At 61.6% G+C, this 115343-nt stretch carries 101 protein-coding genes, 3 tRNA genes and 1 pseudogene (2 of these 105 only partly in view); 22 read left to right on the top strand and 83 right to left on the bottom strand.

The genetic code is table 11. The annotated features are described in order from the left end of the window. Together ftsR and CZ322_RS07500 are read right to left on the bottom strand one after the other, a co-directional pair. Nucleotides 1-403: the start of a transcriptional regulator FtsR gene (gene ftsR, locus CZ322_RS07505; protein WP_234984503.1), read on the bottom strand. Its footprint begins 410 nt before the window's first position; only the first 403 of its 813 coding nucleotides appear in the window; its start codon is at nucleotides 401-403; its stop codon lies off the left edge, out of view. Beyond that, on the bottom strand, nucleotides 396-845 hold the full coding sequence (locus tag CZ322_RS07500; RefSeq protein ID WP_016442798.1) for an FHA domain-containing protein: 450 nt from the start codon (nucleotides 843-845) through the stop codon (nucleotides 396-398). The genes ftsR and CZ322_RS07500 overlap by 8 nt, the downstream gene beginning before the upstream one ends. Nucleotides 846-1151: 306 nt before the next feature. Between CZ322_RS07500 and CZ322_RS07495 the strand changes: the two genes are divergently transcribed. The 3 genes from CZ322_RS07495 (at nucleotide 1152) to CZ322_RS07485 (ending at nucleotide 2407) form a co-directional block, all read left to right on the top strand. Next, a tRNA-Pro gene (locus CZ322_RS07495) sits at nucleotides 1152-1225 on the top strand. A 234-nt stretch (nucleotides 1226-1459) separates the two neighbouring features. Continuing rightward, nucleotides 1460-1711, top strand: a complete 252-nt coding sequence (locus CZ322_RS07490; RefSeq protein WP_016442796.1) for a hypothetical protein — start codon at nucleotides 1460-1462, stop codon at nucleotides 1709-1711. Between the two features lie 6 nt (nucleotides 1712-1717). Beyond that, a complete protein-coding gene (locus tag CZ322_RS07485) occupies nucleotides 1718-2407 on the top strand; it encodes a DUF981 family protein (protein ID WP_026429366.1) in 690 nt (229 codons plus the stop codon). A gap of 98 nt (nucleotides 2408-2505) precedes the next feature. On the opposite strand, the gene CZ322_RS07480 is transcribed toward CZ322_RS07485, so the two are convergent. The 8 genes from CZ322_RS07480 to CZ322_RS07445 form a co-directional block, all read right to left on the bottom strand. After that, nucleotides 2506-2871, bottom strand: coding sequence for a hypothetical protein (locus tag CZ322_RS07480; protein WP_087070797.1), 366 nt, complete (start codon nucleotides 2869-2871; stop codon nucleotides 2506-2508). Between the two features lie 42 nt (nucleotides 2872-2913). Continuing rightward, on the bottom strand, nucleotides 2914-3291 hold the full coding sequence (locus tag CZ322_RS07475; protein WP_087070796.1) for a hypothetical protein: 378 nt from the start codon (nucleotides 3289-3291) through the stop codon (nucleotides 2914-2916). 59 nt (nucleotides 3292-3350) lie between these two features. After that, nucleotides 3351-3725, bottom strand: a complete 375-nt coding sequence (locus CZ322_RS07470; RefSeq protein WP_087070795.1) for a hypothetical protein — start codon at nucleotides 3723-3725, stop codon at nucleotides 3351-3353. Between the two features lie 168 nt (nucleotides 3726-3893). Next, the gene (gene rbsK, locus CZ322_RS07465) at nucleotides 3894-4802 is read right to left on the bottom strand and encodes a ribokinase (protein ID WP_087070794.1); all 909 of its coding nucleotides are present in this window, start codon (nucleotides 4800-4802) and stop codon (nucleotides 3894-3896) included. Continuing rightward, a complete protein-coding gene (locus tag CZ322_RS07460) occupies nucleotides 4802-5899 on the bottom strand; it encodes an aldose 1-epimerase family protein (protein ID WP_087070793.1) in 1098 nt (365 codons plus the stop codon). Before CZ322_RS07460 ends, rbsK begins: the two co-directional genes overlap by 1 nt. 54 nt (nucleotides 5900-5953) lie before the next feature. Next, the gene (fucP, locus tag CZ322_RS07455; RefSeq protein ID WP_320756889.1) at nucleotides 5954-7360 is read right to left on the bottom strand and encodes an L-fucose:H+ symporter permease; all 1407 of its coding nucleotides are present in this window, start codon (nucleotides 7358-7360) and stop codon (nucleotides 5954-5956) included. 147 nt (nucleotides 7361-7507) lie between these two features. Further along, nucleotides 7508-8182 carry a deoxyribose-phosphate aldolase gene (deoC, locus tag CZ322_RS07450; RefSeq protein WP_087070792.1) on the bottom strand — a complete coding sequence of 225 codons (675 nt, stop codon included), beginning with the start codon at nucleotides 8180-8182 and terminating at the stop codon, nucleotides 7508-7510. Between the two features lie 296 nt (nucleotides 8183-8478). Then, nucleotides 8479-9465, bottom strand: coding sequence for a sugar-binding transcriptional regulator (locus CZ322_RS07445; protein ID WP_159455015.1), 987 nt, complete (start codon nucleotides 9463-9465; stop codon nucleotides 8479-8481). 198 nt (nucleotides 9466-9663) lie between these two features. Here CZ322_RS07445 and ppc point away from each other — a divergent pair, with 198 nt between their 5' ends. Both ppc and CZ322_RS07435 read left to right on the top strand, forming a co-directional pair. Beyond that, on the top strand, nucleotides 9664-12492 hold the full coding sequence (gene ppc / locus CZ322_RS07440) for a phosphoenolpyruvate carboxylase (protein WP_087070790.1): 2829 nt from the start codon (nucleotides 9664-9666) through the stop codon (nucleotides 12490-12492). Between the two features lie 266 nt (nucleotides 12493-12758). Then, nucleotides 12759-13277 carry a hypothetical protein gene (locus CZ322_RS07435; RefSeq protein WP_143231882.1) on the top strand — a complete coding sequence of 173 codons (519 nt, stop codon included), beginning with the start codon at nucleotides 12759-12761 and terminating at the stop codon, nucleotides 13275-13277. 306 nt (nucleotides 13278-13583) lie between these two features. Here the strand turns inward: CZ322_RS07435 and CZ322_RS07430 are convergent, their stop codons facing one another. Continuing rightward, entirely contained in the window at nucleotides 13584-14813 is a 1230-nt protein-coding gene (locus tag CZ322_RS07430; protein WP_087070788.1) for a hypothetical protein, read from the bottom strand. A gap of 345 nt (nucleotides 14814-15158) precedes the next feature. Continuing rightward, nucleotides 15159-15800 (bottom strand): antibiotic biosynthesis monooxygenase family protein, encoded by a 642-nt coding sequence (locus CZ322_RS10385; protein ID WP_087070787.1) that lies wholly within the window; start codon nucleotides 15798-15800, stop codon nucleotides 15159-15161. Between the two features lie 117 nt (nucleotides 15801-15917). Between CZ322_RS10385 and CZ322_RS07420 the strand changes: the two genes are divergently transcribed. From CZ322_RS07420 to CZ322_RS07410, 3 genes are read left to right on the top strand one after another with little or no spacing between them, the layout of a single operon-like run. Beyond that, nucleotides 15918-16655 carry an AzlC family ABC transporter permease gene (locus tag CZ322_RS07420; protein ID WP_234984502.1) on the top strand — a complete coding sequence of 246 codons (738 nt, stop codon included), beginning with the start codon at nucleotides 15918-15920 and terminating at the stop codon, nucleotides 16653-16655. Continuing rightward, nucleotides 16655-16975, top strand: coding sequence for an AzlD domain-containing protein (locus CZ322_RS07415; RefSeq protein WP_087070785.1), 321 nt, complete (start codon nucleotides 16655-16657; stop codon nucleotides 16973-16975). The genes CZ322_RS07420 and CZ322_RS07415 overlap by 1 nt, the downstream gene beginning before the upstream one ends. A gap of 58 nt (nucleotides 16976-17033) precedes the next feature. After that, nucleotides 17034-18329: a DUF6688 domain-containing protein gene (locus CZ322_RS07410; protein WP_087070784.1), complete on the top strand. Its 1296-nt coding sequence runs from the start codon at nucleotides 17034-17036 to the stop codon at nucleotides 18327-18329. Between the two features lie 483 nt (nucleotides 18330-18812). Here CZ322_RS07410 and CZ322_RS07405 read toward each other — a convergent pair whose 3' ends face one another. From CZ322_RS07405 to CZ322_RS07390, 4 genes are read right to left on the bottom strand one after another with little or no spacing between them, the layout of a single operon-like run. After that, nucleotides 18813-19919 carry a sugar kinase gene (locus tag CZ322_RS07405; RefSeq protein ID WP_087070783.1) on the bottom strand — a complete coding sequence of 369 codons (1107 nt, stop codon included), beginning with the start codon at nucleotides 19917-19919 and terminating at the stop codon, nucleotides 18813-18815. Beyond that, on the bottom strand, nucleotides 19916-20563 hold the full coding sequence (locus tag CZ322_RS07400) for a bifunctional 4-hydroxy-2-oxoglutarate aldolase/2-dehydro-3-deoxy-phosphogluconate aldolase (protein ID WP_087070782.1): 648 nt from the start codon (nucleotides 20561-20563) through the stop codon (nucleotides 19916-19918). Before CZ322_RS07400 ends, CZ322_RS07405 begins: the two co-directional genes overlap by 4 nt. Then, nucleotides 20563-21645 carry a mannonate dehydratase gene (gene uxuA, locus CZ322_RS07395; protein ID WP_016442774.1) on the bottom strand — a complete coding sequence of 361 codons (1083 nt, stop codon included), beginning with the start codon at nucleotides 21643-21645 and terminating at the stop codon, nucleotides 20563-20565. Before uxuA ends, CZ322_RS07400 begins: the two co-directional genes overlap by 1 nt. Then, a complete protein-coding gene (locus CZ322_RS07390) occupies nucleotides 21645-23243 on the bottom strand; it encodes a mannitol dehydrogenase family protein (protein WP_087070781.1) in 1599 nt (532 codons plus the stop codon). The genes uxuA and CZ322_RS07390 overlap by 1 nt, the downstream gene beginning before the upstream one ends. Before the next feature lie 411 nt (nucleotides 23244-23654). Between CZ322_RS07390 and CZ322_RS07385 the strand changes: the two genes are divergently transcribed. Beyond that, complete coding sequence (locus CZ322_RS07385) at nucleotides 23655-24455, top strand: IclR family transcriptional regulator (RefSeq protein ID WP_087070780.1); 801 nt, start codon at nucleotides 23655-23657, stop codon at nucleotides 24453-24455. 103 nt (nucleotides 24456-24558) lie between these two features. Here the strand turns inward: CZ322_RS07385 and der are convergent, their stop codons facing one another. From der to xerD, 8 genes are all read right to left on the bottom strand, one after another. After that, nucleotides 24559-26031 carry a ribosome biogenesis GTPase Der gene (gene der / locus CZ322_RS07380; protein ID WP_087070779.1) on the bottom strand — a complete coding sequence of 491 codons (1473 nt, stop codon included), beginning with the start codon at nucleotides 26029-26031 and terminating at the stop codon, nucleotides 24559-24561. Next, nucleotides 26028-26795, bottom strand: coding sequence for a (d)CMP kinase (gene cmk / locus CZ322_RS07375; protein ID WP_087070778.1), 768 nt, complete (start codon nucleotides 26793-26795; stop codon nucleotides 26028-26030). The genes der and cmk overlap by 4 nt, the downstream gene beginning before the upstream one ends. Then, nucleotides 26788-27891 (bottom strand): prephenate dehydrogenase, encoded by a 1104-nt coding sequence (locus tag CZ322_RS07370; RefSeq protein ID WP_087070777.1) that lies wholly within the window; start codon nucleotides 27889-27891, stop codon nucleotides 26788-26790. The genes cmk and CZ322_RS07370 overlap by 8 nt, the downstream gene beginning before the upstream one ends. After that, a complete protein-coding gene (locus CZ322_RS07365; RefSeq protein ID WP_016442768.1) occupies nucleotides 27891-28613 on the bottom strand; it encodes a pseudouridine synthase in 723 nt (240 codons plus the stop codon). The genes CZ322_RS07370 and CZ322_RS07365 overlap by 1 nt, the downstream gene beginning before the upstream one ends. Beyond that, nucleotides 28610-29167: an SMC-Scp complex subunit ScpB gene (scpB, locus tag CZ322_RS07360; protein ID WP_087070776.1), complete on the bottom strand. Its 558-nt coding sequence runs from the start codon at nucleotides 29165-29167 to the stop codon at nucleotides 28610-28612. The genes CZ322_RS07365 and scpB overlap by 4 nt, the downstream gene beginning before the upstream one ends. A 65-nt stretch (nucleotides 29168-29232) precedes the next feature. Continuing rightward, entirely contained in the window at nucleotides 29233-30066 is an 834-nt protein-coding gene (locus CZ322_RS07355; protein ID WP_087070775.1) for a segregation and condensation protein A, read from the bottom strand. Nucleotides 30067-30078: 12 nt separating this feature from the next. After that, nucleotides 30079-30927, bottom strand: coding sequence for a ParA family protein (locus tag CZ322_RS07350; RefSeq protein WP_087070774.1), 849 nt, complete (start codon nucleotides 30925-30927; stop codon nucleotides 30079-30081). 86 nt (nucleotides 30928-31013) lie between these two features. Then, a complete protein-coding gene (gene xerD / locus CZ322_RS07345; protein WP_087070773.1) occupies nucleotides 31014-31937 on the bottom strand; it encodes a site-specific tyrosine recombinase XerD in 924 nt (307 codons plus the stop codon). Nucleotides 31938-32151: 214 nt separating this feature from the next. Between xerD and tkt the strand changes: the two genes are divergently transcribed. From tkt to CZ322_RS07330, 3 genes are all read left to right on the top strand, one after another. Beyond that, nucleotides 32152-34233 carry a transketolase gene (gene tkt, locus CZ322_RS07340; protein ID WP_087070772.1) on the top strand — a complete coding sequence of 694 codons (2082 nt, stop codon included), beginning with the start codon at nucleotides 32152-32154 and terminating at the stop codon, nucleotides 34231-34233. Between the two features lie 330 nt (nucleotides 34234-34563). Beyond that, nucleotides 34564-36084: a glucose-6-phosphate dehydrogenase gene (gene zwf, locus CZ322_RS07335; protein ID WP_087070771.1), complete on the top strand. Its 1521-nt coding sequence runs from the start codon at nucleotides 34564-34566 to the stop codon at nucleotides 36082-36084. Nucleotides 36085-36161: 77 nt separating this feature from the next. Further along, entirely contained in the window at nucleotides 36162-37103 is a 942-nt protein-coding gene (locus CZ322_RS07330; protein ID WP_026429338.1) for a glucose-6-phosphate dehydrogenase assembly protein OpcA, read from the top strand. Nucleotides 37104-37301: 198 nt separating this feature from the next. Here CZ322_RS07330 and secG read toward each other — a convergent pair whose 3' ends face one another. The 9 genes and pseudogenes from secG to uvrA all read right to left on the bottom strand — a co-directional run bounded on the left by secG (nucleotide 37302) and on the right by uvrA (nucleotide 49215). Then, entirely contained in the window at nucleotides 37302-37547 is a 246-nt protein-coding gene (gene secG / locus CZ322_RS07325; protein ID WP_016442760.1) for a preprotein translocase subunit SecG, read from the bottom strand. Nucleotides 37548-37785: 238 nt separating this feature from the next. Further along, a complete protein-coding gene (gene tpiA, locus CZ322_RS07320; protein ID WP_026429336.1) occupies nucleotides 37786-38562 on the bottom strand; it encodes a triose-phosphate isomerase in 777 nt (258 codons plus the stop codon). After that, nucleotides 38562-39752 (bottom strand): phosphoglycerate kinase, encoded by a 1191-nt coding sequence (locus tag CZ322_RS07315; protein WP_026429335.1) that lies wholly within the window; start codon nucleotides 39750-39752, stop codon nucleotides 38562-38564. Before CZ322_RS07315 ends, tpiA begins: the two co-directional genes overlap by 1 nt. 75 nt (nucleotides 39753-39827) lie before the next feature. Then, nucleotides 39828-40835 carry a type I glyceraldehyde-3-phosphate dehydrogenase gene (gene gap / locus CZ322_RS07310; protein WP_026429334.1) on the bottom strand — a complete coding sequence of 336 codons (1008 nt, stop codon included), beginning with the start codon at nucleotides 40833-40835 and terminating at the stop codon, nucleotides 39828-39830. A 245-nt stretch (nucleotides 40836-41080) separates the two neighbouring features. Continuing rightward, on the bottom strand, nucleotides 41081-42067 hold the full coding sequence (gene whiA / locus CZ322_RS07305) for a DNA-binding protein WhiA (RefSeq protein WP_087070770.1): 987 nt from the start codon (nucleotides 42065-42067) through the stop codon (nucleotides 41081-41083). Between the two features lie 84 nt (nucleotides 42068-42151). After that, nucleotides 42152-43108, bottom strand: coding sequence for a gluconeogenesis factor YvcK family protein (locus CZ322_RS07300; RefSeq protein WP_087070769.1), 957 nt, complete (start codon nucleotides 43106-43108; stop codon nucleotides 42152-42154). Further along, nucleotides 43108-44055 carry an RNase adapter RapZ gene (rapZ, locus tag CZ322_RS07295; RefSeq protein WP_026429331.1) on the bottom strand — a complete coding sequence of 316 codons (948 nt, stop codon included), beginning with the start codon at nucleotides 44053-44055 and terminating at the stop codon, nucleotides 43108-43110. The genes CZ322_RS07300 and rapZ overlap by 1 nt, the downstream gene beginning before the upstream one ends. A gap of 93 nt (nucleotides 44056-44148) precedes the next feature. Further along, a pseudogene (uvrC, locus tag CZ322_RS07285) lies at nucleotides 44149-46365 on the bottom strand (excinuclease ABC subunit UvrC). 6 nt (nucleotides 46366-46371) lie between these two features. Further along, nucleotides 46372-49215, bottom strand: a complete 2844-nt coding sequence (gene uvrA, locus CZ322_RS07280; protein ID WP_087070767.1) for an excinuclease ABC subunit UvrA — start codon at nucleotides 49213-49215, stop codon at nucleotides 46372-46374. A gap of 72 nt (nucleotides 49216-49287) precedes the next feature. Between uvrA and CZ322_RS07275 the strand changes: the two genes are divergently transcribed. After that, a complete protein-coding gene (locus CZ322_RS07275; protein ID WP_087070766.1) occupies nucleotides 49288-50262 on the top strand; it encodes a bile acid:sodium symporter family protein in 975 nt (324 codons plus the stop codon). A gap of 96 nt (nucleotides 50263-50358) precedes the next feature. On the opposite strand, the gene CZ322_RS07270 is transcribed toward CZ322_RS07275, so the two are convergent. The 13 genes from CZ322_RS07270 to CZ322_RS07210 all read right to left on the bottom strand — a co-directional run bounded on the left by CZ322_RS07270 (nucleotide 50359) and on the right by CZ322_RS07210 (nucleotide 66713). Further along, nucleotides 50359-51411 (bottom strand): TerC/Alx family metal homeostasis membrane protein, encoded by a 1053-nt coding sequence (locus tag CZ322_RS07270; protein WP_087070765.1) that lies wholly within the window; start codon nucleotides 51409-51411, stop codon nucleotides 50359-50361. 266 nt (nucleotides 51412-51677) lie between these two features. Then, nucleotides 51678-53756 (bottom strand): excinuclease ABC subunit UvrB, encoded by a 2079-nt coding sequence (gene uvrB / locus CZ322_RS07265; protein ID WP_087070764.1) that lies wholly within the window; start codon nucleotides 53754-53756, stop codon nucleotides 51678-51680. A 198-nt stretch (nucleotides 53757-53954) separates the two neighbouring features. Then, entirely contained in the window at nucleotides 53955-54830 is an 876-nt protein-coding gene (locus CZ322_RS07260; protein ID WP_087070763.1) for a D-hexose-6-phosphate mutarotase, read from the bottom strand. A gap of 74 nt (nucleotides 54831-54904) precedes the next feature. Then, a complete protein-coding gene (locus CZ322_RS07255; protein ID WP_087070762.1) occupies nucleotides 54905-56251 on the bottom strand; it encodes a gluconate:H+ symporter in 1347 nt (448 codons plus the stop codon). Nucleotides 56252-56424: 173 nt separating this feature from the next. Further along, nucleotides 56425-57102, bottom strand: coding sequence for a dephospho-CoA kinase (gene coaE / locus CZ322_RS07250; protein WP_087070761.1), 678 nt, complete (start codon nucleotides 57100-57102; stop codon nucleotides 56425-56427). A 175-nt stretch (nucleotides 57103-57277) separates the two neighbouring features. Then, a complete protein-coding gene (gene rpsA, locus CZ322_RS07245) occupies nucleotides 57278-58762 on the bottom strand; it encodes a 30S ribosomal protein S1 (RefSeq protein WP_087070760.1) in 1485 nt (494 codons plus the stop codon). A gap of 226 nt (nucleotides 58763-58988) precedes the next feature. Continuing rightward, nucleotides 58989-61667: a DNA polymerase I gene (gene polA / locus CZ322_RS07240; protein ID WP_087070759.1), complete on the bottom strand. Its 2679-nt coding sequence runs from the start codon at nucleotides 61665-61667 to the stop codon at nucleotides 58989-58991. A 178-nt stretch (nucleotides 61668-61845) separates the two neighbouring features. After that, nucleotides 61846-61995, bottom strand: coding sequence for an ANTAR domain-containing response regulator (locus tag CZ322_RS07235; RefSeq protein ID WP_234984501.1), 150 nt, complete (start codon nucleotides 61993-61995; stop codon nucleotides 61846-61848). A 22-nt stretch (nucleotides 61996-62017) separates the two neighbouring features. Further along, nucleotides 62018-62635, bottom strand: a complete 618-nt coding sequence (locus tag CZ322_RS07230) for an ANTAR domain-containing response regulator (RefSeq protein WP_096334970.1) — start codon at nucleotides 62633-62635, stop codon at nucleotides 62018-62020. A 228-nt stretch (nucleotides 62636-62863) separates the two neighbouring features. After that, nucleotides 62864-62945: transfer RNA gene (locus tag CZ322_RS07225), tRNA-Leu, on the bottom strand. A gap of 255 nt (nucleotides 62946-63200) precedes the next feature. Further along, complete coding sequence (gene pyk / locus CZ322_RS07220) at nucleotides 63201-64631, bottom strand: pyruvate kinase (protein WP_026429319.1); 1431 nt, start codon at nucleotides 64629-64631, stop codon at nucleotides 63201-63203. 130 nt (nucleotides 64632-64761) lie between these two features. After that, on the bottom strand, nucleotides 64762-65778 hold the full coding sequence (gene lgt, locus CZ322_RS07215; protein ID WP_087070757.1) for a prolipoprotein diacylglyceryl transferase: 1017 nt from the start codon (nucleotides 65776-65778) through the stop codon (nucleotides 64762-64764). Then, entirely contained in the window at nucleotides 65775-66713 is a 939-nt protein-coding gene (locus CZ322_RS07210; RefSeq protein ID WP_159455014.1) for a beta/alpha barrel domain-containing protein, read from the bottom strand. The genes lgt and CZ322_RS07210 overlap by 4 nt, the downstream gene beginning before the upstream one ends. Nucleotides 66714-66812: 99 nt before the next feature. Here CZ322_RS07210 and CZ322_RS09905 point away from each other — a divergent pair, with 99 nt between their 5' ends. Next, nucleotides 66813-67406 (top strand): nucleoside/nucleotide kinase family protein, encoded by a 594-nt coding sequence (locus CZ322_RS09905; protein ID WP_143231881.1) that lies wholly within the window; start codon nucleotides 66813-66815, stop codon nucleotides 67404-67406. A gap of 83 nt (nucleotides 67407-67489) precedes the next feature. Here the strand turns inward: CZ322_RS09905 and CZ322_RS07205 are convergent, their stop codons facing one another. The 7 genes from CZ322_RS07205 to CZ322_RS07180 form a co-directional block, all read right to left on the bottom strand. After that, on the bottom strand, nucleotides 67490-68374 hold the full coding sequence (locus CZ322_RS07205; protein WP_087070755.1) for an FKBP-type peptidyl-prolyl cis-trans isomerase: 885 nt from the start codon (nucleotides 68372-68374) through the stop codon (nucleotides 67490-67492). Beyond that, the gene (locus CZ322_RS10380; RefSeq protein ID WP_327078490.1) at nucleotides 68371-68544 is read right to left on the bottom strand and encodes a hypothetical protein; all 174 of its coding nucleotides are present in this window, start codon (nucleotides 68542-68544) and stop codon (nucleotides 68371-68373) included. Before CZ322_RS10380 ends, CZ322_RS07205 begins: the two co-directional genes overlap by 4 nt. Further along, nucleotides 68523-69818, bottom strand: coding sequence for a proteasome accessory factor PafA2 family protein (locus tag CZ322_RS07200; protein WP_459543379.1), 1296 nt, complete (start codon nucleotides 69816-69818; stop codon nucleotides 68523-68525). The genes CZ322_RS10380 and CZ322_RS07200 overlap by 22 nt, the downstream gene beginning before the upstream one ends. Before the next feature lie 14 nt (nucleotides 69819-69832). After that, complete coding sequence (locus CZ322_RS07195; RefSeq protein WP_026429315.1) at nucleotides 69833-70012, bottom strand: ubiquitin-like protein Pup; 180 nt, start codon at nucleotides 70010-70012, stop codon at nucleotides 69833-69835. Between the two features lie 167 nt (nucleotides 70013-70179). Further along, entirely contained in the window at nucleotides 70180-71769 is a 1590-nt protein-coding gene (dop, locus tag CZ322_RS07190; RefSeq protein ID WP_087070754.1) for a depupylase/deamidase Dop, read from the bottom strand. Continuing rightward, the gene (gene arc, locus CZ322_RS07185; RefSeq protein WP_234984500.1) at nucleotides 71766-73430 is read right to left on the bottom strand and encodes a proteasome ATPase; all 1665 of its coding nucleotides are present in this window, start codon (nucleotides 73428-73430) and stop codon (nucleotides 71766-71768) included. Before arc ends, dop begins: the two co-directional genes overlap by 4 nt. A 94-nt stretch (nucleotides 73431-73524) precedes the next feature. Further along, nucleotides 73525-74676, bottom strand: coding sequence for a tRNA (adenine-N1)-methyltransferase (locus CZ322_RS07180; RefSeq protein WP_234984499.1), 1152 nt, complete (start codon nucleotides 74674-74676; stop codon nucleotides 73525-73527). A 64-nt stretch (nucleotides 74677-74740) separates the two neighbouring features. On the opposite strand from CZ322_RS07180, the gene CZ322_RS07175 reads away from it, so the two are divergent. Beyond that, on the top strand, nucleotides 74741-75562 hold the full coding sequence (locus CZ322_RS07175; RefSeq protein WP_026429313.1) for a RecB family exonuclease: 822 nt from the start codon (nucleotides 74741-74743) through the stop codon (nucleotides 75560-75562). A gap of 92 nt (nucleotides 75563-75654) precedes the next feature. Here CZ322_RS07175 and CZ322_RS07170 read toward each other — a convergent pair whose 3' ends face one another. Both CZ322_RS07170 and CZ322_RS07165 read right to left on the bottom strand, forming a co-directional pair. Next, complete coding sequence (locus CZ322_RS07170; RefSeq protein WP_087070753.1) at nucleotides 75655-76923, bottom strand: hypothetical protein; 1269 nt, start codon at nucleotides 76921-76923, stop codon at nucleotides 75655-75657. Nucleotides 76924-77047: 124 nt separating this feature from the next. Beyond that, nucleotides 77048-77869: an undecaprenyl-diphosphate phosphatase gene (locus CZ322_RS07165; protein ID WP_087070752.1), complete on the bottom strand. Its 822-nt coding sequence runs from the start codon at nucleotides 77867-77869 to the stop codon at nucleotides 77048-77050. 184 nt (nucleotides 77870-78053) lie between these two features. Between CZ322_RS07165 and CZ322_RS07160 the strand changes: the two genes are divergently transcribed. Continuing rightward, entirely contained in the window at nucleotides 78054-79010 is a 957-nt protein-coding gene (locus CZ322_RS07160; RefSeq protein WP_087070751.1) for an aldo/keto reductase, read from the top strand. Between the two features lie 6 nt (nucleotides 79011-79016). On the opposite strand, the gene CZ322_RS07155 is transcribed toward CZ322_RS07160, so the two are convergent. Together CZ322_RS07155 and CZ322_RS07150 are read right to left on the bottom strand one after the other, a co-directional pair. Continuing rightward, a complete protein-coding gene (locus CZ322_RS07155; protein ID WP_087070750.1) occupies nucleotides 79017-79427 on the bottom strand; it encodes a hypothetical protein in 411 nt (136 codons plus the stop codon). Nucleotides 79428-79568: 141 nt separating this feature from the next. Next, a tRNA-Leu gene (locus CZ322_RS07150) sits at nucleotides 79569-79653 on the bottom strand. A gap of 249 nt (nucleotides 79654-79902) precedes the next feature. On the opposite strand from CZ322_RS07150, the gene CZ322_RS07145 reads away from it, so the two are divergent. Both CZ322_RS07145 and CZ322_RS07140 read left to right on the top strand, forming a co-directional pair. Beyond that, a complete protein-coding gene (locus tag CZ322_RS07145; RefSeq protein ID WP_234984498.1) occupies nucleotides 79903-81927 on the top strand; it encodes a M3 family metallopeptidase in 2025 nt (674 codons plus the stop codon). 170 nt (nucleotides 81928-82097) lie between these two features. Next, complete coding sequence (locus CZ322_RS07140; RefSeq protein WP_087070749.1) at nucleotides 82098-83150, top strand: GNAT family N-acetyltransferase; 1053 nt, start codon at nucleotides 82098-82100, stop codon at nucleotides 83148-83150. Here the strand turns inward: CZ322_RS07140 and CZ322_RS07135 are convergent. The 4 genes from CZ322_RS07135 to CZ322_RS07120 all read right to left on the bottom strand — a co-directional run bounded on the left by CZ322_RS07135 (nucleotide 83147) and on the right by CZ322_RS07120 (nucleotide 89387). Continuing rightward, a complete protein-coding gene (locus tag CZ322_RS07135) occupies nucleotides 83147-83611 on the bottom strand; it encodes a hypothetical protein (RefSeq protein WP_180948616.1) in 465 nt (154 codons plus the stop codon). The two genes, CZ322_RS07140 and CZ322_RS07135, sit on opposite strands and share 4 nt — an antisense overlap. A 153-nt stretch (nucleotides 83612-83764) precedes the next feature. Next, on the bottom strand, nucleotides 83765-87016 hold the full coding sequence (locus CZ322_RS07130; protein WP_087070748.1) for an error-prone DNA polymerase: 3252 nt from the start codon (nucleotides 87014-87016) through the stop codon (nucleotides 83765-83767). A 2-nt stretch (nucleotides 87017-87018) separates the two neighbouring features. Beyond that, nucleotides 87019-88713, bottom strand: coding sequence for a Y-family DNA polymerase (locus CZ322_RS07125; protein ID WP_087070747.1), 1695 nt, complete (start codon nucleotides 88711-88713; stop codon nucleotides 87019-87021). Then, entirely contained in the window at nucleotides 88713-89387 is a 675-nt protein-coding gene (locus tag CZ322_RS07120; RefSeq protein ID WP_143231880.1) for a hypothetical protein, read from the bottom strand. The genes CZ322_RS07125 and CZ322_RS07120 overlap by 1 nt, the downstream gene beginning before the upstream one ends. A gap of 281 nt (nucleotides 89388-89668) precedes the next feature. On the opposite strand from CZ322_RS07120, the gene CZ322_RS07115 reads away from it, so the two are divergent. After that, nucleotides 89669-90142 carry a tRNA (cytidine(34)-2'-O)-methyltransferase gene (locus CZ322_RS07115; protein ID WP_087070745.1) on the top strand — a complete coding sequence of 158 codons (474 nt, stop codon included), beginning with the start codon at nucleotides 89669-89671 and terminating at the stop codon, nucleotides 90140-90142. Nucleotides 90143-90273: 131 nt separating this feature from the next. Here CZ322_RS07115 and CZ322_RS07110 read toward each other — a convergent pair whose 3' ends face one another. The 6 genes from CZ322_RS07110 to glgA all read right to left on the bottom strand — a co-directional run bounded on the left by CZ322_RS07110 (nucleotide 90274) and on the right by glgA (nucleotide 95637). Next, nucleotides 90274-90570, bottom strand: coding sequence for a helix-turn-helix transcriptional regulator (locus CZ322_RS07110; protein WP_051278575.1), 297 nt, complete (start codon nucleotides 90568-90570; stop codon nucleotides 90274-90276). Between the two features lie 235 nt (nucleotides 90571-90805). Next, on the bottom strand, nucleotides 90806-91663 hold the full coding sequence (locus CZ322_RS07105) for a TrmH family RNA methyltransferase (RefSeq protein ID WP_087070744.1): 858 nt from the start codon (nucleotides 91661-91663) through the stop codon (nucleotides 90806-90808). A 137-nt stretch (nucleotides 91664-91800) separates the two neighbouring features. Next, complete coding sequence (locus tag CZ322_RS07100) at nucleotides 91801-92892, bottom strand: SPFH domain-containing protein (RefSeq protein WP_087070743.1); 1092 nt, start codon at nucleotides 92890-92892, stop codon at nucleotides 91801-91803. Between the two features lie 65 nt (nucleotides 92893-92957). After that, nucleotides 92958-93380, bottom strand: coding sequence for an NfeD family protein (locus tag CZ322_RS07095; RefSeq protein ID WP_087070742.1), 423 nt, complete (start codon nucleotides 93378-93380; stop codon nucleotides 92958-92960). A 188-nt stretch (nucleotides 93381-93568) separates the two neighbouring features. Next, nucleotides 93569-94354, bottom strand: coding sequence for an ABC transporter ATP-binding protein (locus CZ322_RS07090; RefSeq protein WP_087070741.1), 786 nt, complete (start codon nucleotides 94352-94354; stop codon nucleotides 93569-93571). A 35-nt stretch (nucleotides 94355-94389) separates the two neighbouring features. Then, a complete protein-coding gene (glgA, locus tag CZ322_RS07085) occupies nucleotides 94390-95637 on the bottom strand; it encodes a glycogen synthase (protein ID WP_087071193.1) in 1248 nt (415 codons plus the stop codon). A gap of 198 nt (nucleotides 95638-95835) precedes the next feature. Here glgA and glgC point away from each other — a divergent pair, with 198 nt between their 5' ends. Next, a complete protein-coding gene (glgC, locus tag CZ322_RS07080; RefSeq protein ID WP_035277237.1) occupies nucleotides 95836-97086 on the top strand; it encodes a glucose-1-phosphate adenylyltransferase in 1251 nt (416 codons plus the stop codon). 99 nt (nucleotides 97087-97185) lie between these two features. Here glgC and CZ322_RS07075 read toward each other — a convergent pair whose 3' ends face one another. Further along, nucleotides 97186-98799 carry an ABC-F family ATP-binding cassette domain-containing protein gene (locus tag CZ322_RS07075; protein ID WP_087070740.1) on the bottom strand — a complete coding sequence of 538 codons (1614 nt, stop codon included), beginning with the start codon at nucleotides 98797-98799 and terminating at the stop codon, nucleotides 97186-97188. A gap of 191 nt (nucleotides 98800-98990) precedes the next feature. Here CZ322_RS07075 and CZ322_RS07070 point away from each other — a divergent pair, with 191 nt between their 5' ends. Both CZ322_RS07070 and ypfJ read left to right on the top strand, forming a co-directional pair. Next, nucleotides 98991-99311, top strand: a complete 321-nt coding sequence (locus CZ322_RS07070; RefSeq protein ID WP_143231878.1) for a hypothetical protein — start codon at nucleotides 98991-98993, stop codon at nucleotides 99309-99311. A 46-nt stretch (nucleotides 99312-99357) separates the two neighbouring features. Then, nucleotides 99358-100251 carry a KPN_02809 family neutral zinc metallopeptidase gene (gene ypfJ, locus CZ322_RS07065; protein ID WP_087070738.1) on the top strand — a complete coding sequence of 298 codons (894 nt, stop codon included), beginning with the start codon at nucleotides 99358-99360 and terminating at the stop codon, nucleotides 100249-100251. A gap of 62 nt (nucleotides 100252-100313) precedes the next feature. On the opposite strand, the gene CZ322_RS07060 is transcribed toward ypfJ, so the two are convergent. The 15 genes from CZ322_RS07060 to CZ322_RS06990 form a co-directional block, all read right to left on the bottom strand. Next, nucleotides 100314-100838 (bottom strand): metal-sulfur cluster assembly factor, encoded by a 525-nt coding sequence (locus CZ322_RS07060; RefSeq protein ID WP_087070737.1) that lies wholly within the window; start codon nucleotides 100836-100838, stop codon nucleotides 100314-100316. Beyond that, nucleotides 100835-101401 carry a Fe-S cluster assembly sulfur transfer protein SufU gene (gene sufU / locus CZ322_RS07055; RefSeq protein ID WP_234984497.1) on the bottom strand — a complete coding sequence of 189 codons (567 nt, stop codon included), beginning with the start codon at nucleotides 101399-101401 and terminating at the stop codon, nucleotides 100835-100837. The genes CZ322_RS07060 and sufU overlap by 4 nt, the downstream gene beginning before the upstream one ends. Before the next feature lie 4 nt (nucleotides 101402-101405). Beyond that, entirely contained in the window at nucleotides 101406-102677 is a 1272-nt protein-coding gene (locus CZ322_RS07050; RefSeq protein ID WP_087070736.1) for a SufS family cysteine desulfurase, read from the bottom strand. After that, nucleotides 102678-103439, bottom strand: coding sequence for a Fe-S cluster assembly ATPase SufC (gene sufC, locus CZ322_RS07045; protein WP_016442707.1), 762 nt, complete (start codon nucleotides 103437-103439; stop codon nucleotides 102678-102680). After that, the gene (locus CZ322_RS07040) at nucleotides 103439-103786 is read right to left on the bottom strand and encodes a Rieske (2Fe-2S) protein (RefSeq protein ID WP_026429292.1); all 348 of its coding nucleotides are present in this window, start codon (nucleotides 103784-103786) and stop codon (nucleotides 103439-103441) included. Before CZ322_RS07040 ends, sufC begins: the two co-directional genes overlap by 1 nt. After that, a complete protein-coding gene (gene sufD, locus CZ322_RS07035) occupies nucleotides 103783-104964 on the bottom strand; it encodes a Fe-S cluster assembly protein SufD (protein ID WP_087070735.1) in 1182 nt (393 codons plus the stop codon). Before sufD ends, CZ322_RS07040 begins: the two co-directional genes overlap by 4 nt. Beyond that, nucleotides 104964-106415: a Fe-S cluster assembly protein SufB gene (gene sufB, locus CZ322_RS07030; RefSeq protein WP_200807184.1), complete on the bottom strand. Its 1452-nt coding sequence runs from the start codon at nucleotides 106413-106415 to the stop codon at nucleotides 104964-104966. Before sufB ends, sufD begins: the two co-directional genes overlap by 1 nt. A gap of 15 nt (nucleotides 106416-106430) precedes the next feature. After that, a complete protein-coding gene (locus CZ322_RS07025; RefSeq protein ID WP_234984496.1) occupies nucleotides 106431-107141 on the bottom strand; it encodes a helix-turn-helix transcriptional regulator in 711 nt (236 codons plus the stop codon). Nucleotides 107142-107378: 237 nt separating this feature from the next. Continuing rightward, entirely contained in the window at nucleotides 107379-107969 is a 591-nt protein-coding gene (locus CZ322_RS07020) for an NUDIX domain-containing protein (protein WP_087070734.1), read from the bottom strand. 87 nt (nucleotides 107970-108056) lie between these two features. Continuing rightward, nucleotides 108057-109697, bottom strand: a complete 1641-nt coding sequence (gene murJ, locus CZ322_RS07015) for a murein biosynthesis integral membrane protein MurJ (RefSeq protein WP_087070733.1) — start codon at nucleotides 109695-109697, stop codon at nucleotides 108057-108059. After that, nucleotides 109694-110551, bottom strand: a complete 858-nt coding sequence (locus CZ322_RS07010) for an MraY family glycosyltransferase (RefSeq protein WP_200807183.1) — start codon at nucleotides 110549-110551, stop codon at nucleotides 109694-109696. Before CZ322_RS07010 ends, murJ begins: the two co-directional genes overlap by 4 nt. 15 nt (nucleotides 110552-110566) lie before the next feature. After that, on the bottom strand, nucleotides 110567-111619 hold the full coding sequence (locus CZ322_RS07005; RefSeq protein ID WP_087070731.1) for a copper transporter: 1053 nt from the start codon (nucleotides 111617-111619) through the stop codon (nucleotides 110567-110569). 12 nt (nucleotides 111620-111631) lie between these two features. Continuing rightward, nucleotides 111632-112807, bottom strand: a complete 1176-nt coding sequence (steA, locus tag CZ322_RS07000) for a putative cytokinetic ring protein SteA (protein WP_016442698.1) — start codon at nucleotides 112805-112807, stop codon at nucleotides 111632-111634. A gap of 5 nt (nucleotides 112808-112812) precedes the next feature. Next, the gene (gene recN, locus CZ322_RS06995; RefSeq protein WP_087070730.1) at nucleotides 112813-114528 is read right to left on the bottom strand and encodes a DNA repair protein RecN; all 1716 of its coding nucleotides are present in this window, start codon (nucleotides 114526-114528) and stop codon (nucleotides 112813-112815) included. Continuing rightward, nucleotides 114525-115343: the 3' portion of an NAD kinase gene (locus CZ322_RS06990; protein ID WP_026429285.1), read on the bottom strand. The gene runs 27 nt beyond the window's last position; the window shows 819 of its 846 coding nt (coding positions 28-846); its start codon lies off the right edge, out of view; the stop codon is at nucleotides 114525-114527. Before CZ322_RS06990 ends, recN begins: the two co-directional genes overlap by 4 nt.

The raw sequence follows: 115343 nt of genomic DNA, 5'->3' as shown, positions 1-115343 counted from the left end.
TCCCCCCGGGGCGGCCCGGTGCCTCAATGATGCCCTCATCGAGCTGGCGCAGCTCCTCCCGGATTTGGTCGAGGGGCAGGAAACGGTCACGCTGTTCCCTCAGGATGAAACGCAAACGCTCGGTATCCGAGGTGGAAAACAGCCGCTGATTGGTCGCGGTGCGATAGGGAGAAATAAGGTCGATGGATTCGTAATGCCGGATCTTCGAAACCGAGAGCATAGGGAATTCATCGGTGAGGGCACGGCGAACTTCCCCGATGCGCAGGGTTGGTTCGTGGCTGAGGTCATGGGGCCAGGTGCTCGGGCTGCCATCCGCCCGCATGCGGCGCGCAGCGGAAGCGGGCGGGAAAGAAGAATCCGAGGTGGCCGTAGAAGCGCGAGATATCACCGGTGTATCACGCACCGGCTCGCGAAGCATAGAAGGTCAGACGGAATTTTCCGATTTGGATTTCATCGCCGGTGCGGAGCACGGCATCATCTACCCGTTCCCGATTGACGTATGTGCCATTGAGGGAGCCGGAATCACGCACGTGGAACGTATCGCCACGGCGGAAGAACTGCACGTGTTTGCGAGAGACGGTAACGTCGTCAAGGAAAATATCCGCCCGCGGGGAACGCCCCGCATTCGTCACTTCCCCATCGAGGAGGAACCGGGCCCCGGAATTCGGGCCGGATAGTGCAATGAGGAGCGCCGAGCCGGCAGGCAGGGCATCAATGGCGGTGCATTCTTGAGGGCTGAGATGGCGTTCAGCTACCGGTTGATCGGGCTGCGCGCCAATAGCGGTGAAGCGAGATGTTTCCGTGGGCGCGGGTGCGGCCGACCTCGGATCAAATTGTTCAGCCATATGCCTCTCCTTCACTGCCCTGGAGAACTCCCTCCGGCGCCTCTTTATCGGTAACAATCCTATAACGATTTGGGGCTATAACTCTAGTGAGGCATCCGGTGCTAGGGGTATTGCGGCACTGTGCCGGACGTATCGCGGTGCTGCGTCGGGCATATCGAGGCACTGCACGAAGAGCGGGCTATGTCACCTTCTGGGATTTGTCTTTTTCTATTCGTTTGAGGTAATCTCATGTGGTCCACGTGGCGATGATCTGATGTAGAAATCATGTTATCGGGGCGGGGATAGCGCTAAGTTTTCTTATCGCTTCGGGCTATGGCGCAGTTTGGTAGCGCACTTGACTGGGGGTCAAGGGGTCGTGGGTTCAAATCCCGCTAGCCCGACGTTTTACCCGGGATGCCAGCAGTGCGTCTCGGGAATTTTCTTATACCGGGTTTCTGTACCGGCGTGCTGCTGAGTCCATTCCGGGTGGTGAGACACGCAGCGTCGTCGTACTACAACTAAAATTTTGCAAAAATGGCGAGTTTTCAGCGATTTGCGTCACACGGGACTATTGTCCGAAGAAATGCTCCACGCAAGCTGATAAAAGTCTGGGCGATTTAAGTTATGCTTGACACATGGAAAATCATCAAGATTTCAGTGGTATCCCCACTGACCTAGAGGAGCACAAGGTTGCCAGGTGGGCGTCGCTCCTCGCTAAAGCCACCTGGGTTGTCCTCGCGCTTGGACTCGTTATCGGGCTGGTCTTCTGGGCCACGGCAAGCGGAAGTACCGGGCAGGATCTTGGCGTCCTGAGCTGGTGCATCACTTTTGCCGCTTCCATCGCCTTGATGTCCATCCGCCAATTCCTGCTTTCGGAAAGGAGGTAACGGGCCATGCTCATGCAAGGTATTACTTATAACACCACCATGGCGCTCGTTGCCGGTGCGATTATGGTGCTCGTGGTTCTTTTCGCCCGCGTGGCTGCGAACCCGAATCACCGCACCCTGGCCGGGTGGGGCTGGACTTTCGTCGCTACCGGTGCCTTCCTGGGAATTACCGGTATCCATATGACCCTGACCTGGCCGCTGGCCCAGATCGACGGCGCTTTCTGCTGCTCCGTTGATAACATCACTTTCGGTGAGCCGGCTGCCTTCTACGGGATTTTGACCTTCATCGCCGGTATTGCAATTCTGCGCGCTGAAAAGCTTGCGGATAAGGGTGTGCGCCCCCTCGATCTGGTGGCCACGCTGCGTCCGCTTCTCTACGTGGCTGCTATCGGTGGCTTCGGGCTGGTGCTTTTCGGTATCGCGGGTATGCACTTCGGTATGTGGCGTCCCCCGGAAATCGAGCCGGTTGCACGCCTCATGGCCGGATCGCTCATCGAGCCGCTGCTGGTCATGTTCCTGTACGTGGGCACCGGGGTTTCGGCGATCCTCTCCCCCTTCGTTCCGGATAGCAAGTGGGTGGCGCGTATTGCCGCCATCCTGACCTGGGGCGTGGGCATGCTGTGGATCTTCCTGTCCTTCACGGTGTTCTACAGCCACGTGGGCTTCTTCCCGCAACCGGACGGTTCCTATATCTAAATAATCTCATCATCGCGCGGTAGTTTTTCACCGCTACCGCCAAAATAATCCGCGGGGTTCGGTACTACTCGTCACGAGTAGCCGGGCCCCGCGGATTGTTATTGAGCGGTACTGCTCGGACAATGAGACGAAGGTGGATAGAGCACAACACCGTTCGTGATGTCGATAATCTTCTGCGGAAAATCCCGGTAGTCGAGCGAAAGGTATTGGTTGAGGCGTCTAGGACCATCGTGAACAATACTCACAATCTCAATCGCGACGATGAAGAATTCATCGTATTGGGGATCATCCATCTCAATCCCAAGCTCGCCAGCATTATCACTTTCGAATGCCGCGAAAAAAATTCCTATGTATTCCTCACCATCGGCGAAAACGATGCGATAGTACACATCCGGATGATCCCAGTAGTACGCCTCAAGAACATCTACTTGCTCTCGTTCCTCTGGATGGGTGATGCCGGTCACTTATTGTTCCCCTTTCTCGGTGTGGCGGGGGCGATGGGAGCCTCAGTTTTGAATAGTAGGTATCTTTGCCCGAGTCAGCGAATTTGGAGGATAAACCACGGTGTTGGTCGTGATGTCGATAATTTTTTCCGGAAAGTCCCGGTAATCAAGTGACAGGTATTGGTTGAGGCGTCTGGAACCATCGTGCAAGATCTCTTGGATTTCGATATCAACAACGAAGAACTCATCGTACTCGGGGTTATCCATCTCTATCCCGAGCTCTCCGGCATTGTCACTTTCGTAGGCTGTATCGAAAACACCGATATATTCTTCACCATCTGAAAAAGCGATGTGGTAGCGCGCATTTTGATGATTCCAGTGGTATTGCTCCAGATGACCTGCCTGCACGTGTTCTTCGGGATGGTCAATTTTTGGACGCATGGTATTCCTCCCTTGGCACGGCAGAAACAATATGAGCTCCCGTCTTTGAAGGGAATGGTTTACTCATGTCTATCCTCCGAATTCTGAGCTGAATTTGGAGGATAAACCACGGTGTTGGTCGTGATGTCGATAATTTTCTCGGGAAAGTCCCGGTAATCAACCGCGAGGAAATTGCTATACCGGCGCGGGCCGTCGTGGACAATTTCCAAAATCTCGAAATCCATGACAAAGAACTCGTCGTAGAGGGGATCGTCCATTTCGATGTCGAGTTCACCGGCGTTATCACTTTCGAACGAGGTGTAGTAGACCGCCCGATAACATTCCCCATTAGAAAAACTGATCTCGTAAAACGCATCAGGATGCTGGTTGTCATAATCCCATACGTGGTGAAATTGATATTTCTCTTCGGGATGAAAAAGCCAGCCTCGCTCCATTATTTCCCCTCACGGACGGCTCGGTACAGTATGCGGCATTGTTCTTATTGGCACTATAGCGCAGTTGCGGCCAGGAAACTCCCGAAAGAGCCCCTGGCCGCCACTTTCTACGCGCCTTTCAGCGCGCGGGGATATAACAGAGTGCGGATCCGCATCCCCTACCGCCGTCTAGCTGTGCAGGAGAGCGAATTCCTCCTTGCTGGCGTAGGAGGTTTGGGTGCCGCGTTTCGTTACCGAATCGGCAGCGTACCGATTGGCCATCCGCAATGAATACTCGATATCGCCGGTGGCCACCACATAATGGGAGAAGCACCCGATAAAGGCATCGCCCGCTCCGGTGGTATCCACCGCCTCCACCGGTGTTGCCGGCAGCAGCATGTCCACGCCATCGGCCACCCAGAGCACTCCCCTACCGCCGAGCGTCACAATAACGTTGCGCATCCCCGCCTCCAGCAAAGTATGCGCGGCATTGCGAACATCCGGAATAGTTTCTACCGGCATCCCGGTGAGTAGCGAGAGCTCACTTTCATTAGGTGTGAAATAGGTGCAGGCCCGCACCCGGGAAAGCAGCAGATCCGGCTGAGCCGGCGCCGGGTTGAGAAGCACATCAATACCGTGTTTTACCCCGAATTCAATAGCGTAATAGACCGTTTCCAGGGGAATCTCCAGCTGCAAAACGATCAGTTTGCACCTGGAAATCTCCGCCGCTGCGGCATCAATATCGGCCGGAGTTAGCAAGGAATTAGCACCCTGCACAATAATGATGGAATTCTGGGAATCCGGATTGACGAAAATAGGAGCCACTCCAGATGTTGCCGCGGTACGCAGCACATAGGTGGTATCAATCCCGTTGCGCTCAAAATTCGCAACTGTATTATCGGCAAAGAGGTCATTACCCACCCGGGTCACCATCCGCACCGCCGAACCCAGGCGTGCCGCGGCCACCGCCTGATTGGCTCCCTTCCCACCGCAGCCGAGTGCAAAATCGGGTGCCTCCACTGTTTCGCCGTCTCCCGGCATACGGTTGATATAGGAAATAAGATCGACCATATTCGAGCCGATTACTGCGATATCCATTAGTGTGCCTCTTCTGCTGTATCGTTCTTCGCGCTGCGGGAATGAGAAAGCTCCGTGGCCTGCCCTTCCGGTACCAGGCCAGTATGGACCCGGAAACTCCGGGTTCCGCCAGGTTCCACCCAAATAAGAGTGCCGGCCTCCTTCGCGGCCAAGAAACCTTCGGGCCGGCTGGTTCCCGGAAGAACAAAAGCAGCCACCTGCTGGTCTAAAGTCCAGAGGATCCACCGGGTCGCCACGGGGAATTGCGCCGTCGAAAATTCTGTGAAGAAAGCGTGTCCCTCAGGGGCAGTAAGCTCAAAACGCGCGCTCTGCCCGTAGCGGGGCAGATCATCGGCGAAGTACACGATCTCCGGATTGAAGCTCTCCGCACCTTCCAAGGAATCCGCATCAATGTCACCGGCGATAATCCGGTTATTCAACTCGATCCATTCCGGCGTGGGCGTGACGTGCGCGGGAATCGAGCGGCGCAATTGAAAACTGCCCGCCGGGAGCGACTGGCGCATGACGCCGCCTGGCACGAAAGCATAATTCATATGGCACATGTACTGGAGCGGCATCGGCTGGCAGGGAGAAAGATTCTCCACATCCATACTGATGATGAAATCGGTAGCCCCGGCGCCCAGTGAAACCGTGGGCGTGGCACGGTAATGATCGCCAAATCCACGTGCGTATTCATAGGTGGAGGCGAGCCGAATAGCGCCGTCGTTCCCACAACCGTCAATCTCAATCCAGGCGCGATCCATCGCGGCACAAGAAAACTCCCCGTGCAGCACGTGAGTATCGTCCGGGCTCGGGCAACCGGCCGCGAGCAGGCCGGAATGGAAAGCGAAACAGCCGTACGTATCCGAAATCTCGCGGGCGGGGCGCGGCTGGCTGAACATATTTTTCATACGCAGCGAGATACCATCGAATTGGGCGTCCCAAATGATGCCGCCCATAAACGGAAGGACCTCGATATATCCGCGCGAATTATGCACAGTCAGCGCAGCAACGCCCGAAGGATAGCGTTGCGCGATCACGCGAAACTCGGGGGATTCGGCCAGGCAACGCGGTGCCTCGGTGAACTGGTCCTCACGCAGATTAATAGTGAACGTCATAATGATCTCCTTTGTTCATAACAGTGACGTCTCAAAAAACACGATGGTGCGCGGTTATGCCGCAGCGCCCGCGCGATCTTTACGATAAATAGAGAAGAAGTAGATGAGCACCGCCACGAAGCAGCACAGCGACACGATGAAGGATGTTTGCATCGACCCAGTCTTATCCGAGACTAACCCTTGAATAACGGGGATCACCGCGCCGCCGATAATGGACATCACGATAACGGCGCCACCGGTTTCCGTATGCCGCTTATCCTCGATGGCGTCGAGGGTACGCGAATAAATGGTGGCCCAGCACGGCCCGAAGAGCCCGGAGGTCACGATGGCGGCGTAGACCGCCGTCATATTCGGCACCAGCACCACGTAGCTGAGGGCCGCCACCCCGGCCAGGGAATACAGCACGAGCACCAGGTTTTCGTTGAGCTTCGTCATGAGAATATTAGCGATGAATTTTCCGGTAAAGAACGCCGCGAAAGCCCACACCATATAGTTACTCGCGGTGCGTTCATTAATGGAGGTATCGAGGGTGAGGGCGAGGCGAATCGTGAAAGACCACACCGCCGTTTGCATACCCACGTAGAGGAATTGGGTGAGAATCCCGGTGCCGAAGCGCTTATTGTGGAGAAGATAGCGCAGCGTTTCGCCGATGGATGCCCGGGACTGGTGGTGCGCGGCGTTGAGCGGTTTACACGACGGCAATTGCGTGAGCGCCGCCAGAATAAGTACGACGGCGAGCACCAGAATAATGAACCTATAAGGCTGCAAGGTGCGCTGGAGCATTTCCTGCGCAAATTGGGTTTTCTCCAGGCCGCTCAGGTCATCGAGCTGCTTATGCAGCGCCTCCCCTTCCGTGAAAATCAGGTATTTACCGAGCAGAATTCCGAAAATGGAACCCAGCGGGTAGAAGGTTTGGGAAATATTGAGGCGTAGGGTAGCGGTGCGCCGCGGGCCAATCATGGTGGAGTAGGTATTGCAGGAGGTCTCCAGGAAGGAAAGCCCGGTCGCAATAGCGAAGAGCGCCGCCAGGAAAACGGAATAGGTTGCCATATGGGAGGCCGGGAAAAACATCGTGCAGCCGATGATATAGCAGCTCAGGCCCACCAAGATCCCGCTTTTATACGACCACTTCCGGATCACCCGCGAGGCCGGGATAGCCAGCAGGAAATACCCGCCGTAAAAAGCCGATTGCACGAAGGCGGAGGCGAAATCCGAGAGCTCGAAAATTGATTTGAATTGGGTAATGAGTACGTCATTGAGGGACGCCGCGGCTCCCCACAGGGGGAAACAAATGGAAATAAGAATGTATTGGAGCAGCGGGGTGCGGTTGAGATAACCGTCGCGCAGCTGAAGGGAGGGATCTTTAATGAGGCCGAAGCTGGTATTGGGAACCCCGTATTCTTCTTGTTGCGGCGTTATTGCGGGCCGCATATGGGCTTCATTGCCCGGTTGTTGTGACATGAGTAGTCCTTCTTTTTGTCAATATCCGCCCGCGGGTGGTGGGCCGCGGCGTCGCTGCCACCCCACCTCCCGGGAGGAAATATTCGGTTGTTGTTGTGTTTGTTGTTGTGCCGGGGCTTACGGCCGCCCTTGGGCTTCTTCCTTTGCTTAGCGCTGTAATTCGGCGAGGATCTGGACTCCCGCGGAAGCGCCGATGCGAGTGGCTCCGGCCTCCACCATGGCGCGGAAATCAGCGGCGCTGCGGATCCCTCCGGCCGCCTTCACTCCCATCTGCTCCCCCACTGTTGCGCGCATGAGGGCGACGGCGTGCTCCGTTGCCCCGCCGGAGGAAAAGCCGGTCGAAGTTTTTACGAAATCCGCGCCGGCCCGCTGGGCGGCCTGGCAGGCACGCACGATCTCATCATCGCTGAGTAGACAGATCTCAATAATGACCTTGACCAGGGCGGCCGGTTTAGCTGCCCCCACCACCGCGGCGATATCAGCTTCCACATCTTCCCAGCGGCCATCGCGCGCGGCCCCAAGATCGATAACCATATCGACTTCGGTAGCGCCGTGCGTGATAGCGTCGCGCGTCTCGAATGCTTTGGTTGCGGAGGTACTGGCTCCCAAAGGGAATCCAATAACCGTGCATACCTTGACATCGCTACCGGAAAGCAGCTTCGCGCAGGTCTCCACCCACACCGGATTGACGCATACCGAGGCGGTTCCCAGGGCGCGGGCCTGGGCGCACAGTTCTTCTATCTCGGCGCGGCGGGCATCGGCACGCAAAAGAGTGTGGTCGATGAGCTGTGCGGGACGTGAATAATGATCGAGAGCGGGCATCATGACTCCTTTGTATGTTTCCCACCGTGACTCATGCTGATAGCCGGAAACTCCACTACCGTAGTCTCCCCTACCAGCCTCACGCTACTAATACGACACCGTTTTACGGTGTTCACGAGTGAATCTAGGTGAGAGCGCCGCCGAGTGCCACGCGCTGCCCCTTCACCGCCCCACGCACCGGAAGTGCCCATAAGCCCGCCAGCGCGCGGAAAAGTCACTGCCGCGCGAATGCGCCGCGCCGATATTGCCACCGATGTTCGCGAAAGGAACATATGTTCCGCGGGCGCGAGGAGTGCCTAGCTCATCATCGTCAAAGCCCGCGCGGTTCCCACATCGGTAACCAAGCGCGACACATAACCATTGGCCAGGGCTGCATAAATAGCCTGGAGTTTATCCGGCCCGCCGGCCACCAGGATTTTTTGTTCCTTCTCGCGCAATTCGGGCAGGCTAATCCCGGTGGCTCGATTATTGAGATCCGGGAGGCATACCCGACCCTGTGCGGTAATGAAATGGGTACAGATATCACCAACCGAGGTGGTGAGCAGCCGCGTCATATCCGCATCATCCAGGCGGAAACCCGCCAAATAAGCCAGATTCGAGCGGGCATCCCCCACCGTATAGAGAACCACCCGGGTGCTGGCCCGCTGGGTGCGGGTCGCCCGCAAACGCGCCTTGATATCCGGATCTTCACGTTGCTGGGCGCTAAGAAACGCCGGGAGCTGGAAATACACGGCCTGCCCACCGCAGGAGGCGGCGATGCGCTCCATCACCATCGTTTCATCAATGGTGCGCACGCACGCCCCAATACAGCACGTCAGCTGAATAATCGCCACGCCTTTGCGCGGGATACGGGGCATATGGCGGGAGACCGCTTCGGTGGTGCGCGAGAGGCAGATGCCGATAGCGTCGCCGTCGCGAATCTGTTCACTGAGCACTTGCGCACCCACGCGCCCGAGGGCTTCGCGCATATCCTCCGGCGCGGAACTGGGCGGGCTGACCAGGCGCACATCCAATAAATTGAAACGCTCGCTCAACCGCGCGCACAGGAACGCGTCATCTTCGCGCGGGTCGTTCACGGTAAAGCGAACAAAGCCGCGTTTGCGGGCGTGGCTGAGCAACTTGGAGATCGTGGAACGGGCCAGGTGCATGCGCTGGGCTACCTCGTCCTGGCTGAGTCCGGAGTAATACAGTTTTGCGGCGTCGAGCGCATCAATATCCCGCGCAGAAAGCCCATCCCGCGTCACAACACCAGAGTCCACCAGCACCACCTCGTCGTACCTCATCATCGCAAGTGTAAGCGAGCCTCCGCGCGCACGTAACAACGCAGGTGCCGCGGCGTCGTTCCACCCGGGACCTGTGATTACACCCGGGCGCGGCCTTAGCGTTAGGATGGAAAGCGGCATCGGCACCGGCACGCGCCACAGCTGTGCATCGGCCGATACCGCGACGGTGAGATCCCCAAGGAGAGGCGAGTAGATCTAGTGAGCCACGACCAAGATATTCAGCTCCACGACTCCGTTGACCGCACCACGGCCCGCTCCCCCGAAGATTTCGATGCACCGCTGCGCGCGGTTGTGCGGCGCCTGAGCACGATGCTCGGTCAGGAAATTGCCCAGCAGCACGGGGAAGAAACCCTCGATCTCATTGAGAAAGTCCGGGCGGCGGCGCGCGATCTCGATTCGGAAACGGCCGCCTCGGAAGTGCAGCGCTCCCTCGATAATATGTCCACGGATACCGCTATTATTCTCACGCGTGCCTTCGCGGAATACTTCCTGCTCGCCAACGCGGCGGAACAAACGTTCCGTATCAAGGTTATTGGTGATAAGGATCCGGCTGAATCCTGGGTTCCGCGCGCGATTTCCCGTATTTATGACGCGGTCGGGCTGGAGGGCCTGCAAAAAACCGTCGATTCGCTGGATATTCGCCTCGTTTTTACCGCTCACCCCACCGAAGCGCAACGGCGCGCCGTGCTGACCAAGCTGCGCCGCGTCTCCGAAATTGTGGAAACGGAAACGGAAGAAGGTAGCGAGGAACGCGCCCGCCAGGATCGCGAACTCGCCTCGGTGATGGAGAGCATCTGGCTCACGGACGAATTGCGCCGCGTGCAGCCCACTCCCCTGGACGAGGCCCGCAATGTCATGTGGTACCTGCGCAGTCTCTACACGGATACCCTTCCCGATGTCATCACGGATTTCCGCGACGAACTGGAACGTTACGGCGCCCACCTGCCCGAAGACGCAGTCCCGATCCGTTTCGGTTCCTGGATCGGTGGGGATCGCGACGGAAACCCGTACGTCACCGCGGATGTCACGGCCGATGTGTTGCGGCTCCAGTCCAGCACCGCTATCGATATTGCCGTGTGGTTCGTGAACCGCGCGATGCTCAGCTTGTCGATTTCCTCGCGTCTTTCGGGCGACGACGCCGCACTGCTGGCCTCCCTGGAAGAGGACTTCCGCTTCCCGGACCTCGTGGATGAAGATTCGCGGGCGCTCTACGCGGAAGAACCCTACCGGCTCAAGCTGGGCGCCATTCGCTCGAAACTCAATAATACGAAGGCCCGCATCACCACCGGCGCGGAGCATATTCCCGGCCATGACTACGCCACCGGAACGGAAATTCAAGAAGAATTCCAGTTGCTGCGCGATGCGCTGCGCCGCCACGGCGCGGAACGGGTGGCCGACGGGCTGCTCGCCACCGCCCAGCAGATTATTCACGGGATGGGCCTGGGGCTGGTCATTTTGGATGTGCGTGAGCACTCCGAGAAACATTTTGAGCTGCTGAGCGAATTATTTAATCGTTTCGGGGGGCTGGAGGCGGATTACGCCACGCTCAGCCGCGAGGAACGCACCGCGCTACTGGGGCGGGAACTGGCCTCCGCGCGTCCGCTGGCACCCGCGTTGATCAACACTGATGATTCGCCGCTGACGGAGAGTTCGCAAAAGACTTTCGAGGTGTTCCGGGCGATTCGCCAGGCCCATAAGATTTACGGGACGGATGCCATTACCACGTATCTGGTCTCCATGACCCACGGCCCCGATGACATCCTCTCCGTGGCGCTGCTGGCCCGCGAAGCGGGGATTATTGATCTGGAGAGCGCGGAGAAGCGTGCCGATCTGGGATTTGCTCCGCTGCTGGAAGAAGTGCCGGAGCTGCGCCGGGCCGGGGAGATCCTCGATACCCTGCTCTCCGATCCTTCCTATCGGGAAATTGTGCGGCTGCGGGGTAACCGCCAGGAAGTTATGCTGGGCTACTCGGATTCCAATAAGGATGCGGGTGTGGTGACTTCCCAGTGGGAGATCCACCAGGCGCAGCGCCAGTTGCGCGATGTCGCCGCTCGGCACGGCGTGACCCTGCGACTTTTCCACGGCCGTGGCGGTTCCGTGGGGCGCGGGGGCGGGCCCACCTACGATGCGATTTTGTCGCAGCCCTACGGCGTTCTGGATGGCGAAATTAAGTTCACCGAACAGGGCGAGGTTATTTCCGATAAGTACACCCTGCCGGCCCTCGCGCGGGAGAACCTCTCCCTCACCCTGGCCGCGGTCATGGAAGCTTCCGCCCTGCACCGCGAACCGCGTAATAGCAATGTATCGCTCAGCCGCTATGACGAAGTCATGGACTTCCTCAGCGGGGCGGCTTACCAGCGCTATCGGGTGCTCGCCGATGATCCAGATCTGCCCGAATACTTCGTGACCTCCACCCCGGTGGAATTGCTAGGTGATCTCAATATCGGTTCGCGCCCCTCCAAGCGCACCACCTCGGAAAAGGGTTTGGATGGCTTGCGGGCTATTCCCTGGGTGTTCGGCTGGACTCAATCTCGCCAGATTGTGCCCGGTTGGTTCGGTGCCGGTTCCGGGCTGCGGGCCGCGCGTGAAGCCGGGTACGGTGAGGACCTCAAGAAGATGGTGCGCAGCTGGCAGTTCTTCCGCACCACGATGTCCAATATTGAAATGACTCTGGCGAAAACTGATATGGATATTGCCGGGCATTATGTGCGCACCCTGGTGCCCGAGCGACTCCACCATATCTACGCGGAGATTCGCGAAGAATACGAGCTGACGGTACGCGAGCTTGAAGCACTGCTGGCCGAGGACGATCTTCTGGATACCCAGCCGGTTCTCCAGCGCACCTTGCGTATTCGTGACCAATATCTCAAACCGATTCATTACCTTCAGGTGGCGCTGCTGGCGCGGGTGCGCGCGAATGCGGCCGCTGTTGATGGGCTTTCCGGCAAGGCGCAATCGGCCGATGAGCAGCGTGCCCTGCTCACCACGATTAACGGCATTTCTGCTGGAATGAAGAATACGGGATAAACGTTATGAGAACCGTATAAAGCGTGCGGCGATCTCACCGCGCGGAGGAGGCTCGGGACCGGCAAAGGCGCCGGTGCTGAGCCTCATTTTTACTTTCTGTGGCTTTTATTAAGAAAAAACCTGTGTTTCGGGCGACACTGGACTTATTTTTACACTAAACTGAAACCGTGGAACGAACATATAGAAGAAGAGTGGGTAGGAAGCAACGCTTCAACGCTGACGATGTTATTCGCGCAGCGAAGGAGGTTGGCGTCTTTACCTTCACTATGAGTGATATTGCAGGCAAGATCGGGGTCGCGACCCCCGCGGTGTACCGCCTTTACGATGGCCGTCAGGACATCGTTGAGGCAGTCATTCGGCGCGCTGCCGATGAAACACCTATTGTGCACGCGGGCACCGATTGGCACGATGCCATCGAGCAGGCAGATGCCAATCTGCGGCGCACCCTGGATGATTACAACGGGCTGGGCGAGGTTCTCCTGTGCAACCCGAAGCTGACGGTGCATTTCGCCCGCCAGCTCCAGGGGCTTTCCCGGGCTCTCGAAGATGGCGGTTTCTCGCATCATAAGTCGGTGGCTTTCTCTTATGCGGCAATCGGTCAGACTATTCTCCGCCATATTATGGAAAAGGCTTTCCGTTACATGAATCCGGATCGTCTGAACGTCATGGAGAAAACCGGGCCCGATCTGATCCCCTTCCTTGAGAAGGCGGCGGAGGATCCCGAGGGCGCGCTGGACGGATACGAAGCAGTGCTGCTTCGATATCTGGAAGACCGGGAGCGCTAGGCGCGGCTTTTTGCGCGGTGGCGCGATGCCGGAACGACGACGCAGCTACCGCGCACCAACCCAATCTGTACACGGGCGGGTACCGAGAAAGCGGTACCCGCCCCTTAGTTTGCTTTCTTCAGGAAACTCGGCTAATTATTCCGTAAAATAACGGGCCGGGCCACGTACCTGAATTTCGGTACCTGACCCGGCCCAATACTTAGCTCTCTCCAGCCGTTGGCCGGTCACATCGCTGCGCGACGTGTTAGCGAGGGCCTCAAGCGTGCGGCTATTTATTCCATGCCACGTGCGATATGCGCCGCACGCCTACTTCCTGCGCGTAGCATCCGCATCGCGGCGCACCGCACCGGCATCATTGCGGCCAACCACCGCGCGCGAGCCCCACACACCCGCAAAAGCGGTGAGAATCGCGGAGAGCAGTAGGCCCACAAAGGCCCAGATAGCAACGGTGGAACCGGTATCGGTGACGTCTTGAGCAACCTCGCGGCCTTCCGCAACCAGGTCCTTGGCCTGAGCCTGCACATCTTGGAGGGTCTTTTCCGCGTTATTAAGAGCTTGCTCAGCCTTGACCTGCGCCTGGTTGTACGCTTCTACCGCGTTGTCCACGGCCTTACGAGCTTCATCCTCATTCAGGTCCGTATTGGCAGCAACGGACTTAGCCACCGCATCACGGTCAATATCCTTCGTCACGGAATCAACTCGCTGCTGGAGTGAATCGCCCAGATCAGAAAGGATCGTTTCGTAATTCTCCGGATTGACCACGAGGTCCTTGGCCGCTGCACTGATATCGTCCGTGGCACCGTCCACCTGGCCGCGCAGGTAATCAGGCTGGAGTGTTTCCTCACCGGTATCGGCAAGGATCTTCTCCGTTTGGGCTTCCACGCTATCCCACTGAACATCAAGGTTATCGGAAATAGCGCTGGCCGCCTCCGAAACGGCATTCCCGGAGGCCTGCGCCACTCCGCCTACCGCGCTACCTGCGGCGTTACCCACCGAGCCGATGGCTGAACCAACAGCTCCCAGCGCGGCGGAAATACCCAGCCACACCGCAACGGTGGCCACAATAATCGTGGTGGCCCAGGTGGTCAGGCCGTGCAGCAGCCCGCCTTTGACGGCCAGCGCGCCCGTCACGTAACCGCCTAGACCGAGGGCGATCACAATGGAGCACACCGCCCACAGCCCCATACCGAAGCCGAAACCTTCGCCGGGATTGCTGGAGGCCGGATCAAAAGTGCCCAGGCCAATCGCCGCGCCGAGGAAGCTGAAGACCACCAGAGTGGCGATCGCGACGGCAACACCGGCGAAAACGGAGCCCCAGGACATATTGGTGGCTCGGCCCGGGGTATCAGCGCCCAGGAAAGTGGAACGCCATCCCGGCTTCGCATCCTCGGCCGAGTACTGCTCGGCCGAAGCCACCCGGGCATCTACCGGACGTGCGGTAACTCGTTCGCGATCCGCGCGGGTATGCGCCGTCGTTGCTTCAGGGTAATCGCGCTCGGGAGTTGCCCCTCCGGGCGTAGTTGTATGTTCTGTCATGAGTTGATCCTTAAAACTTGGCGGAAAGCGCCATGGGTGCCGGCCTGGTGGTGTCAGCCGTGGTGGCAGAGCCGTTGAAGGCGCAGCACAGCACTCTCTAGACACCACATTAGCCACACCACACTTAAGTGATCAAAGCGACAGGGCGCATAATGTCATTCACTTCTCAATCAGAATAACTTATAATCTTTGTCTTTATTTCTCCTCACATATCGGCTAATCTTCCACAACCAGGCCGCGAAATTGGCGCGATTCCACAACGGATTCGTGAGGAACGGATTCGCAAGGATGGCTTGCGTTTCCGTAGCCGCGCCTCACGCCGCACCTCAGCCCGGCATTCTGCACCTACCGCTTGATGCTCTGCTGCACCACCGCGTACCCGTGCAGGGTCACATCCAGGCCCCGGTTCTTGGGCTGATCCGCGGTGTTATGCGGAGCGCGTTCCCGAGCCTCAGCCCAGGCGTCGTAAGATTCCTGTGCATCCCAGCCGGTCACTACGTAGTAGTCTTCCACCCCGCTCACCGGGCGCCACAGCTCGAAGAAGGAGAATCCGGGCGCCGCATCCACGGCCGCCTTGCGCGCCGCGAAACGCTGCTCAATAACCTTCTCCATTCCGGGGAGGAAAGATAGCGCCACGATAGAAACAAAGCCTGCCTGCGGGGTTTCCCCGTGCTCGACTTCGGGAAGGTTGACCACCTCAAATTCGAGCAGCTGCGCCCCCAAGTGCGCGTTATCGGGTGCCTGGCGGGCAGCATCCATTTTGCGCGGATGCGCGGCCGGATCGGTGCGCCACGCGGTGAAATCCTCCTCGGATTCCCATTCGGTGACCACCAGGTAGCGCTCCCCTTCTTCCAGCGGGCGCAGCAACCGGAAGGACAGGAAACCGGGCCGCTGATCTACGGCACCTTCGCGCGCCGCAAAACGCGCTTCGAAGTGCTCGCCAGCACCCTCTGGAACAGAAATAGCATTGATTTTCACGACGGTCATGGAGGCTCCTTCACCTAGAACAATGGGACGTGCACCATAGTAACTCTCTTGGCGCCCCATGCTCCGCATGGTGGAAACTTCGCCCTCCGCTCCCCCGCCGGTGCCACAATAGGGCGCATGCCTTCCCACGTATCAGATGTCCGCTTCGGAGCACAGATGGCCGCGGGCGCCGGCCTGGGGATGATCCCCCTGGGCATGGCCTTCGGACTTCTTGTTATCCAGTACGGCCAACCGTGGTGGCTTGCTCCCGCGCTATCCTTCTTTATTTATTCCGGTTCGGCCGAGCTGCTCGCCGTCGCCCTTATTAGTGCGCACGCACCGGTCCTCACGATTCTCCTCACCATCTTTTTCGTGAACGTGCGTCACGTTTTTTACGCGTTTTCGTACCCCATCGCGCAGCTCACCCACCCGCTTGCCCGCATGTATTGTGTCTACTCCCTCACCGACGAAACCTACGCGATCACCACCTCGCATCCCGGCGTCTGGAATCAACGCCGGCTGGTCTCCCTCCAAGCAGTACTCCAAGCGTGCTGGGTTGGCGGCGGGCTCCTGGGAGTGGCGATTGGTGGGTTCCTTCCCGGCCAGATTCGCGGCGTCAATTTCGCGCTCGTCGCCCTTTTTATCGTGCTCGCCCTGGACGCGTTCCACGCGCGCCGCGATATTCCCGGCGTGCTCGGCGCGGGCCTCGCGTTTGTGCTGGCACAGCTATGTGCGCCGAGCGCCCTGCTGCCCGTCGCGATGAGTCTTTTCGCGCTGTTCTTAGTGGTGCGTTTCGTGGTGCGCACTCGTTTTAAGAAGAACGACGACGCCGCACGTTCCCCACGTGGCGCATCAGGTGAGGAAGGTGAGCTGTAATGACCGGCTATCTCCTTGCTGTGCTGCTGGGTTCTCTGGCTCTCATGCTGTGCCTGCGCGGGGTGCCGTTCCTTATTTTGCATCCACTGCGCCGCTCGCGCCTGGTGCGAGCATTATCGGCCTGGCTCCCGGTGGGGGTGCTGGTCATTTTGGCGCTGGCAATGGTCCGCAACGAAGTGCTTCCGGTGTCTGCTGAATCTGTGCTGCGCGTGGGCGTGGCCAGCGCGGTCACGATCCTGGCCCACGAGCTTTCCGGGCGCCGCATGCTCGTTTCCCTGGCCGCCGGCACCCTTACCTACATCGGCCTGCTCGCGATCTAGAATCTGGTGTGACGCTTGCGCCACCGGAGGCGAGCGACAACTGGTGAGGAGGATCCACATGCCAGAGGCGCGCAAACGAAGTTTCGTGATCCGGCACCCCTACCTCACGCAGATTTTTCTTGCCTATGTGATTGTCTACGCCTGGTTCATTTTACGTGTTATCCACGCTGTGTTCACCAGTTCACGATATTCATCTAGCCCAGAGGAATTCATTTTTTCATTGATCGTCCTCGCTATTTTCCCCTGGGTCACCACCTACCCGATTATCCTCACGTGTTACCAGGTGATCGCGCTGATCATCGCAATACGGGGGAAGCCGCTGCCGGTTATGGAGGCAGCGCATGATGTTTGGACAATCTTCTTAGCGCTTAGTTTCCATCTGGCCCTCATCTCTATGAGATACAGCGTGGTCTTTTATGCCGACTGGTCGGTGCAGCTCGTCAACGACCAGACGCATACGCCTATCCGCACGGGTTTTCAGCCATTTCTACTGGTGCTGTGCATTGTCTGCTCGGCAGCTTTCCTCTACGTGCGGCTCAAGCCGCTCAGCGAGATTCCACCGCTTCTCACGGTTCTCTGCTTTTCGTGCATCTATCTTGGCAACGCCATTGTTATCGCGTGGACTATTCAGACATTCCGGCCTGGCGGTCCGGAGAATCTCATCCTGTTGTTGCCGGTCACGGCGGTGCTGCTGATCTCCGCAAAAACGATCATCATGAAAATCCACGAATTTCATTCCCAAGCGCACCAAGCACCACAAGCGGTTCAGGCGGCCGGATCGGGAGTGCTCGCCTACCTGGAAAAGATTCTTTCCCGAGCTCGAAACTGGCCGCTCCTCGCCCTGCTTGGCCTGGTACCCGTGCTGGGAATCTTCCTCCTTATTCTGGTGCTTTTCGGCCAAGAACCAAACGCCGCCATCAAAGCCTTCACGGAAACAAGCGATTGGACCCTTTCGCAGCGAATCTCCCCTCCCAATACCTACTACGACGAGCACTATTTATGCACCGTGGCAGCCGGCGGTCACCCGGCGATAGTCAAACCGATCCGGGATGGCGTACGCGGCGGGCATCGCATCACCGTGAACCGCCAGCTCCTCATCGCGAATGCATTTGAACAGGTCCTGGAAGAAAAGGCCCCGAAAGCGCATCGGGCAATCCGCAGTGTCTATAACCGTTATGGCTTCCCACTCTCGCGACTCGTCCGCAGCCGCTTGGCGGCGGACGCTGTATGGATCGCCATGAAACCCCTGGAATGGCTATTCCTGGCAGTGATTTACCTTGTTGACGCCCGCCCGGAGGACCGCATCGCAATCCAATACACCGGCCGCCGCCGCGAGGACTTCACTGCCGGGTAATTTCGGACGCAAGTTAAGACCAAGTTAAGACTGAACTAATAGCGCAAGGGCTCACGACGTTCAATAGTCTCGCCAGCCCCTGGGGAGGGCCTATCTGTTTTCAGAGCTGTACTGTGCTTGTCGTACACGCGAAGTACATCTCGGAAAAACATACCTTCCTCGCCGGCACAGCGGGGCGGCGAGGCAAAGTGTGAGTCCGGGACATCGCCTCCCACAGGATGTGCGTAAGAGACACAAAACCGCCCCGAAACGGTACTCTCCCGCACACTTCGTTTCCGGGCGCGGTTCACGGCAGTTCTGGGGCCGGATCACTTCGTTTCCGGGCACGGTTCATGCGACTCCGCGAATGCAGTGGGGGAGCAGATCCGGATGTCCGGATCTGCTCCCCCACTAGTTGCGCTGTGCGCGGTGGGCGCCCTGCGCTAGCTCACCCGAAGGCAAGCCGCGCGGTGGGCGCGTGGCGCACGCTGCGGTTATGCGGCTTTAGCGCTTGACGCGTGCCGAGCCGCCGCGGGCCAGGTTCTCCACCTCGGCGCGGGTGGCCATGGTGGTGTCCCCCGGCGTGGTCATGGCGAGGGCGCCGTGGGCGGCCCCGAGTTCCACTGCCTTCTGGACATCACCGTATTCCATGAGCCCGAAGATGAGGCCGGAGGCGAAGGAGTCGCCGCCGCCCACGCGGTCGAAGATCTCCAAGCCATCACGCTGGGTAGCCTGCACGAAGCCCTGATCGCGCTTCCATGCCACCGCACCCCAGTCATTGATGGTTGCCGAACGCACCTGGCGCATCGTGGTACCGATGGCCTTGAAGTTCGGGAAGGTTTCCGCCGCCTTCTCAATCATCTTGTGGAAGGATTCCACCTGGAGGTTATCGAGGTTCTCATTTGCACCTTCGATTTCCAGGCCGAGGCAGGCGGTGAAGTCCTCTTCGTTACCGATCATGACGTCCACGAAGGGCGCCAGGGACTTATTCACTTCCTGCGCGCGGGCCTTGCCACCGTGCAGATTCCACAGCGAAGGACGGTAGTTGAGGTCATAGGATACGACGGTGCCGTATTCCTTGGCCTTCTTAATAACCGCCAGCGCCGTTTCCGAAGCCTGCTCGGAGAGGGCCGCGTAAATCCCGCCGGTGTGCAGCCAGCGCACCCCGAGCTCACCAAAGAGGTAATCGAGATCGATATCCTCCGGGGTGAGCTGCGAAATCGCGGTGTGGGCCCGGTCGGAACACCCGACAGCCCCGCGCATCCCGAAACCGCGTTCGGTGAAATTGAGGCCGTTACGAGCCGACTGGCCGATGCCGTCGTCGTCGACCCAATGAATGAAACGGGTATCCAGGCCGCCGGTGAGGATCAGATCCTCGAGCAGCAGCCCCACTTCATTACGCACCAGAGAGGTGAGGATCGCGCCGCGCTTCTGGAAGGCGCGTCGCAGGCCGCGGGCCACGTTGTACTCCCCGCCGCCTTCGGAGGCGGCGAACTGCCGGGTGGTGCGGATACGGCCGGCACCCGGATCCAGGCGAAGCATCACTTCACCCAGGGAGACAATATCGTAGGTGGTTTCCTCGGCGGATTTAATCGTCAGGGCGTCGCTCACTTGCGAATCTCCTTAGCTAGATCGGATGCTTCTTGGGACAGGCGGGTGATCTCCGCGAAGTTCCCGGAGGAAATCAGATCGCGCTTGATCATCCACGAACCCGAAACGGACAGGATAGCCGGATCGGAAAGCCATTCGGCCATATTCGCGAGCTTCACTCCGCCGGACGGCACGAAGTAGGTATTCGGGAAGGGACCGCGCAAGGCCTTGACCATGGGCAGCCCGCCCGCTTCCCCACCGGGGAAGAACTTCACCGCGGTAGCACCGTACTCCAAAGCCATCATGATTTCCGTGGCGGTCTGCACGCCCGGAAGGTAGGGAATCTGGCGTTCGGCGGCCACATCGGCCACGCCGGCGCTCCAGCCCGGGGAAACGAAGAACTTCGCACCTAGGTCCGCGGCGGTTTCCGCCTGGGCCCGGGTAAGAACCGTTCCAGCACCCACTGTCATGCCCTCAACATCCCGCATGGCCTTAATGGCTTCCCCGCCGGCAGCGGTACGGAAGGTTACTTCGGCGCAGTGGATACCGCCGGCCACCAGGGCGCGGGCGGCCTCGGGCGCCTGCGCGGCGTCGTCGATCACCACAACGGGAACAATGGGGTGGGTTTCCAGGAACGGACGAACGTCTGGAAGTTGCTGAGACACTACTTTGCCGCCTTCTTCATCTTGTCGATGCCGTCCCACAGCCCGAGGAGGTACTGGGTGCCCAGTGCCCGGTCATACAGCGGGTAGCCGGGGCGGCCTTCTTCGCCCCAAATCATGCGGCCGTGATCGGGACGCACGTAAATATCGGGGCAGGTATCGTAAATGGCTTCCACCGCGGCCTGCATATCGAGGTCGCCGTCCGCGGACCAGTGGGCCGCTTCCTTGAAGGTCTTCTCCCCCAGGTACTTGACATTACGCAGGTGGGAAGCGGCAATACGGCCGCGTTCGCCCACGTAGCGCAGGATCTCCGCCACGTTATTGGAGGGGTTGGAGCCAAGCGAGCCAATGCACACGCACAGGGAGTGCATCGGGGAATCATTGAGGGCCAGGATTTCCTTGATGTCATCCAGGCTCTTGTAGGCGCGCGGAATACCGAAGAGATCCCAAGCCGGATCGTCCGGATGGCAGGCCATCTTAATTCCGACCTTTTCACAGGTGGGGATAATGCCGTCCAGGAAGTACTTCCAGTTTTCGCGCAGCTTCTCCACCGTCATGTTCTGGTAGAGTGCCATGACTTCATCCAGCTTGGCCAGGCGTTCGGGTTCCCAACCGGGCAGGGTGAGGCCGCCGGATTCTTCGGCCGTCTTATTGACGATATCCTGCGGGGTCATGCCTTCGATTTCGGAGTGATCGTAGTACAGGCAGGTGGAGCCGTCCTCATTCACGTGGGCGAGTTCGGTACGCAGCCAGTCGAAAACGGGCATGAAGTTATACACAACTACCTTGACGCCGAATTCCGCGAGGTTTTCCAGCGTGGTGCAGTAGTTCTTGATGTATTCGTCACGGCTGGGAAGGCCGAGCTTGATGTCCTCGTGGACGTTCACGGATTCGATGATCTCGCATTCGAGTCCGGCTTCGTGAACCTGATCGATGAGGACCTTGATTTCGTCCTTTTCCCAGTTCTCCCCGGCCGCCTTGTAGGACAGGGTGCCCATAATTCCGGACACGCCCGGAATCTGCTTGATGTACTGCAGCGGAATGGGGTCGTGACCTTCGCCGTACCAGCGGAATGTCATTTTCATTAGTTGATCTCCTCGTGAATAGTGGCACGCACAGCGCCGGGACCGGCAATGAGCTTCGTGAACAGGGCTTCGACCTTCTCCGCCAGCGGAGTGGTATACAGGTCGAGGCCGAAAATATTGGCATTGGACAGGATGGGCTTGAGCGCGGCGTGAGCATCAACGCTCTCACCGAGCTTAATTCCCTTGAGGTGCCCCTGGAGTTCTTCCAGCAGCGGATCGGAAGACGGCGTGAATTCTTCGCCGTCGTCCGCGATACCGAGCAGGTACCGTGCCCACACCGCGAAAACGAGCGGGATCACGCGCAGCTTGTCCATATCCAGACCGCGGCGCTGGTATTCCTGCAGCGTGACTCCGAAACGGATCGGAATCTTCTGCGAGGTATCCATAGCGATACGGGCCGGATTGTCCGGCAGCGCGCTATTGGGGAAACGTTCCTCGAGAACTTCGCGCACGAAGTCCTTCGGATCGATAATCCCCGGATCGGTTACTACCGGCATCGCTTCATCATAGGCGAGGATATTGACCATCTTCGCCAAATCGGGATCGCGCATTTCCGAATCAATGGTCGGGAAGCGCATCACCGTACCGGACACTGCCAGTGCGGTGTGGAGCGGGTTGAGGCAGGTGGTGACCTTCATCCGCTCGAACTTATCGCAGGTTTCGCGATCGGTGATGTACACGCCGTAATCCTCGAAAGGCGGGCGTTCGGCCGCGAACTTATCTTCGATAATGAGGTATTCGGTGGGTTCGGCATTGACGAAGCCGGCAATCGGGGTGCGGCCCAGGTGGTCAATACCCATATCGGTGAAGCCGAGCCCGGTGAGGTACTCCGATACTTCTTCCGAGGGGCGCGGGGTGATCTTATCGATCACGGAAATCGGGAAGGCAACCTTGGTGTCATCACTGGCCCAGTCCAGGAATTCCTGGCTGAGCGCACCGCGCTCCACCCAACCGCGGGCGATCTGCAGCACCGAATCGCGCAGCTTATCGCCGTTGTGGGAGAAGTTATCGGCGGAGATGAAGTTAATGGGTGCCCCGCCCGCCTGGTAGCGATGCGCGAGCAGCCCGGCCAGCAGCGCCATGGTGTTCTCATGGTTGGCGAAGGGATCCGAGGCGATATCCGCGCGGGTAGCTTCGGAAAGCTCACCCTGGGAATCCTGAATCACATAGCCCTTTTCGGTAATGGTGAGGGTAACCGTGGTCATCTCCGGGTTGGTGAAGATGGAGACGAGCCGATCAAAATCGCCCTCGCGGCGAGTTGCCAGGCCATCGGCCAGGCCGGCAATAACGCGGGTATCGCGCTTATCACCGGAAAGAATAACGCCCAGGGTCAACAGGTCAAAAGCTTCGAGCTGCTTTTCCATTTCAGCCGGGTTCATCGGCACCACGCCGGTGATCGGCCAGTACTTGCCGTCCGCCAGCATGTCATCCGCGATGCGCGCCAGGAAGATCCGGAAAATATTACCTGGGCCGATATGCACCCAGCGCGGGTTGGTGCGAACGCGCTCCTGAGTTGCGGCCACATCAAAAGCCGGAACTTGAATACCGGCTGCTTCGTAATCACTCGCTTGGGAGAGCGAGCTGAGATTGAGTTTCATATACATCACCTTTGATAGTTGGATCGGGACGGCTCCACGTGCGATCCACCGGCGGCCGCCCCGCAGGAGCGCCGGCGTGCGCCGTGTTCCTGCCGTGAGGTCACCCGGTGAGTGAACACCGCTCCCGATGCCACCACCCAGTATTCCTTTATACGACGACGAACCGGCCGGGCACCCCCGCACCCGAATGTTTCCTTACGTGAAACGCCCGTTCGTACGTATGAAATGATTGTACCTCATTTTCGCGCCCGGCGGCACCCGGGAGCGGGGTGTGAAGTATTCGGATTCCGGGCCTTTTCTTATTCAACACTGACCGCCCCACGCCCCCGTTTTTATGTTTCACATATTGAAATCGCGCGGTATAATTTTCCCGGCCTGCAGTTATACCCTCGTAGAGTAAAGGAGCTTGAGGTGTCCGGTACTTCCCCTGAGGAGCGCGCTCCGCTCTCCTCCATCGATCGCGCGTTGCTCGTGGTGGAGTTTTTAGCACGCCGCGGACCGGAAGGTGCCCCGCTCTCCGATATTGCAGCCGCGGTGGATTCCAATAAGGCCACGGTCCACCACACGCTGCGCTCACTGCGCTACCGGGATTGGGTGGACCAGGACGCCGATACCGGCTACTACTTCCTCGGGGACGGGGTGGACCCGATCATTCGCTACACCACCCGCACCCAATTCGTAGTGGACCAACTCCACCCCGCCCTCGTGGCCATTTGCCACCGCTATAACGAACTCGTGCACCTGGGCAAACTCTCCGGCCAGGTGGTCACCTACCTCGATAAAGTGGAGCCAGATCGCCCCATCCGGGTGGTGTCCTTTATCGGGCGTAATGCCCCGGCGGTCACCACCGCGCTCGGGCGCGCTTTGCTGGGCGCCAATAACGTAACCGGTGCGGAAATTGACTGGTACCTGAGTGTTCCCACCGATAATCCCCCCACCCGCGCCACCATCGAGGAGTGCATCGAGCACGTGCACCGCCACGGCTGGGGTATGGAAGTGGAAGAAAACGAAGCGGGTATCGCCTGCGTAGCGGTCCCGGTGGATCTGAAAAACGGCGAGCGGGTGGCCGTGTCCGTCACCGCACCCGCCGAACGTCTGGGAGCGGCAACCCGCGAAGCGGTGGCCTACGGTATTGCCGAAGAAATCAACGCTATTTCCGGTACCACCGGCGTGAGTGTTCCGGAGGTGCTGCTGCCCCGTTCCGTGCGCTAAGCGAACCGCGGGTAGCGGCGCCCGGTGGCGGGCTTCCTGCATGGTTCCTACCACCGATACAAGTACGACGACGCAGGTTAGCTGCGCCGTCGTACCACTTCCGCTACTTCTTACGCCGTTCGCGTACCCGAACCGAAATCTGGAGCGGGGAACCTTCGAAACCGAAGGTGGCGCGCAAGCGATTTTCCAAGAAACGCCGGTAGCCTGCCTCGATGAAGCCGGTGGCGAAAAGCACGAAACGCGGCGGGCGCGTCGAAGCCTGGGTGCCGTAGAGGATGCGCGGCTGCTTACCCCCGCGCACCGGATGCGGGTGCGCGGCCGCCAATTCGCTGAGGAAAGCATTGAGTTTCCCGGTGGGAATACGCTGATCCCAGGAGCGCAGCGCCGTGGTCATGGCATTGGAGAGTCGATTGGTATGCCAGCCGGTTTTTGCCGAGAGATTGACGCGTGCCGCCCACTGGATCTGCACCAGTTCGCGCTCGAATTCGCGGTCAAGTTCGAAACGGCGTTCTTCATCAACTTCGTCCCATTTATTGCAGACGATCACGAGGGCGCGCCCGGCATCAATAACCTGCTGGATCACCCGAATATCCTGTTCGGTGAGCGGCTCTGAGGCGTCGATAAGGGCGAGGGCCAGTTCCGCTTCCGCCAGCGCGCGCTGGGTGCGCAGATTCGCGTAATAATCCGCCCCGCGAGTCTGGTGCACCCGCCGGCGAATCCCCGCGGTATCCACAAAAGTCCACGGGGTGCCATCCAGCTCGATAACTTCATCAACCGGGTCGCGGGTGGTTCCGGCAATATCGCTGACCACCGCGCGGGTTTCCCCGGCCAGCTGGTTGAGCAGGGAGGACTTGCCCACATTCGGGCGCCCCACAATAGCGACCCGGCGCGGCCCGCGCCGCTTGGGGCGGGCCGGCACCTCGCGTTCTTCCGGAAGCGCACGGATCACCACGTCCAGAAGATCACCCGAGCCGCGCCCGTGCAGAGCCGAAACCGGGTAGGGCTCCCCCAGCCCCAAAGACCACAGGTAGGCGGCATCCGGTTCCTGCTGCGGGGAATCCACCTTATTGGCCGCCACGATCACGGGTTTGCGCGAGCGGCGCAGCACCCGCACCAGGGCTTCATCGGTATCCGTCATCCCGACAGTGGCATCCACCACGAAAATAACGGCATCGGCCTGCTCGATAGCAATTTCGGCCTGCAGGGCCACATCACGATCCAGGCCCGCCACATCGCGTTCCCAACCGCCGGTATCCATGAGGAGGAAGCGGCGATCCGCCCATTCGGCCTCGTAGGAGACCCGGTCGCGGGTTACGCCAGGGACGTCCTGCACCACGGCTACCCGCTTGCCAACAATACGATTCACCAGGGAGGATTTGCCAACATTCGGCCGCCCGATAACCGCCACCACGGGCAGCGCGCGGGCAGCGGCTTCCGCATCCTCAGGTTCTTCCCCAGCCAGGAGTGCCAGATCGGCCTCGTCCAGATCGTAGGCTTCCAGACCGGCGCGGAGCACGCGTTCAGCGTCGTCCGGGGTGGTCCCTTCCGCGCTCATATCGCGGTATTCCTCAGTCATTCCTGTTCCTTTCCGGAGCCCTGTGCCAGCGTGCGCACCGCGGCCACCACGTCCGCAATACTCATCTGAGAAGAATCAATTGTAACGACTCCTTCGCGATCTTCCAGGAAAGAAGCGACCGTGGAGTCCTGAGCATCGCGCTCGGTTACTTCCGCGCGGGTGGCGGCCAGGGCATCGGGTGCCGCGCTGCCGCGCACTTCCCGGGCCCGCCTGGCTAAACGTGTTTCTTCCGATGCGGTGAGGAGAATTTTTGTGGGAGCTTCCGGGGCGACGACGCTGGTAATATCGCGCCCCTCCACCACGATGCGCGGGTGCGCCGCGATAATGGCCCGCTGCCGGGCAATGAGTTCAGCGCGCACCTCAAGATTGACGGCTACCTGGGAAACCACCCGGGAGAGCTCCGGGGCGCGGATAGCGGCGGTAATATCCTCCCCTTCGCAGCTAATTTTTTGATTATCCGGATCGAGGGGCATGTCAAGTTTCATGGCCCGCACCACCGCGGTTACGGCCGCTTGGTCGGTGAGTTCCACGCCGGCATGCTGGGCGGCCCAGGCCGCGGCCCGGTACATGGCTCCGGTATCGAGGTAGCTGAGTCCGAGCTCGCGGGCAACCTGGCGGGAGACGGTGGATTTGCCCGAACCGGAAGGCCCGTCAATGGCAATGGGATAGCCCGCCGTTTCGAGGCACGGGGTGTCCATGGCTTCGGCGTGCGGGGTAGCGGCTGCCTCGGGGCCTTGCGTGCCCGCCGTGTTCATCTCACTCATGCTCTCCTCCTTCAATAAAAGCCTGCCACTGGCGCGCGGCCAGCGCCGCGCTGAGATCCCGGGCCGCGGCCGGCGCTACCGAGAGCCGTGCCCGCCCCACTTTTTGGGCCACGGAATGCTCGAGCGAAAAATCTTCAATATTCACGCCGATCTCCCCCACTTCGGTGAAGAGGCGGCCCAATTCGCCCGGGCGGTCGGGAACCAGAACGGTGACCTCGGTATAGCGCTGGGGTGCTCCCCCGTGTTTGCCGGGAATGCGCGCCACCCCGCGCCCACCTTCGGCCATCACCGCGGCAACGGCCCGCGCCAGCCCGGGTGCCTGCGCCGTACCCGCGGCCGCTTCGAGGGCACTCGCCAAGCTCGCGGTACGCTCGGCAACATCGCGAAGCACGGGAGCAACCGCCGCGCAATTGCAGGCAATAATCGCGGTCCACAATTGCGGATCCGAATGCGCCAGCCGCGTCATATCGCGTAATCCCTGGCCGGCAAGGCTCAGCTCGGTAGCTGCGGCGTCGTTCAACGTACCCGCCAGCAGGGACGACACCAGCTGCGGGACATGACTAACGAGGGCGACAGCGCGGTCGTGCGCGCTGGCCTCCACGAGGATCGGCATGGCGCCGCAATCCAAGGCGAGGCTGCGCAAACGCGCAATATCTTCCTCGCGGGTTTCCGGACGCGGGCAGATGACCCACGGGCGGCCCTCAAAAAGATCGGCGTCCGCGGCAATCGCCCCGGAACGTTCCCGGCCGGCCATCGGATGGCACCCGAGGTAGCGCTCCCGCGCCGGATGCGCGGCGAGGCGCTCCGCCACCACCGCCTTGACGGATGCCACATCGGTCACGAGCGCGGTGGGGAAACGATCCAGGGCTGCGCTCACCACCTGCGCCGTGACGTCCGGAGGCACCGCAACCACCACGAGGCTCGGCTCCCAGGCGCTTTCCGGGGGTTCCTCCCCCGCACCCAGATCGCGGGCCAGGGCCGCGGCCAGCGGGGAGGAATCCTCCAGGTACACCGGAATATCGCGCAGCCGCAGGCGCAGCCCGAGGGACGCGCCCAGCAGCCCCGAGCCAATAACAAGGACCGGACCTGCGTGCATCACATCCCTACCGAATGCATGAGGGCCGAGAGCTCGCTACCCGCGATCACCCTGCTTTTACCCGGGCGTAGCCGCCCGGCGTCGATAGTGGCGAAGCGGGTGCGCACCAGTTCCATAACCGGGTGCCCCACTTCCTCCATAATCCGGCGCACAATGCGATTGCGGCCCGAATGCAAGGTGAGTTCCACAATGGAATTGCGCGGCTGGGATTCCCGCAGCACGAATTTATCCACCCGAATGGGGCCGTCCTCCAGGGTGATGCCCTTTTCCAGCACCCGCGCGAGGCCCCGGGTGACCTGGCCTTCCACCCGCGCCACGTAGGTTTTCGGCACCTCGTAGGAAGGGTGGGTGAGCCGGTGGGTGAGTTCGCCGTCGTTCGACAGCAAAATCAAGCCTTCGGTATCTTCGTCCAGGCGCCCCACGTGGTAGAGGCGCTGCTCGTATTTCTCCACGTACTGGGCGAGGCTCGGGCGGCCCATATCATCATCCATCGTGGACACAACCCCCGGCGGCTTGTAGAGCGCCACCGTGAGCAGATCAGGTTTGACGGCGATGGGCATTCCGTCCACGTGGATGGTGTCACGTTCGGCATCCGCCCGCGTTCCCATTTCGGTTACGACGGCGCCATTGACGGCCACCCGCCCCTCGGCAATGAGCGCTTCGCAGGCGCGCCGCGAGCCCACCCCCGCGTGGGCCAGGATCTTTTGCAAGCGTTCTCTCATCTTATTTCTCTTTCCACATCGTCAAGTTCGGTTGCGTCGGGCAAGTAGGGCGCCAGGGGCGGCAGCTCATCCAGGGAATTCATCCCCATGGCTTCGAGGAAATACGGGGTGGTCGCATACAGCACCGCACCGGTGGACGGCGTGGTGCCCGCTTCTGCAATAAGACCGCGGGTGGCGAGGGTACGCACAACTCCATCAACATTCACGCCGCGAATCGCCGCGATCTGGGCGCGGGTCACCGGTTGCCGGTAGGCGATCACCGCCAGCGTTTCCAAAGCCGGCGTGGATAGTTTACCCGATTGCCCGCGGGTCACGTGGGCCAGCACAATATCGGATACCAGCGGATTTGTGTAGAAACGCCAGCCTCCACCCGCTTCGCGCAATTCGAATCCGCGCGGGCGGCCGCTGCGGTACTCCCGGGCCAGGTTCTCCAGCTCGGTGCGGGTGTCCGCTTCGCTCAAGCCCACCGCTTCGGCAAGAGTGGCGAGGGGAACCGGGGTGGCCGCCACGAAAAGCACCGCCTCGAGGGCGGTGGCGGGGCAAAGATCGGCCACGAATTCTCCTTGTAATGTTGCGGACCAGGCAGGGTGCGCGGGCTGCGCACGCCTTGTGGCCCAGTCTAGTCGCTGCCCGGCGCGGTGGTTGCTGATACCTCGCCGTATTCCGCGGCGACGTCGCCCGCCCCGGCCGCCCCGCGATCATCTAACGGGGTGGGGCGCAGCACCAGCGCACCCAGCGGTTCATCCTGCTCCGCGGCAATCGCGCCCCGGCGCAGCAATTCCAGCACCGCCAAAAAGCGGGCCACCACCACCTGCACCGATCCGGCATCCGCGCACAGCTGCGTGAACGTGAAAGACTCCCCCGCCCGGAAACGTTCCTCCAGGTAGGCCACCTGGCTGGCTACCGGAACCACCGGGGAGTGCAGGTGCTCCAGCTGGACCACCGGTTCGGAGGTATCGCGGGTAAAAGCGCGGGCGGCCAGTAGCGCCAGGTCCATAACCCCGAGCGGGAGGCGCACCTCCGGAAGTGCTTTCGCGTACATTTCTTCGAGGGGGACATCGCGGCCCACCCGCCGCCCGGTTTCTTCCAGGCGCGCCCCAAAATCGCGGGCGACCTCTTTGAACGCCCGGTATTGGAGGAGCTTGGCGAAGAGCAGATCGCGCTGCTCGAGGAGCTCCCAATCTTCTTCTTCGCTTTCGTGGCGGGGCAGCAGGCGCGCCAATTTCATATCGAGGAGGGTGGCGGCCACCACCAAGAACTCCGAGGTGGTGGAGAGATCCACTTCCGGCCGGGAACGAATCCAGGCAATGAACTCATCGGTGACTTCCGCCAGCGCCACCTCGGTAATATCCAAGTTTTTCTTGGAAATCATGGTGAGCAGCACCGAGAAGGGCCCCGAATACACATCGAGGTCAACATCGAAATCGGATGAGGCGTCAAAAAGAGTGGTCACGCCCACTCCCGCTTAGGCACTTTGGCCGCGGGCAATCACTTCGCGCGCCAGCTTCCGGTAGGCCACCGCCCCCGGGTGCGAGGGCGCATACTGGGTGATGGGTTCCCCGGCCACCGAAGCATCTGGGAACTTCACGGTGCGGGCAATATAGGTGTGGTAGACCTTTTCCCCGAAGCCTTCGTGTACGGAACGCATCACATCACGCGAATGGAGGGTACGCATATCCACCATGGTGAGAAGCACCCCGTCAATAGTGAGCCGCGGATTGAGGCGATCCTGCACCCGCCCGATTTGCTCGGTGAGCAGCGCCACCCCGCGCATGGCGAAGTACTCCGCCTCCAGCGGGATAATCACCCCGTGCGCGGCCGTGAGCGCATTAACGGTGAGCAGGCCCAGGGAGGGCTGGCAGTCAATAATAATGACGTCATAATCATCGAGGACCGGCCGCAGCACCCGGCTGAGAGCCTGTTCGCGCGCCACTTCATTAATGAGCACAATTTCGGCCGCGGAGAGGTCAATATTGGCCGGGACCACATCCAGGCCCTCCACCTTCGAGTGCTGGATAATGCCCCGCACATCCGGTTTCGCGGAAATGAGTTCGTTATAAATGGTGCGATCCAGCGCGCGGGCATTAATCCCCAGACCGGCCGAGGCGGCGCCCTGCGGATCGAAATCCACAATGAGAACGCGCCGGCCGTATCCGGCCAGCGCCGCGGCGAGGTTAATCGACGTCGTTGTTTTCCCCACCCCGCCCTTCTGGTTGGACATCGCAATAATGCGCGCCGGGCCGTGTTCCTGCAAAGGCTCCGGTTCGGGAAAATCCACGTTCTCAGTTTCAAAAAGCGCGTTCTGTTCGGTCACATCTCTAGGGTACCTAAACTCGGAGGACTTGCGGTGCCATTTCTGGCGAAGAGCGTAGAACGACGACGCCGCGCCTGCCCCGCTTCCTACTCACTGCGCAGTGCCCGCGGGTGCGAGGTGGCATACACCTCCTTGAGTACCTCGCGGGAAACCTGGGTATAAATCTGGGTGGTGGTCACCGAGGAATGCCCGAGCAGCTCCTGGACCACCCGCACATCCGCGCCGCCCTGGAGCAGGTGGGTGGCAAAAGAATGCCGCAGCGAATGCGGGGACACATGGGTGGTTATACCGGCACGCTCGGCAGCCTGGCGAATAATGAGCCAGGCGCTCTGGCGGGAAAGGGCCCGCCCGCGGGTATTGAGGAAGAGTGTGGTTACGCCTTCCCCGCGCGCGGCCAGCTCCGGGCGGGCCCGGGTGGTGTAGGCATCCAGGGCTTCCAGGGCGTAGCGCCCGAGCGGCACCACCCGTTCTTTGCGACCCTTGCCGAAAAGCCGAATCGTGGCCGTCTCCGTATCAATATCATCAGCGGTGAGCCCGAGGGCTTCGGAAATGCGCGCGCCCGTCCCGTACAGGACTTCCAGGAGTGCGTGGTCGCGCAGGCCCAGGGGCGGCGGGGTGGCCCCGGCCGCCTCAATCATGGCGGTGACCTCCGCGATTGTCAGAGCTTCGGGCAGGCGCGCGGGGAGTTTCGGGGGACGCACCCGGCTGGCCGGATTGGCCGGGCTGGCGCCGTCGTCGTATAAAAACGTATGAAAAGCCCGCACCGCGGTCACGGCCCGCGCAATAGAAGCCGGGGCCATTCCGGTGAGCGTTTCGGAAAAGGACGCGACGTCCTCTTCGCGCACCTCGGCGGGGCTGGTGACGCCGCGGGAATCTAGGTGCGCAAGATATTTACGCAAATCACGCCGATAAGCGGCCACGGTATTGCGCGATAACGCGCGTTCGACGGTGATATGGGCGAGGAATTGCGTAACCGCGCGCTGTAGGGGCGGGGTGCCGGGTTCGGCCATATATTCTCCTTCGCGGATGCGCGGTAGGCGTGCCGTGCGCACACGTTACTCGGGCGGGCGTGCCCTCGCGCAGTAGTGGCCGCGGTACTCGGGCTTTCGTGCCCTCGCGCCGGGCGCGAACGGGGGTGGGCCTCGGGCGCGCGAAACCCGCTCGACCAGTAGACTAGTGCGTGGCACATCTCATGTAACCACAACCTTATGTTAGGAGAATTCAATGGCGAAGCTCGAATGGTCGCAGCTCGATCAGCGGGCCGTGGATACCACGCGGCTGCTGGCCGCGGATGCGGTGCAAAAAACCGGGAATGGGCACCCGGGAACGGCCATGTCCCTGGCGCCGGCGGCCTATCTGCTCTACCAGCGGGTCATGAACCACGATCCGGCGGATTCTGCGTGGGTGGGCCGTGACCGTTTCATTCTCTCGGCCGGGCATTCCTCCCTCACGCAATACAATCAGCTGCTGCTGGCCGGCTACGGTCTGGAACTTGATGATATTAAGGCGCTGCGCACCCTCCATTCCAAGACTCCCGGGCATCCGGAATATGGCTATACCAACGGGGTGGAAATGACCACCGGGCCGCTGGGTCAGGGCCTGGCCTCCGCGGTGGGATTCGCGATGGCCTCCCGGCGCGCCCACGGGCTTTTCGACCGGGATACCCCGCTTGGCGAGTCCGTTTTCGATCATTTTGTGTACGTGATTGCCGGCGATGGCTGCCTCCAGGAAGGCGTGACCAGTGAGGCTTGCTCGCTGGCGGGCACCCAGGAGCTCGGAAATCTTATTCTCATTTACGATGACAACCGCATCTCCATTGAGGACAATACCTCGATTGCTTTCAGTGAGGATGTGCTGGCGCGTTACGAAGCCTACGGTTGGCACACCCAGCACGTGAATTGGATTAAGGAGGATGGCTCCTACCAGGAGGATGTCCAGGCGCTCTACGATGCGATTCTGGCAGCCCAGCAGGTCACCGATAAGCCCTCCATTATCAAGCTCTCCACCATCATTGCCTGGCCGGCGCCCACCAAGCAGAACACCGGCGCTTCACACGGCTCGGCCCTGGGCGTGGAGGAAATTCGCGCCACCAAGGAAATTCTGGGCTTCGACCCGGATATTGATTTCCCGCTGGAAGATGAAGTGCTGGCCCACACCCGCACACATGCGGCAGAGCGGGCAGCCGCGGCCCGTAAGGATTGGGATGCGCGCTTCGAAGCCTGGCGGGCTTCCCATCCGGAAGAAGCCGCGCTCTATGATCGCATCCGGGCCAAGAAGTTCCCGGAGGGCTGGGAAAAGAAGCTGCCGAGCTGGGAGCCGGATCCCAAGGGTATCGCTACCCGCGCGGCTTCCGGGGCGGTGCTCAATGCCCTGGCCCCGGTACTCCCTGAGCTGTGGGGCGGTTCGGCCGATCTGGCCGGCTCGAATAACACCACGATGAAGGGCGAACCTTCCTTCCTGCCCGCGCATCGCTCCTCGGAGATGTTCTCCGGTGATATTTACGGGCGTACCCTCCACTTCGGTATCCGCGAATTCGCCATGGGCGCGATCATTAACGGAATTACCCTCGATGGGCTCACCCGCGCCTACGGCGGTACCTTCTTTGTGTTCTCCGATTACATGCGCGGCGCGGCCCGCCTGGCGGCCATCATGAATATCCCCTCGATTTTCGTGTGGACGCATGATTCGGTGGGTGTGGGTGAGGACGGCCCCACCCACCAGCCCATCGAACACCTGTGGGCTTACCGCGCCATTCCGCGCCTCAATATTGTGCGGCCGGCCGATGCGAATGAAACCGCGGCCGCGTGGCGCGGAGCGTTGGAGAAGGTCGACGGCGGGCCTACCGGGCTCATCCTCACCCGCCAGGGCGTGCCGGTTCTGGAAGGGACCTCCACCGAAGGCGTCCTCAAGGGCGGCTACGTGCTGGCGGACTCCCCCACCGGGACGGTCGATGTGCAGCTGCTGGCCACCGGTTCGGAAGTGCAGCTCGCGGTAGCGGCGCAGAAGACCCTCGCGGAGCAGGGCGTGGGTGCCCGCGTTATCTCGCTGCCCTGCCTGGAGTGGTTCGAAGCTCAGGATCGGGCCTACCGCGATGCGGTGATCCTCCCCGATGTGAAGGCGCGCGTCTCGGTGGAAGCTGGCGCCACCTTCGGCTGGGCTGGCTACGTTGGCGATGCCGGGCGCAGCGTGGGTATCAATACCTACGGAGAATCCGGCCCCGGCGGTGAGCTCATGAAGGAATACGGGATGACCGCCGAGCACGTGGTGTCGGCAGCCCTCGAATCCATCGAAGCAGCGCGCGGGTAGCTGGCACTTAGCTGCCGTAGCCGATAGCTGGCGGCTAGCAGGCAGTTAGCAAACACCTAGCTGGCGGGAACCGCACTCGTTTCACGCTAGTCGCGTAACATCATCAAGGTCGCGTGGCCGCTGTGCCGGTCACGCGACCTTGATTAGTTGTGGCAGTTTCGGCTCCGGAGGTTATTCGTTGTCCTATAAGCCGTTTACGCGAACTGGGCGACCAGCGGCTCCCGGAGCCGTCCGCACACCGTGATGGACACAGCCGTGCCCCTTTTCGGCTCAAGCGTCTACCATAAGACAGGCGCATATTCTCGCCCGCTTTTTCACGACAGGAATTTTATGGTTGCTCCTACCTCAGGTAATCCGCTCCGTGCCGTCGCTGACCGCCGCCTCCAGCGAGTGGCCGGCCCCTGCGGCATTGTTCTTTTTGGCATCACCGGTGACTTGGCGAACCGCAAAATTCTTCCTGCTCTCTACGATCTGGCGAATCGGGGGCTGTTACCGCCGTCGTTCTCCATTATCGGAGTGGCGCGCCGTCCCGTGGACGCGGCCCGCAGTGTTGAAGCGGCCATCCGCAACGGCGCCCAAACTCCGGTTATCTCCACCACTCTGGCCCAAATCCTCGACGGTTTACGGATGGTCGAAGGCCAGTACAACGATCCGGAACTTTACCGCGCCCTCGGGGCGACCATGGCGGATGTGGATGCCACCCGCGGTACCGGCGGTAATTTCGCTTTTTATCTTTCCATTCCGCCCAGCCTTTTCCCAGTGGTGACCGAAGGGCTCGCCAACGCCGGGCTCAACCGCGGGGCACCGGGCAGCTGGCGGCGCGTGGTTATCGAGAAGCCCTTCGGGCACGATATGGCTTCCGCGCGTGAACTCAATGCTTCGGTGAGCGGGGTCTTCCCCCACGATTCGGTTTTCCGCATCGACCACTACCTCGGTAAAGAAACGGTGCAGAATATCCTCGCGCTGCGTTTCGCTAACGAGCTTTACGAGCCGCTGTGGAATTCTTCGCATGTGGACCACGTGCAAATCACCATGGCGGAGGATATTGGGATTGGTTCGCGCGCCGGGTATTACGACGGTATCGGGGCCACCCGCGATGTTATCCAAAACCACCTGCTTCAGCTGCTTGCCCTCACCGCGATGGAGGAGCCGACCTCTTTCCACGCCGATGCGCTGCGGGCCGAAAAGGAGAAAGTCCTCGAGGCTACCCACCTGTTCGGGAGCCCGGCGCAGGCTTCGGTGCGGGCGCAGTATTCCAGCGGGTGGCAGGGTGGCCAGTGGGTGCGCGGCTACCGGGAAGAAGACGGTATCCCCGCTGAATCCGTGACCGATACCTACGGGGCCATTGCCCTGGGGATTGAGACGCGGCGCTGGTCCGGGGTTCCGTTCTACCTGCGCACCGGCAAGCGGCTCGGGCGGCGTGTTTCCGAAATTGCGGTGGTCTTCCGCAACCCGCCCTTCCTGCCCTTCCCGGACGTGGCCGGCCTGGGCCAAAACACCCTGGTTATCCGGGTGCAACCCAATGAAGGTATCACTTTTAAATTCGGTTCCAAGGTGCCCGGCTCGGAAATGCGCCTGCGTGATGTCACCATGGACTTCGCCTACGGCCACGCTTTTACCGAGTACACCCCGGAAGCTTACGAGCGCCTCATTCTTGACGTGCTACTGGGCGATCCGCCGCTCTTCCCGCAAACCCGCGAGGTGGAAGAATCCTGGCGGATTATTGACCAGGTGGAAAACTATTGGGATGCTCATCCGGAGTCCCTGGAAACCTACGCGCCCGGGTCCTGGGGCCCGGCCGGTGCCGATGCCATGCTCGCCGCCCACGGCCACGCCTGGCGCCGCCCCTAGCCGGCACTCTCAGCGGCCCCCTAGGCCGGCACCCTAAGCGGCCCCTATCCCGTACCTGAAAGATCCGAGGAAGCTTCATGATTAACCATATTGCCGATACCACGTCCGCCCAGGTGGGCCAGCAGCTTGATCAATTGCGCGGAACTTCCGGGGTGGGAGCCCTCGGGAGGGTCCTCACGCTCATTATTGTGGCGCATACCGAGGGCGGGGTGCGCGATGCCCTCGAGGCGGCAGCCGGGGCCTCCCGCGCCCACCCTTCGCGGATTATCGCGGTGCTTCCCGTGGCTGGGGAAACCGCGCGCCTCGATGCGGAAATCCGCACCGGATCCGAGGCCGGCGCTTCCGAGATCGTTATTTTGCGCGCCCACGCGGGTGCCGCGGAGAATGTGGATACCCTGGTGACCCCGCTGCTGCTCCCCGATACTCCCGTGGTGACGTGGTGGATTCAGAATATGCCGGAAAACCCGGCGGCGACCGCGGCCGGCCGCATCGCGCAGCGCCGCATCACCACCACCCGCACCGCCGATCACCCAGCCCTGGCGCTCCAGCATCTTTCCGCCAATTACGTTCCCGGGGATACCGACCTGGGCTGGGCGGGCACCACCCTGTGGCGCAATTACATCGCTTCCATGGTCGATGAATTCCCGGGCCGCACCATTACCGGCGCGAAGGTATGGGGGCGCCCGCACCGTTCCTCGCTTTTCTTGCTCGCCGCGTGGCTGCGGTTGCGCCTGGATGTTCCGGTGGAGATTGAACCGCAGGAGGGCGCTCCGATTACCGGCGTGGAGATTTTCTTGAACGACGGCGCAGCTCTCAGCCTGCATCGCACCCCGGGCAATGATCACGGCATGATGCTGCGCCCAGGCCGGGCTCCCCAGGAAGTATCTTTGCCGGTGCGCAGCCTTGAAGCGATGCTCATCGAGGATCTGCGCGACCTCAATCCCGATACCGCCTACGGCGAGGTCCTCACCAAGGGACTCCCTCTGCTCGACTACTCCCCCGCGGATGTGGATGTGTAGTCCCCCGGATGCGGGTATGGAGTCTCCCGCGGATGTGGATGTGAAAGCTCCCGCGAACGCAGAGACTGTAGCCACGGGTAGCACTGCGGCATACGGCGCGTAGCATCTAGGGCAGGAAACAGGGCCGGTACGTCATCATTTACGTACCGGCCCCGCTGTTTAAGACCTATATTGACGCCTCGTGAAAACTCTGAGGGCTTAGATGCCGACCTTGACGATGAGGCCGATGAGGATAATGGAAATTCCCCAAATGAGGGCAAGCACCACGGTGATGCGGTTGAGGTTGCGTTCGGCTACGCCGGAGGAACGCATGGACGTGGAAATGCCGCCACCGAACATATCGGAGATTCCGCCGCCCTTGCCTTTGTGCAGCAAGATGGAGAGCGTGAGGAAGATGCTGGTGATGAGCATAAGCACTTCGCAGGTAATGAGCAAAGCTTTCATTTCCAGTCCTTTCGAGTGCTTCGTGCACCCGGAGAGTAATAGAGTCCTTGGTTAGTGTACCTGGTGGAACCGGGCTGCGGGAAATAAAACGTGCGGGGTGGGAAGAATCCCACCCCGCACGCCGGAGCTAACCGGTATCAACAGCTAACCGGTACCAACCGGTAGGGCCAGAGCTTTCGCTCCCAGCCCGTAGCTAAGCCATGAGCCGGTATGGATTCCGGCTCTAGCCGGTGTGGCCTTAGCCGCGGAACATCACGATCTTCGCGAATTCTTCCGCCTTGAGGCTGGCGCCGCCCACGAGGGCACCGTCAACATCAGGCTGGGCCATGATTTCCTGGACGTTAGCAGCCTTGACCGATCCGCCGTACTGGATACGAACCGCGGCAGCCGCATCCGCACCGAAGGTTTCTTCGATACGGGCCCGGATAGCGCCGCAGACTTCCTGGGCGTCTTCCGGGGTGGCTACTTCGCCGGTGCCAATAGCCCAGATGGGCTCGTAGGCGATCACGAGCTTGGCGATATCCGCGGCCTGGAAACCTGCGAAGAGTTCGTCAATCTGGGAGACGACGTACTCCACGTGCCGGCCTTCCTTGCGCACCTCAAGTTCTTCACCGCAGCAGACGATAGGCGTCATGCCAGCGCCAAGAACCTTCTGTGCCTTCTGGCCGATGAGTTCATTGCTTTCGCCGTGGTAGGCGCGCCGTTCCGAATGGCCCACGATGACGTAGCTGCACCCGAGCTTGGAAAGCATCGAGGTAGAGATTTCGCCGGTGTAGGCGCCTTCGTCATGCACGGAGACATCCTGGGCACCGTAGGCGATGCGCAGCTCATCCGATTCGCACAGGGTCTGGATGGAACGCAGATCAGTGTAGGGGGCGAAAACCGCCACATCCACATCACCGTAGGTGAAACCGGCGTCGTCCAGGGTCCACGCGACTTTTTGGACAAGGTGGGTAGCCTCAAGATGATCCATATTCATCTTCCAGTTACCCGCCATCAGGGGGGTGCGTGCCATTAATCCTCCAGAACAGCGATACCGGGCAGGGTCTTACCCTCGAGGAATTCGAGGGAAGCGCCACCGCCGGTGGAAATGTGGTTGAACTTCTCTTCGTCGAAGCCGAGGATGCGCACGGCCGCCGCGGAGTCACCGCCACCAACGATGGTGAAGCCTTCGGCATCCTGCATGGCCTGGGCAACGCCCTTCGTGCCCTCGGCGAAGGCCGGGAATTCGAAGACGCCCATGGGGCCGTTCCAGACGATCGTCTTCGAGGAAGCGATCTTCTCCGCGTATTCGGCCACGGTTTCCGGCCCGATATCCAGGCCCATGCCGTTGGCGGGCATATCGGAAGCGGAAACGATTTCGGACTCAGCGTCCTTATCGAACTTATCAGCGACGACGACGTCTACCGGCAGGAGCAGCTCCACGCCCTTATTGGACGCGGTCTCCAGGTACTCGCGGGCCTTCTCGATCTGGTCATCTTCGCACAGCGAGGAACCGATCTCATAACCCTTAGCGCGCAGGAAGGTGAAGGCCATGCCGCCACCGATAAGGAGAACATCAGCCTTGTCCAAGAGGTTCTCAATCACGCCGATCTTATCGGACACCTTGGAGCCACCCAGCACCACGGTGTAGGGGCGCTCCGGATCCGCGGTGGCCTTGGACAGCGAATTAATTTCCTTGGCAACAAGCTCACCGGCGGCCGAAGGCAGCAGCTTCGCAATATCGTAAACCGAGGCCTGCTTGCGGTGCACCACACCGAAACCGTCGGAAACGAACACATCGGCCAGCGCGGCGTATTCCTTGGCGAGAGCTTCGCGGTCAGCATCGACCTTCGAGTCTTCGCGCTTGTCGTAACGCACGTTCTGGAGCAGCACGATGTCGCCGTCGTTCAGGGCCTCGATCTTGGCCTTGGCGTCCGGGCCCACGGTGTCCTCCGCGAGGGGGACCTCACGGCCGAGCAGTTCACCCAGGCGCTTGGCTACCGGAGCGAGGGAGAATTCCGGCTTCGGCTCGCCCTTGGGGCGGCCCAGGTGCGCGGAAACGATGACCTTCGCCTTGGCGTCGAGGAGACGCTTAATGGTGGGCAGCGCGGCGCGGATACGGCCGTCATCGGTGATGCGATCCCCGTCCAGCGGAACGTTGAAATCGGAACGAACAAAAACCTTCTTGCCGGTGAGGTCACCGAGCGATTCAATAGTCCTCATATTTTTCCTTTCGCGTAGGGAAGCCCGTGCGCGCTAGCGCACGCACGGGCTTCACATCAGCTCATCGCTTGATCTTTAGAGCTTGCTCGCAACGAGGTTGGCAAGCTTCACGAGGGAAGCGGCGTAGCCGTATTCGTTGTCGTACCAAGCGCCGATCTTGACCTGGCCGTCCATCACCTTGGTGAGGCCGGCATCGAAGATGGACTGGTGGTGATCACCGATGATGTCCGAAGAAACGATGGGATCCTCGGTGTAAGCGAGGGTGCCCTTGAGAGCGCCTTCGGAGGCTTCCTTCATCGCGGCGTTGATTTCTTCCACGGTGACATCGGACTTCTCAGCTTCGAAGGTGAGGTCCGTGAGGGAGCCGGTGATGGTGGGGACGCGCACGGCGTAACCATCGAGCTTGCCCTTGAGTTCGGGGAGAACCAGAGCCACGGCCTTGGCCGCACCGGTGGTGGTGGGGACCATGTTCTGCGCGGCCGCGCGGGCGCGACGCAGATCCTTGTGGGGGCCGTCCTGCAGGTTCTGATCCGCGGTGTAAGCGTGGATCGTGGTCATGAGACCCTTCTTGACGCCGAACTTGTCCACGAGGACCTTCGCCACCGGGGCGAGGCAGTTCGTGGTGCAGGAAGCGTTGGAAATAATATTGTGCTTGGCCGGATCGTACTGATCGGAGTTCACGCCGATAACGAAGGTGGCATCTTCACCCTTCGCCGGGGCGGAAATAAGAACCTTCTTAGCGCCGGCTTCGATATGAGCCTGGCAGGCTTCACCGGTGCGGAAGCGGCCGGTGCACTCGAGAACGATATCAACCTCGAGTTCCTTCCACGGGAGGTTGGCCGGATCCTTTTCAGCAAGAACCTTAATCTTCTTGCCGTCGAGCACGAATCCATCTTCGGTTGCTTCAATCTCCACGGGGAGGCGGCCGCCGGCGGTGTCATACTTCAGCAGGTGGGCGAGAGTCTTGATATCGGTCAGGTCATTGACCGCGACGATCTCGAAATCCGCACCCTCGGCGAGGGCTGCGCGGACAGCGGCACGACCAATACGGCCGAAGCCGTTAATAGCAACGCGTACAGTCACTCTTTATCCTCCTCACGCGCCAGCTAGCGCGTTTCCAACTCGACTTCTTGTCTTTGAGAAGTCCGTCCGAGAACTTCTCTCGGAACCACTCACTATTCTACCGGTCACGTTCGGCTGGGGCTAATGCCAGTTGGAAGGAGCTTGCGAGCTTTGGCACAGAGCGAAACTTGAGAACGGCATAACACGCCCTTAGTCCCATTTTTGACTGTTCTATTTTTCGACGACGGCGAACGCGCTACCGCGCGTTAGGACATGGCCGTGTGCCCTGCCGCCCGCACTGCGGCCATCGTGTCCGGAATGCCCAGCTCCTTGGCCCGTTTATCCGCCATGGAATTCAGCCGACGCAAGCGCCCGGCCACCGCATCTTTCGTGGCGCGCGGGGTGAGTTGCTCCCCGAGCAGGTTGAGGGAATCTTCCGGGTGGGCGATACGCGCTTCGCCAGCCGCCCGCAAATTCTCCGGCACATCCGTGCCGAGAATTTCAAAAGCTCGCTTGACCCGAATCACCGCGATAACAGCGGCATCGGCACTGCGGCGCATATTTGCGTCGTCGAAATTAGCAAGACGGTTAACCGTGCCGTGGACTTCCCGTTCCACACGTAATTCTTCCCAGCGCAGCACGGCGTCATTGGCGCCCATGCGGGTGAGCATATCGGAGATCGCTTCTCCCCCGCGGATATCGATCCGGTGGGCCCCGCGCGATTCGCGTACCCGGTAGGGAATATCGAGGCGGCGGGCCAGCCCGCCCAGTGCGTAGGCCGCCTCGAGGCGCGGGCAAATAATCTCCAGGGAAGCATTGCGCCCGGGTTCCATGAGCGTGCCGCGCGCCAGGAAAGCTCCGCGCCAAGCAGCTCCCGCATCGGCTTTCGAGCCTCCCACCACCGCGGGTGGAAGCCCGCGTACCGGCCGGCCGTGCGCATCCAGGAGCCCAAGTTTCACCGCGATGCGCTCGGTGTTTTCCGAGGAACGCACCAGGAAACGCTGGCCCTGGCGCATCTGCGAGGAGACCGAGAGAAGTTCGGGTTCCACGGAGAACAGCTGGCGCACCAGTTCCCACAGGCGCTGCGCGGTGGGGCGGTGGCCCACTTCGGCCACCAGTTCCAGGGTGCGCGAACGCACGGCCAATCCCCCGCCGTACCGGAACATCGCGGTGAGTTCAGCCAGAGCGGCGGAAAGCGAGGCCGGCGTAACGGTGGCTAGCTCATCTTTCACCGTACGTGTTAACGCGGACACGACTCCCCTTCCTTCGATGGTGGGACCGCTGCTGACCGGGGAATATCCCGGTTGTGGATTCTTCCCCGTGCGGGAGCTTCCGATTTAGGAATCTCCTATGACGCCTTCGAAGGCATCCCGATAGGCAGCGGCCAAACGTAGCGCATCGTGACGTGCGCGATTATCGCCCATTCTAACCTGTCGCAGCATGAGAGTGGCCCCGATGCCTTCGGCTTCCGCGGCTACTTCACCGATATCGTCCACGCTGCGCGGATCGGCCACCACCACGTCAATGCGCAGATCAGGGGCGTGGCGGGCGAAGGAACGGATATGGTCCGCGGCGCTCATCCCCCAGGTTTCGCGCTCGGTACGCAGATTGAGGGCGAGGACCCGGCGGGCCGGGGAGCGCACCAGGGCCGCGTGCAGATCGGGAACCATGAGGTGGGGAATAACAGAGGTGTACCAGGAACCCGGCCCGAATACGATCCAATCGGCTTCGTCAATAGCGGCGATTGCTTCGGGCTGGGCGGGAGGATTCTCCGGAATGAGGCTGACGTGCTCCACTTTGCCGCGGGCCGTTGCCACCGCCACCTGACCGCGGTAGAGCTGGGGGCCGTCTTCCTCATCAATGACCCGTGCTTCGATTTCCAGCGGGATGGGTGACATGGGCAGCACCCGCCCGTCAATGCGCAGCAGCTGGCCCACCCAGTCGAGGCCGGAAACCGTGCTCCCCAATTGTTCCCACATGGAAACAATAAGGAGGTTCCCCATGGCGTGCCCGTTGAGGGGGCCTTCGGAGGAGAAACGATATTGCAGGACGTCGCGCCAGGTCTGGCCCCATTCGCCGTCGTCACATAAGGCAGACAGCGCCATGCGCAAATCTCCGGGCGGAATCACGTTGAACTCATCGCGTAAGCGCCCCGAGGAGCCGCCGTCGTCCGCAACGGTGACCACGGCGGTGATGTTTTGGGTGATGAGTCGCAGGGCCGAAAGTGAGGCATACAGGCCGTGACCGCCCCCGAGGGCGACGACGCGCGGGCCGCGACTACCGCGCCCGCCCATTATTCGCGCCCCAAATCACGGTGGATGGTGCGCACTGAGTGCCCGGCCGCCCGCAGTGCTTCGGATACCGCTTCCGCGATGGCCACCGAGCGGTGTTTCCCGCCGGTGCAGCCAATGGCAATGGTGGTGAAGGGTTTGAGTTCACGGGCGTAGCCGGCCAGGATGGTGTGGATGAGGTGGGAGTACTCGCGCACAAAAGCTTCCGCGCCGTCCTGCTCCAGCACGAAATGAGCTACCGGTTCATCGTGGCCACTCAGGTGGCGCAGCTCGGAAATCCAGTAGGGATTGGGCAGGAAGCGCACATCGGCCACATTATCCGCGTCCAGCGGCAGGCCGTATTTGAAGCCGAAGGACATAACCGTGACGCGGGTGGCTTCTGTTCCGGAGGTTTCGCCCACGAGGTGGCGGATTTTCCGGGAAAGATCGTGGACGGAAAGGCGGGACGTATCGATCACGGAATCGGCGCGGCTGCGCAGATCCGCGAGGAGTTTACGTTCCGCGGTAATGCCGTCGTAAAGCCGGCCGTGGCCCTGGAGCGGGTGGGGCCGGCGCACGCTTTCGTAGCGGCGTACCAGCGAGGCATCATCGGCATCCAGGAAGATAATGCGGTAATTAATACCACTATTCGTGAGATCGGTGAGGACTTCCAGGAGCTCAGCGAAGAATTCCCGGGAGCGCACATCCACCACCGCGGCCATCCGGGTCACTTTCCCGTTTCCGGAGAGCAGCCCGGCCAGGGCGCTGAGCAGGCGCGGCGGGAGGTTATCTACCACGTACCAGCCGAGGTCCTCCAGGGTGGCAGCCGCTCGGGAGCGCCCCGCGCCGGACATCCCCGTCACAATAATGATCTCCGGGACGTTGGCCGGCGGTAGTTCCGTGCTGCAATCAGCGGCCGGAACAATGGCGGGGATACGGGAAGTATCGTTGATGTCACGCGTGTCACTCATATCTCCATCATGCCACAACGTACGCGCCCCGCTACTCCTCCGGCAATGCTTCCTTAACGGCCCGCCGCGTCCAGTTTGCGCGAGGCCAACCCGTTATTCTTCACCCAGTGCTTCCTTAATGGCTGCCGCGAGCACCGGGCCGATGCCCGGCACTTTGGTGAGTTCCTCGATACTGGACTCCCGGATCCTTTTGACCGAGCCGAGCGCACTCAGCAATTTCTTTTGCTTGGCTGGCCCCAGCCCGGGGATGGCGTCGAGCGCGGAGCGGGTCATCGCCTGACCGCGTTTCTTGCGGTGGAAAGTAATGGCGAAGCGATGCGATTCATCGCGTAGTTGCTGGAGCAGGCGCAGCGCGGGCGAGGTACGCGGGAAAATAACCGGGAACTCCTCCCCTGGAATCCACACTTCTTCCAGGCGTTTGGCCAGGCCCACCACCCGCACATCGGCGCCGAGCTCATCAACCACCCGCTGGGCGGCATTGACTTGCGGGAGCCCACCGTCCACCACGAGGAGGTCGGGGCGGTAGGCGAAACGGCGCGGGGCAGCGGTGGGTGCGCCTGCGTCTTCCACGCCGCCGGCATCGGCGGCGTGCGCGGCGTCGTCGTTCAAACGGCGCAGCCGGCGGCGCAGCACTTCGTCCATCGCGGCGGGATCATCACTGTCTCTTTTACACCTCTAGGTGGGTATAAGAGACAGCCTTTGAGGCACCCAGCAAGTCGGGAGAGGGTCGTGGAGGGGAAGAGGGTAGGNGTAGGCGAAACGGCGCGGGGCAGCGGTGGGTGCGCCTGCGTCTTCCACGCCGCCGGCATCGGCGGCGTGCGCGGCGTCGTCGTTCAAACGGCGCAGCCGGCGGCGCAGCACTTCGTCCATCGCGGCGGTATCATCACGGGCCCCCTGGCCTTCCGGCCCGCGCACGATGAAATGCCGGTAATCGGAGGTTTTCTTCAGGCCGTCTTCGAAAACCACCATGGAGCCAACCTGCTGATGGCCCTGGGTATGGGAAATATCGTAGCCTTCGATGCGCAGCGGGGCGCGATCCAAATCCAGGCCGATGCGCAGTTCTTCCAGGGCTTGGGAACGCACTGTTATATCGGCGGCCCGCGCCAGCTTGTTACGGTCAAAAGCCTGCTTGGCATTCGCGTGCACGGTATCCGCCAGCTGGGCTTTGGGACCGCGCTGGGGGCGTTTCAGGTGGACCGGCCCGCCGCGCCGCTGGGCGAGCCAGCGTTCCAGCCCGGCCCGATCCGAGGGGAAAACCGGCACCCAAATCTCCCCCGGGATGGCCCCGGGCGGTACGTGGTCCCGATCATCAACGGAGGTTCCGGCCCGCACGGTGCGGTCCCCCTGGGTCCCCACCCCACGATAGGAGTCATATTCGGGATTGCCGTAAATATGGAGGAGCAGCGCGTTAATAATATCGGCCGGTTCGGTACCTTCGGTTTCCGTCACCCAGCCGCGCTGTCCGCGGATTCTACCGCCGCGCACGTAAAAAATCTGGACCGAGGCATCAATTTCATCGGATTCCAGCCCGATAATATCGGCGTTGAGATTGGAATCGAAGACCACAACATTGCGTTCGGTTGCGGTTTTCATCGCGGTGATTTCATCGCGTAGTTTCGCGGCCCGTTCAAAATCTTCCACGGCAGCTGCTTTTTTCATCTCCGCGGTGCGGGCGCGAATAAAATCGCTGCCGTCCGATTCCATGAATTTTACGAATTCTTCGGCGACGGCGCGATTCTCCGCCGCGCTCACCAGCCCGGCGCAGGCTCCGTTGCACAGCCCGATATGGGTGTTGAAGCAGGGTTTCCCGGTGCGCTGGCCCCGCCGAAATTCCGCATCGGAGCACGAGCGCATGGTAAACACGGGAAGCAGGGCGTCCAGCACTTTCCGGATCGCCCACACCTTGGTGTACGGCCCGAAGTACAGGGTGCCTTTGCGGTGCTTTTCCCGGGTGATATAGGCGCGCGGGAACTCCTCCCCCAGGGAAACCGCCAGGTAGGGATAGGACTTATTATCCCGAAACATCACGTTGAAGGGCGGTTCGAATTCCTTAATCCAGGAGTATTCCAGGGTGAGGGCCTCGATTTCACTACCCACCACCACCCACACCACATTGGTGGCGGTATGCACCATGGTGCGGATGCGCGGGATGAGGCGTTCGGGCGGCTGGAAATAATTCTGGAGCCGGTTGCGTAGATTCTTCGCTTTCCCGACGTAAAGAATGCGCCCTTCACCGTCCACGAAACGGTAGACGCCCGGGTCGGTGGGAATGGACGACGGCGCCGGGCGGTAGCTGCGTGGATCAGCCACGGCCGGTCACCTCCTCGTCTCCTCCAGGAGGGGGCGGAGGAATTGCCCGGTATAGGATTCGGGCACCGCGGCGATCTGTTCCGGGGTTCCGGTGGCGACGACGGTGCCCCCGCCGGCGCCTCCTTCCGGCCCCATGTCGATTACCCAATCCGCGCATTTAATGACATCGAGATTGTGCTCGATAACAATAACGGTATTGCCTTTATCCACGAGGGATTGCAGTACCAGGAGGAGCTTGCGGATATCCTCAAAATGCAGCCCCGTAGTGGGCTCATCCAGGATGTAAACAGTGCGGCCGCTGGAGCGGCGGTGCAATTCCGAAGCGAGCTTGACACGCTGGGCTTCCCCGCCGGAAAGCGTGGTTGCCGATTGCCCCAAACGCACGTAGCCCAGGCCCACCCGTTCCAGGGTGGTGAGATAGCGGGTGATATTCGTGATGGGATCGAAGAATTCCGCTGCCTCGTGAATGGTCATATTAAGAACTTCGGAGACGTTCTTCCCGCGGTACTTCACTTCCAGGGTTTCCCGATTGTAGCGGGTGCCGTGACAGACCTCGCAGGGCACATACACATCGGGGAGGAAGTTCATCTCAATTTTCACGGTGCCATCGCCCTTGCAGGCTTCGCAGCGGCCACCCTTAACATTAAAGGAGAAGCGCCCCGGGCCGTAGCCGCGCACCTTCGCCTCCTGGGTTTGGGCGAAGAGCTGGCGCACTTTATCCCATACCCCGGTGTAGGTGGCCGGATTCGAGCGCGGGGTGCGCCCGATGGGTGACTGATCCACGTGCACGACCTTATCGAGCTCCCCGGCCCCGGTGACCTCCCGGTGGCGCCCCGGAACGGTATGCGCACCGTTGAGCTGGTTAGCCAAGGAACGGTAAAGAATCTGGTTAACGAGGGTGGATTTCCCGGAGCCGGACACCCCGGTTACCGCGATAAAGGTAGAGAGGGGGAAAGACACCTCCACGTTTTTGAGGTTATTTTCCCGGGCGCCCCGCACCGTGATTTTCCGCTGCGGATCAACAGTGCGCCGCTGCTGCGGCGTCGTTATGGCACGTTTCCCGGATAGATACGCACCGGTCACGGATTCTTCGCAAGCACTCAAGCCCGCAACGTCCCCGGCGTAGACAACGTGCCCTCCGAATTCTCCCGCACCCGGGCCGATATCAATAACGTAATCGGCGGTGCGAATCGTTTCTTCATCGTGTTCGACGACGATGAGGGTATTCCCCAGGTCGCGGAGCTTGACGAGGGTGCCGATGAGTTTTTCGTTATCGCGCTGGTGGAGGCCGATAGAAGGTTCGTCGAGCACATAGAGCACGCCCACCAGGCCGGAGCCGATCTGGGTGGCGAGGCGGATACGCTGGGCTTCCCCGCCCGAAAGCGTGGAGGCACCCCGTGCCAGGGTGAGGTAGGACAGCCCCACATCCACGAGGAATCCCATCCGTACCTGGATTTCGCGCAGTACCTGCGCGGCGATCTGGGCTTGGCGCGCATCGAGTTCCACGGAGTCGAGGAAGGCTTTGGCGTCGTCGATGGCGAGGGAGCACAGCTCGAAAATATTGAGGTTTCCGATGCGCACCGCCAGCACATCGGGCTTGAGGCGGGCGCCGTGGCAGGCCGAGCAGGCAATCTCCCGCATATAGCCTTCGTAACGTTCCTTTGACCAGCTGGATTCGGTTTCCCCGTGCTTGCGTTTGACGTAGCCGAGAACCCCCTCAAAGCCGGTGGCATAGGTTTTTTCCCGCCCCCAGCGATTGCGGTATTTGACGGTGACCTTGTAGTTATTGCCTTCCAGGAGGGCCTTCCGCGCTTTCTTGGGCAGGTCCTTCCAGGGGGTATCCACATCGAAGCCGAGTTCCTCCCCCAGGGCTTCCATCTGGCGGGTGAAGAAATCCTGGTGGCTCGTCCACGGAGCAATGGCGCCCTCCCGGAGAGTTTTCTCCGGATGCGGGACCACGAGGTCCGGATCCACTTCCAGGGTGGAGCCCAGGCCGTCGCAAGCCGGGCAGGCCCCGTAGGGCGCGTTAAAAGAGAAGGTGCGCGGTTCGATTTCTTCCAGGGCGAGGGCGTGCCCGTTCGGGCAGGAACGGTGCTCGGAAAAACGCCGGGAGCGTTCTTCACCTTCGGCCGCGTCCACGAATTCCACCACCATGAGCCCGGAGGAGAGCCCGAGGGCCTGTTCTACCGAATCGGTGAGACGGCTGGTGATACCTTCGCGCACCACCAGGCGATCAACAACGACGTCGATACTGTGGCGCAGTTTCTTATCGAGGCTGGGCGGGTTATCCAGGCGGATATCTTCGCTATCGACCCGCGCGCGGGTGTAGCCGGCCTGGGCGAGATCCGTGAACACATCCGCGTATTCGCCCTTGCGGTCACGCACCACCGGGGCGAGGATCTGGAAACGGGTACCTTCCGGGTAGGTGAGGAGGGTATCCACGATTTGCTGGGCACTTTGGGCGGTGATTTTCGCGCCGCATTCCGGGCAGTACTGCACCCCGGCCCGCGCGTAGAGTAAACGCAGGTAGTCATAGACTTCCGTAACCGTGCCCACCGTGGAGCGCGGGTTACGGTTGGTGGATTTCTGATCGATGGAGACCGCCGGGGAGAGCCCTTCGATGAGGTCCACATCCGGTTTATCCATCTGGCCGAGGAACATGCGAGCGTAGGAGCTCAGCGATTCCACGTAGCGGCGCTGCCCTTCGGCAAAAATGGTGTCAAAAGCCAGGGAGGATTTACCGGATCCCGAAAGCCCGGTAAAGACAACGAGTTGATCGCGGGGAATATCCACCGTGATATTACGGAGGTTATTTTCCCGCGCGCCCTGAACATGGATAACATCACTCACCCGGCCAAGCTTACACGGTTGAACACAGGTTCGATAACCGGATGGTGCAATGTTCACGCTAGGCTGGTTCCCATGGCACGTAACCGAGCACGTCTCCTCCGCTACCGGCCCGACCCCCTGGTGGCCGGCATTATCCTCGCGATGATCGCCGGGCTTCTTATTCCGGCGCCAAGTGCGGTCCGGGCACACCTGGGTACGGTTTCCGACCTGGCGGTGGCCTGCGTTTTCCTGGTGTACGGAATGCGGCTGCGCACCCGCGACGTGCTCGCCGGGCTGCGCAATATTAAACTCCAAGGCCTGGTATTCCTGTGCACCTACCTCATTTTCCCGCTTCTCGGTTTCGCCCTCGGGCACCTGGTGGCGCCTTTCCTGGGCCCGGCATTCGCCCTCGGTTTCCTCTACCTGGCGCTACTGCCTTCTACCATCCAGTCCTCGGTCACGATGGTGTCCATCGCCCGCGGGAATGTGGCCGCTGCCGTCACCTCCGCTACGGTCTCCAATATTGCCGGGATTTTCCTCACCCCGCTGCTCGTGCTGCTTTTCCTTCACGTGGAGGGAGCTTCGGCCGGATCTATTAATTCGGTGCTCCTCAAGCTGCTCCTGCCCTTTATTATCGGGCAGTGCCTCCAGCCCTGGGTGGGTACCTGGTTCCGGGCTCACCCGCGGCTAGTGCGCACGGTGGATAACACCTCGATTATCCTCATTGTGCTGTCTTCCGTGCTCAATGCCACCGCGGAAGGTGCCTGGGCGGGAGTGACGCTCTGGACGATCCTCGGCCTGCTCGCCCTGTGCTGCGTGCTGTTAGCCGCCATGCTTTCGATTACCTGGTGGCTCGGGGGCCTGGCCCGCATGACCGTGGAGGATCGCATCGTGGTGCTCATGTGCGGTTCGAAGAAATCATTGGCAACGGGGCTCCCGATGGCCAAGGCACTATTCTCCCCGGCCACGGTCGCCCCGCTGTCCGTCCCGGTGGTTATTTTCCACCAGCTACAAATATTTGTGTGCGCGATTCTGGCGCGCCGCCTGGCGCGGCGCAGCGCCGATTAGTGCGCCGCCACAGCAATGAGCCCGGCGCAGCTCCGATTAACGGCCACTCAGCCGATCAGCTAGTACTAGCGCCTCTCGCTACCGGCACGCACCGCCTTAGTGGGCGCCGCCAGCTGCGCCGTCGTCGTCGTTCTTCTCCTTACGCGCGAGAGAACGCGAGCGCAGCAGGGACGCCACCACCGTCACCACAATAATGACCACGATGACGAGCAGCGAGCTCAGCGGCGTGAAGGAGAAGAAGCCGGTGGCAATATCGTAATGATGCAGGGCTTCAAAAATGAGTTTGAAGCCGATGAAGGCGAGGATCGCGGCCAGGCCGAAGTGCAGGTACACGAGGCGTTCGAGCAGGCCATCGACCAGGAAGAACATCTGGCGCAGGCCCATGAGCGCAAAGGCATTCGCCGCGAAAATAATGAAGGGTTCGGTGGTGAAACCGAAGGAGGCCGGGATGGAATCGAGGGCAAACATGAGGTCAATCCCGCCGATGGCGATAATGCACAGCAGCAGCGGGGTGATATAGCGCTTGCCGCCGCGCTTCACGATGTAGTGGTCGCCGTGGTAATCCTCGGCGACCGGGAGGGTGCGGCGCGCTAGGCGTACGAAGAAGTTATCGGCTTCCTCACCCGTCGGTTCGCTTTCCGAGAGCCCTTCTTTGACCTGCGAGAATGCGGTCCACAGCAGGAAGGCACCGAAGAGGAAGAAGGACCAGGCCAGGGATTCCACAATAACCTTGCCCAGCACGATGAAAATGAAGCGCAGGCACAGCGCAATAACAATGCCCCAGAACAGCACTTTTTGCTGGAGGGCACGGGGAACCGCGAAGGAACCCATAATAATAATGAAGACGAAGATATTATCGACGGAAAGTGAATATTCCACGCCCCAGACGCTGAAGAATTGCAATCCGAAGGTATCTCCGTGGCGCCACCACAGGTATCCGCCCAGGCAGACGGCCAGGAAAATGTAGAACAGCAGGAAACCGGCCGATTCTTTCATGCTGGGCTCGTGCGGTTTGCGCACGTGGGACAGCAGATCAAAGGCGAAAATACCGATAACGACGACGAAAAGCAGAATCCACTCGGCCACATGGACCGACATCTGCTCGGGCGTGCTCGTCAACGGCAGCACACCCGTGGCGTATGAAAGCATAAATACCCTCCGGATGGAATGACCGGAGGTCTCTCCCCACCCGCCGGGCGCGCGGCCGCGGCAGGTCTCCGATCCGGACGACCCGGGTGGGTCTCGTGCTGACGAATCGGTGGTTGATGGGAATACTCCCCTCCACGAGTGCACACTTTACACGATGGGGAGCACCGCCGAGTCGTGTTTCATATGTGGTTTGCGTACCGCGCGCGGTGCGCACAGGCGGACGCGCGGCTTCCGCGTGCCTCCGGTGCCGCTCCCGTGCAGCCGTTTTATTTTTGGGCCTGCTGGGAATGCCACAGCTCGCTTTTCAGATCCTTGATCTCATCGCGGTAGCGCGCCGCGAGCTCAAATTGGAGCTGTTCGGCTGCGGCATGCATCTGCGCGGTGAGCTCGGTAATGAGTTCGCGCAGCTCTTTCCCGCCCTGCGCGCGGGCAATTTCCGCTTCCGAAGCGCGGGCCCGGGCATGCGCGGGCTCCTGGCGATACCCGCCGGCGAGCAGCTGTTCGGTATCCACATCCTCGCGGGCGAGCATATCGGTCACATCCGCGATGCGTTTGCGCAGCGGTTGCGGATCGATACCGTGTTCGCGGTTGTAGGCGAGCTGCTTCTCCCGGCGCCGATTCGTTTCATCAATAGCCTGCTGCATATTCGGGGTGATGCTATCCCCGTACATATGCACTTCCCCAGAAACGTTACGGGCCGCGCGCCCGATGGTCTGAATAAGCGAGGTGGTGGACCGCAAAAAGCCCTGCTTATCGGCGTCGAGAATCGCCACGAGCGAGACTTCCGGAAGATCCAGCCCCTCGCGCAGCAGGTTAATACCCACGAGCACATCGAATTTCCCGAGCCGCAGCTCCCGCAGCAGCTCCACGCGCCGCAGGGTATCCACATCCGAATGCAGGTACTCGACCCGCACCCCGCGATCCGCCAGGTACGCGGTGAGATCCTCAGCCATTTTCTTCGTTAGCGTGGTGACGAGGACCCGCTCATCACGTTCGGCCCGCACTCGCACTTCTTCGAGTAGATCATCAATCTGCCCTTCGGTGGGTTTGACTTTAATAAGGGGATCGACCAACCCGGTGGGTCGAATAATTTGTTCGACGACGCCGTCCGCTTGGCCAAGCTCATATTTGCCAGGCGTTGCGGATAGGTACACGGTTTGGCCGATGCGGTCGAGGAATTCCTCCCATTTGAGGGGGCGGTTATCCATGGCGGAGGGCAGCCGGAAGCCGTATTCCACCAGGGTGCGTTTGCGCGACATATCCCCTTCGTACATGGCCCCAATCTGGGGAACAGTCACGTGAGATTCATCGAGGATAAGGAGGAAATCGTCCGGGAAATAATCGAGGAGGGTATTCGGGGCGGTGCCCGGGCCACGCCCGTCAATATGCCGCGAATAGTTTTCAATACCGGAGGTGGTTCCAATATTGCGCATCATCTCGATATCGTAGCTGGTGCGCATTTCCAGGCGCTGCGCCTCGAGGAGCTTGTTATGGGCGCGTAGGTACTCCAGGCGTTCGGCCAGTTCTTCCTCAATGGAGCGGATAGCGCGTTCCATGCGCTCGGGGCCGGCCACGTAGTGGGAGGCCGGGAACACATGCGCGGTATCGGTGCGTTGGATAACATCCCCGGTAAGCGGGTGGAGGAGGGAAATCCCGTCAATCTCATCACCGAAGAATTCAATGCGGATAGCCAGCTCTTCGTACACGGGGATAATCTCCACGGTATCGCCCCGTACCCGGAAGGTGCCGCGGGTGAAAGCAATATCGTTACGGGTGTACTGCATGGACACGAAGGTGCGGAGCAGCTCATCGCGGTCCAGTTGCTGGCCCACGTGGAGTTGCACCATGCGATCAACGTATTCCTGCGGGGTACCCAGGCCGTAAATGCAGGAAACAGAGGCCACCACCACGGTGTCGCGCCGGGTGAGGAGCGAATTGGTAGCCGAATGGCGCAGGCGCTCTACCTCATCATTAATGGAGGAATCTTTTTCGATAAAGGTATCGGTTTGGGGAACGTAGGCTTCCGGCTGGTAGTAATCGTAATAGGAAACAAAGTATTCCACCGCGTTATTGGGCATGAGTTCGCGGAATTCCGCCGCCATCTGCGCGGCCAGGGTTTTATTTGGCTCCATAATGAGGGTGGGACGCTGCACCTGTTCAATAAGCCAGGCGGTGGTGGCGGATTTTCCGGTACCGGTGGCTCCCAGCAGCACCACGTCCTTTTCGCCGTCGTTAATGCGGCGGGTGAGTTCGGCAATCGCGGCGGGCTGATCACCCGAGGGGCGGTACTCGGAAATTACTTCAAAAGGCTTATCGCTGCGCACAATCTCAGAATCAAGAGCCATAGTGGCGAGCTTACTAGCCCGGTCCCGGATTGCGGTATGAAATACGCCAGTGGCCGGATAACGGCCCGAAGAAATTCGGGACGGTATCCGGCCACTGGGCGCCGTCGTCGTAACAAACGACTATCGGTTGCTTTCAGCTACGTTTGCCTGTTACTGGGCGAATATAGCCGCCAGGCGAACCATAACGGCCAGGCGAACTTAGCCGAGCTGCTCAACCGTGGCGTGCAGGGTGAGCGTGGCGCTCTCCCCCGGCGCGAGCTGCGGAGCACCTTCGCGCACCCGAGTCGCTTCCACGCACACAAAATGCTTCCAGGCATCATCGGGCATATCAGCATTCGCGGCAGAGCCCTTCGTGCCCGGGTTCCACACCACGGACTTATCGGATTCTTCCGAGCTCAGGGTGATCTTACGCTTCCCGCCCGCGTCCACGAGCACGATATCGCCCGCGAAGGGGTAGAAGCGATCCACGGTCTGGCCTTCGAGCGCCTCGAAGGGCCCGGCCGGAAGCTGCGCATTATCGGCGAGGCGATCAATACCGCCCTCCTCGATACCTTCGATGCGAAGCGTTTGGGCATCCACCGCCCAGTAGGCGTGGAGAGCCAGCTCCGGCGCAATGTTTTCCGTGCCGGTATTGGTGGCGCTCAGCCGTACCCAGAAATCGCTGCCCAGGTGCACGGTGTAGGCGAGCTTGAGGGAATCACCCAGCTCTCCGCCCAGGGTGCTGCTCGCGAGAGTGAAGGTCGCTTCCACCGCGGTGGAATCCCCACTTACGGATTCGAGGGTCCAATCCTGGATGCGGGCCCAGCCGTGCAGGCCGTTATCCGAGGGGCCGAACCACGGGGCTACCACCGGGATACCGCCCCGGATAGGAGTGCCCTGCGTGAGGCCGGATAGTTCGCTCATGTAGAGGACGTCCTCGAAGCCAGCCGGTTTCCAGGAGGCAACGTGGGCGCCGTAGGGGAAAACGGTACCGGATACGGTATCGGTGTTAATCTCCAGCGCGCTCAGGTCCCCACGGGTGACGAGGCTGACGCCGGCGATGTTCTGCTCGGCAAAAGGAATGCTCTGCGTCATTTGTACTCCTTGTTTTTCTTTATGTGTGCGATGCGGGCGACCATACCGGCCGCCCGCACCTTCTTGCTCATGCCTTAGCCGAAGAACGGCGAGAGGCACATTACGTACGCCAGTGAGACCAGCGAACCGGAGGCGAGCAGGCCGCCCCACGTCTTCAGGGTGTCCTTGATGGACAGATCGAAGTATTCCTTGAAGAGCCAGAAGGACGCGTCATTAATATGCGTCATGAAGTTGGAGCCCGCGGCGGTGGCGAGCACGAGGAGCGTGGGATCCACGCCCGCCTGCATCACGCCGGTCACCGGGTCCATAACAGCCGCACCAATAATGGAGGCGGCGGTCATCGCGGAGACCACGCCCTGGCCGGTTGCCAGGCGGATAAGAACGGTAATGAACCAGGCCATGATGTAGGGCGAAACCGCGCCGGCGCTCATGAAGCCGCCGATGTAATCGCCGATACCGGAGTCGATAACAACCTGCTTGAAGGCGCCACCGGCACCGATAATCATGACAACGCCGGCAATAATGGAGACGGCCTTATTGAACTTGTCCATAACCCATTCGCCCTTGTGCCCGCGCTGAATACCGAAAAGCAGCATGGCGAGCACCAGCGCCACGGACATGGCCACCGGGGAGGAGCCGAAGAAGTTGAGCCACTGGCCCAGCGTCGATTTCGGATTCACCCAGATATTGGCGATGGTCACCGAGATCATGATGATGGCCGGGCTGAGCGGCACGATGAGGGAGACGAAGAAGGACGGCGGGTTAACCGCGGCTTCCTTATCGTTTTCATCACCGGACATGAACTTCGGCACCGGGCGCTCGAGGTTACCGAGAATCTTGGGCAGCAGCACACCACCCACGATCACCCAGAGGATGGCCATGGGAATACCGAGGAGGTAGACCATGCCGGCATCGGCCTTGTACTGATCAATGAGCGCAACCGGGCCGGGCTGCGGCGGGAAGATGGAGTGAGCAACCGTGGTGGCGCAGACGGCCGGAATGGCCAGGCGCAGCCACGGCACCTTTGCTTCCTGAGCAATAGAAATAACGAGCGGCGCAATCATGAGGAAGGCAACTTCGTAGAACATCGCCAGGCCGAAAATAAGACCGATGATGATGACGGCGATACGCACGAAGCGCAGTCCGAAGCGGCGGATGAGCCCCGATGCCAGCACGTGAGACGCACCGGAGTCCACCATGAGGCGGCCGATAACTGCACCGAAAACAACGATAATGGCGAGCGAACCCAGCGTAGAACCAAAACCGGTGGTGACGGTCTTGAGAGTTTCCATCGGGCCCATGCCGTTGCACAGCGCCACCACCACGGCGGCGAGCAACAGCGCGAGCATCGAATTCACCTTGAACACGATGTTGAGCACGAGCATCAACGCAATGCCCACGAGCAGCCAAACAATTGGCATAGCTTTTTAACCTCTCAAATTTTAGGCCCCATCGCCGCGCATCGTTGCTTCGTGGCGACGAGACGTACCATATAGCGAAACGGTCATTTCACTATCTGTAAATGGTACTCCCTCTTACGCTGAGAGTAAACACGGTGCCGGTCACCTTTTTACTTGCGTTTCTCTTGATTGTTTTACGACGACGCCGGCGCCTGCGGCGCCGCCAGCCAGCTCTCCGCGCACTGGGCAACGAGGTTCTCAAGCTCCGCGCGGCTTCCCGCATTCCAGATCCAGATATGGGCCAGGGCCCGGCGAGCCTCTTCATCTACCTGGTTGCGCATCCGGGCCTGGGCATCGGCCCGGCTCATCCCCCGGCCTCGCAGGTGCTCGATTCGTTGTTCTTCCGGGGCCGCCACGATCATGACGCAATCGACCTCGCGATCAGCGCGGGTTTCTACCAGGAGCGGCACATCGTAGACCGCCAGCTGGCCGGGGGTGGCACTGGCGAGGATATCCCGGGCCCGCGCGATGATAGCGGGATGGGTGAGGGCTTCGAGCCGGTGGCGGGCGGCCGGGTTCGTGAAGATATGCGCGGCGAGGGCCGCCCGGTTGAGGGCGCCGTCGTCGTTTAAAATATCGGGACCGAATGCGGCGGCGAGCTGCGCGAGGACGGGACTACCCGGCGCGGTGATCTCGCGGGCGAGGGCGTCGGCGTCGGCGATGATTGCGCCGCGTTTGCGCAGGACCTCGGTGACTGTGGATTTGCCGGCGCCGATGCCGCCGGATACCGCTACCCGCAGGGCGCGGCCTCGCGGGTGGGTGAAGGGGCGCAGGAGTTGTGCGCTGGCTCCCCCGATTGTTAGTGCGTTCACCGTTTCAGCTTAACAATGCGCCAGGGAGAAAGAAAACGCCGCCGGCGCTCCCCCGAAGAGGTGCGCCGGCGGCGGTACAAGGTGTTTACCCGCGGTTGCGTGCTGCTACACGCTATAGCCTGGACGTTCCCCGGCTACGCGCGGCAGCCTAGCACTACCCGCGGAAACGCGAACCTTAGTTGTTGGTCAGCTTCTCACGCAGAGCGGCGAGGGCTTCATCGGCATCCGAGTCGAGCGAGCCGCTCGGTTCGGAGGTGGAGCTGTAGCTGGCCGGAATTTCCGCGGCCGGTTCGGCAGCGGCAGCAGCCTGGGCGCCGGCGGCAGCATCGGCTTCGATCGCGGCAGCGACCTGGGCCTTGTGCGCTTCCCAACGGGCCTGGGCCTGGGCGTATTCGTTCTCCCATGCCTCGCGCTGAGCTTCGTAGCCCTCGAGCCATTCGTTCGATTCCGGATCGAAGCCCTCGGGGTACTTGTAATTGCCGTTTTCGTCGTAATCAGCGGCCATACCGTAGAGCGAGGGATCGAAGTCCTGGGAGTTCGGATCCACGCCCTCGTTAGCCTGCTTGAGGGAGAGCGAAATGCGGCGGCGGTCCAGATCGATATCGATGACCTTGACGAAAACGTCGTCGCCCACCTTGACAACCTCTTCCGGGGTGTCGATGTGGCGGGAAGCCAGTTCGGAGATGTGGACGAGACCTTCGATACCGTCCTCCACGCGCACGAAAGCGCCGAAGGGAACGAGCTTGGTCACGCGACCCGGAACGATCTGGCCGATCGCGTGGGTGCGGGCGAAGGACTGCCAGGGATCTTCCTGGGTGGCCTTGAGGGAGAGCGAGACACGCTCGCGGTCCATATCAACATCGAGAACTTCGACGGTGACGGGCTGGCCCACTTCGACAACCTCGGACGGGTGGTCGATGTGCTTCCAGGACAGTTCGGAGACGTGAACGAGGCCGTCCACACCGCCGAGGTCCACGAAGGCACCGAAGTTGACGATGGAGGAGACGAAGCCTTCGCGCACCTGGCCCTTCTGGAGCTGGTGCAGGAATTCGCCACGGGCCTGGGACTGGGATGCTTCCAGCCAAGCGCGGCGGGAAAGAACCACGTTATTGCGGTTCTTATCAAGTTCGATAATCTTCGCTTCGAGTTCGCGGCCGATGTAGGGCTGCAGGTCACGCACGCGGCGCATTTCAACGAGCGAAGCGGGCAGGAAGCCACGCAGCCCGATATCAACAATCAGGCCGCCCTTGACGACTTCGATGACGGTACCGGTCACGACACCATCAGCTTCCTTGATCTTCTCGATTTCAGCCCAGGCGCGTTCGTACTGCGCGCGCTTCTTCGAGAGGAGGAGACGGCCTTCCTTGTCTTCCTTCTGGAGGACGAGGGCTTCTACCTGGTCGCCAATTTCCACGACGTCATCGGGATTGACATCGTGCTTGATCGAAAGTTCCTTGGAGGGAATAACACCCTCGGTTTTGTAGCCAATGTCGAGCAACACTTCGTCATGGTCGACCTTGACAACGGTTCCTTCGACGAGGTCACCATCGTTAAAGTACTTGATCGTCTTATCGACGGCGGCAATAAGTTCTTCCTCGGAGCCGATATCGTTGACGGCAATCTCGGGGAGAGTCGAAGACTCGGGGGTGGTATTAGTCATTAACTGATAACTTCCGGACACTATTGTGAATATTTGCTTGGGACCGATGGATATCGGCCAGTGTGGCGGGTGCTCACACCAGTTCTCCATACTACGCGGAAAAGCTTGGCTAGTGCAAGGTATCCGGGCTGGAATCGGAGTGGCGTGAGCCCCGTTTTAGTGGGCTGTTGCGGGCGGTTCTCGTGAGTCCGTTGCGGGCTGCTCGTGTGAACCGATGTGGAGCGTTTTAGTGTGCTGCCTCACGCCAATTGGGGCCGTATCCCACCCCGACGGAGAGCGGGACCCGTAACTGGGCTGCCCCGGCCATTTCCCGGCGCACAATTTCCTCCGCGGCCTCGTGCTCGCCGGGTGCTACTTCCAGCACCAGTTCGTCATGAACCTGGAGGAGAACCCGGCTGCGCAACCCGGCTTCCCGCAGGGCTTCCACCACGGCAACCATGGCGATCTTGATAATATCCGCGGCGCTGCCCTGGATAGGCGCGTTGAGGGCCATCCGCTCGGATGCTTCGCGCAGCTGGCGGTTCGTGGAGCGCAGTTCCGGCAGGTAGCGCCGCCGCCCCAGCAGGGTCTGGGTATAGCCATCCTCGCGGGCTCTCACCACGAGGGAATCGAGGTAATCACGCACTTTCCCGAAGCGCGCAAAATAGCTGTCCATGAGCTCTTGGGCGTCGTGGGCGGAAATATGGAGCTGGCGGGAAAGCCCGTAGGCAGAGAGCCCGTAGGCCAGCCCGTAGCTCATCGCTTTAATGCGAGAGCGCTGCTGGCTGCTCACCTCGCTTTCGGGAATCCCGAACACGAGGGACGCCACCGAGGAATGCAGGTCTTCGCCTTCATTAAAGGCGGTGATAAGCGCTTCATCACCGGAAAGCGAGGCCATAATCCGCATTTCAATCTGGGAATAATCCGCGGTCATGAGCGCCGCATAGCCCTCCGAGGGGATAAAGGCGGAGCGGATTTGGAGTCCTTCGGCGGTGCGTGCGTGAATATTTTGGAGATTCGGATCCGTGGAGGAGAGCCGCCCGGTTGCGGCCACCGCCTGTTGGTAGGTGGTGTGGATTTTTCCATCCGCTCGGGTATTGCGCTGCAAGCCTTCTACGGATTGCCGCAATTTAATGGCGTCACGATGCTCGAGAAGCGCCCCGAGGAATTGGGTTCCGGCCACCGCCTTATCATCTTCCCGGGGTGCGATGCGCACGGCAAGATCAGCCAGCGCCTCCGCATTCGTGGTGTACCCGGATCTGGTTTTCCGGGTGGTGGGCAAGCCCAATTCGTCGAACAGCACCCCCTGGAGCTGCTTGGGGCTGGAGAGATTCACCTTGTGGCCAATGGCATCATAGGCGAGCCGCGCCGCGGCTTCCACCCGCCCGTCGAAATCCTTCCGGAGTTTTTCGAGGTAGGGAGCATCCACCGCAATCCCGGTGTCCTCCATGCGCGCGAGGGTGCGCGCCACATCCATTTCCAGATCAAGTAGAGCGCCGTCTTCCCCGCGCTGCGTCAATTCCCCGAGCAATTTCTCGGAAAGCGGGCCGAGGAGGGCAGCGCGTGCCGCCAGGGGATCAGCCTGCCCATCCAACCCGGGCAGCACTCCCCCGTCCCCCAGATCAACGCCGAGGTGGCGCAGCGCCAGGTCACCGAGGTCATAGCTGCGCTGATCGGGATAGAGAAGGTAGGCACACAGCACGGTATCCCGTACGACGCCGCGCAATTCGGCACCCTGCCCGCGTACCCGATGCCAGGCTTCTTTGGCGCCGTGCACCACTTTCGGGGCATCCGATTCCAGCCAGGCCCGCACCTGGGCGGTATCCTCCTCGTTCATGGTGTGCGTATCGAGAAGCAGGGCCGCGTGGGGCGTGCCAATCGCCATTGCCTCCACGCGCCCCGCACCCGGGCTGGCCGGCCCGGCAATGTCGAGGCCAAAGAACGGGGCGTCAGCGTGCTCGTCAAGCCACGCACGTACCCCGGAGGTGGTGATCTCCAGGCCGGCGAGGGTGAATCCGGCCGGCGCATCGGATTCAGGTGCGCCGTCGCGCGACGGTAATTCGCTGAGGACACGCCCGCGTAAGGTATCGAAATCGAGGGTGTCGAAGAGTTCGTGCAGTGCTTCCCGCTCCACTCCGCGCGGGCGGAATTCCTCGAGGTTCTCCCCGATGGGAAGGTCACGCACGAGGGTGTTGAGGGAGCGATTTTGGCGGACCTGGTCCAGGTGCTCGCGCAGGGAGGCCCCCACTTTTCCGCCGATGTCGTCAGCGTGGGCGAGGATGGAGTCGAGGTCACCGTAGTTCGCGAGCCATTTCGCCGCGGTTTTCGGGCCGACCCCGGGCACGCCGGGAATATTATCGGCACCCTCCCCCACGAGTGCTGCCAGGTCAGCGTAGCGCTCCGGGCGCACTCCGGTTTTCTTTTCGATACCTGCCGGGTCGAGGACCTGCATGGTCGAGCGCGGCATGGGATACAGCACGGTGGTGTGCTCATCAACGAGCTGGTAGGAGTCTTTATCACCGGAAGCGATATACACATCCGCGCCGTGTTCTACCGCCCGGCGTGAGAGGGTGGCGATAATATCGTCGGCTTCGTAATCTTCGTAGGTGAGCCAGCTGATTCCGCAAACATCAAGGACGCTTTTAATAACATCGATTTGCCCGGCGAATTCCACCGGGGTGGGGGCCCGGCCCGCTTTGTAATCGGGATAGACGCGGGTGCGGAAAGTTCCTCCCGGCAGGTCAAAGGCCACGGCAATGTAATCGGGGTGGTAGTCGCCAATGATTTTCAAGAGGGTGGAAAGGAACCCGTAAACGGCGTTGGTGTACTGCCCGCGATCAGTGAGGAAGTTCTCCGCCCGCAGGGCGTAGAAGGCGCGGAACGCCATGGAATGGCCATCAACAAGAAGGAATTTTTCGTCACTCACCCCTCTAGCCTACGCGAGATAGCAAACAGGCGCCCACCGGATTTCCGGTGAGCGCCTGCTCGCTGAAAGCGTGTTCGGCTTCCGCAACGCGTATGCGCGGTTCGTACTGCGGGTTCCACAACACGTGTGCGCCGCTCCCGCTACGAGTTCGGCGGGTACGCTCTGCGGGTTCGCAAGCTTAGTTCTTCCCGCCGACCTGTTCGATAACGGCATCGGCAACTTCGCGCATGGTCAGCCGCCGATCCATGGACGTCTTTTGAATCCAGCGGAAAGCTTCCGGTTCGGTTAGGCCCATCTGCGATTCCAGCAGCCCCTTGGCCCGATCCACNNCGCTCTGCGGGTTCGCAAGCTTAGTTCTTCCCGCCGACCTGTTCGATAACGGCATCGGCAACTTCGCGCATGGTCAGCCGCCGATCCATGGACGTCTTTTGAATCCAGCGGAAAGCTTCCGGTTCGGTTAGGCCCATCTGCGATTCCAGCAGCCCCTTGGCCCGATCCACCCGCTTACGGGTTTCAAATTGTTCGGCCATGGTAGAGACTTCGTTTTCCAGGGCTTCGATTTCCTGGTTGCGCGAAACCGCGATTTCCACCGCCGGGATGAGATCAGCGGGCGTGAAGGGCTTGACCACATAGGCCATGGCGCCGGCATCACGGGCACGTTCCACCAGGTCACGCTGAGAATAAGCGGTAAGCATCACAATGGCGACGCGGTGTTCTTCCAGGATGCGGTCCGCTGCGGTGATGCCATCCATACCGGGCATCTTCACATCCATGACAATAAGATCCGGTTCGAGTTCACCGGCCAGTTCGATAGCGGATTCGCCATCGCCAGCTTCCCCGACAACCTCATACCCGGCATCTTCCAGTGTTTCAACGATATCGAGGCGAATGAGAGTTTCGTCTTCAACGACAAGAACCCGAATGGCTTCTTTGTTCTCCGCGGATTGCCCCGCTGTGCCCTTGGCCATCATGACCCCTTCGACCGGCATGCCGGATAGATTGAACCAAATTTACTGCGTGCGATGTTGCACCTGCATCCACACCGAAGTGTTCTCTGACCCTTGAGAGATTGATGACCGGCAACGGGAATTCACGCGCCCCTTACCATGCTGTCAGACCACGCGGTGCAGAGCAAACACCGGGCCAGAGATTCCCAGCTAACTTCAAGGTTATTGCCTTCAAGCTTATCGCTGCGGTGCTCCCGGAGGGACTCGAACCCTCACGCCTTGCGGCGCTGCATTTTGAGTGCAGTGTGTCTACCAATTCCACCACAGGAGCTTGTGCATCTGCCGATACTACCAGCGGGAGAGCCCGGATCGCCCGGATCACCGCGGGTCACTGTACAAACGCAGAGAATATTTCACCATACCCGCCACCAAATTTCAAATGAGATGACGCGGAAGCGAGAGGAACGGCAGCGGGTGCCCACCCGGATTATTCCGAGCGGGCACCCGCCCGCCTATCCACTGTTCAATACCGTGCTGCTGTATCCATGGACGCGGCAGCACCTAGGAGAATACAAGCCTGCCGGATTTAGGCAACGCCCGTTTCTTCACCGATCTTGTGAACACGCAGGGTGTTGGTGGAACCAGCCACGCCCGAGGGCATACCGGCCACGATCACCACGCGGTCACCAACCTGTGCGCGGCCCAGTTCGAGGAGGCGATCCTCCACCTGCTGCACCATTTCGTCCGTGGTAGCGGCGGAGTGATCCACCGTGTAGGTTTCGCTACCCCACAGAACAGCGAGCTGATTGCGCACCTTCTCCGAGGGAGTGAAGTTGATGATCGGAAGGCGGGAGCGGTTGCGTGCCACGCGGCGGGCGGTGTGCCCGGTTTCCGTGAAGACCACAACTGCCTTGACGCCCAGGGCCTCACCGATATCCAGAGCGGAGCGGGTAAGAACACCGTTGCGGGTGCGATGTAGGGAGGAGAGCTGCGGGATCTGCTCCAGGCCGTGTTCCTCCGTGTAAGAAACGATGGAGGCCATGGTCTTCACGCACTCAATCGGGTAGAGGCCCACCGAGGTTTCCCCGGAAAGCATCACGGCATCCGCACCGTCTAGGATTGCGTTGGCACAGTCAGAAGCCTCAGCGCGGGTGGGCCGCGGGTTCTGGATCATGGATTCGAGAACCTGGGTGGCCAGAATAACCGGCTTGGCGCGCTTGCGAGCCAGGGAAATGGCTTCCTTCTGCACCAGCGGAACCTGCTCGAGGGGCAGTTCCACGCCAAGGTCACCGCGGGCGACCATAATGCCGTCGAAGGCCTGGACGATGTCGTCCAGGTTGGCCACAGCCTGCGGCTTTTCGATCTTGGCGATAACGGGGAGGTGAATACCCTCTTCGTCCATAATGCGGTGGACGTCATCAATATCCTTGGCATCACGCACGAAGGACAGCGCGATGAGATCCGCACCGTAGTTGAGGCCCCAGCGCAGGTCCTCTTCATCCTTTTCGGACATGGCGGGAACGGACACCGCCACGCCGGGAAGATTAATACCCTTGTTATTGGAAACGGGGCCGGGGACTTCCACGCGGGTGACCACGTCAGTGCCGTCCACAACTTCCACAACGCGCACGGAAACCTTACCGTCGTCAATCAACAGCACATCGCCGGGATTGCAATCGCCGGCCAGACCCTTGAAGGTGGTGGAGCAGATATCCTTCGTGCCGGGGATATCGCGGGTGGTAATGGTGAAGGTATCGCCCACGTTCAGCTGGACCGGACCTTCGGCGAAACGGCCGAGACGGATCTTGGGGCCCTGCAAATCGACGAGCACCGCAACCGGGGTACCCAGTTCCTTCGCGGCGGCACGCACATTATCAATGCGCTTTTCGTGTTCTTCATGCGAACCGTGGGAAGCGTTAATACGCGCCACGTTCATGCCGGCTTTAACAAGTTCAAGGATTTGATCGTAGGTATCCGTAGCCGGACCCAACGTACACACAATTCTAGCTCTACGCATGTTTCCTATCTTACCCGAGGGCCCTGTTTCCCCATCGGGACTCAAGGCACTCGTCCTGGTAAATATGCACCGTTATAAGCCCCGCTCGCGGAGCTCATCTTTACGCTAGCGCACGGCAAGCCCGGCGGCTTCACCCGTTCACTGAGCGGTTACCCACCTCGGTTTCGGATTCGCTTGACGCGGCTGAATCGCCTGTGCTTGCGGCCCCGGAAGTTTCCGTTTTTTCAGGTACGACGGCGGCCTGGCCGGCTGCGGCGTCGTCGTTCTGTGAAACGTCAGCTTCAGTTTGTGGTTCCGGGCGGGCCCGCAACCACACGTGATCGCGAGAAGAATCACGTAGGTAGGCGCGCCGCAAGATAACGAGGGCGATGATTCCCCCGAGCAAAACGAGCAGCGACGTCCATACATTGAGACGCAAACCGGCCACGAGATGCGCCGGGTCGATCCGCAAGTTTTCGATCCAGACTCTGCCGAGGGTGTACACGATCACATACGTGGCGAAAAGTTGCCCGGCCACCAGGCGGAAGCGTTTTTCGAGGAGAAGAAGTACGACGGCGCCACCCAGGCACCACAGCGATTCGTAGAGGAAAGTGGGGTGGAAGAGCTGCTCGGGTGGGAAGCCGGCGGGGCGGTACGCGGCATCAACCTGCAAGCCCCAGGGCAGTGAAGTGGGCCCGCCGAAGAGTTCTTGGTTGAAGTAGTTACCCAGGCGGCCAATGGCCTGGGCGATGAGGAGACCCGGGGCGAGGGCGTCGGCGAAGGGTAGCAGGCGCACCCCGTTGCGGCGGCACCCGATCCAGGCACCCACGCCTCCCAGGGCCACCGCACCCCAGATGCCCAGGCCACCGCCGCGCAGGTCGAAGACGCGCCACGGGTCACGGCCCGGGCCGAAATAGAGCTGGTAGTCGGTGATGACGTGGTAGAGCCGCCCGCCGATAATCCCGAAAATTACCGCCCACAGCGCGATGGAGAGCGTGACATCGCGGGTGGCGCCTTTGGCCACGTAGCGCCGTTCCGTGAGGGCGTAGGCAACGATGATGCCGATGACGATGGCGATCGCGTAGAACTTAATGGAGAGGGAAAACGCGGAGGTCTCAAAAAGCACCCATTCGGAATGCTCGGGAGCTGGAATAGCTGTTGGAATCATCGTGTCCCTTCCTGTCCGGGGGCGTGGGGCGGATGCCCGAGCCCGGGTGCCTGAGCGGTACCTTCGGTTACGTTAGCCGTGCGTTCGGCCGTGCTAGCCATGCGTTCGGCCGCGCTAGCCGTGCCTTCGGCCACGTGTGCGGTCCGTTTCGCCATAAGTAGCGCGGCCGGATGCCGGCCCGCGGTAGCCATGCTAGCCAGCAAACCGGCCGGGTCTGCTGTTTCAAGCAGGGCCCGCCCTACAATAACGCAGCCAGCGCCGTGCCGTGCCGCGGTGAAAACATCGCAGGGATTGCGCACCCCGCGCCGCACCACCCGCACGCAGGTGTAGGGCAGCGCCTCGAAAAGTTGCGGATAATCGGTGGCGGAGCGCGAATCAGCGATAACGACGCGCGCCGCGCAAGCCATCGCGCGCGCTATGTCACGTTCGGATTCCACTTCTAGGCAGGGCTCCATCCCGAGGGAACGCGCCCGTTCCACCAGGGCCTCAAGCTCCACATCGGCGAGAATCCGCGGGGTGAGCGAGACGGCATCCGCTCCCGCCGCGCGGGCCCGCAGGAGTTGCACCGCGGAAACGGTGACATCGCGGTAGAGCAGCCGGCCCACCCCGAGGGCGCGGGCGAGGCGCAGCGCCGGCAAACCGAGCCCACCGGGAATCACCGGGGCGGTTACCGAAATGGCGGCCGCTCCCCCGCTGCTCAGTGCCTGCGCGAAGGCCTCTAGCTGCGCCGGAGCGGGTGCGGGGCTGCCGCCGAGGCTGCGAATTTCCCCGATGACCCCGATGGGGCGCTGCGGGCCGGGCACGAGGGCACGGTAGAACTCGCGCGGGGCCGGGGCCGCCTGGGCGGCACGCCGCAGCGCATCACGCTCGAGGTCCGGGACCTGCCTGGCGGCGGCCCGCACCCGCTGTGCTACCTCATCAATAAACCACGCCACTGTGCCTCCCGGTGTCGGTGAGCTTCGCTCCGCGTGCTGGTTATGACATAGAGTACCCGCACGGTGTGACAAAAAATGACGCAGGAACAGGTGGCACCCATGAAAGAGAGCAAAGAGGGCCTGGACCTCCTCGCGGGCCTGGTATTTCGCGGGAAAGGCCGGCGAGTTTACGGCATCGACGGGCGGAGCGGATCCGGGAAAACTCAGCTATCGCGGGCGCTTGCGGCGCGGATGCGCGAGGGCGGGCTCGCGGTTGAGATTCTCGAGGTGGAGCGTTTCATACCCGGCTGGGATGGCTTGGCCCGGGGCACGCAGCGGGTGGCCCACGATATTCTGGAGCCTTTTCTACGCGGGGAGAGCGCGCGGGTGGCTCCCTGGAATTGGTATCTGAGCTGCTACGATGCACCGGTCGCGGTGCCGGGGGATGCGCGCTGCGAGGTGCTGCTACTCGAGGGGTGCGGGGCAGCTTCCGCGGCCTGCGCGCCGCTGTGCACGGCGACAATCTGGATGGAATGTGAGGATTCTCTCCGGCGGGAGCGGGTGCGGGAACGCGAGGGTGATCCGAGTAGCTGGTGGGATAGGTGGGCTGCCCAGGAGGCTGCTCTCTTGAGCAAAAGAGATGCCCCAGCCCTGGCGGACGCGGTGGCGCGCTGGGAGGCGGGGCAGCTGCACGTGGAGATGCGCGGTTGCTAGGCCGCGGTCGCGGCACTCTTCCGGTGACGCGCTAGGAGCCGCGTGCAGCGACGCGAGCTTGAGCGCGTACGGCGAAACGAGCTTTAGGCCCCGCCGGCGCGAAGCTGGGTGAGCGCCCGGCCCGTCGCCAAAATATCAACGATGGCGACCAGGTCGCTATCCCCGCGGGCCTGACTTGCCGGAATCAGAATCATGACGCGTGAACCTACCCGCTGATCAACCAGGCCTTTGCGCATCCCGTCCATCAGATCGCCCATGGCGGCACGCACCGGCCCGGAGGTCCAGCTGGAATCGACCGTTTGGCCATTCGGATCCACGAGGAAGTAGTTGAGCACAAGCTCATCCGAGGCGGCTACCTGCTCCCCGCGCCCGAGCACGAGGGGAACCACCGCGAATTCCGGGATGGGCCCGCCGCCCCCGGTGAGCACGGGCGCTACGCCTTCTCCGCTGGCCAGGCCCGGCATTCCGGCCGGTGGCGTAGCGGGCGGCGGAGCTGCGTCCCCGCGCGCATTTGTGTAGAGAATATCGACGACGACGATTTCTACCGCTCCCGGGTCTCCGGCCACCAATTCTTCCCGCTGAATCAGCAGGCGGCTTCCTTCCCGCTGCCCGGCGAGGTAGGGAGCCAGCTCCCCTACCCCTGCCTTGCTCACGGTGGCCAGGGTTATCCCGCCGGTGGCGAAACCTTCCACGGGTGCCTCGGTACGCGAGTCGAAGGAAGTGATACGGGCGAGTACCGGGCTGCCTTCCGCCAGTTCCACCCCGTCTCCCGGGCTGAGGACCTCCTGGCGGACCCCGTCCACGTGGAGGTTCCCTTCCACGGAGATGGTCACGGGTGCCCCGAAAGCGCCTGTGACATCCACGCTTTCGGGGGTGCCGGGCTCGCGGTGGCCGCTACAGCCCGCTAACGCGGTAGCGGCCACCGCCAATCCAGCCAGCAGCGCTCGGTACTTCAGGTGGGGTGTCACGCGGTGATCTCCTCGATAAGCGCCTCGACCTCGGCGTTTTCAGTGGCGAGTGGGTCGTTGAGGACCACACTGGAATTGCCATTGGCCTCCATGAGGCGCAGGGTGGACCAGTCCACCGCCACATCGCGCCGGGCTTGCCGCGCCGCACTCAGGAAACGCCCGCGCAGCACGGCCCGGGTGCTGCGCGGCGGGTCCGTNCATCGCGCCGGGCTTGCCGCGCCGCACTCAGGAAACGCCCGCGCAGCACGGCCCGGGTGCTGCGCGGCGGGTCCGTCATCGCCGCGGTAGCGCGTTCGGGGGTGATAACGCGGCGCAGGAGCCCGGATTCTTCCATCCGGTCGCGCAACCCACCTTCGGTGATATCGTGATACGCCAAATCGAGGCGTGCCACCCGGGCATCGCAGAGTTTCGCCCCGGTGCGTTCCCGGTAGCGAGTGAGGAGGGCGAGTTTAGCGGCCCAGTCGATTTCGGTGGCAATAGGGCTGGGATCGCGGTGTTCCACCGCTGTAATAGCGCGCTCCCACAGCTCGAGGAGGTAGCGCCGGGTGGGGTCAAGTTCCGCCAGGTAGCCTTTCCGATCCAGGTGGTTCATCGCGGCTTCATACATCCGCTGCTGCACCGAAATCGGGTCGGTGAGTCCGCCGCTGGCAAGTTCCAGATTGGCCCGCCCGGATAGGTCCGCGCCGGTGATCCGGATGGCGTGCATGGGATCGGCGAGTTCCAGATCGGGAAGAATCGCGCCTTCTTCCACGAGGGTGAGGAGGGCTTCGGTGGCCGCGACTTTGAGGCCGGTTGTCGCCTGGGAAATATTGGAATCCCCCACGATAACGTGCATGCGCCGGTAGAGTTCCGCATCGGCGTGGGGTTCATCGCGGGTATTGATCATGGGCCGCGACCGCGTGGACGCCGAGGAGATCGCCTCCCACATCTGGTGGGAGCGCTGAGAGAATTCGTAGCGGACCTGCCCGTCTTCCCCGCGGTGCAGGCTTCCGGCTCCCGCCACGATTTGCCTGGTCACAAAGAAGGGGATGAGCCGGGCGATGCGCTGGCGATAGTCCGGGCGCCGGTGCACCATGTAGTTTTCGTGACACCCGAAGGAATGCCCTTCGGAATCAACATTGTTTTTCAGGAGGTGGATGGCCCCGGGGACGCCGTCGTCGTTTAATTTCTCATTGGCGCGCTTGGCGAGCCGCGCGAAAATGAGTTCGCCGGCGCGGTCATGGGCGAGGAGATCGTCGATATTATCGCATTCGGCGGTGGCGTATTCCGGGTGGGCGCCCACATCCAGGTAGAGGCGTGAGCCGTTTTCGAGGAACGTGTTTGTGGACCGATGCGCGGCGAGCACCGGCGCGAAAAGCCGCTGGGCGGATTCTTCGGCATCCAGCGGTGGGCGTGTTCCGCGCCGGGCCGCGCAGGTGATTCCGTACTCGGTCTCGATGCCCATAACGCGACGGGGTATCACTGTCCGCCTTTCTGCACGAAGCCCTGCACGAAGGAGGACGCATTGCTTTCCAGCACGGCGTCGATATCGTCGAGCAGCGCGTCGATACCAAAATCTTGGTTTTGGGCCTGCGGGGCTTCCACTTCGGTGTTTTCTTCCTGGCGGCGCTGGGGCTGCAGGAATTCTTGACTGGACATTTCTTCCTTCCTCTTTTCTGGTACTGGTGCGGATAGGTGCAGGCTGCGGGTGCATGCCGGCTGCGTGACCCGCCCGAATGCGTTACCGGCCCGGGCCCGCCTAAGTAGTCACGTGACCGGGCCTAACGCAGGCCGTAGCCGGGCGGCAGGTGCCGGCCCCGGTCCGCCTACGATCCCGCCGCGGTGAGCGCGGCAATGACCTCGTCAATCGTGTGGGCGCCGGCCAGGGTTGCCCCCAGGGCCGCTTCGTTCGCACCGTTAGGATCGGGCAGGCTGAGGCGGTGGAGCTGGCCGGCGCTATTACGCAGCACCGCACTCGACCAACTTGCCGCGGCCACGTGTTCGGAGAAGCGGGAGATGAGCTGGCCGCGCAGATACGCGCGCGTCGAACCCGGTGCCTGCAGCGCCGCCGTGGCGATCTCCGCTTCGGAGAAGAGTTCCTCCACCCGCCCGGCTCCCCGCAGTTTCGCCACGATGGAGCGCTCGGGGCGCAGATCATGCCATTGGACGTCGAGGGCGCGCAGCTTATCCGAATCCCAGCTGCCCCCGCCGCGTTCGCGTAATTCATTGAGGATCTGGTATTTCGCCACCCATTCCACCTGGGATGCGGCAGAGAAAATATCACGCGAAAGCAGGTCCAGCACGCTTTGCCACCGCTCGAGAATTTCGGCAGTATCGCCGTCCACCTCACCGCGTTCGTCCAGCGCATCACGGACCGCGTCCAGGTAGATCTGCTGAATCTCCAGGGCGGTACGCGGTTCTCCTTCATGCACCTCAAGTTTGGTGCTGAGGCTCGGGTCCTGGGAGACCGTCCAGGTGAGGGGCACCGGACTATCCATAATCACGGATTCCAGCCCGAGGGGCACCGCGTCCTGTTCGAGCATCCACAGCACCAGCGAGGTGGTTCCCACTTTGAGCAGGATAGAGACATCGAATTGGTTGGCGTCTCCCCCGATGACGTGCAGGCGCCGGAAGCGCTCCGCGGCCGCATGCGGTTCATCGCGAGTATTGATAATGGGCCGATTGAAGGTAGTTTCCAGCCCGACGTCATTTTCCACGTAGTCGGCGCGCTGCGAAATCTGGAAACCGGGTTGTTCCGAACGCGGGCCGAGCCCCACGCGCCCGGTACCGCATAGGATCGGCCGGGTCACGAAGAAAGGCGTGAGGTAGCGGATGATTTCCGTGAAGGGCAGCGCCCGATCAACCAGGTAGTTTTCGTGCGAGCCGTAGGCCGCGCCTTTCCCGTCCACATTGTTTTTGTAGATCGCGAATTCGCGCCCGCCTTCGCGCAGCAGTTCTATTCCGCGCCGCGCGATGAGTTCACCGGCACGGTCCCAGAGCACGGCTTCCCGCGGGGTCGCGGTTTCCGGCGAGGAATATTCCGGATGGGCATGATCAACGTAGAGGCGCCCGCCGTTGGTGAGAACCGCGTTCGCGGCGCGCGGGCGGCGCAGCTCTGCGTCGTCGTCCGTTATAGGTGCGACGACGACGCCAGCTGGCGGGGCGGGATTCTCCGGATCATCGGTGAGTTGAGAAGGGTCCGCCTCCTCCCGGCTCATCCGGAAACCGCGGGCGTCATTGAGAGGATCCTCCCCGGTGTAATCCCAGGCCACCGGGCCGTGCGTGCCGGCCCCTGCCCCGGCGTGCCCGTAGCTTTCTACGAAATCGGCCGAAAGTACCACGGGATTGGCCCGCAGGTCGGCGGGTTCCATAATCCCGAATTCTGTTTCCAGGCCGATGACTCGACGTGCTGTCACCGTGGTTCCTCCCCCGTGTGCTGATGTGCGGATGCTGCGTTCGTAATCGCGTGAGGTGCGGGATCGGCCTGACCTGCCGCTTCAGCCCGGCACGTCGAATCGCTCTGGCGCGGACGCACCGCCACGATCCGCTCCCCGCGGTTTTTACCATTGACTTTGGCCCATTCATCCGGATTGGAAATCTGGTCCAAGTCCGAGCTATCGCGGGCTTCGGCATGCACGGCAGCGATAGCATGCTCCGCGGTAATCCCACGCACCCCGGTGGTCAAATACGTTTTGATAGCTGCTTTTTTCGCGCGATCAACGATGCCGGCCAGGAGAGCCCCGGAAACGAAATCGGCAAGATAAAGAGTTTCTTTCCGCCCCGAAGCATAGGTGACATCAACGAAGCGGTTCTCCGGGGATGCCTCGAAAACCTTATCCGCGATGAGGCGGGCCAGGTGGGCCGCGGCCCCCGCCCCGCCGCCGTAGGCTGCAATATCAGCTGGCGCGTAGGGCAGCTCGGGGGTGAGGTACTTGGAGAGAATATCCACGCTCCCCGCATAATCGGGGCGTTCGACCCGGATTTTCACGTCAAGCCGGCCGGGCCGCAAAATGGCCGGGTCGATCATATCTTCCCGGTTGGAAGCACCAATAACGATGACATTGGAGAGTTGCTCCACCCCGTCAATTTCAGCGAGGAGCTGGGGCACCACGGTTGTTTCCACATCGGAAGAAACCCCGGAACCGCGGGTGCGGAAAAGGGCTTCCATTTCGTCGAAGAAAATGACAACGGGGATACCCGAGGAGGCCCGGTCCCGGGCCCGGGAAAAGATTTCGCGGATCTGGCGTTCGGTTTCCCCCACGTATTTATCGAGGAGCTGCGGGCCCTTGATATTGAGGAAGTAGGAGGAAGCTTTGGCTACCCCTTGGGCACGCGCGGCATTCTCCGCGAGGGAGGTGGCCACCGCTTTCGCGATCATGGTTTTCCCGGTTCCCGGAGGGCCGTACAGCAAAATTCCCTTGGGCGGGCGCAGGCCGTGCTCTCGATAGAGGTCGGGTTGCTGGAAGGGTAATTCGATACTGTCGCGGATTTCCTCAATCTGAGCATCCAAGCCGCCAATATCCGCATAGGAAACATCCGGGACTTCTTCGAGCAGCAGGTGCTCGACATCCGGGCGCTCTACCTTTTCTACCAGGAACCCGGTTTTCAGGTCCGCCATGCAGGTATCCCCGACCCGCAGTTTCCCGGCCGAGAGTTTCCCGCCGATGCGCAGCACTTTTGTTTCGTCCGCGTGCACCCGCACGAGCACCCGCTGGGGATCCAGCACGAGTTCGACAGCAACGAGCTGCCCGGTATTTTCGTAGCCTCCAATGCCGACGACCACGAGTTCTTCATTGAGGCGTACTTCTTGGCCGGGGCGCAATTGTTCCAAAGCAACATACGGAGAAACAGCTACGTTCATTTTTCGGCCGCCCACGAGGGCGTCAATGGAATGATCGGAGGAATGCCCGCGAATAAAGGTGGCGAAAGTAGCCGGAGGCCGGGAGAGGGAATCAAGTTTCTCCCCCAATTCCTGGATGCGTTTCCGGGCGGCGACCAGCGAGGTGGAGAGCCTTTCATTTTTCTCACGCAAGGACGCGATTTCGGCAAGAGCCGCGCTCGACTCCGATGTGCTCATGGCTTCCTTTCTGATCGTCCCCTTATTCTAGGACAGGCCTACCTTACCGCCCACCCCGGGATATAGCATCCCCGGTGCCCTCACGGTTAGGTCACTAGTCCTCAAAGTGCTGTGCCGGCTCCGCTGCCCGCCACTTTTCCGCGTACCCCGCTTCCGCGCCTTGCCGCTGTTTTTCGGCGTACCGAGGCTCTTCGCCCTGCCGCCGCTTTTCGGCTTCACGTTCGGCGATTTCCGCCGCGATTTTCTCAGCTATCTGGCGGGAATGTTCTCCCGGGGTGGATACCCCGCTTTCTTCCACATCGGCCCGGTGCGCTAGATCACGGCGGACTTTACGAAGTTTCTTTTCCGCAATCGGGCGTTCCTGGAGCGGTTCAGCTTCCGGGTTTTCCCAGGGCATGGGTTCGGCGTAGGCGCCCTTGGCCGGGCGGGATGCCGGAGTGAGCTGGGTGGGCCCGGCTAGGCGGCGCGCCATAATAAGGAAGCCGGTATGCGCGACCATCCGGTGATCGGGGCGCACCGCGAGCCCCTCTAAATGCCAGTTGCGCACCAGTGTTTCACTGGCTTCAGGGCCGGTGAAAAGTCCCGTTGCTTTGAGATCTTCGGCGCAGCGGGAGAGCTGCGTCGTCGTTGCAACGTAAGCGAGGAAAACCCCACCGGGGACCAAAGCCTGCGCGGCCGCCGGAATGATTTCCCAGGGAGCGAGCATATCGAGGATAACGCGATCAAAACCGGCCGGGTGAGCGGCCAAAATATCAGCCGCTTCCCCGCATTCCACCTGCCAGTTTTCCGGGTGGCTCCCCCACCAGGACACCAGGTTGGCCTGCGCGATCTCCGCGAATTCCGGGCGGCGTTCCGCGCTGAGAAGAAAACCTTGAGGGCCTACCGCTTGGAGCAGGGAAATGGAGAGAGCCCCGGAGCCGACCCCGGCCTCAAAAACCCGTGCCCCCGGATAAATATCCGCAGTGTGGGTGATTTGCGCCGCATCTTTCGGGTAGACAATGGTGGCGCCACGCGGCATGGAAAGCACGTAATCGCTCAGGAGCGGGCGCAGCGCGAGGAATTCACGGCCTTCTTCGGTGGTGATGAGGCTGCCTTCCTCTTTCCCGATGAGCTCGCTGTGGCGGAAAGAGCCGCGCGTGGACTGGAAATAGCCATCAACCGTGAGATTGATGGTGTAATGCCGCCCTTTGGGATCGGTGAGTTGCACGCGTTCACCGGGGCGGAAGGGGCCTCGTCGTAGTGTCATTCCTCCAGTGTAGTTTGTCCTTCCGGCAGATTTTTCTGTCGTAGCGAGTTGTTAAAGTGGAAGCATGACTCGTCACGCCGCACTATCACCATCACGTGCCAAAGATTTCAAGCAGTGCCCGCTGCTCTTCCGTTTCCGAAGTGTGGATCGCCTCCCGGAAGCGCCCTCCCTCGCCGCGCTGCGCGGCACCCTGGTGCATTCGGTTCTGGAGTACCTGTACGCCGCACCGCAGCAAGCCCGCACCGAAGAATACGCTCAGTCTCTCCTGCTGCCGCGTTGGGAGGCGCACCTGGAAAAGTCCCCGCAGGATGCGGATCTTTTTGAGTCGGCGGATGCGCTTTCGGAATGGCTGGAACAGGCTCGCGCGCTTATTAGCAATTATTTCCATATGGAGAATCCGCGGTTTTTGGCGCCGCGGGATCGGGAAAAATTCATCAATGCCCGCCTGCCCTCCGGTTTGGCCCTGCGCGGAATCGTGGATCGTATCGATGCGGCTCCCGATGGGGCCTTGCGGGTGGTGGATTATAAAACCGGGAAGTCTCCGCATCCGCGCTACCAGAACGAAGCTCTCTACCAGATGCGTTTTTATGCGCTGCTTTTGGAATTGACGGAAGGGCAGCGCCCGGCCCGCACTCAGCTTGTTTACCTCAAGGATGGGCGCACTCTCACCTATGATCCCCTCCCGGAAGATACCCGGCGTATCGCCATGGATCTGGAGGAAACCTGGCGGGATATTGCCGCGCGCCTGGATTCCGGGGAATTCGAACCGCGCACCTCCCGCCTGTGCGATTGGTGCTATTTCCAGCAGATCTGCCCGGCCTACGGCGGAACTCCCCCGCCGCTCAGCACGGAGGGGGTGGAGCAGATGCGCACGGCACATAGTTAGCGCATGCGCCCAGGGTGCATTGGCACAGCGAACGCCACATTGGATGCCGCTCGCGCTTGCCTGACGCACCTACCTCAGGCTCTGGCCCCCGATTAGTCGGAAAGTAACTGGATACCCAGGAGTGCATCCACCGCGCGCACCACTTGCGCCGCATCGGGTGCTCCGGATGCCGCCCACTCATCCAGGATGTGCAGGGCTTGCGGGGTGTCCAGGTCATCCGAAATAGCCTCGATGAGCGCCCGGCAGGTGGGAACCAGCTCAGACTCCGCGGCCGTATTATCGCCCGGCCCAGCGGCTGCGGACTTTCCGAGCGCGCTGCGGGCTGCCTGCTGCCAGGCTTCCAAGCGAGCTTCGGCCCGCTCAAGCGCACTCGCCTGGTATTCCCAATCGGAACGGTAATGATTGGCCAGGAGCACCAGGCGAATCGCGCTCGGATGCGCACCAGCAGCGGTCAGCTCCGAAACCCGGACCAGATTGCCCAGCGACTTGGACATTTTTTCACCCTGGTAGGCCACCATTCCCACGTGGAAGTGAATATCCACCCGGCCGCGGTCACCCGTCATCTCCCGCAAATGGCTTTCGCTCATCTCGTGGTGCGGGAAGAGCAGATCACGCCCACCAGCCTGCACGGTGATATGTTCACCCAGGTAGGTACGGGCTATCAGCGCGCATTCCACATGCCAGCCCGGCCGCCAGAACCCGGGCTTCTCCCCCGCCGGCCGGAAATCATTGCCACGCACGCCTTTCCACACCAGCGGGTCAAGGGTGCGGCGCTTACCTGGACGGGTGGAATCCCCACCGTGTTCATCGAACATCCGCTCCAGATCCAAGTACTCGAAAACAGGCGCGGCGGCGAAACTCGGATCGCGGGTGAGATCAACATAGATATCTTCCGAGCCGTCCCCATTGGGCAAACGGTACGCCAGTCCACGCGCCTCAAAATCGCGGACCACCGCCTCCGCCTCATCCAAAATCTCGGAGACCGCAATCCAGTTCCTGGGCGGAACAACCCGCAAAGCATCCATATCGGAACGGAAAAGCGCTACTTGAGAATCAGCTAGTTCGCGCCAATCCACCCGGGTTTGCTCCGCGCGTTCAAAAAGCGGGTCGTCAATATCCGTGATGTTTTGGGCGTAGTGAACCGGAAAGCCCGCGGCCAGCCAGTACCGCACCAGGGTATCGGCACTCACGTAAGTAAAAGCATGCCCCAGGTGAGTGGCATCGTAGGGTGTGATACCGCAGGTGTAGAGGGTAGGTTGCCGCGTTTCCACCCGGCAAATCTCCTCATTATCGGAATCGTACAGGTTGAGGTCCGGGGTGAACCCCAGCTGTGGTACCTCTGGGCGTGTCCAAGTCTCCATCTGGTTATCCGTTAGTCTCCTACTTCGCGGGTCCTCCACGTGAGGAACCCACGCACAGTCTACCCAGTACGCCGCTCGCCCTCAGGGAACAGCAGCAGCGGGGCGAGCCGTTGCGGCGTCGTCGTTAAAAAACAGAGAGCACGCCGGTGCCGAGCAACACCACCACAAGCGCGGCCAGCACCAAGCGATAGATCACGAAAGGCAGGTACGAACGCGTGGACACCAAACGCAAGAACCACACGATCACCGCGTACCCCAAAACGAAAGAAATCGCCGTGGCAAGAATCGTGGGCCCGGCCGGAATCGAGGCGTCACCGGCGTATTTGATCAGCTGGTAGAAGCCCGAGAGCAGCACCGCCGGCACCGCCATGAGGAAGGATACCCGCGCCGCCGCCTCGCGGGTATAGCCGAGGAGCAGGCCGGTGGTAATCGTGCCGCCTGAACGCGATACCCCCGGAATCAGCGCGAGAGCCTGCCCGAAACCGAGGAGCAAACCGTCGCGATAGCTCATATCGCGCAGGTCTTTGCGCTGGCTCGCCCAGCGGTCGGCCAACCCGAGGAAAATCGCGAATAGCGCGAGCACGGCCGCGGTGATATAGAGATTACGTAGCGACGTTTCGATGGTGTCCGCGAAAAGCAGGCCGAGGAGGCCGATAGGAAGCGTGCCGATAATAACGACCCAGCCCATGCGCACATCCGCGTCCGTGCGCGCCACCCGCCCGGTCCACGAGTACAACCACTTCCGGATAATGCGCACGATGTCTTTCCAGAAGTAGCACAGCACCGCGGCTTCGGTGCCCAGCTGAATAATCGCGGTGAAAGCCGCACCAGGATCGCCCCACCCGAAAAGATCACCGACAATGCGGATATGCGCCGAAGAAGAAATCGGCAAAAATTCCGTTAGCGCTTGCACGAGCCCAAGAATGGCTGCTTCTAGATAACCCACGGGGACTAAGCATAGCGGGCGGGGCGCGGCGGCGCGGTGAGGCGTCCGGGCGGAACTGGCAGCGCGCCCCGGCGAAGTGCGGCGGCACTAGTGCGGCCCTGGCCCGGTTCTGGTCCGGTTCTGATTCGGCTCTGATTCGGTTCTGGTCCAGCTCTGGTCCGGCGCGGTGGTTTAGAGTGGAGTCATGGATTATCGTGCGGTTGGTGCCAGCGGGCTTCTTGTATCCGCGCTCGGCTTGGGAACGCTCACGTGGGGTCGCGATACCGATGAGGAGGAGGCCCGCGGGCAATTGCGCGCCTTTCTTGACGCCGGCGGCACCCTCGTGGACACCTCACCGGCTTTCGGTGACGGTGCGGCAGAAGCACTGCTCGGCTCCTTGCTCAGCTCTTTTTTCGGCGACGACGCCGCTCGCTCGCAGCTCACCATCTGCACCCGCGTAGGTTTCCTCGATAATCCGAGCGGTCCCAGCTATAGCGTGGCGCGGGCCGGGATTGCACGTTCCCTTGACGCATCCCTCGCCCGCCTCGGCATCGCCACCGTGGATATTGCAGTGGCCGGTGGCCCCGATGGCATCACCCCGGATGAGGAAACTGCGCTCGCCCTGGCCGGGCTGGTGATGCGGGGTAAGGCACGCTATATCGGGGTATCGGGATATGCGCCCTGGCGGGTTGCGGCTATGCAAACCCTGCTGCGCGAACGCCACCTACCTGCTCTCACCGTGGTGGAAGAAGAGTATTCCCTGGTGGAGCGGAGTGTTGAAACAGCCATGCTGCCGATGTGCGAGGCCATGGGGATCGGGCTGCTTGCCACCTCGGCCCTCGGGCGGGGTGTGCTTACCGGGAAATATCGGCATGCCATCCCGGCAACTTCGCGAGCGGCCTCCGATCATTTGGCCGCCTTTGTGGCGCCCTATTTGGATGAGGGACCGCGCCGGATTGTGGAGGCGGTGGCGAAAGCCGCCGAGGGCCTAAATTGGAACCCCGCCGAGGTTGCCCTGGGCTGGCTCCTGGCCACCCCGGTGAGCGCCGCCCTGGTAGGCGCGCGCACCGCCAGCCAGTTAACCAGCCTGCTCGGGGGAAACCTCGCGGGTGGCGAAGAGCTGCCTGATCTGGTGATCGAGGCGCTTAACGATATTTCTTAGCCCGTCTTAGGCGCGAGAAGCGGCGGCGTCGGCCTCATCCGCGTCGTCGCCTTCGTCGTCTTCGTCATCGAGGCCGGGGTAATCGTCCTCATCATCCTCATCGTCATCGTAATCGTCGTCTGAATCGTCATCATCGTCGTCCAGATCGTCATAATCATCGGTGTCGTAGAGGTAGTCCTCAGAATCGTCATCATCGTCGTAGAAATCGTCACTATCGCTATCGAAAACATCCAGCGGTGTTTCGACATCGAAATTCGTGAAGATGACGTCATCGTAAATGGTGTAGGCATCCGCCAGCTTATCGGCGGCTTCCAGCACCGCCGGAGCTTCCGGGTCATCAGCGGTAGTAGCCGCCTGGTGGAAATCCTCGAAAGCACCGATGAGACGGTCAAGCGCAGCGCGCGGATTCGTAGCCATGGCCCTAGAATACCCCGAAAGGCAGGTGATTCGCTAACCTTAGCGGCGCTGGAATTCCCGCGATTGGGCTGGATGCCGGCCATGCATGCACCCGGACATGCGAAAAGCCCCGAAACATAGATTTCCGGGGCTTTCTCACCGTGCGCGGAGGGGGACTTGAACCCCCACCCTCTATACGAGGACTAGCACCTCAAGCTAGCGCGTCTGCCTATTCCGCCACCCGCGCGGTGATTGTTCTTCAGCACGCCGTGCTGAGCAACAGAGAAGAATCTACCAGGCCAGTGCCCGCTTTTTCAAATTATGCGGCCGGGAACAGGTGTGATTCCACTTACGCACGGCTGGCGCGGGTTCTGGCGCGGGCCGTGCGGGTACCTATAGCGCAGGCCACGCCGGTACCTATAGCGCGGGCCGTGCAGGCACCTTGATTGCGGGCCGTGCTGGTACTTGTTCGGCCCGGCCCGCTACCGTTAAGCCTATGAGTACTCTCTTACCTGATTTTTCGCATGTGACCCCGGCATCCCAACTTGCCACGGTCCTTGATTTGATGGAGCACCAGCGCGGCGTCGTCGCCTCTCTTCTCGAGGTTACCGAGGCGCCCACCGTTGAGAATTTCTTGCGCCCCTTTGAACTCTCCGGCGCAGAGCTTGAGGTAGAAGCCTCGATTTTCTACACCTATTGTTCCTCGATTGGCGGGGCGGAGTGGGATCGGGTTGAGGCCGAGCTCAGCCCGAAGATGACCGCGCACGAGGACGCGCTGTACATGGATCCGCGGTTGTACCGGCGTTTTGAGCAGCTGTGCCAGGCGGATCTGGATCCGGAAACCGCGTATACCGCCCGCGAGCACCTCAAGCGCTGCCAACAATCCGGTGCCGGGCTCGACGAAGCCGCGCGCGGCGAACTGGCCGCTATCAATAACCGCATGGCTGAGCTTTCAACCGAGATCGGCCAGCGTATCGTGCAGGCCGGTCTGGATGACGCGGTGGAGTTCACCGAGGCGGAACTGAGCGGGCTGTCCGCTTCGCAGCGCGAAGGCCTGGCCGGGGAGGCCGCCGCCGCGGATAGCTCGGCCGCTTATCTCGCCACGCTGCGCCTGCCCACCCAGCAGCCGTTGCTGGATAATTTGGACGACGCCGCAGCCCGCGCCCGCCTCCTGGATGCGTCCCTGCGGCGTTGCGATGGTCATGACGCGGCCACCGATACCCGCGAGTCCATTCTGGAACTGGTGCGGTTGCGGGCCCGGGCCGCCAAGCTGCTTGGCTACCCGAACCATGCCGCCTACGTGGCCGCGAATTCTTCAGCCGGGACGCTGGAAAATATCGATGCGCTCCTCTCCCCCATGATGGCGCCCATTGCCCGCAATGTTGCTGCCGAAGCTGAGGAGCTGGCCGCCTTCGTCAAGGAACGCTGGGGGAAGGAGAGCTTCACCGCCAGCGATTGGGTGCGGGCCCAGAATCAGGCGCGCGCTGAAAAGTTCAGCATTGATGACGAGGCCCTCACCCCGTATCTCGAACTCGATAACGTGCTGGAGAAAGGTGTTTTCTACGCGGCCAATAGGCTCTACGGCCTGACTTTCACCCGCACTGAAGAACACGGGTACACCGATGACGTGATCGTGTGGAAGGTTGCCGAAGAGGACGGCACTTTCCTCGGCTACTTCCTGGGTGATTACTACGCGCGGCCCGGTAAGCGCGGGGGCGCGTGGATGCACGCTATCGTGCAGAAGTCCGCGGAGGGCTCCCCCGCTTCGGTCATCTGCAATAACCTCAATATCACCAAGCCGGCTCCCGGCGAGCCCACCTTGCTGAGCTGGGACGAAGTGGAAACTGCTTTCCATGAATTCGGGCACGCGCTGCACGGTTTCCTCTCCGATGTGCGCTGGCCCTCGGTGGCCGGAACGAATGTTCCGCGTGATTTTGTGGAATACCCCTCCCAGGTCAATGAGATTTGGGCCCGGCACCCGCAGGTGCTCTCGCGGTACGCGCGCCACTACCAGACCGGTGAGGTGCTGCCCGCAGCCCAAACCGAGGCGCTTGTTGCGTCGCGCGGCTACGGGGCCGGCTTCCGCATGTGCGAAATCGAGCAGGCGGTGCTTTTGGATCAGGCCTGGCATCGCCTCGGTGAAGCCGACGTGCCGGCAAGTCCCGCGGACTTCGAAGCTTTCGAGGAGAAGGCTTTGCGGGCCACGGGTGTGCAGCATGACCTGGTGCCCCCGCGGTACCGTAGCGCCTACTTCAACCACGTTTTCTCCGGTGGGTATTCTGCCGGGTACTACTCCTACACCTGGTGCGAGGCTCTGGATGCGGATACGGTGGCGTGGTTCCAGAACGACGCCGCACGCGAGGGCGATCTTGGCTTGAATCGCCAGGCTGGCGAGAAGTTGCGCCGCGAGGTGCTCGCGCGGGGTAATTCGCGTGATCCGAAGGAGTCCTTCGCGGCGTTGCTCGGGCGGGATGTGGATGCCACCGCGCTGCTCAAGCGGCACGGACTGCTGGAGAGCTAAGTACTGCGCGAGCCCTGAGCTTGGCGGCCTTTGCAGCACCACGGTGATGCCCTAGGGGCCGCATCGGAGGGCGCCTGAAAAGGCGCCCTGGAGCTGGCGCGAGGCCCGAACTGTGTGGTGGTTCGGGCCTCGCGTTTTTGTAGGCTTGCTGGCCTGCGTACACTAAAGCCATGCAGGAGTTCACACTAACCACGCCGTCGTACTTTCTTAGCGCTCCGCGCCCCGCGGATGAAACCGCGCTGGCCACCATCTGCGCGGACCCGGATATTCAACGTTGGACCACGATCCCGGCCGGCTATTCACGCTCGGATGCCCAAGCGTTCATCACTGAGTTCGCGCCGCAGAAGTGGGCAGAAGGTTCGCCGGTGTGGTTGATCCGCCGCGGGCCGGAATCCGCCCCGCTGGGCTGCGTGCAGGTGGATGTGACGGGAAACGGGCGCGTCGGCCGGCTCGGTTTTTGGGCCGCCAAAGAGGCTCGCAATACCGGGATGGTGACGGAGGCGGTGCGCACCGTCCTGGAATATTTCTTCGATAAGACCAATCTGGCGGCAATGCACTGGGATTGCGAAGTGCAGGGTTCGGATATCAATTGGGCTTCGGCGAAGGTCGCCTGGAAGCTCGGTTTTTCTTTCATCGGTATCCGCCCGGCTGTCACGGTGAATAAGGGCGAGGTTTACGGCTTGTTCCAGGCCACTCTCCAGCGCGGGGATGCCATGGAGCCCGCGCACGCCTGGTTTGGCCCCGGTGAGAAGCATCCGGCTTTTCCCGATCCGCGCCGCCCAGAGGATTTGGTGCGCCAATTCCACGAAACGTACGCGCTTCCTATTGTCACCGACGGGCCGAAAGCGGATCGGCCGCGCCTGCCGATGCGTATGTCCCTTATCGCGGAGGAATTTACCGAATTGGTGACGGCCGCCTACGGGAAGGCGGCCGGTGAACAGGTGAGCGCGGCTTTCGCACGGGCTGTTGATCTTGATGACGAAACCCGAGATATCGTTGAGATTTCTGATGCGCTCGCGGATTTGGTGTACGTGATTTACGGGATGGCCTTGGAACTGGGAATTCCCATGGCCGATGTGCTCGCCGAGGTGCAGGCCTCGAATTTATCGAAGCTCGGGGCGGACGGGCGGCCGATTTACCGGGAGGACGGCAAGGTTCTCAAGGGCCCGAATTTCTTCAATCCGGATATCCCGCGAGCTTTGGGGCTCTCCCCGCGCGATTAGCTCGCACTCCCGTCGTCGTCAATAATGGCGTCTTCAATGTAATCGCTGAGGCTGGCGGAGAGAATCTGTTGGGATAGCACGTCGATCCGTTTGGAGAGCCTGCGCCGTTCCGTAAGCCGCTGCGCGCGGGCCATGGCATCGAGGACGGGGATGGCCCGTTCGATGGAGTCGAGTTCGGCGCGCCACGCCGCGGCTTTTTCGGCAATATCAGCGGTGTTGGCCGAGGCGTAGAGATAGGTAACGTGTTCTTTGAGGATCTCGATACGGCCGCTGAGGCTGTGCGCGTCCCGCTCATTCGGCTTTTTTCCGGCAAGTTGATGCATGCGGTCCTGGAGTTTGGAAGCGATCTGCGGGTTCTCGCGGATGAGGGCGCGCAGTTGCGGTCCGTAACGCGTGATCACGAAAACGATGGCGGGGCCGATCCGACGCGCAAGCCGCAACAGTGCCCGATATTTACCCATAACCTTGTGCCTCCAGATTCTGTGCGGATGATGCTCCAGGTCGAGAGCAACTTCCGTTATCGTATCGATTGTTCGCGGCCGGTTGCGTTCTTTTCGCTAAGAGGTTTTAAGCGACGACGCCGCTGCTTCCGAGCCACCAGCTTTATCGCGCGGCTATCGGAAATCCCGGGAGGGAAGGTTGATCCCGAGCGGGATAGCTTCGATTCCATCGGCGTGGAAAACAGCGGCTCCGCCATCGCGTTCGACCATCCCGCGGATCACCAGGGCGTTCGAGGTGCGCGCAATCTCCCGATAGCGTTCCCATAGCTGCGGGGTGATAAGGACGTTGAGCATCCCGGTTTCATCTTCAAGGTTGAGGAAGGTGATTCCTTTCGCGGTATGGGGCCGCTGGCGGTGGGTAACCAGTCCGGCCACTTTGCACCTGCTTTTTTCAGGATGGGTGGATGCCGCGGTAACCGTGAGAATTCCGCGCGCGGTGAGTGCTGGGCGAATGAATTGCGTCGGGTAGGAATCGGGAGAAATTCCGGTGGCGCGCAGGTCCGCATGGGCCTGTTCCACGGCGGTGAGTTCCGGGAGCTCGGGCACCGCACCGAAAGGTTCGGTTCCGGGGATCGCAGGTTGATATGTGGTTCCGTGTACTACCTCAGCATTGCTCACTGCTTGGGCAATCCAGACGCCTTCCCGCCGGCTCACCCCCAAACTGTCTGTAGCTCCGGCGCGGGAAAGAATCTCGATATCTGCTGTTTTTAGCCGGGCACGCTGCGCTAGGTCAGCGAGGTCGCGGAAGGGCGCGCGGGCGCGGGCCGTGAGGATTCGCTGTATGGCCGCATTCCCGAGGCCTTTGATACTGCTGAGCCCGAGCTGGAGGTAGCGGTGGCTATCCACGTGGATACGCGGGTGTTCCCGTTTCGGACGATCTTGCGTATCGGGTAGTTCTTCCACTCTGGCATGTTCGTGCGAACGCGTGACATCTGCCCGCCGCACCACGAGGTGATGCCGCCTCGCATCGGCAACGAGGGATTGCGGGGAGTAAAAGCCCATCGGTTGCGCATTGAGCAAACCCATATAGAACTCTTCCGGGTGGTGAACTTTCAGCCAAGCGGAAGCATAAACGAGGTAGGCGAAGGAAAAGGCGTGGGATTCGGGGAAACCGAATTCGGCGAAGGCCGCGAGTTTCTCATAGATCTCTGCGCGCACCTCCGGATCAGTTATCCCCTGTTTTTCCATGCCTTCCATGAGTTGACCGCGCAGGCGTTCCATGCGGGCAGCGGAGCGTTTCGAGCCCATGGCCTTGCGGAGCTGGTCGGCTTGTGCGGGTGTGAAGCCCGCGGCGTCAATGGCAATATGCATAAGTTGTTCTTGGAAAAGCGGCACCCCCAGGGTTTTTTCCAGCGCATTTTTCAGGAGCGGGTGCGGATAGGTCACTTTTTCTTTCCCCTGTTTGCGCCGCAGATAGGGATTGACGGATCCACCTTGAATGGGGCCGGGGCGAATAAGAGCCACCTCGATAACCAAATCGTAGAAGCATTCGGGTTTCAGGCGCGGCAGGGTGGCGATTTGCGCGCGGGATTCCACCTGGAACACTCCGACGGTATCGGCTGCTTGGAGGAGTGCGTAAACCTCTGGATCTTCCGAGGGTACATTATGCAAACCGAGGGGCTGGCCGTTGGGTGCGAGAATTCCGCGGCGAGTGAGTTCAGTGAAGCTGATACGCAAGGCGGTGAGCATTCCGAGCCCGAGAAGATCGAATTTCACGAGCCCGGCGGTCGCGCAATCGTCTTTATCCCATTGCAGTACTGTTCTTCCCGGTTTGGAGGCCCATCCCACCGGGCATACGTCAATAACCGGGCGGTCACAAAGCACCATTCCGGAGGCGTGGATTCCCAGATGCCGCGGGAGCTGCTGTATCCGGGTAGCCAGCGCGGCGACACGTTCGGGTAGCCCGGCGGGCTGGGGCTGGGCGCCGCCGCCCGGGCTGATACTTCGATGGTGGAATGCTGATGCCCATTGGTCAATATGGTCTTCCGGGTATCCGAAGGCCCGCGCCACATCTCTGATAGCAAAGCGGGGCCGATAGGAAATGACATTGGCGACCTGGGCAGCACAAGAACGCCCGTAGCGTTCGTACACATGCTGGATGACTTCTTCGCGGCGTGAGGATTCGATGTCGATGTCGATATCGGGTGGCCCCGAGCGCCCCGGGGATAAAAACCGTTCAAAAAGCATGGCGTGTTTCACGGCATCGACCGCGGTAATTCCCAGGGCGAAGCATACGGCGGAGTTCGCGGCCGATCCGCGCCCCTGACACCAAATATTGCGAGAGTGGCAAAAGGCCACTATTTCTTCCACGATGAGGAAATATCCGGGGAAACCCAGCTGGGTAATGACCTCGAGTTCGTGCTCGATCACTTCCCAGGCACGCGGGTAGTCCGCCGGTGTTCCGTAGCGTTCGCGGGCTTTGCGCAGCACCAGTTCCCTCAGCCAGGTGGCTTCGGTATAGCCTTCCGGTACCGGGAACGGGGGAAGATTCGGCTTGACGAGGGAGAGGTCAAAGGCGCATTCTTCGGCGATGCGGGCCGCGGCTTCCAGGTAGCGTTCGCGCCCGCGGTGCAGGATGCGCCAGTCGTGGCCGGAGCGCAAATGGGCTCCGGCGGCGGGAAGGTAGGGATCTATCTCATCGAGGGTGCAGCGAGCCCGGGTGGCAGCAAATATATCGGCAATCGGGCGGTCGGCGGGATGCGCGTAGTGGACGTTTCCGGTGACCGCCGCGCGAACTCCGGTTTCCCGGGCCAGTTCTTCGAGAAGATCGCATCGCTGTGCGTCAAGCGGCCCGGCGTGGGAGGTGAGTTCCACGACGACGTTATCTTTCCCGAAGGTGCTGATAAGGAGGTCGAGTTCTTGCCGGGCGGCGCGGCGGGCCTCACTGCCGCGCTGGGTGTCAAGAATGCGGCGAAGTGTGCTTTTGCGGCAACCGCCGGTGAGGACAAGAATATCGCCATTATTGCGGGCAAGCTGAGCCAGCGTATGGTGCGCGATTCCTTTTGTACCGCTGGCGAGCATGGCTGTTCCGATAGCTCGGGAGAGGTGCTGGTATCCGGCCGGGGTGCGGGCAAGGAACACAAGATGCCCACCTTCCGGATCCGGGCCTTCGCGCGGCTGGGTGCTATCCAGCGTTATTTCGGTGCCGGTGATGGTGGGGAGGCCGGTATCTCGCCCGGCTTGTGCGAGCTGCATAACACCGGGAAAACCATCGTGATCGGTGAGGGCTAGGGCTTCGATACGCAGATCCAGGCAGCCTTGCACGAGGTCTTCGGGCAGGCTGGCTCCGTCAAGAAAACTGAAAGCCGAGTGGGCATGCAGTTCCGCATACGGGACATAGGGAGAGCTAGTGATAAGAGTGGTCATGGCTAGATGTAGCTGGCAGCAAGGTACCAGCGCTCCTGTTCTCTATAGAGAAGTACCGCCCCGGTGGTGGTGACCGCTTGGATATAGGCGCGCCGGGTAGGGTGCGCCCACCAGCGCTGTTCACTCACCCAGGGACCGGCGTAGTCGACTACCGTGAGGGAGCCTTCCACGCCGAAAAGCGCGCGGAGCGATGCGGTAGGAGGACCGGCGCTGCCCGCAGGTGAGGCAGCATGGCCCGCGGGTGAGGCATCGTGCCTTGCGGGCAAAGCCGCGCCGGTGCGGGAAGCCGTGCGGATGGTAGCCGGAAAGGGCCGCTGGCACTCCCCTGGGCAGTGCAGTGCGGTGGTTGCGGCAATAGCAAGTGGCTGCCCGCAGGTACAGAGCACAGCCACCGGATAGGGGGTGCGCAGGAACTGTACCGGGGCGGGTTCGGGCAGCCGGCCCGGCCAGGGAAGCCCCGCCCGGGAGGTATCTACCGCCTGGCCCCAGGGGATTTCTTGTATATCTTCTTCGGGGAGGCGCCCACCCACCCGGCGGGGCACCCGCACGTATTCTTCACCGAGGAGGCTTTGGAGGCGGTGAGCCCCGCGCGCGGCTGCCGCATCGCTGGTGGTGCGCGCACCCCAGAGGGGCGCCGGATGATTGCCCGCGGGGGTAATATCCCGGGCGATCAGCTCTAGTTGGGTAATACCTCCGCGGGTTTCCGCTGGAGCTTCGCTGGCCTCACGCGGCTGTGCTATCCAGGCGGAGATTTGCCACCGCACCCGATCCACCACATCTTCTTGGGTGAGGAGTTCGAGGTGCCAGCTGCGTGTCATTACTTCTCCGGAGGCGACGCTCGCCCGAATATCCAGGCGGGCGGAGCCAGCCGCACCGGCACGCATTTTTGTTTCGAGTTGCCCGGCGAGATTACGCGCGGCAAAAGCCGCGTGTTCCGCGTGGCTCAGGGGCGGATCAAAGGTAGCTACCACGGATATATCACGGGTATCCGAGGTGGCTTCGTGTGCGGGTAGGGTGCGCGCTGTGGCCAGATCCCACAGGTATTGCCCGATATTCCCGAAACGCGTGACGAGGGAGCGCTGCCCCAGCCCGATAACATCCGCGATAGTGGTAATCCCCAAGTCATGAAGTAGTTCCACGCAATCGCGGAGCGCGGGGCGGGTTGCTGACGTTGCGGTAAGAAGGAAAAGCGAGATCGGTTGGCTGGCCAATACTTGTTCGGAAGCACCCGGAGCGATAATGCGCGAGGTGCGCGCCGCCCATAGGCTAGGAAGGGTTCCTTCCGCGATTCCAACCCGGGCCTCACACCCGGCGGCATCAACGATATCCCCCACAATGCTTTCGCATAGGCGTTCTTCTCCGCCTGCGGTGCGTGCCGGGCCCGCGGCTGAAAAGATAACCACTCCCGGTTCCAGCATCGAGAAACGCGCCACTCGATTGGAGATAGCGCGTAGCACCGGGTCGAAGAAACGTAGCTCACGCGCCCCATCCCGTTGAATAACGGTGCATTGCGGGACGAGAGATTGCAGCTGCCGGATGGGCATATCCACCCGGGCGCCTTTCTGCCAGGCCCAGATATTGAGGCTGGCCACCCGGTGATGCTCCACGACCGCGACGGGATTTTCTCTGCTCACAATCCCCGCCATCTCCGCCGCGATAATGGGCCAGTGAGGAACCCAGACTGTTGCCTGGCGCATTATTCCCCACGCCTCCCCCGCGCATCGGTAACCGGTACCAAACGAAGCTCGGTTCCAGGAGCCTGGTCACCCGGGATCCGGCGCTCGGGCACCGCGCGGCGCGAAGCGACACCGTGCATAGCCGGAGCGACCTCATTCAGAACCGGGGCAACCTCATTCAAAGCCGGAGCAGCTTCGCGTGCAGATGGCACCGCCCGCAGGCCCGCGGCCGGATGCCAGCCGGTAGCATCCCACGCAATCCGCAGGCGCGCGCCGCGCGCGGAACGGAGTTCCACGGTGATATGTGCGATATGCCCGCTTCCGCTGGCCGGGCCCGTCACCGATTCATAGCGCGCCTGCACCCGATCCCGCACCTGCCAATTTTCCGCAATAAGCAGAGTTTCCCGGTTACGTGCCCGCTGCGCGAGCCGGCGCTGCTCCCGCGTATCCAGGCGCAGCGCGCTTCCCACAATCACCACGTCAAAAAGATCAATAGCGGCCGAAAGCGCCGCCCCGCTCCGGGCCGGCGGGAGGTAGGGAATAGTAACAATCCGATTGAGATCACTACCTAAACCGGCGCAGGCTTCCCACCCCATATCAGGCATCCCCAGGTAGATGCACCACGCACCTTGCGCACTTACCAGGGAGGCCACCAAGGCCAGCGCAATGCGCGAACCGCTAACTCCGAGAGTCATCCCCGGGGCTAAGCCCCGCGGGAAAAGTTGAGAAATTTCCGGTGGGAGATCCCAGCTGCTCCCGCCCGACTGCGGTTGTACCTGCGGTTGCGAACCGGCTAATCCCACCGCGGATTCCGCACGGGCAAGCGCGGCCCGCGCGGCAGCTAATTTCTGCGCACCCATAGCACCCCCCACAACACATTAGAACGGATGTTCGATTTTACGGTATGGCTTTACTCTACCGAAGGGATACGACACAAAAATCGCGCGCGAAATTCTTGGGCGAGTACCCTGGATGGGTGCTTCATATTGTTTTCTTCGAGCCGCGCATTCCCGGCAATACCGGCGCGGCCATTCGCCTAGCGGCGTGCACCGGCGCCACTTTGCACCTGATTGAACCCCTCGGTTTCGATTTTTCTGATGCGCACCTCAAACGCGCCGGCTTGGACTACCACGACCTTGCCAACCTCGTTATTCACCCGAATTTTGAGGAATTTCTCACCAGCGCGCCCGATGCTCGCATCTTTGCTTTTACGGGGCATACCCAAAATAACTTCGCCGAAGTCTCCTACCAGCCCGACGACTATCTCCTTTTCGGGCCTGAACCAACCGGCTTGCCCGCGCGCGTCGTCGCCCACGAACGTATCACCGCGGCGGTGCGCATACCGATGCTCCCCCACCTGCGGTCTCTTAATCTTGCCAATGCGGCATCCATTGCCGTGTACGAAGCCTGGCGCCAGCTCAGATACCCCGGTGCCGCCCAATTTTCCTAAAACATTTCCGGGCACACCTCAACCCGCTGCCCGCGCGCACCTTAAGCGCGCGCCGCACGCGGCCCCCAAGCTAGCGGCTGCCCACATCCAGGCGATACCCCTCCCGCCGCGCTACAGCACCATAGGACTAGCTATAAACCTTCCTCACGAAGCGCCTGATCGTAGAGGCGCTCGGCTTCGCCGAGGAGTTCCCCGGCGGACATCTCCAGCGCCCGCGCCAATTGGAGCAGCGTGCGTAGCTGCGGATTCGACGGCTTTCCGGTTTTATGATCGGAACGCCCACTTTCTAGCGATTGCAACGTGGTGCGGTTGAGATTGGCGCGCAAAGCGAGATCTTCTTGCGACATTCCCAGGCTTTCACGCCGGTCACGTACTGTTTTCGCCAAGCGCCACGCGACGAGCGAATCAATTTGGGAACTGTCCTGCACCCTTCCACTTTCGTCGTGCGTAGCACCTTCTTTCCACCGGGTATACCCGGCATTAACAGTAATTATTTTCTCAAGGGCCTGCTCTACCTGCCGTTTTGTTGCGCTCGGCTTCCCTCAGTTCTGAGTTTCTTTTAGCTCCGCGCTCCTTTAGTTTCGCGACAATCCCGCGACAATCCCGAGGCACTATCACCGCAGTCCCGCTTCACTTCCGCTCCACTCCCGCTTCACTTTCACCTTAGTCGCGGGTGCGCAGCGCCCAGCAGGCCACCGCGCTCGCCGCAGCCACATTGAGGGAATCCACGTGCCCGGCCATGGGAATAATGACCCGGGTATCCGCACTCGCGACGGTGCGCGCGCTCAGACCGTCCCCTTCCGTTCCGAGAATAAGTGCGACCCGCAAATCCGGGGCGAGCACATCAGCGCGATTCGCGAAATCGTCCAGAGTTTCGGCGTCGTCCTCTAACGCTAAAGCGGCCGTGAGGAAACCGAGACCGTGCAATTTTTCGATACTGCGCGGCCACTCGTGGATCCGCGTCCACGGCACCTGAAACACGGTCCCCATGGATACCCGCACCGAGCGGCGATACAGCGGATCGGCGCACGTATCGGTCACCAGCACCGCATCGACCCCGAGCCCCGCGCAGGAACGGAAAATAGCACCCACATTTGTGTGGTCCACCAGTCCTTCTAGAACGACGACGCGCCGCGCGCCGCGCCCCTCGCGTGCCTCCGCTAGCAGCGTTGCCACATCGGCCAATTCCGGGCGGTGCATCGCGGCCAGGGCGCCCCGATGGACTTTGAAACCGGTTACTGCCTGGAGCATCTCATCGGTACCCACGTAGATGGGCACTGCCGCTCCGTCCACTTCCCAGCCGCAGCGCTCCAAGCAGGCTTGCAAATCCGGGAGCCAGCGCGGGGAGGTGAGGAAGGAACGCGGCTGGTGGCCGGCCTGCAAAGCCCGCTCAATAACTTTCGTTGATTCGGCCATATACACTCCGCGCTCGGGTTCGAGTAAGCGGCGCAGGTGCACATCGGTGAGCCGGAAATAATCATCAAGTTCGGGAGCGGCAACGTTATCGAGGTAAATCAACACATAGCAAGCGTGCCACCACGCCGGTATCGGATACAAATGGCCGGGGCCGCCCCGCGCGTTGTGCGCAGTGGGCGGCCCCGGTCAATTATCGATATCAAGCTCCGCGACTCCGCACGCCGGTAAGCTTGTTTTTTCGCTTAGTTCTTCGGGATCTGGTTGGGATCGGAAACGGAACCGCGCGCATCATCAACAGCGCGATTGGCTTCCCCGCGTGCATCGGCCAGCGCCGAATCAATATCGGGGAGGGTGGTTTCCTTGAGAACATCAGCCACATCGGCCGCGTTCTCAAAATCGACCCCGGTGGGCCCGGATGGGCTGGGTTCGTCTCCCCCGCCGCTGCGGCCCCCACCGAAGCCCTTCTGCACCGCATCGAGCGCGGCGGTGAGCTCGGTAGGAACAATCCACAGCTTCGAGGACTGCGAATTGGCGATCTGCGGCAGCGTCTTAATGTATTCGTAGGAGAGCAGCTTCGGATCGGCATTGCCCTTATGGATCGCGTCGAAGACCTGAAGAATAGCGCGGGATTCACCCTGCGCCTTGAGGACGGTGGCCTGAGCTTGACCTTCGGCCTTGAGAATAGCCGATTGCTTTTCACCTTCAGCGGTCAAAATCTGAGACTGCTTAATACCTTCCGCGGTGAGAATCGCGGCGCGGCGGTCACGTTCGGCCTTCATCTGCTGTTCCATCGCGCCCTGAACGGTAGCCGGCGGATCAATCGCCTTGAGTTCCACGCGGGAAACGCGAATACCCCAACGCCCGGTGGCATCGTCCAGCACGCTGCGGAGCTGGTCGTTAATACGGTCACGGCCAGTCAGGGCCTGTTCCATATCCATGGTGCCGATGATATTACGCAAGGTGGTGACGGCCAGCTGCTCAATACCGGTCATCGGGTCGGCAATTTCGTAGGTTGCGGAATACGCGTTCGTCACCTGGTAGTAGATAACCGTGTCAATGGAGACGTTGATGTTATCGGAGGTAATAACCGGCTGGGGCGGGAAAGGCACCACTTGTTCACGCATATCGATGCGCTGGCGTACCGCGTCGAAGAACGGCACCAGGAAGTGCAGCCCCGGTTGCAGCACGGAGTGGTAGCGGCCCAGCCGTTCCACAACCACCTGGTAGCCTTGCTGCACCTTGATGACGGAACGGAACACCGCCACCACCACAAGGAGAAGGAGTAAGAGGAGGAGCACGCCAATAACCGTGCTCGCGTTGATATCAGCATCCATGATTTTTCCTTTGTGCCGCTAGGCGGCCTCGGTGACTTTTCGGTGGTACGTGAAGCAGATAAAACTTATGATTCCGGGGTCACGATTGCGGTGGCACCGTCAATTGCTTGCACAAGTACGACGCCGCCCTCCGGGATGCGCCCCGCAGCGGTGCGGGCACTCCATTCATCTCCGCCAATTTTCACGCGCCCGCCACGCTCGGTAATCTCCGTAAGTGCGTAAGCACGCCGGCCCACCTGCGCCTCCACATTGCCGACGGCGGCGCCGCGCGGGTTGATGTGGCGGCGCGCCCAGGGACGGGCGAAAAACAAGAGGATAAGAGCGAAAATTCCGTAGGCGATGATCTGGATCCACAGGACATCTGTTCCCAGGGCCACTCCCGCGGTGGCCAGGGCAGCTAGCCCCAGCATAAGGAAAGTGAAATCGAGGGTAAACATCTCAACAATTGCGAGTGCTAACCCGGCGATGACCCAAATTTGCCACGTCATTGTTCTCCCTTTCCTGAGAGTTCCACCCAGCCGGTTCTTCGGCTCCGGGCCTCTTCGTCCTCTGGTGCCATGCTACCGGACACCCTGCGCCTCGGATATACCGAGCGGAAAATCTACTGAGCGCGGAATAACGGATATTCTGCCCGCGAAATAGCCCGGGCTACAGATATACCGCGCCCCAGATTCCCCTAGCGGGCAGCGCGCGCGGTATACCGACCCGCGTTTTCTTCCACCCGGAGCGGATAATCAAATGCCTCCGAGAGCTGCGTGGAAGTCAGAACTTCCGCTAGCGGCCCGGCCGCCACCACACTGCCCGCTTTGAGGAGCAGCATATGGGTAAAGCCGACCGGGATTTCCTCCACGTGGTGGGTAACCAGCAGCATGGCCGGGGCGTACGCTGCTCCGGCCAGCCGCGAGAGGGTGGCCAGCAGGCGTTCGCGCCCACCCAGATCCAGGCCCGAGGTGGGTTCATCCAGAATAAGGACTTCCGGATTGGGCATGAGGGCCCGCGCGATCCCTAAGCGTTTACGTTCCCCGGACGAAAGGTGCGCAACTTTACGATCCTCGAGGTCCCGTAAACCGAGCCTGCGCAACATGGCGCGGGCACGGGCGTCATCTGCGGCGTCGTACTCCTCATTCCAGGCGGCCAGATGCCCGTAGGCGGCGGTGCGCACCGCTTGGAAAACGGTTTCACCCCCGGGGATGCGGGCATCAATCCCGGCCGAGGTTACCCCCACGGCGCTGCGCAGCTCCCGCACATCCACCGTGCCGAGGCGTTCGCCCATGAGCTCCACGCTTCCCGAACTGGGGAAGAGCCGCGCGGCGGCCACCTGTATGAGCGTGGTTTTCCCGGCGCCGTTGGGCCCGAAAATCACCCAGCGTTCCCCGGAATTAACATCCCAGGATACCGAGCGGAGGATTTCCGTAGCCCCGCGGCGCAGCGTTACATCTTTCAAAGACAGCACGTCACCCATGGTTCTAGAATAGCGTGCCGCTACGACATAACCGGTTAGCGCCGCGGATAGTTATCCACGAGTTCGCGGTAGAACTCCATGGTTTTTTCGCCGATAGCTTCCCAGGAGAAATGGTCCTCCACCCGGCGGCGGCCAGCCAGGCCCATCTGCGCGGCCCGCTCCTGATCGGAGCACACCTCGTTGAGAGCCGCGGCCAGATCTGCCTCGAATTGCTCGGGGTTGAGCGGGGTGCCGGTGCCGTCCTGAGCCTGTTCGATAGGAACAAGCAGCCCGGTGGTTCCGTGCACGATGCAATCGGGAATTCCCCCGGTTTCGGTGCCGACCACCGGAAGCCCCACCGCCATCGCCTCCAGGTTAACAATGCCGAGCGGCTCATAAATGGAGGGGGTAACAAAAGTGGTGCAGCACGATTCCAGGGCGACAATACGATCCTGGCTGAGCATATCGTCAATCCAGACCACGCCTTCACGTTCGGCCTGCAGCTTCGCCACGAGAGCCTTTGTTTCCTCCAAGATTTCAGGGGTATCGGGAGCCCCGGCGCACAGCACCACCTGGACGCCCTTATCAACCTGGCGCAGCGCGCGCAGCAGCCCCGGCACGCCCTTCTGGCGGGTAATACGCCCAACGAACATAATAGTGGGCCGATCCGGATCCAGGCCGTAGCTGGCGAAATACCGGCGGGCATCTTCTTTTTCCGCGCTGGTTTCCGGAGCTTTCCAGGTATTCAAATCGATACCGTTATGAATCACCCGCACCCGCTCGGGTGCAATATTCGGGTAGCAGCGCAAAATATCCGAGCGCATCGCGTGCGATACCGCCACGATTCCGGCCGCGGATTCGTAGGCAGTTTTTTCCACCCAGGAGCTCAGCTGGTAGCCACCCCCGAGCTGTTCACGTTTCCACGGGCGCAGCGGTTCCAGGGAATGCGCGGAAATCACATGCGGAATACCGTAAAGAATCGAAGCGATATGCCCGGCGAAATTCGCGTACCAGGTGTGGGAGTGCACCAGATCCGCACCTTCCACATCCGTGACCATATTGAGATCAACACCCATGGTGCGCACGGCCGCGTTCGCGCCCTCAAGTTCCTTGAGGTAGTCATAGCCCTCCAGCGCTACACCCGCGGGAACGTCTTTGTTCTCAGAAGGAGCGCGCGGACCATCAAAGGCACGTACGTGAATATCAGCATGCTGGGCGAGCACACGGGAAAGCTCGGTCACGTGAACTCCCGCCCCTCCGTACACATGCGGGGGGTATTCGCGAGTAAGTAAATCAATGCGCATGGTTGCCTCCGGCTTCTTCGCCGCCGTCCGCTTCCCCACGAAGCGGATCATGCGAGCGTACTACTTCAAGGGTAACCCACCACCCCCGGAAACACAGCCGCGGGCCCCATTTATCCACAGCGTGGACCGGCACACGACTTGTCCACGTTCCTTCTGGAAGCGGGTGTTCAACTTCACGTTTTACGGTACGCTGTAGTCATGAGGAGAGATTTACGCGTTCTGGCCATCGTCCTTGCGGGAGGCGAAGGCAAGCGTTTAATGCCGCTCACTGAAGATCGAGCGAAACCCGCGGTTCCTTTCGGGGGCATTTACCGGCTGATTGACTTTGCGCTGAGTAACATCGTGAATTCTGGATATCTCCAGATCATCGTGCTTACCCAGTACAAGTCGCATTCGCTGGACCGCCATATTACGAGAACCTGGCGTATGTCCAACCTCTTGGGCAATTATGTGGCCCCGGTTCCCGCCCAGCAGCGGCGCGGCAAGGGGTGGTTCTCCGGAAGTGCGGATGCCATTTACCAGTCCATGAACGTCATCGATGATGAACGGCCCGATGTTGTGCTCGTAACCGGAGCAGACAATATCTACCGCATGGACTTCTCCCAGATGATGGACCAGCATGTGGAATCCGGTTTCGACCTGACCATCGCCGGTATTCGCCAGCCGCTGGAACTGGCCCCTTCCTTCGGTGTTATTGATGTGGATGCGGAAAACCACCAGAAGGTTTCCCGCTTCCTGGAAAAGCCGCAGGATACCTCCGGTTTGGGCCTGGAAGAAGCCCCGGATCAGTTCCTGGCCTCCATGGGCAATTACATTTTCAACACTGATGCGCTGGTTGAGGCCCTCCAGAATGATGCTGCGGATCCCAGTTCCGCCCATGATATGGGTGGCAGCATTGTTCCGCGATTCGTGGAAGCCGGTAATTGCGGCGTCTACGATTTCACCTATAACCGCATCCCCGGTGAAGGTGAACGGGATAAGGACTACTGGCGTGACGTGGGTACCATTGATGCCTACTACGCGGCGAATATGGATCTTATTTCCGTTACTCCGGATTTCAACCTGTACAACGAGCGCTGGCCGATCCTGACCGGCTACACCGGGTTGCCGCCCGCAAAATTCGTGTACGGGCATCACGAACGCCTCGGGCACGCCCTGGATTCCATTGTTTCCCCCGGTGTTATCGTCTCCGGTGGCGAAGTGATCGGATCGGTGCTCTCCCCCGGGGTGCGGGTGAATTCCTGGTCCTCGGTGCGTGAATCGGTGCTGCTGGACGGCGTGAACGTGGGCCGCAATGCCACCGTTATTCGTGCCATCGTGGATAAGAATGTCCAGATCGAAGAAGGTGCGCAGCTGGGTGTCAATCACGATTATGACCGCGAACGCGGTTTCTACGTCTCGGAAGGCGGCGTGGTCGTGGTTCCCAAGAATGCGGTGGTGCGCCGCTAAGCGGTTGCGCGCCTGAGTTATTCAGTGTTTGCACCGCTTGCCTAGCTTCAGGCTAGTATGTGTGCCCGGTATCGGTTTCCGGTACCGGGCACAGCCGTACTAGGCGAGGGAAACCAACTCCAGATAGTCGTCGCTCCACAAATCTTCGTCCCCGTCCGGGAGGAGAAGCACTCGCTCGGGATTGAGCGCGGTCACGGCACCTTCGTCGTGCGTGACGAGCACGACGGCGCCTTCGTACTTGCCCAGGGCGCCAAGGATTTTCTCCCGGGAGGCCGGGTCAAGATTATTCGTTGGTTCGTCCAGCAACAGCACATTGGCGCGTGAAACCACCAGCATGGCCAAAGCCAGGCGGGTCTTTTCACCGCCGGAGAGGACGCGGGCGGGTTTATCGGCGTCGTCGCCCGAAAACAAAAAGGAACCGAGCACGGTACGTAAGCCTGTTTCGTCGAACTCCGGGGCGACGTAACGCAAATTATCAACCACAGTTTTATCCGTATCGATAAAATCGTGTTCCTGCGCGTAATAGCCCAGCTTGAGGCCGTGCCCGGGGAGCACTTCACCGGTGTCCGGGGTTTCCGTTCCGTACAGTAAACGCAATAGCGTGGTTTTGCCCGCGCCGTTGAGACCAAGAACGACGACGCGCGAACCGCGGTCGATCGCCAAATCAACGCCGGTGAACACCTCCAGGGAACCGTAGGATTTCGACAGGCCCCGGGCCCGCAGCGGTGTTTTCCCGCAGGGTGCCGGCTCGGGGAAACGCAGCGCTGCTACTTTGTCGTCCGCGCGTTCTTCTTCCAATCCCTCAAGAAGCTTCTCCGCGCGTTTCGCCATATTCTGCGCGGCAACCGCCTTCGTGGCCTTCGCGCGCATCTTATTGGCCTGCGCCAGCAAATGATCCGCTTTCTTTTCGGCATTGGCGCGCATCTGCCGGCGCCGGCGCTCATCTGTTTCGCGCTGCTTGAGGTAGGCCGACCAGCCCATCGCGTACTGGTCGAGGGCCGCCCGGTTGGCATCCAAATGCCATACCGCCGTGACCGTTTCTTCCAGCAGATCCACCGAGTGGGAAATCACCACGAAACCACCCGAATAATTCGCGAGGTAATCGCGCAGCCACAGGAGAGAATCGTGGTCGAGGTGGTTGGTCGGTTCGTCCAGAAGCAGCGTATCTGCCTGGGAAAAAAGCACCCGCGCCAGATCGACGCGGCGGCGCTGCCCACCCGAAAGGGTGCCCAGGGGCTGGTTGAGAATGCGCTCGTCCAGGCCCAGAGCCGCGGCCATTTGGGAAGCCTGGGCATTGGCGGCCCAGCCCCCGGCTGCGGTGAACTCTTGGTCCAGGCGTACGTAGCGTTCCATGGCTTTTTGCTGGCGGGTACCGGTGCATTCGGCCATATCCTTTTCCGCCTTGCGGATACGGCGGATCGTGGCGTCGATTCCGCGGGCCTCCAGGATGCGATCCCGGGCAATCTGGTTCGGATCCCCATCGTGAGTATCTTGCGGGAGGTAGGCGATGGTGCCGCTGCGGTGCAGAGTCCCTTCGTAATCAACAGCATCCGAGGTGGTGCCTTCGCCCGCCAGCAGGCGGGTCATCGTGGTTTTGCCCGCGCCGTTACGCCCCACCAGGCCCACGCGCATACCCTTGTGGACCTGAAAACTGGCGTGCTGGACAAGTTCACGCGTGCCGATGCGGATTGTGAGATCAGAAGCCGTAATCACAAGGGCTTACTTTACCGAGAAAATCGCGCGCGGGCCGCATTGCCGGTCACGGCAGCGCGCCACTGGCGTGCGATGGTCCGGTCGCCTGTGCCGCCGATGGGCCTCGGCTTGGAGGTGGTGTCACGGCTGGCAGGTGGTGTCACGGCAGCGCGCCACTGGTGCCCGCGGCTCGCACGCGGGACAATGGACAGGTGACAACACCATCTTCAGTGCCCGAACCGGATCCCGGCGAGCATCCGGAAACCCACGGCGCTTATGTGCTGCCCGTGGTGATATCCGTATGTGCGGCGGCCTGTGTATTCCTCGGGCACGGCCGGCTGCTCGTGCAACTCCTCGCCTGGCTGGGCGCGGTGGCGGGCCTGGTTCTCACCGCCGTCACGCTCTCGCGCGAACAGCGCGCCACTCCCGGGCAGCTGCGCTTCCGCAAGGTGGCCGGATGGAGCTTCCTCGCCTGCCTCATCTGCGTGATCGTGGCGGCGCTTCCCCTCGGGTACGCTATCGCGCGGTATTAACGGAAAAGGGCCGCGGGGGCCGGGCCGGGAGGGTAGGCTCGAAGCCATGAGTGTTAACGACGGCGTGCGCCTCGACGGGGCGAGAGTGCAAAATCGCGGACGTGGGCGCGGTGCCATGATTGGCGGAGGCTTCGGGCTCACCGGAATTATTATTGCCCTGGTTTGGTACATGGTCACCGGCGCTCCCCCGCCGGCTGCTATCACCCAGGGCACCTCCCCTCAGGGCAGCTCCGTCCAGCAATCCACCACCTCCGATTTCGCGGACAAGTGCCGTACCGGAGCGGATGCCAATGCCTCCACCGAATGCTTTATGGTGGCGGTAGCCCAATCCCTCGATGCATTTTGGGAAAAGGAACTGCCCCGCGCGGCGCGCACCCGTTACGAGCTTCCTGGCTTTGCGCTCTTTTCTGAAGGGGTGAGCACCGGATGCGGGAATGCCTCCAGTCAGGTGGGTCCCTTCTACTGCCCCGCCGATGGAACCGTCTACCTTGACACCACGTTCTTCGATGAACTGGAAGCTAATTTCGGGGCGGAGAACACCACCCTGGTTCAGGCCTATGTGGTCGCCCACGAATTCGGGCATCATATCCAGAATCTCACCGGGGTATTCGAGCGTGTCAATCCGCGCGATACCGGCCCGGATTCTTCGCAGGTGCGCTCGGAATTGCAGGCTGATTGCTACGCCGGCCTCTGGTTGCATCACGCCGCCAGCACGGTTGATCCGGCCAGCGGGATCCCGATTCTCCAGGCTCCCACCCGTGACCAGCTCGCCAGCGCGATTGACGCCGCGGCCGCGATTGGCGATGACCATATCCAAGAAAGCGCCGGCATGGATGTCAACCCGGAAAAGTTCTCCCACGGCTCATCCGCCCAGCGTATGGATGCACTGACAACCGGCTACGAAACAGGCGATTTCAACGCCTGCAATACCTGGCGCTAAAGAGGCGCTGGCGGAAGTGCGGCGTGCGCCCAGAGTTTTCTGGGCGCACGGGCGTCGTCGTACTAAATATTGAAACCGAGAGCGCGCAGATCATCGCGACCGTCTTCGGTAATGCGTTCCGGGCCCCACGGCGGCAGCCACACCCAGTTAATATCCACGTCGTCCACAAGATCTTCCGTGGCGATAATAATGCCGTCGGTGATCGCGTCCGTGAGCGGGCAGGCCGGCGAGGTGAGGGTCATATCGAGGTGGAGGTGGCGGCCGTTCGTGGTCACCCCGTAGACGAGGCCAAGATCTACGATATTGACGCCGAGTTCCGGATCGATAACGTCCTTCATCGCCTCGAGGACGAGGTAGGGATCAACGTCGTCTATCGGGCTATCACCGTCGGTGTAGACCACTTCGCCGATCCGTTCATCCGCTGTGGGCGCGGGTGCCTCCGGCGCGCTCGCTGTAGCGGTAGTTTCCGCTGTGGGCGCGGGTGCCTCCGGCGCGCTCGCTGTAGCGGTAGTTTCCGCTGCGGGCGGGGTGGCCTCGGGAGCAGTTGCCTCGGGCGCGGGCGGGGTTACTTCGTTCTTCTCCGTCATTGTTCCGGGGTCTCCTTCATTAGGGGCGGCGTAGCTCCCGCGGGATTCGTAGCTTCTGCTGAAGTGCTCGCGGGCGTGCCGGGTATGTTGAGGCGGTGGAGGGCTTCGTCGGTTGCTTCGCGGACTGCCATCCAGCCGAGTAGCGCGCATTTAATGCGCATGGGGAAGCGGGCTACCCCGTGGAAAGCGGCGGCGTCTTCCAGGGCGTCCGCGGCGGTATCTGAAAGTTCCGCCCCGCGGCTGTCCATCATCTCGCGGAAATAACCGTAGAGGGTGGTGAGGTTCTCGATGGAATGCCCGGCCACCAGGTCATTCATAATGGAAATTGAGGCCTGGGAAATGGAACAGCCCTGCCCCTGCCAGGCGAGTTCGGCGATCTTCTCTCCATCCGGGGAGAGGCGCACCTCGAGGGTCACCTCGTCCCCGCACATGGGATTGACCTGGGTGGACTCCCCTTGCGGCACGACGGCGCCAGCCGCCACCGGCGCCAGCTCACCTTCACCGTGGCGTTCGCGCGCCGCATCGAGAATAATCTGCTGGTAGAGCTCATCAAGTTCGCTCAACTTTTTATCCTTCCACCCAGAAATAGCCGCGGACCTGGCTCAACGCATCAAGAAACGCGTCAATATCCGAGCTTGTTGTGTAGATCCCCACGGAGGCGCGCACCGAGGCCGGCACCCCGAAGAAGTCGTGAATCGGCTGGGCGCAATGGTGGCCCACCCGCACCGCAATACCGCGCGCATCCAAGAATTGCCCCACGTCATGCGGGTGCACACCGTCCACGGTAAAAGCCGCGATCCCGGTACGTCCGGCGCCCTCGCGCGGGCCGAGCACCCGGATCCCCGGGATCTGCCCGAGCCCGGCAAGCAGCTGGGCAGTCAGCTCATCTTCGTAGCGCGCCACGTTCTCCATGCCGATGGCGCTGAGGTAATCCACCGCCCGTGCGAGCCCGACGATCTGGGTAACCGGCTGGCTTCCCGCCTCGAAACGGGCCGGCGGGCGCGCGTAACGCGTTTTTTCCATCGTGACCCGTTCAATCATCGAGCCGCCGAATTGGTAGGGCGGCAGGTCCGCGAGGAGTTCTTCGCGCCCGTACAGCACCCCCAACCCGGTGGGCCCGTACATTTTATGGCCCGAAAAAGCCGCGAAATCTACATCAAGTTCCCGCACGTTCACGGGCAGATGCGGCACGGATTGGCAGGCATCGAGAACCGTAAAAGCACCCACCGCGTGGGCCGCCTCCACGATCTGCGCCACCGGGGAAACCGCCCCGGTCACATTCGAGACATGTGTGAAAGCAACGATGCGGGTGCGCCGCCCGATGACCGCGAGGGTGGCCGGGTCAATCCGGCCCTCACCATCCAGATCAAGCCACGTGAGGCGGGCCCCGGTGCGTTCGCATAATTCCTGCCAGGGCAGCAGATTCGCATGATGCTCGGCGCGGGTCACCACGATATCGTCGCCGGCGCGCAGCAGGAAACGATCCGCGTTCCCCCAGCCGCGCCCCGCCGTGGCATTCGAGATCGCGTAGGCGAGGAGGTTGAGGGACTGAGTGCTCCCGCTGGTCCATACAATTTCCTGGGGCGCCGCCCCGATGAAAGCCGCCACTTTCGCGCGGGCCTCTTCGTAGGCCACGGTGGATTCCTCCGCGAGCAGGTGGCTCCCGCGCTTGACCGCCCCGTTGGAGCGCGTATCAAAATCCACCATCGCGTCCAGAACGGCGCGCGGGCGCTGCGCCGTCGCCCCGGAATCTAGGTACACGAGGGCCTGATCCCCGCGCATCGGCCGGGCCAGAATCGGGAAATCTTCCCGCGCCACCAGCGGGCGCACGGCGTTCACCTACTTCGCCTCCGCTTCGATGTAGCTGTCGTACCCGGAGGCTTCCAGTTCGCTGGCCAGATCCGGCCCGCCGGTGCGCACAATCTTGCCGCCGGCAAAAACGTGGACGTAATCGGGTTTGACGTACTGCAAAATCCGGTTGTAGTGGGTGATGAGCAGCAGCGAATTACCGGTGCGTTCATGCACGTCCACGATGCCTTCGGAGACCACGCGCAGCGCGTCCACGTCCAGCCCGGAATCCGTTTCATCCAGCACGGCGATCTTGGGTTCCAGCAATTCCATCTGGAGCACTTCGGTGCGTTTCTTTTCACCACCGGAGAAGCCCACGTTGAGATCACGCTTAATAAAATCGGCATCCACCCGCAGTTTTTCCGTGACTTTGCGTAGCGCCTGGGACCATTCGCGCAGCTTGGGAGCTTCCCCGTCAATCGCGGTTTTCGCGGTGCGCAAGAAATTCGAGACGGAAACGCCGGGCACTTCCACCGGGTACTGCATGGCGAGGAAAAGCCCCTCGCGGGCGCGTTCATCGGCGGTCATATCGGTAATATCCACACCGTCGAGGAGCACCTGCCCGGAAGTGATCTCATAGGAGGGATGCCCGGCCAGCGCGTAGGCCGTGGTCGATTTACCCGAGCCGTTCGGGCCCATAATCGCGTGGATTTCATTATCGCCAATATGCAAATTGACGCCGTGCAGAATCGGTTTGGGGCCTTCGGGGGTGATGACCGAGGCGTGCAGATCAATAATATCGAGAGTAGCCATTACTTCTCCTCAGGTGTTGTGTCCACGTCAATAAAAACGCGGCCGTCATTATCGCAGGTCAAGGGGTAGACGGGCACGGGTGTGACCGCCGGGAGCGTGAGGGCACGCCCGGAACACAGGTCGAATTCCGCCCCGTGTTTGGGGCATTCGATTGTGGTATCAAAAACTTCGCCGTCGCTGAGGTTAACGTCTTCATGGGTGCAGATATCGCCCACGGCGTGCCAGGTTCCGTGGCAGTCGCGTGCGATACATACGGGTACGACGGCGCCGCTAGCAGCGCGGACTTCCACACTCAGGGCGCTTTCCGGCTCGAGATCCGCGGTGGTACACACCTGCTGCCAGCTCATGCCTCCTCCCCGCTTCCGGCGTCGGCCAAATCGAGTTCGCGTTCGATAGCGTCCATGAGCTTGGTGCGCACCGAATCCACTTCGATCTGTTCCACCAATTCCGCGAAGAAACCGCGCACCACCAGGCGGCGCGCCACATCCGCGGGGATGCCGCGGGCCATGAGGTAGAAGAGCTGCTCATCATCAAAACGCCCGGTGGCTGAGGCGTGCCCGGCCCCGGCAATATCCCCGGTGAGAATCTCCAGATTGGGCACCGAATCGGCCTTCGCTCCCTCGGTAAGCACCAGGTTGCGGTTGAGTTCATACGTATCGGTCTGGGCGGCCTGAGCCCGAATCAGCACATCCCCGATCCACACCGAATGCGCCTCATCGCCCTGGAGCGCGCCCTTGTAGGTGGCTCGCGATTTGCAATGCGGGGCCACGTGATCCACGAAAATCCGGTGTTCGTGATGCTGGTGGCTTTCGGTGATATAAGCGCCCAGCAGTTCGGTATCGGAACGCTCCCCTTCCAGCTCACACGCGGTGGTCATGCGGATAAGATCCCCGCCGATGGTCACCACGATATGCCGGAATTTCGCGCCTTCACCTACCCGGATGCGCTGGGCGGAATGCTGGGAGGCGCAGCGTTCTTGTTCCTGCACGGACACAACGGTGAGATCCGCGTGCGCCCCCACCTCAATTTCCACGGTTTCCGTGAGGTCGCCGCTGCCGGTGTGCTCAAGCACCACGGTGCCACTAGCCTCCGGGGCCGCGGTGATAAGGGTGTGAGCAACGCTCAGTGTGCCTTCCCCGGTGATCATGGCGACGACGTCCGCGTGCTCGCTTCCGTCGAGAGTCACGATATGCGCACGCTGGAAAGCCGACCAGGCGAGGGCTGCCGCGCGGTCATCTGGTTTCCCTACCGTGCCCAGGCGCGGATCGCTGCGGTCCACTTCTTCCACGCGTGCCCCACCTACCACGGTGGCCGTCACGGTGGCATCGCGCACGCCCTCCACGTTATGAATGAACGGGGCAACCCGGTCCATCGGCGTGAAACGCCAGTCTTCTTCCTCCCCGGTTCCGCGCGGAATCGGGAACTCCTCCGGGTTGAAGGAGGCGAAACGGTCCGAGCGGTCGGCGTGCGCGGTATGGAATCCTTCGTCTGCCAGCACCGCCTGGGAATGATCAGTACTGACCATTAGCCCACACTCCCTTCCATTTGCAGATCAATAAGACGATTGAGTTCAAGTGCGTATTCCATCGGCAGTTCGCGGGCGATGGGCTCCACGAAGCCGCGCACGATCATCCCCATGGCTTCTTGTTCGGACAGGCCGCGTTGCATGAGGTAGAAGAGCTGTTCTTCGCTCACCTTCGTCACGGTGGCTTCGTGCCCCATTTCTACATCGTCCGTGCGCACATCCACGTAGGGGTAGGTATCGGTGCGGGAAATATCATCAACGAGGAGCGCATCGCAGACCACATTGGATTTTGAGCCGCGGGCATCTTCCGAGACCTGCACGAGGCCGCGGTAGGAGGAGCGCCCACCCCCGCGCGAAATTGACTTCGACACAATCGAGGAGGTGGTATTCGGGGCCAGGTGCTGCATTTTCGCGCCGGTATCCTGATGCTGGCCCGGGCCGGAGAAGGCAGCGGAGAGCGCTTCCCCGTGGGCGTGTTCGCCCAGGAGCACGCAGGCCGGGTACTTCATATTGAGGCGCGAGCCAATATTGCCATCCACCCATTCCATCGTGGCTCCTTCGGCCACGGTGGCACGCTGGGTCACGAGGTTGAGCACGTTATTAGACCAGTTCTGGATGGTGGTGTAGCGGCAGTGGGCATTCTTCTTCACGATGATTTCCACGATGGCGGCGTGGAGGGAATCCTCGGAGTAGATCGGGGCGGTGCAGCCTTCTACGTAATGCACGTAGGAACCCTCGTCGCAAATAATGAGGGTGCGTTCGAACTGGCCCATCGCCTGGGTATTGATACGGAAGTACGCCTGCAAGGGAATATCCACGTGCACGTTCTTCGGCACGTAAATGAAGGAACCACCCGACCACACCGCGGTATTGAGGGAGGCAAATTTATTATCCCCGGCCGGGATCACGGTGCCGAAGTATTCGCGCACCAGATCCTCGTGCTCGCGCAGTGCGGTATCAGTATCCACGAAAATAACGCCCTGTTCTTCCAGGTCCGCACGAATCGAGTTGTACACCACCTCGGATTCGTACTGTGCAGCCACCCCGGCCACCAGGCGTTCTTTTTCCGCTTCCGGGATGCCGAGCCGGTCGTAGGTGTTTTTGATTTCCGGGGGGAGGTCATTCCAATCGGTGACCTGGCGGTCGGTTGCCCGCACAAAGTACTTGAAGTCATCGAAGTTGATCCCGGAAAGATCAGCCCCCCAGGTGGGCATGGGGCGTTTCTCGAAGAGGCGCAGGGCACGCAGGCGCCGCTTAAGCATCCATTCCGGTTCTTTTTTCGCCGCGCTAATCGCGCGCACCACGCCCTCATCCAGACCGCGGCGCGCGTGCGCCCCGGCGGTATCGGTATCGTGCCACCCAAATTCATAGGCGCCGGACAGGTTCGCGATCACGTGTTCCTGCTGCGCCACGGCCTCCGCAATTGCTGCCTCGTGCCGTGTTTGTGCCATGTGTTTCCTCCCGATTTAAACGCTGTTAGCGTGCAGCGTCACCGTGCACACGTGGCTCCCGGATGCAATGGTTGCCAGGCGTTGCACGGGAACCCCGAGTAGTTCGTGAAAAGCGCGGGTTTCCGCCGCGCATAAAAAGTGATGGTGTGTGGCGACGTCGCGCAGGGGGCAGCGCCCCTGGCACAACTGGATCATCTGGCGCGGCCCATCCTGCGTGCCCGGAACATCGCGAACCGACGCGGCGTAGCCATCTTGGGTGAGGGCGCGCGCCAGGCGGCGCAGCCGCTCCGCGGGATTTTCGGTATCCCCGAGCGCATCGCGGTAACGCGCCACCAGGGAACGTTCCCTCCGGCGCGCAAATTCCTCCACCCCGGCCTCCCCCAGATTTTCACGCAGAAAATCAAGGGCTGCATTCGCCATGGTGTGATACGAGGTTGCCCCGGCGTTCTGCCCGGTATCGGTCGCCACGTAATAGCGGGCCGGGCGCCCGGCTCGTGCCTCGCGCTGCCCGGGTTTCTCGCATTCGGTGATCGCACCGGCATCTTCGAGCGCCACTAAATGCCGGCGCACCCCGGCCGGAGTGAGAATAGCCAGCTGGGCCAGTTCCGCGGCACTAATGGGCCCGCGTTCCATAATGAGGCGCAGAATTCCTTCGCGGGTTGTTTCTTCCCGGGGGCGGATCCCTGCGCTTTCTTCCGCTGCCATCTGGATCACCACCCCTTCCACTGTTCTACACCTTCACCGAGCATCCGTGAGCGCTGCTCGGAACCCTGGGCCGTAGCCTGAGGCTCCCCCGCATCGCTCACCGCTGCTTTATCACGTGCCGGCCTGCCATATCTAGGACCTCGCCATCCAATTAAACAACACGGGCGTTGCGTAATCTAGTTTGGACAGCCTAACCGGACGCGAAAAGGCGCGAGCTTGCCGGTGCCGGCCCGCCGTGCGCGCGGGTTACGCCCGTGGCTAAGCGCTGCGGGCCAGGTAGGCGAGTACCGCGGCCACCAGCTGCGGATTGCCGAGCCGCCCGACCAGTATCGCCTCGCGCACCCGGGCGAGCGGCACCCACCGCGCCTCGATTTCCGCCTCTTCATCCTCGCGGGCGAAGGCACTTGCCGCCGGGGCCGGATCGCGGGTGAGATACACCGTCATATGTTCATTGGTGAAACCCGGCGAGGTGTAGAAGCTGGTGAGGAACTCCAAGTTCCCGGCCTCATAATCCGTTTCTTCGCGGAGTTCACGCCGGGCGGCATCCGCGGGATCCTCACCCTCAATATCAAGAATGCCGGCTGGAATTTCCCACAGGAGCGAGCAGACCGGGATCCGATACTGGCGGATAAGAAGCACTTCTTCAGCTGCGCCGTCGCCGCTATTCCGCACCGCCAGTACCGCAACCGCGTCACGGTGCTCCACCCAATAGCGCTCCATGCGCGCCCCCACGCTGGGCAGTTCCACCGTGTCCTCGTAGACGTTAATAAAAGGCGATTCGAGTATGCTGCGCCGCTCCAGGCGCCGCATATGCTCGGGGCGGTACTCATCGCTGAGCTCGAGGTTCATTGTCTTTCCTTTCCTTCGCGGGGCGGGTGCGTGCAGGCGGGCGCGTGCGTCCATTCGTGCGGGTGCGTGCGCGCTGCGGCCGGGCCGTTATGTATTCGCTTCGTCGAGGGCCACGGCAATGGCCGGCATTTCTTGGGTCGACGGCGCCTCTGCGTCACGCGCCAAACGTAGCGCGCGCCGGTCCACCAGGTAGAGCGCCACTCCCCCGATGGCGAGGGTGAGCGCCCCGGCCGCGCCGGTTGCTCCCAGCGCACCCAGGGCACCTTCGCCCCACCAGCGCAATATCCCGCGCCCGGTGGCGTATCCGGCTCCGCCCGCAAGTACCGCGGCCGGAAGCACGATACGTAGGGAATAGCCCACGCCGCGCAGCGCCCCGGGGCCCACCGCGCGCCGGATCGCGAAGATATGGCCGATACCGCCCACCGTCATGCCCACGGACATCGCCGCACCAATACTGATGAGCACCTCGGTGCGTCCGCGCACCCCCAGGCCGGCCGCGCCCATGAGCACCACCACAACGCTCAGCCATGCCGCCGAATTGACGATAATGACCGCGCGGGCCGCCTCCACCGCGTAAAGCACCCGCGAGCCGTGATAAATAAAGGCGTAGCCGAGGAGGGCCGGGGCCATGGCCAGCATGGCAATATCCATATGGGCCACCGGGCGCGCCACCGCGAACAGCGCCTGGGCGGGCTCTGCCACCGCCACCAGCAGTGCCACGCACAGCAAGCCAATATCGAAAACAAGTCGAGAGGAACGGGCGGTAATACGGGCCAGGCCCGGCCGCCCGGGAATCGCGGCCGCTTCCGCCAGGCGCGGGAAAACCGCGGTGGCAATGGGGACGGCCAGCACCGCGTAGGGAACCATATAGAGCTGGTTCGCGAACGTGAAAACCGGGTAGGTTCCCACGTCGCCGCGCGCATTGGCGAAAAGCATAACCGCGATGATTTGAATCTGCTGAGCGAGCAGGCCGGCCAGCCCGGCCCCGCTCAGCCGTAGCGCCCGCCGCCCCACCCCGGGTGGGAAACGGAAGGTGGGCCGTAACGTGATGCGCCGCAGCACCGGGATGAGCTGGGGCAGCGAAAAAACCGCCACCCCGGCCGTGGTGCCCCAGGCCAACACGTAGAGGGCGGTGCGGGATATCCGGGCCGGATCGTGCTGGTTACCGGCGGCTAGTTCCGTGAAAATAAGGAACGTAATAATAACGGTGACGGAGGACAGCAGCGGGGCGAGGGCGGGAAGCACGAATTTTTTATGCGCCTGCAATAGCCCCGTGCACACCACCGAGAGTCCGTAGAGCGGTATTTGCCAGGCGAAAATCCGCAGCAGCGTGGCTGCGAAATCCACGCTGGCGGCCGGCGAATCCGCCCCCAGGAGCACCTCCATAATGGGGTGGGCGCCCAGGGTCACCAGTCCGGCCACCGGAATTCCAATGGCGAGCACCCAGGTGAGCAGGGCGGATGCGGTGCGGGAGACTTCCGCGGCGAGGGCTTTCGCCAGGAACCCGGAGACCAGCGGGATAACCGCGGCGGCCAGGGCCCCGCCGGCGGCGATTTCGAAAAGTACATTCGGGACTGTATTCGCCGTTGAGTACGATTCCCCGGCGAGTGAGTCCCCCAGCGCCCCGTTTTGCACCCAGGCGCGCACGAAGCCCATGGCACGCGAGAGCAGGGTGAGAATCGCTATGGTTCCGGCTGCTCCGAGTGCCGTTCCGAGAACTTTTTTCATGCCCGGCCCGCCTGGTCGAGGGCGCGCAGCCACGGGTGGGTTGCGATGACCCGCGAAAATGATATTTTTTCGCTCGCGATATTAAGGGCGACGACGGCGCCCAGCGCCCCGCGCCGCACCCACGGGCCGCGGCTGGCCAGTGCCCAGCCCAGGGCCGCCCCCAGCGCATTTGCCCCGGTATCTCCGAGCATGACCGTGCCGGCGAGATCCTCGGGCAGGCAGGCTGCGCCGGTGCCTACCAGAGCCGCGGCAACGGGCCCCGCGGGCGGGTAGCTGACCAGGGAGAAGGGAGCCGCGGCGATGAGGGTTCCTTTCCAGGCCCGGCCCGGCGCGAGGTCGAGGAGATTAATAAGATTCGCGGTGGCGGCAATAAGAATGGTGCGTTCGGCGTGGAGCGCAAATCGCTTGGAGGACGGCAGTCCCCTATCGGCAGGTAGCTTTCCGGCTAGCGCAGCACCCACCCCGATGATCACTATTTTCAGCGCCCCGGAGGTGAGGTGGCCCCGGGAGAGTGCCCCGAGGTGGCCGCGCAGCCCTTTGGAGGTGCGCGAAAATGCACTCTCGTAAAAATCGTCAATATATCCGGCCAGCCCTCCGCTAAGCGCCGCGATCACCGGACCGGCCGAGCAGCTTCCTCCGGAGAGCAGAGCCCCCGCCGCGCAGCCCGCGGTGGTACCCGCCACCGCGACCGGGCCTTCCCGCAAACTCACGCTCCGCCCGTCTTTCGCGGTGCGTTGCCAGGAGGACGCGGACCGCCGGGAAAGCAGTTTCTCAGCGGCACGCGCGGCGGCGTATCCGGCCAGGGCGGCAGCGCCCAGGCGCACCTGGTTCCTCCAGAAAGCAGAAAGGGTCATGCACCCATGGTACCGTTACTGCCCTGCCGGGGCCTGCCCACCTTCGGGAGCTTGCCCGCCGTCCGCGGGTGCGGGTGCCGGCGCGGGAGCCTGTTCGGGCTGCGGAGCCGGGGCAGGTTGCGCGGGCGCGGGCCCGGAAGCGCTCTGGCGCTCCCCAATTGCGCTATCTGCCCCCGGTGCTACCCCGAGGTGCACGTGCCGTTCATGTAGTTCAGCGGCCACCGCCATGGGAATATTGACATCGCCGAGCGCGGTTTGTGCCGAATCCACCGTGGAGCCGGCTTTGGCCGAGCGCACGGCTCCCAGCACGGAGTTTCCATCAGTCCCCGCGCCCACCGCTACCGCCGGGCCACGCCCGGCCATGGCCGCGAAGGCCGCCTGGTAGGTATCCGCGATATGCGGAGAGGTGGTTTCCTTCTCTGCGGGCGCCGGTGCGGCTTCCGCCGGATCAGCGGTGATAAAAACAACCACCTCGGCGGCTTCGCTCGGAGCAACCGCCACATCAATGAGCTTATTTTCCGGAGAGGTGAGAAGCGTGATGAGCGTCGTCGCCCCCGCATCTTCCGGCGCGGAACGCACCACGGTATCCACGGCCGCACCGAGAATCGCGTCCGCGGAACCGCCCGCGGGCAGATCCTTGACGTATGAACCGAGGTTACCGGAAAGCGTGGAACGGTAAGTGGCGTATTCGGTGTCGGTAAAAGCCGGGGCCAGGGTGATTTCCCCGGTGATACGCGCCCCGGCAGCGGTCAGGCTCTGCCGGGTTTTCTCCACAACGGCACCGTCCGCCCCGGCCGCCGCCACGATAGCAACGCGCCGATTCGTCAGCGTTCCAGCATTGAGTTGTTCGCCGGCACCGAGGAGCGCCGTCGACGCCGCATCGAGCTGCGCCCCGCGTTGATCAAGCTCCACGCGCATCTTATCGCGCGATTCGCGCAGGGAATCCACCTGGCCGGTCAACCCGTGCGCGATCGAATTTTGCAGCGGACCCGCCCCGAGAATCACTCCGATGGCCAGCGCCAAAAACACCGAGACCAGGGAAACGAGATGATACCTAAAATCAACCATCAGCTAACTTTCCTAGAAGAGATTACGGAACCACTCGGCAAGATCCCCGAGGCGAGTGGTGAGCACGGACAGGAAGGTTTGGCCCGCACCGGTAACGGCCAGGGCCGCGAAGAGCGCAAAAACTCCCGCGAGAATCAGGGCAACCAGCATCCAATTGGAAATCGAGGAGCGGTAGAGGCGCGAGACGCCCTTCGCGTCAATGAGCTTGCCGCCCACCACCAGACGGGTGAGGAAGGTCGAGGCCATTCCCGCCCGGCCCTTATCGAGGAATTCCAGAATCGTATTGTGGGTGCCCACCGCCACAATGAGCTTGGCGCCTTTGGAATCCGCCAGCAGCATAGCAACATCTTCGGAGGTGCCGGTGGCCGGGAAGACCACGTGATCCACGCCCAGATCTTCCACGCGTTTCTTGCCGGGGGCGCGCCCATCCCGGTAGGCATGCACCACCACTTCGGCGCCGCAGCGCAGCGCTTTATCGGATACCGAATCCATATCGCCGACGATAATATCCGGGGTGTAGCCCAGTTCCAGGAGGGCATCCGCCCCGCCGTCCACCCCAATCATGAGGGGCCGGTTCTCCCGAATATAGGGGCGCAGGGCGCGCAGGTCTTCCCGGTAGTCGTAGCCGCGCACCACCACGAGCACGTGGCGGTGCTCCATGGACGTGCGAATATCAGGGATCCCCACCCCGTCCAGGATGAGGCCCTGTTCTTCGTTGAGATATTCGAGGGTATTGGCGGCAAAAGCACGCAGTTGCACGGTCATGCCGGCGCGGGCCGCCTCGCTATCGCGGGCAATACTCTGCGCGGTTTGCAGGGTACCTTCGGCTATCACGCGCCCGCCGGCCACCACGCGTGCCCCGTCGATATCCACCCACTGGCCTTCGGATATGTCCATAATTTCCGGGCCGAGGTCATCGATAAGCGGAATACCGGCTTCTTCCAGGATCGCGGGGCCGAGGTTCGGGTAGCGCCCCGAGATGGATTTCGCGGCATTGAGCACGGCAACGGGCTGCGCGGCCACCAGGTTTTCCGCGGCGACCCGATCCAGGTCCGTGTGGTTAATAATCGCTACATCGCCGGCTTGGAGACGACGAGTGAGATTCTTGGTGCGCGCGTCCACCCGGGCCGGACCGGCCAGGGTTCCTTCCGCAACGACCTTCTTTTTTCGCCATAACTTCGATGCCACAAGCTTTATAGTGCCACATTCGCGGCCTTAAGTAGCTCAGCTGCGTGCGCGCGTGCCACATCGGTATCGCTTCCCGAGAGCATGCGCGCCAGTTCGGCTTCGCGTTCTGGCCCGCTAACGTCACGCAGTTCGGTGCGCGCGGTACTTTCTTCGAGTTGTTTCACGACGACGAGTTGGTGCTCGGCACAGGCCGCGACTTGGGCCAGGTGCGTGACCACAATAACCTGGGCGCTTCCGGCCAGTTTTGCCAGTCTTTTCCCGACGGCGCTGGCGGCACGGCCGCCAATCCCGGCATCCACCTCATCGAAAAGGAACGTGTGCCCCTGCTGGGCGCGCCGGGCCGCCAATCCCACTTCCAGGGCGAGCATGACACGCGAGAGTTCCCCGCCCGAAGCACCGGAGGCAAGCGGGGCGAGTGGCGCGCCGCGGTGGGCGGCCAGCAAAAAAGTGACGGAATCCGCACCGTTAGCGCCGGGTTCCGCGGCTTCAACTTGAACGGTGAAATGGGCATCGGGCAGGGAAAGCTCGGGAAGTTCCGCTTCCACGGCGCGGGACAATTCGCTTCCGGCGGCAGTGCGGGCCTCCCGCAGGGCCGCGCCGGCTTTCTCCATGGCGGCGTGGGCCTGAGAGAGTTCTTTTTCGAGCCGTTCTAAGGTGGCGGCCGGGTCATCAAGTTGTTCCAGGCCCGCGCGGGCTTCTGCCGCGGCCCGCAGGATTTCTTCGCCGCTCATCCCTAGGTTTTTACGCAACCCCGCCAGCTCGGAGCGGCGCGAATAAATAGTGGAGAGCTCATCTGGTTGGGCTTGGGTACCGCGGGCCAGTTCCGCAATATCCGCGTGAATATCGGTGATATCCGCTTCGGCGCTTTCCAGGCGTTCGCGGAGCTCCTCGAGCTGGGCGTTCGGCATATCAGAACCGCTTAGTTCAAGGACGTGCTCGAGTTGCGCCAACGCCACGCCCAGGGCGGATATGGCACCGGCCTCGGTATCATTCCCGCTGAGGGCTTCGGCGGCAGCCGAGTAGGCCCCGTACATTTCCACCGCGTTTTCCAGAATCCGGGCGCGCGCCCGCAGGGCTTCTTCTTCTCCGGGCTGGGGATTGACCGCCTCGACTTTGTCAAGCAAAGCGCGGTACGCCAAACGTTGCTGGGCGGCGCGCTGCGCCCCGGCCTGAAACACATCGCGAGCCTCGCGTGCTGCACCGTAGTTTTTCCAGGCCTGCTCCCAGGTAGCTTTTGCCCGCGTGATGGTGTCACCCCCGAATTCATCGACCGCGGCGCGCTGCTGGCTGGGGTTGCCTAAACGGATCTGATCGGATTGACCGTGCACGGTCACAAGCTCCGCCGCGATATCGGTGAGCACCGCGGTGGGCACCGAACGGCCCCCCACAAAAGCGCGGGAGCGCCCTTTGGCGGGGATATGCCGGGCAATAATAACGGCGGCGGTATCGCCCTCAACGTCGTAGCGGCCGCCGGCCTCGGTGATGCGGTCCAGGAGCGGGGAGGAGGCATCCACGAGGAAGGTTCCTTCCACTTCCGCCTGGGTTGCTCCGGCCCGCACCCGGGCCGGATTGGCTTTGGCACCCAAAAGCAGGGTGAGGGAGGTAACCGCCATGGTTTTTCCGGCCCCGGTTTCCCCGGTGAGGGCCGTCAGCCCGCGCCCCAGATTGAGTTCGGCTTCCGCGATCACGCCGAGATTGCGGATGCGTACCTGGTCGATCATTCGCGCACCTCACGCTCGCGCCAGCCGCGCACCGGCAGGTGGAAGCGTGCCACCAGACGCCCGGAGAAGGGTGTTTCATTCAGCCGGGCAAGCTTGACGGGCCGCTCCCCCCGCACCGCGGTAATAACAGTTCCTTCGGGCGCAACGAGCCGGCGCCGCGAATCGCAGGACACCATGGCCTCATCGCGCAAAACCCGAACTTCTAAGGTGGAGTACGGGCTGACCACGAGCGGGCGGGTGAAAAGCGCGTGGGCTGCCACCGGGGTGAGCAGGAGTGCTTCCACGCTTGGCCACACCACCGGGCCGCCGGCTGAAAAATTATAGGCGGTGGAACCGGTGGGTGTGGAGAGGAGAACCGCATCAGCTTTGAAAGCGGAAATTTCGCGGCCGTCCACCCCGATGGACGTTTCGATAAGGCGGGAGTTAAAAGCTTTTTCTACTGATACTTCGTTGAGGGCCCACTGCACGATGCACGAGCCATCCGGGCGTTGCACATGCACATCAATGGTCATGCGTTCGGAAATAACCCAATCGCGAGCAGCGATACGTTCCACCACCGCGGGTAGTTCATCGGGTTGCGCTTCGGAAAGGAAGCCCATATGCCCGTAGTTGATGCCGAGGATGGGCACATCGGTGCTGCGCCCCAGCTCCGCGCCGCGCAAAATCGTACCGTCCCCGCCCATAACGAGGATGAGATCCGCATCGCGGGCCCCCGCCAGCGTTTCGCTGGTATCCACCTGTATTCCGCGTTCTTCCAGGGCGACAATCGCATCGTGAGCGGCACGTTCCATCTGCGGTGGTAACGTGCGATTGAC

The organism is Actinotignum timonense (assembly GCF_900155575.1).
Lineage (GTDB): Bacteria > Actinomycetota > Actinomycetes > Actinomycetales > Actinomycetaceae > Actinotignum > Actinotignum timonense.
Note: the sequence above shows the minus strand (reverse complement) of the source record. Positions and strands in the feature narration are given on the sequence as shown.

Coding starts and splice junctions, on each gene's coding strand:
- CZ322_RS07365 (WP_016442768.1), bottom strand. CDS start 28,613: ATGAGAGAACGCTTGCAAAAGATCCTGGCCCACGCGGGGGTGGGCTCG.
- CZ322_RS07175 (WP_026429313.1), top strand. CDS start 74,741: ATGACTCGTCACGCCGCACTATCACCATCACGTGCCAAAGATTTCAAG.
- CZ322_RS07145 (WP_234984498.1), top strand. CDS start 79,903: ATGAGTACTCTCTTACCTGATTTTTCGCATGTGACCCCGGCATCCCAA.
- glgA (WP_087071193.1), bottom strand. CDS start 95,637: ATGCGCATTGATTTACTTACTCGCGAATACCCCCCGCATGTGTACGGA.
- CZ322_RS07275 (WP_087070766.1), top strand. CDS start 49,288: ATGGCACGTAACCGAGCACGTCTCCTCCGCTACCGGCCCGACCCCCTG.
- glgC (WP_035277237.1), top strand. CDS start 95,836: ATGAGGAGAGATTTACGCGTTCTGGCCATCGTCCTTGCGGGAGGCGAA.
- CZ322_RS07020 (WP_087070734.1), bottom strand. CDS start 107,969: ATGAACCTCGAGCTCAGCGATGAGTACCGCCCCGAGCATATGCGGCGC.
- CZ322_RS07490 (WP_016442796.1), top strand. CDS start 1,460: ATGGAAAATCATCAAGATTTCAGTGGTATCCCCACTGACCTAGAGGAG.
- uvrB (WP_087070764.1), bottom strand. CDS start 53,756: ATGGCTCTTGATTCTGAGATTGTGCGCAGCGATAAGCCTTTTGAAGTA.
- sufB (WP_200807184.1), bottom strand. CDS start 106,415: ATGGCACAAACACGGCACGAGGCAGCAATTGCGGAGGCCGTGGCGCAG.
- der (WP_087070779.1), bottom strand. CDS start 26,031: ATGACTGAGGAATACCGCGATATGAGCGCGGAAGGGACCACCCCGGAC.
- CZ322_RS07060 (WP_087070737.1), bottom strand. CDS start 100,838: ATGACGGAGAAGAACGAAGTAACCCCGCCCGCGCCCGAGGCAACTGCT.
- CZ322_RS07100 (WP_087070743.1), bottom strand. CDS start 92,892: ATGGATGCTGATATCAACGCGAGCACGGTTATTGGCGTGCTCCTCCTC.
- recN (WP_087070730.1), bottom strand. CDS start 114,528: ATGATCGACCAGGTACGCATCCGCAATCTCGGCGTGATCGCGGAAGCC.
- CZ322_RS07460 (WP_087070793.1), bottom strand. CDS start 5,899: ATGACGTTCACTATTAATCTGCGTGAGGACCAGTTCACCGAGGCACCG.
- CZ322_RS09905 (WP_143231881.1), top strand. CDS start 66,813: ATGAAAGAGAGCAAAGAGGGCCTGGACCTCCTCGCGGGCCTGGTATTT.
- tkt (WP_087070772.1), top strand. CDS start 32,152: ATGGCGAAGCTCGAATGGTCGCAGCTCGATCAGCGGGCCGTGGATACC.
- CZ322_RS07130 (WP_087070748.1), bottom strand. CDS start 87,016: ATGACCACTCTTATCACTAGCTCTCCCTATGTCCCGTATGCGGAACTG.
- murJ (WP_087070733.1), bottom strand. CDS start 109,697: ATGAAAAAAGTTCTCGGAACGGCACTCGGAGCAGCCGGAACCATAGCG.
- sufC (WP_016442707.1), bottom strand. CDS start 103,439: ATGGCTACTCTCGATATTATTGATCTGCACGCCTCGGTCATCACCCCC.
- CZ322_RS07390 (WP_087070781.1), bottom strand. CDS start 23,243: ATGAAACTCAATCTCAGCTCGCTCTCCCAAGCGAGTGATTACGAAGCA.
- CZ322_RS07475 (WP_087070796.1), bottom strand. CDS start 3,291: ATGCGTCCAAAAATTGACCATCCCGAAGAACACGTGCAGGCAGGTCAT.
- CZ322_RS07040 (WP_026429292.1), bottom strand. CDS start 103,786: ATGAGCTGGCAGCAGGTGTGTACCACCGCGGATCTCGAGCCGGAAAGC.
- CZ322_RS07485 (WP_026429366.1), top strand. CDS start 1,718: ATGCTCATGCAAGGTATTACTTATAACACCACCATGGCGCTCGTTGCC.
- CZ322_RS07315 (WP_026429335.1), bottom strand. CDS start 39,752: ATGAGGACTATTGAATCGCTCGGTGACCTCACCGGCAAGAAGGTTTTT.
- lgt (WP_087070757.1), bottom strand. CDS start 65,778: ATGATTCCAACAGCTATTCCAGCTCCCGAGCATTCCGAATGGGTGCTT.
- rpsA (WP_087070760.1), bottom strand. CDS start 58,762: ATGACTAATACCACCCCCGAGTCTTCGACTCTCCCCGAGATTGCCGTC.
- sufD (WP_087070735.1), bottom strand. CDS start 104,964: ATGGTCAGTACTGATCATTCCCAGGCGGTGCTGGCAGACGAAGGATTC.
- CZ322_RS07095 (WP_087070742.1), bottom strand. CDS start 93,380: ATGACGTGGCAAATTTGGGTCATCGCCGGGTTAGCACTCGCAATTGTT.
- ypfJ (WP_087070738.1), top strand. CDS start 99,358: ATGAGTGTTAACGACGGCGTGCGCCTCGACGGGGCGAGAGTGCAAAAT.
- CZ322_RS07010 (WP_200807183.1), bottom strand. CDS start 110,551: ATGACCCTTTCTGCTTTCTGGAGGAACCAGGTGCGCCTGGGCGCTGCC.
- CZ322_RS07125 (WP_087070747.1), bottom strand. CDS start 88,713: ATGCGCCAGGCAACAGTCTGGGTTCCTCACTGGCCCATTATCGCGGCG.
- xerD (WP_087070773.1), bottom strand. CDS start 31,937: ATGGCCGAACCCGGCACCCCGCCCCTACAGCGCGCGGTTACGCAATTC.
- CZ322_RS07415 (WP_087070785.1), top strand. CDS start 16,655: ATGACCGGCTATCTCCTTGCTGTGCTGCTGGGTTCTCTGGCTCTCATG.
- CZ322_RS07410 (WP_087070784.1), top strand. CDS start 17,034: ATGCCAGAGGCGCGCAAACGAAGTTTCGTGATCCGGCACCCCTACCTC.
- zwf (WP_087070771.1), top strand. CDS start 34,564: ATGGTTGCTCCTACCTCAGGTAATCCGCTCCGTGCCGTCGCTGACCGC.
- CZ322_RS07370 (WP_087070777.1), bottom strand. CDS start 27,891: ATGCACGCAGGTCCGGTCCTTGTTATTGGCTCGGGGCTGCTGGGCGCG.
- CZ322_RS07470 (WP_087070795.1), bottom strand. CDS start 3,725: ATGGAGCGAGGCTGGCTTTTTCATCCCGAAGAGAAATATCAATTTCAC.
- CZ322_RS07090 (WP_087070741.1), bottom strand. CDS start 94,354: ATGGGTGACGTGCTGTCTTTGAAAGATGTAACGCTGCGCCGCGGGGCT.
- CZ322_RS07140 (WP_087070749.1), top strand. CDS start 82,098: ATGCAGGAGTTCACACTAACCACGCCGTCGTACTTTCTTAGCGCTCCG.
- CZ322_RS07420 (WP_234984502.1), top strand. CDS start 15,918: ATGCCTTCCCACGTATCAGATGTCCGCTTCGGAGCACAGATGGCCGCG.
- CZ322_RS07135 (WP_180948616.1), bottom strand. CDS start 83,611: ATGGGTAAATATCGGGCACTGTTGCGGCTTGCGCGTCGGATCGGCCCC.
- CZ322_RS07230 (WP_096334970.1), bottom strand. CDS start 62,635: ATGGCCAAGGGCACAGCGGGGCAATCCGCGGAGAACAAAGAAGCCATT.
- CZ322_RS10385 (WP_087070787.1), bottom strand. CDS start 15,800: ATGACCGTCGTGAAAATCAATGCTATTTCTGTTCCAGAGGGTGCTGGC.
- CZ322_RS07430 (WP_087070788.1), bottom strand. CDS start 14,813: ATGACAGAACATACAACTACGCCCGGAGGGGCAACTCCCGAGCGCGAT.
- CZ322_RS07270 (WP_087070765.1), bottom strand. CDS start 51,411: ATGCTTTCATACGCCACGGGTGTGCTGCCGTTGACGAGCACGCCCGAG.
- CZ322_RS07500 (WP_016442798.1), bottom strand. CDS start 845: ATGGCTGAACAATTTGATCCGAGGTCGGCCGCACCCGCGCCCACGGAA.
- tpiA (WP_026429336.1), bottom strand. CDS start 38,562: ATGGCACGCACCCCCCTGATGGCGGGTAACTGGAAGATGAATATGGAT.
- arc (WP_234984500.1), bottom strand. CDS start 73,430: ATGAGCACATCGGAGTCGAGCGCGGCTCTTGCCGAAATCGCGTCCTTG.
- CZ322_RS07170 (WP_087070753.1), bottom strand. CDS start 76,923: ATGGAGACTTGGACACGCCCAGAGGTACCACAGCTGGGGTTCACCCCG.
- CZ322_RS07120 (WP_143231880.1), bottom strand. CDS start 89,387: ATGACTCTCGGAGTTAGCGGTTCGCGCATTGCGCTGGCCTTGGTGGCC.
- fucP (WP_320756889.1), bottom strand. CDS start 7,360: ATGTCACAACAACCGGGCAATGAAGCCCATATGCGGCCCGCAATAACG.
- rapZ (WP_026429331.1), bottom strand. CDS start 44,055: ATGAGTGACACGCGTGACATCAACGATACTTCCCGTATCCCCGCCATT.
- CZ322_RS07155 (WP_087070750.1), bottom strand. CDS start 79,427: ATGGCTACGAATCCGCGCGCTGCGCTTGACCGTCTCATCGGTGCTTTC.
- CZ322_RS07160 (WP_087070751.1), top strand. CDS start 78,054: ATGGATTATCGTGCGGTTGGTGCCAGCGGGCTTCTTGTATCCGCGCTC.
- CZ322_RS07180 (WP_234984499.1), bottom strand. CDS start 74,676: ATGACACTACGACGAGGCCCCTTCCGCCCCGGTGAACGCGTGCAACTC.
- deoC (WP_087070792.1), bottom strand. CDS start 8,182: ATGCCCGCTCTCGATCATTATTCACGTCCCGCACAGCTCATCGACCAC.
- uxuA (WP_016442774.1), bottom strand. CDS start 21,645: ATGAAAATGACATTCCGCTGGTACGGCGAAGGTCACGACCCCATTCCG.
- CZ322_RS07300 (WP_087070769.1), bottom strand. CDS start 43,108: ATGGGCGGGCGCGGTAGTCGCGGCCCGCGCGTCGTCGCCCTCGGGGGC.
- CZ322_RS07445 (WP_159455015.1), bottom strand. CDS start 9,465: ATGAGGTACGACGAGGTGGTGCTGGTGGACTCTGGTGTTGTGACGCGG.
- CZ322_RS07260 (WP_087070763.1), bottom strand. CDS start 54,830: ATGACGCAGAGCATTCCTTTTGCCGAGCAGAACATCGCCGGCGTCAGC.
- secG (WP_016442760.1), bottom strand. CDS start 37,547: ATGAAAGCTTTGCTCATTACCTGCGAAGTGCTTATGCTCATCACCAGC.
- pyk (WP_026429319.1), bottom strand. CDS start 64,631: ATGCGTAGAGCTAGAATTGTGTGTACGTTGGGTCCGGCTACGGATACC.
- CZ322_RS07435 (WP_143231882.1), top strand. CDS start 12,759: ATGAGTGATATTGCAGGCAAGATCGGGGTCGCGACCCCCGCGGTGTAC.
- rbsK (WP_087070794.1), bottom strand. CDS start 4,802: ATGGATATCGCAGTAATCGGCTCGAATATGGTCGATCTTATTTCCTAT.
- CZ322_RS07195 (WP_026429315.1), bottom strand. CDS start 70,012: ATGTCCAGTCAAGAATTCCTGCAGCCCCAGCGCCGCCAGGAAGAAAAC.
- CZ322_RS07005 (WP_087070731.1), bottom strand. CDS start 111,619: ATGGTTGATTTTAGGTATCATCTCGTTTCCCTGGTCTCGGTGTTTTTG.
- CZ322_RS07330 (WP_026429338.1), top strand. CDS start 36,162: ATGATTAACCATATTGCCGATACCACGTCCGCCCAGGTGGGCCAGCAG.
- CZ322_RS07255 (WP_087070762.1), bottom strand. CDS start 56,251: ATGCCAATTGTTTGGCTGCTCGTGGGCATTGCGTTGATGCTCGTGCTC.
- cmk (WP_087070778.1), bottom strand. CDS start 26,795: ATGAGTGAGATGAACACGGCGGGCACGCAAGGCCCCGAGGCAGCCGCT.